91 protein-coding genes, 1 tRNA gene and 1 pseudogene (2 of these 93 only partly in view) are annotated in these 115,343 nt (G+C 69.5%); 51 read left to right on the forward strand and 42 right to left on the reverse strand.

From position 1 onward, the window contains the following. Positions 1 to 1,202 carry the 3' portion of an MATE family efflux transporter gene (locus FHR56_RS12535; RefSeq protein WP_160945579.1) on the forward strand. It extends 169 nt beyond the left edge of the window, so the window shows 1,202 of its 1,371 coding nt (coding positions 170-1,371); its start codon lies off the left edge, out of view; it ends in the stop codon at positions 1,200 to 1,202. Between the two features lie 76 nt (positions 1,203 to 1,278). After that, on the forward strand, positions 1,279 to 3,177 hold the full coding sequence (gene sppA, locus FHR56_RS12540) for a signal peptide peptidase SppA (RefSeq protein ID WP_160945578.1): 1,899 nt from the start codon (positions 1,279 to 1,281) through the stop codon (positions 3,175 to 3,177). 81 nt (positions 3,178 to 3,258) lie between these two features. Here the strand turns inward: sppA and FHR56_RS12545 are convergent, their stop codons facing one another. Then, entirely contained in the window at positions 3,259 to 3,486 is a 228-nt protein-coding gene (locus tag FHR56_RS12545) for a hypothetical protein (RefSeq protein ID WP_160945577.1), read from the reverse strand. Positions 3,487 to 3,552: 66 nt separating this feature from the next. Here FHR56_RS12545 and FHR56_RS12550 point away from each other — a divergent pair, with 66 nt between their 5' ends. Further along, a complete protein-coding gene (locus FHR56_RS12550; protein WP_160945576.1) occupies positions 3,553 to 4,326 on the forward strand; it encodes an SDR family oxidoreductase in 774 nt (257 codons plus the stop codon). Between the two features lie 618 nt (positions 4,327 to 4,944). Here the strand turns inward: FHR56_RS12550 and FHR56_RS12555 are convergent. The 9 genes from FHR56_RS12555 to FHR56_RS12595 all read right to left on the reverse strand — a co-directional run bounded on the left by FHR56_RS12555 (position 4,945) and on the right by FHR56_RS12595 (position 15,149). After that, positions 4,945 to 5,595, reverse strand: a complete 651-nt coding sequence (locus FHR56_RS12555; protein WP_160945575.1) for a DUF4124 domain-containing protein — start codon at positions 5,593 to 5,595, stop codon at positions 4,945 to 4,947. Then, a complete protein-coding gene (locus FHR56_RS12560) occupies positions 5,595 to 6,326 on the reverse strand; it encodes a DUF4124 domain-containing protein (protein WP_160945574.1) in 732 nt (243 codons plus the stop codon). The genes FHR56_RS12555 and FHR56_RS12560 overlap by 1 nt, the downstream gene beginning before the upstream one ends. Before the next feature lie 586 nt (positions 6,327 to 6,912). Beyond that, positions 6,913 to 7,473 carry a Sua5/YciO/YrdC/YwlC family protein gene (locus FHR56_RS12565; RefSeq protein ID WP_160945573.1) on the reverse strand — a complete coding sequence of 187 codons (561 nt, stop codon included), beginning with the start codon at positions 7,471 to 7,473 and terminating at the stop codon, positions 6,913 to 6,915. A 331-nt stretch (positions 7,474 to 7,804) separates the two neighbouring features. Then, positions 7,805 to 10,291 (reverse strand): DNA topoisomerase I, encoded by a 2,487-nt coding sequence (locus FHR56_RS12570; RefSeq protein ID WP_160945572.1) that lies wholly within the window; start codon positions 10,289 to 10,291, stop codon positions 7,805 to 7,807. A gap of 237 nt (positions 10,292 to 10,528) precedes the next feature. After that, complete coding sequence (locus FHR56_RS12575) at positions 10,529 to 11,476, reverse strand: RDD family protein (protein ID WP_160945571.1); 948 nt, start codon at positions 11,474 to 11,476, stop codon at positions 10,529 to 10,531. 39 nt (positions 11,477 to 11,515) lie between these two features. After that, a complete protein-coding gene (locus FHR56_RS12580) occupies positions 11,516 to 12,238 on the reverse strand; it encodes a pilin (RefSeq protein WP_160945570.1) in 723 nt (240 codons plus the stop codon). A gap of 21 nt (positions 12,239 to 12,259) precedes the next feature. Beyond that, positions 12,260 to 12,733: a DUF494 family protein gene (locus FHR56_RS12585; RefSeq protein ID WP_010340686.1), complete on the reverse strand. Its 474-nt coding sequence runs from the start codon at positions 12,731 to 12,733 to the stop codon at positions 12,260 to 12,262. 43 nt (positions 12,734 to 12,776) lie between these two features. Then, positions 12,777 to 13,931 carry a DNA-processing protein DprA gene (gene dprA / locus FHR56_RS12590; protein WP_160945569.1) on the reverse strand — a complete coding sequence of 385 codons (1,155 nt, stop codon included), beginning with the start codon at positions 13,929 to 13,931 and terminating at the stop codon, positions 12,777 to 12,779. An 81-nt stretch (positions 13,932 to 14,012) separates the two neighbouring features. Then, positions 14,013 to 15,149, reverse strand: coding sequence for a LysM peptidoglycan-binding domain-containing protein (locus FHR56_RS12595; RefSeq protein ID WP_160945568.1), 1,137 nt, complete (start codon positions 15,147 to 15,149; stop codon positions 14,013 to 14,015). Between the two features lie 138 nt (positions 15,150 to 15,287). Between FHR56_RS12595 and def the strand changes: the two genes are divergently transcribed. The 8 genes from def to FHR56_RS12635 all read left to right on the forward strand — a co-directional run bounded on the left by def (position 15,288) and on the right by FHR56_RS12635 (position 24,438). Further along, positions 15,288 to 15,800, forward strand: a complete 513-nt coding sequence (def, locus tag FHR56_RS12600; protein WP_160945567.1) for a peptide deformylase — start codon at positions 15,288 to 15,290, stop codon at positions 15,798 to 15,800. Between the two features lie 114 nt (positions 15,801 to 15,914). Beyond that, entirely contained in the window at positions 15,915 to 16,838 is a 924-nt protein-coding gene (fmt, locus tag FHR56_RS12605) for a methionyl-tRNA formyltransferase (protein WP_160945566.1), read from the forward strand. 147 nt (positions 16,839 to 16,985) lie between these two features. After that, positions 16,986 to 18,305 (forward strand): 16S rRNA (cytosine(967)-C(5))-methyltransferase RsmB, encoded by a 1,320-nt coding sequence (rsmB, locus tag FHR56_RS12610; protein ID WP_160945565.1) that lies wholly within the window; start codon positions 16,986 to 16,988, stop codon positions 18,303 to 18,305. 25 nt (positions 18,306 to 18,330) lie between these two features. Continuing rightward, positions 18,331 to 20,046 carry a glycosyltransferase family 39 protein gene (locus tag FHR56_RS12615; protein ID WP_160945564.1) on the forward strand — a complete coding sequence of 572 codons (1,716 nt, stop codon included), beginning with the start codon at positions 18,331 to 18,333 and terminating at the stop codon, positions 20,044 to 20,046. 76 nt (positions 20,047 to 20,122) lie between these two features. Next, positions 20,123 to 21,157 carry a glycosyltransferase gene (locus tag FHR56_RS12620; protein ID WP_160945563.1) on the forward strand — a complete coding sequence of 345 codons (1,035 nt, stop codon included), beginning with the start codon at positions 20,123 to 20,125 and terminating at the stop codon, positions 21,155 to 21,157. 53 nt (positions 21,158 to 21,210) lie between these two features. After that, complete coding sequence (locus FHR56_RS12625; protein ID WP_160945562.1) at positions 21,211 to 22,485, forward strand: O-antigen ligase; 1,275 nt, start codon at positions 21,211 to 21,213, stop codon at positions 22,483 to 22,485. An 82-nt stretch (positions 22,486 to 22,567) separates the two neighbouring features. Further along, positions 22,568 to 23,401 carry a glycosyltransferase family 2 protein gene (locus FHR56_RS12630; RefSeq protein WP_160945561.1) on the forward strand — a complete coding sequence of 278 codons (834 nt, stop codon included), beginning with the start codon at positions 22,568 to 22,570 and terminating at the stop codon, positions 23,399 to 23,401. Continuing rightward, complete coding sequence (locus FHR56_RS12635; protein ID WP_160945560.1) at positions 23,401 to 24,438, forward strand: CDP-glycerol glycerophosphotransferase family protein; 1,038 nt, start codon at positions 23,401 to 23,403, stop codon at positions 24,436 to 24,438. The genes FHR56_RS12630 and FHR56_RS12635 overlap by 1 nt, the downstream gene beginning before the upstream one ends. Positions 24,439 to 24,460: 22 nt before the next feature. On the opposite strand, the gene FHR56_RS12640 is transcribed toward FHR56_RS12635, so the two are convergent. The 3 genes from FHR56_RS12640 to ribA form a co-directional block, all read right to left on the reverse strand. Further along, the gene (locus tag FHR56_RS12640; RefSeq protein WP_160945559.1) at positions 24,461 to 25,993 is read right to left on the reverse strand and encodes a PH domain-containing protein; all 1,533 of its coding nucleotides are present in this window, start codon (positions 25,991 to 25,993) and stop codon (positions 24,461 to 24,463) included. Then, on the reverse strand, positions 25,990 to 26,529 hold the full coding sequence (locus tag FHR56_RS12645) for a PH domain-containing protein (protein ID WP_202406802.1): 540 nt from the start codon (positions 26,527 to 26,529) through the stop codon (positions 25,990 to 25,992). The genes FHR56_RS12640 and FHR56_RS12645 overlap by 4 nt, the downstream gene beginning before the upstream one ends. A 148-nt stretch (positions 26,530 to 26,677) precedes the next feature. Then, positions 26,678 to 27,802 carry a GTP cyclohydrolase II RibA gene (ribA, locus tag FHR56_RS12650; protein WP_160945557.1) on the reverse strand — a complete coding sequence of 375 codons (1,125 nt, stop codon included), beginning with the start codon at positions 27,800 to 27,802 and terminating at the stop codon, positions 26,678 to 26,680. A 282-nt stretch (positions 27,803 to 28,084) separates the two neighbouring features. On the opposite strand from ribA, the gene FHR56_RS12655 reads away from it, so the two are divergent. Further along, positions 28,085 to 28,606: a GNAT family N-acetyltransferase gene (locus tag FHR56_RS12655; protein ID WP_160945556.1), complete on the forward strand. Its 522-nt coding sequence runs from the start codon at positions 28,085 to 28,087 to the stop codon at positions 28,604 to 28,606. Positions 28,607 to 28,638: 32 nt separating this feature from the next. Here FHR56_RS12655 and FHR56_RS12660 read toward each other — a convergent pair whose 3' ends face one another. After that, the gene (locus FHR56_RS12660) at positions 28,639 to 29,553 is read right to left on the reverse strand and encodes a lauroyl acyltransferase (protein ID WP_160945555.1); all 915 of its coding nucleotides are present in this window, start codon (positions 29,551 to 29,553) and stop codon (positions 28,639 to 28,641) included. A gap of 175 nt (positions 29,554 to 29,728) precedes the next feature. Here FHR56_RS12660 and dtd point away from each other — a divergent pair, with 175 nt between their 5' ends. Beyond that, positions 29,729 to 30,169, forward strand: a complete 441-nt coding sequence (gene dtd, locus FHR56_RS12665) for a D-aminoacyl-tRNA deacylase (RefSeq protein ID WP_160945554.1) — start codon at positions 29,729 to 29,731, stop codon at positions 30,167 to 30,169. A gap of 114 nt (positions 30,170 to 30,283) precedes the next feature. Beyond that, a complete protein-coding gene (gene rpoD / locus FHR56_RS12670; protein WP_160945553.1) occupies positions 30,284 to 32,146 on the forward strand; it encodes an RNA polymerase sigma factor RpoD in 1,863 nt (620 codons plus the stop codon). Positions 32,147 to 32,397: 251 nt separating this feature from the next. On the opposite strand, the gene FHR56_RS12675 is transcribed toward rpoD, so the two are convergent. The 3 genes from FHR56_RS12675 to FHR56_RS12685 all read right to left on the reverse strand — a co-directional run bounded on the left by FHR56_RS12675 (position 32,398) and on the right by FHR56_RS12685 (position 36,117). Continuing rightward, positions 32,398 to 33,684: an AGE family epimerase/isomerase gene (locus tag FHR56_RS12675; RefSeq protein WP_160945552.1), complete on the reverse strand. Its 1,287-nt coding sequence runs from the start codon at positions 33,682 to 33,684 to the stop codon at positions 32,398 to 32,400. Positions 33,685 to 33,766: 82 nt separating this feature from the next. Beyond that, positions 33,767 to 35,071, reverse strand: a complete 1,305-nt coding sequence (locus tag FHR56_RS12680) for a sugar MFS transporter (protein ID WP_160945551.1) — start codon at positions 35,069 to 35,071, stop codon at positions 33,767 to 33,769. Beyond that, positions 35,068 to 36,117 carry a LacI family DNA-binding transcriptional regulator gene (locus tag FHR56_RS12685; protein ID WP_160945550.1) on the reverse strand — a complete coding sequence of 350 codons (1,050 nt, stop codon included), beginning with the start codon at positions 36,115 to 36,117 and terminating at the stop codon, positions 35,068 to 35,070. Before FHR56_RS12685 ends, FHR56_RS12680 begins: the two co-directional genes overlap by 4 nt. 146 nt (positions 36,118 to 36,263) lie before the next feature. On the opposite strand from FHR56_RS12685, the gene FHR56_RS12690 reads away from it, so the two are divergent. The 10 genes from FHR56_RS12690 to FHR56_RS12735 all read left to right on the forward strand — a co-directional run bounded on the left by FHR56_RS12690 (position 36,264) and on the right by FHR56_RS12735 (position 53,379). Then, positions 36,264 to 38,600 carry a GH92 family glycosyl hydrolase gene (locus FHR56_RS12690; RefSeq protein ID WP_237473040.1) on the forward strand — a complete coding sequence of 779 codons (2,337 nt, stop codon included), beginning with the start codon at positions 36,264 to 36,266 and terminating at the stop codon, positions 38,598 to 38,600. 564 nt (positions 38,601 to 39,164) lie between these two features. Continuing rightward, positions 39,165 to 42,329 (forward strand): maltotransferase domain-containing protein, encoded by a 3,165-nt coding sequence (locus FHR56_RS12695; RefSeq protein ID WP_160945548.1) that lies wholly within the window; start codon positions 39,165 to 39,167, stop codon positions 42,327 to 42,329. After that, entirely contained in the window at positions 42,326 to 45,679 is a 3,354-nt protein-coding gene (gene treS / locus FHR56_RS12700; RefSeq protein WP_160945547.1) for a maltose alpha-D-glucosyltransferase, read from the forward strand. Before FHR56_RS12695 ends, treS begins: the two co-directional genes overlap by 4 nt. After that, the gene (gene glgB / locus FHR56_RS12705) at positions 45,676 to 47,859 is read left to right on the forward strand and encodes a 1,4-alpha-glucan branching protein GlgB (RefSeq protein WP_184502637.1); all 2,184 of its coding nucleotides are present in this window, start codon (positions 45,676 to 45,678) and stop codon (positions 47,857 to 47,859) included. The genes treS and glgB overlap by 4 nt, the downstream gene beginning before the upstream one ends. A gap of 351 nt (positions 47,860 to 48,210) precedes the next feature. Beyond that, a tRNA-Ile gene (locus tag FHR56_RS12710) sits at positions 48,211 to 48,286 on the forward strand. Between the two features lie 124 nt (positions 48,287 to 48,410). Then, positions 48,411 to 50,093: a hypothetical protein gene (locus tag FHR56_RS12715; protein ID WP_160945545.1), complete on the forward strand. Its 1,683-nt coding sequence runs from the start codon at positions 48,411 to 48,413 to the stop codon at positions 50,091 to 50,093. A 297-nt stretch (positions 50,094 to 50,390) separates the two neighbouring features. Beyond that, positions 50,391 to 51,074, forward strand: a complete 684-nt coding sequence (locus FHR56_RS12720) for a SymE family type I addiction module toxin (protein WP_160945544.1) — start codon at positions 50,391 to 50,393, stop codon at positions 51,072 to 51,074. Positions 51,075 to 51,158: 84 nt separating this feature from the next. Continuing rightward, positions 51,159 to 51,416 (forward strand): helix-turn-helix transcriptional regulator, encoded by a 258-nt coding sequence (locus FHR56_RS12725; protein ID WP_160945543.1) that lies wholly within the window; start codon positions 51,159 to 51,161, stop codon positions 51,414 to 51,416. A 1-nt stretch (position 51,417) separates the two neighbouring features. Continuing rightward, positions 51,418 to 52,758 carry a type II toxin-antitoxin system HipA family toxin gene (locus tag FHR56_RS12730; protein ID WP_160945542.1) on the forward strand — a complete coding sequence of 447 codons (1,341 nt, stop codon included), beginning with the start codon at positions 51,418 to 51,420 and terminating at the stop codon, positions 52,756 to 52,758. A 132-nt stretch (positions 52,759 to 52,890) separates the two neighbouring features. After that, a complete protein-coding gene (locus FHR56_RS12735; protein ID WP_160945541.1) occupies positions 52,891 to 53,379 on the forward strand; it encodes a hypothetical protein in 489 nt (162 codons plus the stop codon). Positions 53,380 to 53,516: 137 nt separating this feature from the next. Here the strand turns inward: FHR56_RS12735 and FHR56_RS12740 are convergent, their stop codons facing one another. Both FHR56_RS12740 and FHR56_RS12745 read right to left on the reverse strand, forming a co-directional pair. Further along, complete coding sequence (locus FHR56_RS12740) at positions 53,517 to 53,888, reverse strand: sigma-70 family RNA polymerase sigma factor (protein ID WP_255421422.1); 372 nt, start codon at positions 53,886 to 53,888, stop codon at positions 53,517 to 53,519. Continuing rightward, positions 53,885 to 54,634, reverse strand: a complete 750-nt coding sequence (locus tag FHR56_RS12745) for an SDR family oxidoreductase (protein ID WP_160945540.1) — start codon at positions 54,632 to 54,634, stop codon at positions 53,885 to 53,887. Before FHR56_RS12745 ends, FHR56_RS12740 begins: the two co-directional genes overlap by 4 nt. Before the next feature lie 97 nt (positions 54,635 to 54,731). On the opposite strand from FHR56_RS12745, the gene FHR56_RS12750 reads away from it, so the two are divergent. Next, positions 54,732 to 55,679, forward strand: coding sequence for an AraC family transcriptional regulator (locus FHR56_RS12750; RefSeq protein ID WP_160945539.1), 948 nt, complete (start codon positions 54,732 to 54,734; stop codon positions 55,677 to 55,679). A 14-nt stretch (positions 55,680 to 55,693) separates the two neighbouring features. On the opposite strand, the gene FHR56_RS12755 is transcribed toward FHR56_RS12750, so the two are convergent. Then, positions 55,694 to 56,374 (reverse strand): TetR/AcrR family transcriptional regulator, encoded by a 681-nt coding sequence (locus tag FHR56_RS12755; RefSeq protein WP_237473019.1) that lies wholly within the window; start codon positions 56,372 to 56,374, stop codon positions 55,694 to 55,696. Here FHR56_RS12755 and FHR56_RS12760 point away from each other — a divergent pair. Further along, a complete protein-coding gene (locus tag FHR56_RS12760; RefSeq protein ID WP_160945538.1) occupies positions 56,343 to 57,377 on the forward strand; it encodes an NADP-dependent oxidoreductase in 1,035 nt (344 codons plus the stop codon). The two genes, FHR56_RS12755 and FHR56_RS12760, sit on opposite strands and share 32 nt — an antisense overlap. A 328-nt stretch (positions 57,378 to 57,705) precedes the next feature. On the opposite strand, the gene FHR56_RS12765 is transcribed toward FHR56_RS12760, so the two are convergent. After that, positions 57,706 to 58,113 carry a hypothetical protein gene (locus FHR56_RS12765; RefSeq protein WP_160945537.1) on the reverse strand — a complete coding sequence of 136 codons (408 nt, stop codon included), beginning with the start codon at positions 58,111 to 58,113 and terminating at the stop codon, positions 57,706 to 57,708. A 722-nt stretch (positions 58,114 to 58,835) separates the two neighbouring features. On the opposite strand from FHR56_RS12765, the gene FHR56_RS12770 reads away from it, so the two are divergent. From FHR56_RS12770 to FHR56_RS12795, 6 genes are all read left to right on the forward strand, one after another. Further along, a complete protein-coding gene (locus tag FHR56_RS12770; protein WP_237473039.1) occupies positions 58,836 to 61,988 on the forward strand; it encodes a GH92 family glycosyl hydrolase in 3,153 nt (1,050 codons plus the stop codon). Positions 61,989 to 62,281: 293 nt separating this feature from the next. Beyond that, complete coding sequence (locus FHR56_RS12775; protein WP_160945535.1) at positions 62,282 to 65,383, forward strand: TonB-dependent receptor; 3,102 nt, start codon at positions 62,282 to 62,284, stop codon at positions 65,381 to 65,383. A gap of 140 nt (positions 65,384 to 65,523) precedes the next feature. Further along, positions 65,524 to 67,968 (forward strand): GH92 family glycosyl hydrolase, encoded by a 2,445-nt coding sequence (locus FHR56_RS12780; RefSeq protein WP_160945534.1) that lies wholly within the window; start codon positions 65,524 to 65,526, stop codon positions 67,966 to 67,968. 75 nt (positions 67,969 to 68,043) lie between these two features. Further along, positions 68,044 to 69,216, forward strand: a complete 1,173-nt coding sequence (locus FHR56_RS12785; protein ID WP_202406801.1) for a LacI family DNA-binding transcriptional regulator — start codon at positions 68,044 to 68,046, stop codon at positions 69,214 to 69,216. A gap of 185 nt (positions 69,217 to 69,401) precedes the next feature. Beyond that, entirely contained in the window at positions 69,402 to 69,845 is a 444-nt protein-coding gene (locus FHR56_RS12790; protein ID WP_160945533.1) for a DUF2231 domain-containing protein, read from the forward strand. Then, on the forward strand, positions 69,838 to 71,142 hold the full coding sequence (locus tag FHR56_RS12795; RefSeq protein WP_184502638.1) for a sorbosone dehydrogenase family protein: 1,305 nt from the start codon (positions 69,838 to 69,840) through the stop codon (positions 71,140 to 71,142). Before FHR56_RS12790 ends, FHR56_RS12795 begins: the two co-directional genes overlap by 8 nt. Positions 71,143 to 71,300: 158 nt before the next feature. Here the strand turns inward: FHR56_RS12795 and FHR56_RS12800 are convergent, their stop codons facing one another. Then, positions 71,301 to 72,383, reverse strand: coding sequence for a macro domain-containing protein (locus tag FHR56_RS12800; RefSeq protein WP_237473018.1), 1,083 nt, complete (start codon positions 72,381 to 72,383; stop codon positions 71,301 to 71,303). 453 nt (positions 72,384 to 72,836) lie between these two features. Between FHR56_RS12800 and FHR56_RS12805 the strand changes: the two genes are divergently transcribed. Then, positions 72,837 to 73,049 (forward strand): ParD-like family protein, encoded by a 213-nt coding sequence (locus tag FHR56_RS12805; protein WP_010340731.1) that lies wholly within the window; start codon positions 72,837 to 72,839, stop codon positions 73,047 to 73,049. After that, positions 73,046 to 73,822, forward strand: coding sequence for a type I methionyl aminopeptidase (gene map, locus FHR56_RS12810; RefSeq protein WP_160945531.1), 777 nt, complete (start codon positions 73,046 to 73,048; stop codon positions 73,820 to 73,822). The genes FHR56_RS12805 and map overlap by 4 nt, the downstream gene beginning before the upstream one ends. Before the next feature lie 158 nt (positions 73,823 to 73,980). On the opposite strand, the gene FHR56_RS12815 is transcribed toward map, so the two are convergent. Next, positions 73,981 to 77,112 carry a multidrug efflux RND transporter permease subunit gene (locus FHR56_RS12815; RefSeq protein WP_160945530.1) on the reverse strand — a complete coding sequence of 1,044 codons (3,132 nt, stop codon included), beginning with the start codon at positions 77,110 to 77,112 and terminating at the stop codon, positions 73,981 to 73,983. 15 nt (positions 77,113 to 77,127) lie between these two features. Beyond that, positions 77,128 to 78,276: an efflux RND transporter periplasmic adaptor subunit gene (locus FHR56_RS12820; RefSeq protein WP_202406822.1), complete on the reverse strand. Its 1,149-nt coding sequence runs from the start codon at positions 78,274 to 78,276 to the stop codon at positions 77,128 to 77,130. 149 nt (positions 78,277 to 78,425) lie between these two features. Here FHR56_RS12820 and FHR56_RS12825 point away from each other — a divergent pair, with 149 nt between their 5' ends. Together FHR56_RS12825 and FHR56_RS12830 are read left to right on the forward strand one after the other, a co-directional pair. Then, the gene (locus tag FHR56_RS12825; RefSeq protein WP_184502639.1) at positions 78,426 to 79,157 is read left to right on the forward strand and encodes a response regulator; all 732 of its coding nucleotides are present in this window, start codon (positions 78,426 to 78,428) and stop codon (positions 79,155 to 79,157) included. After that, positions 79,154 to 80,257 (forward strand): ATP-binding protein, encoded by a 1,104-nt coding sequence (locus FHR56_RS12830; protein WP_160945529.1) that lies wholly within the window; start codon positions 79,154 to 79,156, stop codon positions 80,255 to 80,257. Before FHR56_RS12825 ends, FHR56_RS12830 begins: the two co-directional genes overlap by 4 nt. On the opposite strand, the gene FHR56_RS12835 is transcribed toward FHR56_RS12830, so the two are convergent. Then, positions 80,254 to 80,880 carry a cytochrome b gene (locus FHR56_RS12835; protein ID WP_160945528.1) on the reverse strand — a complete coding sequence of 209 codons (627 nt, stop codon included), beginning with the start codon at positions 80,878 to 80,880 and terminating at the stop codon, positions 80,254 to 80,256. The genes FHR56_RS12830 and FHR56_RS12835 overlap by 4 nt on opposite strands. A 44-nt stretch (positions 80,881 to 80,924) precedes the next feature. After that, complete coding sequence (locus tag FHR56_RS12840; RefSeq protein WP_160945527.1) at positions 80,925 to 81,518, reverse strand: TetR/AcrR family transcriptional regulator; 594 nt, start codon at positions 81,516 to 81,518, stop codon at positions 80,925 to 80,927. 425 nt (positions 81,519 to 81,943) lie between these two features. Between FHR56_RS12840 and FHR56_RS12845 the strand changes: the two genes are divergently transcribed. Beyond that, positions 81,944 to 82,099 (forward strand): hypothetical protein, encoded by a 156-nt coding sequence (locus FHR56_RS12845; protein WP_019796750.1) that lies wholly within the window; start codon positions 81,944 to 81,946, stop codon positions 82,097 to 82,099. A 41-nt stretch (positions 82,100 to 82,140) separates the two neighbouring features. On the opposite strand, the gene FHR56_RS12850 is transcribed toward FHR56_RS12845, so the two are convergent. The 8 genes from FHR56_RS12850 to FHR56_RS12885 form a co-directional block, all read right to left on the reverse strand. Continuing rightward, positions 82,141 to 82,380, reverse strand: a complete 240-nt coding sequence (locus FHR56_RS12850; protein WP_160945526.1) for a DUF1653 domain-containing protein — start codon at positions 82,378 to 82,380, stop codon at positions 82,141 to 82,143. 258 nt (positions 82,381 to 82,638) lie between these two features. Continuing rightward, positions 82,639 to 83,628 (reverse strand): MBL fold metallo-hydrolase, encoded by a 990-nt coding sequence (locus tag FHR56_RS12855; RefSeq protein ID WP_160945525.1) that lies wholly within the window; start codon positions 83,626 to 83,628, stop codon positions 82,639 to 82,641. A 197-nt stretch (positions 83,629 to 83,825) separates the two neighbouring features. Then, positions 83,826 to 86,999: a cytochrome P450 gene (locus FHR56_RS12860; protein ID WP_160945524.1), complete on the reverse strand. Its 3,174-nt coding sequence runs from the start codon at positions 86,997 to 86,999 to the stop codon at positions 83,826 to 83,828. Then, the gene (locus FHR56_RS12865) at positions 86,996 to 87,706 is read right to left on the reverse strand and encodes a TetR/AcrR family transcriptional regulator (RefSeq protein WP_160945523.1); all 711 of its coding nucleotides are present in this window, start codon (positions 87,704 to 87,706) and stop codon (positions 86,996 to 86,998) included. The genes FHR56_RS12860 and FHR56_RS12865 overlap by 4 nt, the downstream gene beginning before the upstream one ends. Positions 87,707 to 87,924: 218 nt before the next feature. Next, complete coding sequence (locus tag FHR56_RS12870; RefSeq protein WP_160945522.1) at positions 87,925 to 89,223, reverse strand: carbohydrate porin; 1,299 nt, start codon at positions 89,221 to 89,223, stop codon at positions 87,925 to 87,927. A gap of 281 nt (positions 89,224 to 89,504) precedes the next feature. Beyond that, the gene (locus FHR56_RS12875) at positions 89,505 to 90,434 is read right to left on the reverse strand and encodes a dihydrodipicolinate synthase family protein (protein WP_160945521.1); all 930 of its coding nucleotides are present in this window, start codon (positions 90,432 to 90,434) and stop codon (positions 89,505 to 89,507) included. A 108-nt stretch (positions 90,435 to 90,542) separates the two neighbouring features. Beyond that, the gene (locus tag FHR56_RS12880) at positions 90,543 to 91,949 is read right to left on the reverse strand and encodes an MFS transporter (protein ID WP_184502640.1); all 1,407 of its coding nucleotides are present in this window, start codon (positions 91,947 to 91,949) and stop codon (positions 90,543 to 90,545) included. 104 nt (positions 91,950 to 92,053) lie between these two features. Next, positions 92,054 to 92,905, reverse strand: coding sequence for an IclR family transcriptional regulator (locus tag FHR56_RS12885; RefSeq protein WP_160945519.1), 852 nt, complete (start codon positions 92,903 to 92,905; stop codon positions 92,054 to 92,056). A gap of 398 nt (positions 92,906 to 93,303) precedes the next feature. Here FHR56_RS12885 and FHR56_RS12890 point away from each other — a divergent pair, with 398 nt between their 5' ends. Further along, positions 93,304 to 93,774 carry a hypothetical protein gene (locus FHR56_RS12890; protein WP_160945518.1) on the forward strand — a complete coding sequence of 157 codons (471 nt, stop codon included), beginning with the start codon at positions 93,304 to 93,306 and terminating at the stop codon, positions 93,772 to 93,774. Between the two features lie 67 nt (positions 93,775 to 93,841). On the opposite strand, the gene FHR56_RS12895 is transcribed toward FHR56_RS12890, so the two are convergent. Next, positions 93,842 to 94,117 carry a hypothetical protein gene (locus tag FHR56_RS12895; protein WP_160945517.1) on the reverse strand — a complete coding sequence of 92 codons (276 nt, stop codon included), beginning with the start codon at positions 94,115 to 94,117 and terminating at the stop codon, positions 93,842 to 93,844. A gap of 210 nt (positions 94,118 to 94,327) precedes the next feature. Between FHR56_RS12895 and FHR56_RS12900 the strand changes: the two genes are divergently transcribed. The 3 genes and pseudogenes from FHR56_RS12900 to FHR56_RS12910 all read left to right on the forward strand — a co-directional run bounded on the left by FHR56_RS12900 (position 94,328) and on the right by FHR56_RS12910 (position 98,545). Further along, the gene (locus FHR56_RS12900; protein WP_160945516.1) at positions 94,328 to 95,131 is read left to right on the forward strand and encodes a YiiX/YebB-like N1pC/P60 family cysteine hydrolase; all 804 of its coding nucleotides are present in this window, start codon (positions 94,328 to 94,330) and stop codon (positions 95,129 to 95,131) included. 120 nt (positions 95,132 to 95,251) lie between these two features. After that, positions 95,252 to 97,348 (forward strand): annotated as a pseudogene (locus FHR56_RS12905) (methyl-accepting chemotaxis protein); the annotation flags it as partial. Between the two features lie 555 nt (positions 97,349 to 97,903). After that, entirely contained in the window at positions 97,904 to 98,545 is a 642-nt protein-coding gene (locus tag FHR56_RS12910) for a DUF6766 family protein (protein WP_160945514.1), read from the forward strand. A gap of 443 nt (positions 98,546 to 98,988) precedes the next feature. On the opposite strand, the gene FHR56_RS12915 is transcribed toward FHR56_RS12910, so the two are convergent. From FHR56_RS12915 to fabR, 5 genes are all read right to left on the reverse strand, one after another. Next, on the reverse strand, positions 98,989 to 99,891 hold the full coding sequence (locus tag FHR56_RS12915; protein ID WP_019795901.1) for a manganese catalase family protein: 903 nt from the start codon (positions 99,889 to 99,891) through the stop codon (positions 98,989 to 98,991). A gap of 121 nt (positions 99,892 to 100,012) precedes the next feature. Next, positions 100,013 to 100,519 (reverse strand): DUF892 family protein, encoded by a 507-nt coding sequence (locus tag FHR56_RS12920; RefSeq protein WP_019795902.1) that lies wholly within the window; start codon positions 100,517 to 100,519, stop codon positions 100,013 to 100,015. Positions 100,520 to 100,592: 73 nt separating this feature from the next. Further along, on the reverse strand, positions 100,593 to 101,105 hold the full coding sequence (locus FHR56_RS12925; protein WP_019795903.1) for a ferritin-like domain-containing protein: 513 nt from the start codon (positions 101,103 to 101,105) through the stop codon (positions 100,593 to 100,595). Between the two features lie 382 nt (positions 101,106 to 101,487). Further along, on the reverse strand, positions 101,488 to 102,354 hold the full coding sequence (locus tag FHR56_RS12930; protein WP_160945741.1) for an SDR family oxidoreductase: 867 nt from the start codon (positions 102,352 to 102,354) through the stop codon (positions 101,488 to 101,490). Between the two features lie 145 nt (positions 102,355 to 102,499). Beyond that, entirely contained in the window at positions 102,500 to 103,144 is a 645-nt protein-coding gene (gene fabR, locus FHR56_RS12935; RefSeq protein WP_160945513.1) for an HTH-type transcriptional repressor FabR, read from the reverse strand. Between the two features lie 92 nt (positions 103,145 to 103,236). Here fabR and FHR56_RS12940 point away from each other — a divergent pair, with 92 nt between their 5' ends. The 3 genes from FHR56_RS12940 (at position 103,237) to FHR56_RS12950 (ending at position 106,047) form a co-directional block, all read left to right on the forward strand. After that, positions 103,237 to 104,313 carry a ferredoxin reductase gene (locus tag FHR56_RS12940; protein WP_160945512.1) on the forward strand — a complete coding sequence of 359 codons (1,077 nt, stop codon included), beginning with the start codon at positions 103,237 to 103,239 and terminating at the stop codon, positions 104,311 to 104,313. Between the two features lie 11 nt (positions 104,314 to 104,324). Further along, positions 104,325 to 105,449 carry an acyl-CoA desaturase gene (locus tag FHR56_RS12945; protein ID WP_019796954.1) on the forward strand — a complete coding sequence of 375 codons (1,125 nt, stop codon included), beginning with the start codon at positions 104,325 to 104,327 and terminating at the stop codon, positions 105,447 to 105,449. Positions 105,450 to 105,615: 166 nt separating this feature from the next. Next, positions 105,616 to 106,047: a low affinity iron permease family protein gene (locus FHR56_RS12950; protein WP_019796955.1), complete on the forward strand. Its 432-nt coding sequence runs from the start codon at positions 105,616 to 105,618 to the stop codon at positions 106,045 to 106,047. 77 nt (positions 106,048 to 106,124) lie between these two features. Here FHR56_RS12950 and FHR56_RS12955 read toward each other — a convergent pair whose 3' ends face one another. Then, positions 106,125 to 106,352, reverse strand: coding sequence for a hypothetical protein (locus FHR56_RS12955; RefSeq protein WP_160945511.1), 228 nt, complete (start codon positions 106,350 to 106,352; stop codon positions 106,125 to 106,127). Positions 106,353 to 106,550: 198 nt separating this feature from the next. Here FHR56_RS12955 and FHR56_RS12960 point away from each other — a divergent pair, with 198 nt between their 5' ends. The 7 genes from FHR56_RS12960 (at position 106,551) to FHR56_RS12990 (ending at position 114,959) form a co-directional block, all read left to right on the forward strand. Then, positions 106,551 to 106,895: a hypothetical protein gene (locus FHR56_RS12960; protein WP_160945510.1), complete on the forward strand. Its 345-nt coding sequence runs from the start codon at positions 106,551 to 106,553 to the stop codon at positions 106,893 to 106,895. A gap of 128 nt (positions 106,896 to 107,023) precedes the next feature. Further along, positions 107,024 to 108,733 (forward strand): ubiquinone-dependent pyruvate dehydrogenase, encoded by a 1,710-nt coding sequence (poxB, locus tag FHR56_RS12965; RefSeq protein ID WP_184502676.1) that lies wholly within the window; start codon positions 107,024 to 107,026, stop codon positions 108,731 to 108,733. 213 nt (positions 108,734 to 108,946) lie between these two features. Beyond that, a complete protein-coding gene (locus FHR56_RS12970) occupies positions 108,947 to 110,383 on the forward strand; it encodes a HAMP domain-containing sensor histidine kinase (protein ID WP_160945508.1) in 1,437 nt (478 codons plus the stop codon). Continuing rightward, entirely contained in the window at positions 110,368 to 111,708 is a 1,341-nt protein-coding gene (locus tag FHR56_RS12975) for a sigma-54 dependent transcriptional regulator (RefSeq protein WP_160945507.1), read from the forward strand. Before FHR56_RS12970 ends, FHR56_RS12975 begins: the two co-directional genes overlap by 16 nt. A gap of 274 nt (positions 111,709 to 111,982) precedes the next feature. Beyond that, positions 111,983 to 112,768, forward strand: coding sequence for a hypothetical protein (locus FHR56_RS12980; RefSeq protein WP_160945506.1), 786 nt, complete (start codon positions 111,983 to 111,985; stop codon positions 112,766 to 112,768). Between the two features lie 97 nt (positions 112,769 to 112,865). Further along, a complete protein-coding gene (locus tag FHR56_RS12985; protein WP_160945505.1) occupies positions 112,866 to 113,549 on the forward strand; it encodes a hypothetical protein in 684 nt (227 codons plus the stop codon). A 150-nt stretch (positions 113,550 to 113,699) separates the two neighbouring features. Then, positions 113,700 to 114,959: an MFS transporter gene (locus tag FHR56_RS12990; protein ID WP_160945504.1), complete on the forward strand. Its 1,260-nt coding sequence runs from the start codon at positions 113,700 to 113,702 to the stop codon at positions 114,957 to 114,959. Positions 114,960 to 114,962: 3 nt separating this feature from the next. Here FHR56_RS12990 and FHR56_RS12995 read toward each other — a convergent pair whose 3' ends face one another. After that, on the reverse strand, positions 114,963 to 115,343 hold the 3' portion of the coding sequence (locus tag FHR56_RS12995) for an NAD(P)-dependent oxidoreductase (RefSeq protein WP_160945503.1). 603 nt of this gene lie beyond the right edge of the window; only the last 381 of its 984 coding nucleotides appear in the window; its start codon lies off the right edge, out of view — the gene reads right to left on this strand; its stop codon occupies positions 114,963 to 114,965.

The following is a 115,343-nucleotide window of genomic DNA, read 5'->3' on the forward strand; positions in this document are numbered from 1 at the left end:
GCACGGCCCTGCTGTGGCTACCGATGATGATCCCGATCGGCACCCTGATCGCCCTGACCGCCTCGGTGTCGCAGCTCGACGGCGCCAAGCGCCAGGCGCAGATCGGGCCGCTGTTCCGCCAGGCGCTGTGGCTGTCGCTGGGCCTGGGCCTGCTGATGTTCGCGTTCCTGAGCGTGATGCCGATGGCGCTGCCGCAACTGGGCATTGCTCCGGAGATCGTGCCCGGCGCGCGCGACTTCCTGCACGCGATCCGTTGGGGCGTGCCGGCGCTGGTGCTGTATTTCTGCATGCGCTACCTCAGCGAAGGCATGCACTGGACGCTGCCCACCATGCTGCTCGGCTTCGGCGGCCTGCTGCTGCTGGCCCCGCTCGGCTATGCGCTGACCTTCGGTCTATGGGGCCTGCGCGAGCACGGCGCCGGCGGCCTGGGCATGGCCTCGGCGATCACGATGTGGGCGCAGGCGCTGTGCTTCGCCTTCTACCTGGCGCGGTCCAAGCGCTTCGCGCCGCTGCGCCTGTTCGCGCAGTTCGAGGCGCCGGACCTGCGCGCGATCGCCGGGCTGCTGAAGACCGGCCTGCCGATCGGCGTGACCATCCTGATGGAAGGCGGCCTGTTCATCGTCACCGCGCTGCTGATCGCGCGGCTCGGCGAGGTGCCGGCAGCGGCGCACCAGATCGCGATCAACGTGGCGCAGCTGTGCTTCATGGTGCCGATGGGCGTGGCCGAGGCGACCACGGTGCGGGTCGGCCGCGCCGCCGGCGCCGGCGACGCGGTGGGCGTGCGCGGTGCGGCCTGGGCCGGCTATGCGATCGTGCTCGGCACCCAGGCGCTGTCGGCGCTGGTGCTGTTGTTCGGCCACGACGCCATCGTCGGCATCTACACCAGCGACCTGGCGGTGGCGGCGCTGGCCTCCACGCTGCTGCTGTACGCGGCCACGTTCCAATTCCCCGACGGCGTGCAGGTGCTGTCGGCCGGCGCGCTGCGCGGCCTCAAGGACACCCGCGTGCCGATGCTGCTGGCCCTGTGCTCCTACTGGGGCCTGGGCATGCCGCTGGGCGCCGGCCTCGGCCTGTGGCTGGGCTGGGGGCCGCAGGGCATGTGGATCGGCCTGATCCTGGGCCTGACCGCGGCGGCGGTGATGATGGGCGCGCGGTTCCGCTGGAGCAGCGCGCGGCTGCTGGCCGCGCCGGCGGCCCCCTGACTTCAGACGCATGTGCGGGGCCTGACGCAGCCGGTATGCTGCGCAGGCGCAAGACGCCTTCCCTTCGGAGTTTTCCATGAACCAACCCGTGCGTCGCAGCCCCGTCGCCAACTTCTTCGTCGGCCTGTGGGATGTGATGAACTTCACCCGCCGGTTGATCTTCAACCTGGTGTTCTTCGGTTTCCTGTTGCTGATCCTGCTGGCGATGGTGTTCGCCATGGCGCGCGGCGACGGCGGCAAGGCGCTGCGCGACCGCACCACGCTGCTGATCGCGCCGGAAGGCAAGCTGGTCGAGCAGTTCAGTGCCGACCCGGTCAGCCGCGCGCTGGCCAAGGCGATGAACGACAAGGGCGCGCAGGAGATCCAGTTGCGCGACCTGGTGCGCGCGATCGAGGCGGCCAAGACCGATCCCAAGATCGAGCGCGTTGCACTGCGCCTGGACAAGCTGCAGCCCAGCGGCTTCGCCTCGATGCGCGAGGTGGAGAAGGCGCTGCAGGACCTGCGCAGCTCCGGCAAGCAGATCGTTGCCTACAGCGACAACCTGAACCAGTGGCAGTACCTGCTGGCCGCGCAGGCCAACGAGGTCTACCTGGACCCGATGGGCTCGATGACCCTGGAAGGCCTGGGCCGCTACCGTCAGTACTTCCGCGAGGGCCTGCAGGACAAGCTCGGCGTGGACGTGCACCTGTTCAAGGTCGGCGAGTACAAGTCCGCCGCCGAGCCCTACGTGCTCGACGCGGCCTCGCCGGCGTCCAAGGAAGCCGACCTGTTCTGGATGAACGACGTGTGGCAGCGCTACGTGGCCGACATCGCCAAGGCGCGCAAGCTGGCGCCTGAGCAGATCAACGCCGGCATCGACACCATGCCCGAGGGCGTGGCCGCCGCCGGCGGCGACCTGGCCAAGTTCGCCCTGCAGCAGAAACTGGTGGACGGCCTGAAGACCCGCGAGGACGTCGAGCAACTGCTGGCCAAGCGCGGCGTCGCCGACGACGATGCCGACACCGGCTATCGCAACGTCGACCTGGACGGCTACCTGCAGCAGTTGGACCTGCGCCGTTCGCCGGTGGATTCGCGGCCGCAGGTGGCGGTGGTGGTCGCCGCGGGCGAGATCAGCGGCGGCGAACAGCCGGCCGGCCGCATCGGCGGCGAGTCGACCGCGGCGCTGCTGCGCCAGGCGCGCGACGACGACGCGGTGAAGGCGGTGGTGCTGCGGGTGGATTCGCCGGGCGGCGAAGTGTTCGCCTCCGAGCAGATCCGCCGCGAGGTGGTGGCGCTGAAGGCCGCCGGCAAGCCGGTGGTGGTGTCGATGGGCGACCTGGCCGCGTCCGGCGGCTACTGGATCAGCATGAACGCCGATCGCATCTATGCCGACCCGTCGACCATCACCGGTTCGATCGGCATCTTCGGCATGATCCCCAACATCACCCGCACCCTGGACAAGATCGGCGTGCACACCGACGGCGTGGGCACTACCCGCTTCGCCGGTGCGTTCGACATGACCCGGCCGATGGATCCGGCGGTGGGTCAGCTGATCCAGTCGGTGATCAACAAGGGCTATGCCGACTTCACCGGCAAGGTCGCGCAGGCGCGCGGCAAGTCGGTCGAGGCCATCGACCAGGTGGCGCGCGGCCGCGTGTGGAGCGGTGCGCAGGCCAAGGAGCGCGGGCTGGTGGACGCGTTCGGCGGCTTCAAGGATGCGGTGGCCGATGCCGCCGCGCGCGCCAAGCTGGGCGGCCCGGACAAGTACCGGGTGCGTTACGTCGAGAAGCCGGCCACGCCGTTCGCGCAGTTCGTCAGCGGGTTCGCCGGCAGCCGTCTGGGCGTGTGGATGCTGAGCGACTCGGCGCTGGGCCATGCCCTGCTGGCGCGCAGCCTGCCGGAGCTGGACACCCAGCTGCGCTTCGTCAAGGACGCGGCCGACACCCGCCCGGGCGCACCGGTGAAGGCGCTGGCCTACTGCTTCTGCGGTCTGTGAGCCGGCCCTGAGCCGGTGGCGGCGCGCCCGTGCCGGCGCGCCGCATGTGCCTGCAACGCCGGCCCCCGTGGCCGGCGTTGTTCATTGCGCGGTGGCGGCGTCGAGCGCGGCGTTCTGCGTGGCCGCGGCGCGGTCCAGCGTGGTCTGGGTCTGCTTGGCGCGGTCCAGCGGCTGGGCGATGGCGGCGCGCAACGCGCTGGCCTTCGGCGGCGGCGGCGCATCGGGCGGTTGCGGCGGCGCCGGCCTGCATGCGGCCAGCAGTGCGAGCAACGGCAATGCCAACGTCGTCCTGCGCAGTGGTGCGGACATGGCGGCGACCTCCTCAAGGGTGGAGGTATCATCCTACGCCTCTCACGTGAGCAGACAGGCACGCGCATGCAGCACCGTTGGCGGCTGGACGGACAGACCGCGCTGATCACCGGCGCCAGCGCCGGTATCGGCCTGGCGATCGCACGCGAACTGCTCGGGTTCGGCGCCGACCTGCTGCTGGTGGCGCGCGACCTCGATGCACTCGAGACCGCGCGCGACGAACTGCGCGACGCCTTTCCCGAGCGCGAGATCCTGGCACTGGCCGCCGACGTCGCCGACGACGAGGACCGCCGCGAGATCCTGGATTGGGTCGAGGACCATGCCGACGGCCTGCACCTGCTGATCAACAACGCCGGCGGCAACGTCAGCAAGGCCGCGGTGGACTACACCGAGGACGAATGGCGCGGCATCTTCGAGACCAACCTGTTCTCCGCGTTCGAACTGTCGCGCTACGCGCATCCGCTGCTGGCGCAGCACGCGGCCTCGGCGATCGTCAACGTCGGCAGCGTGTCCGGGCTGACCCACGTGCGCAGCGGCGCGCCCTACGGCATGACCAAGGCGGCGCTGCACCAGCTCACCCGCAACCTCGCCGCCGAATGGGCCGAGGACGGCATCCGGGTCAATGCGGTGGCGCCGTGGTACATCCGCACCCGCCGCACGTCAGGCCCGCTGTCGGACCCGGACTACTACGAGCAGGTGATCGAGCGCACGCCGATGCGCCGCATCGGCGAACCGGAGGAAGTGGCGGCGGCGGTCGGGTTCCTGTGCCTGCCGGCGGCCAGCTACATCACTGGCGAATGCATCGCGGTGGATGGGGGGTTTCTGCGCTACGGGTTTTGACGGTTCTGCGGCTGCATGAGGCGGCTTTCGCTTAGGGCGAGCCGAAGGCGCAGTGCGGTGCGTCCCGGGCGGTACGGCGTCGGGACTGAAGTCCCTCCCACAAGGGCGCGCGCTCGTCGTGGTAGAACGGTTGCGGCGGTGAGTGCCAGGAAGTGGCGGCTGCGGTTTGGTTCCTGTGATTGCGCCTGCTACATCACCGCCGAATGCATCGCGGTGGACCGCGGTTTTGCGCGACGGGTTTTTAGCGCTGCAGGCTGTGGTGCAAGCGAGGCAACTGCGTGCAGCGGATTCCGTAGGAGCGGCTTCAGCCGCGACCGGGCGTTACCGGGAAAGCCCGGTCGCGGCTGAAGCCGCTCCTACGACGACAGGCGCACCACTACGCGCGAGCGCGATGGGTCACGGCGCAGGCCGCTCCGGTGCGCCGCAGTTGCTGGCCTCGGTGACGCCGGTCGCGACTGAAGCCGCTCCTACCACAATAGGTGCGCCACCACGCACGAGCACGATGGGTCACGGCGCAGGCCGCTCCGGTGCGCTGCAGTTGCTGGCCTCGGTGACGCCGGTCGCGGCTGAAGCCGCTCCTACGACGACAGGCGCACCACGACGCGCGACCACGGTGGGTCATGGCGCGGGCCGCTCCGATGCGCTGCAGTTGCTGGCCTCGAGCAGGTGCTGGCGGCGTTCGAACTCCGCATGCAGCGCCTCCGCATGCTCGGGCACGGCGAAGCGCCAGTGCGTTTCGGCTTCGGCCACGTAGTTCTTCCAGGTATCGCACAACTGCTCGGCGGGCAGCGGCTGGCACTGGTCGCGCAGCACCTCGCAGGCGCTGCCGCCGGCCTGGTTGGGTCCACCGTCCAGGTCCGTCGTGTGCAGCGGCACGCAACGCGGCGGCGGTTCGGCGACCTCACCGATGTAGGACGCCTGCTCGCGGGTGGTGCAGGTGTACAGCGGCGGGGGCGGCAGCTTTGGCGGTGGCGGTGGAGCTGCAGCAGCCGTGGTGTCGACCGGGGCCGCCGCGTCTGCAGGCGTGGCGGCGGTCGGGGTGCTTGCAGGGGGCGACGATGGAACGGGCTCGGCTCCGAGCGTGGTCGGCAGTGCGGCGCTGCTCACGCCCTGCATGATCTTCTTCTGCTGGCGCATGCCCTTGGGGCAGGGCATGTTCTGGATGGTCAGGTTGTCCTGCGCATCGGTACAGCGATAGAACACCACCGGTTCGGCGCTCGCCGCGCCGGCGCAGGCCAGCCACGCGGCCAGGCAGAGCGCACGGCGCATCAGGTGCCGCCGCAGTCGCGCGCCAGGCGTGCATCGATGCCGCGCTGTTCGGTTTCCAGCGCACGGCGCTCGCTCTGCAGGGCGCTGTTGTAGCGACGGATCAACTCCCAGCGGCGGTCGCTCAGGCGCGCGCAGACCTCCTGCTCGGGCAGCGCCGTGCAGGTATCGCGGATCAGGGTGCTGCCGGCCGGCACGATCACCCCGGCACCGGCGGCCACTCCCGGCGGCGGTGGCCCTGGCGGGTATGGACGGCCGGGCGAGCGGCCATCGGGGCCGCGCCCGGACGGCCGCGCGTACGGGCCCTCGGCATAGCCATAGGCCCACAGCGGCACCCAGCGCGGATTGCCGGCGTTGTCGTCGCTGGTGTAGCGCGTGCCTTCCGGGGTCACGCACTCGTACATCGGCTGCGCCGGCTGCACGGTGACGATGCGCAGTTCGCGCTGCGGCAGCGGCGCCGGGGAGGCCTCGCCGCGCGCCGGATCGGTGCTGATGGTGGTGGTCGGCCGCGGCGGCGGATCGCGTGGGCGCTGCATGTCCAGCACCTGCTGCCGGCGCGCGTTCTCGCAAGGCGCGTTCTGCAGGCTGACCGCACCGGAGGCGGAGATGCAGCGGTAGATGCGTACCGACGCGTTGCCGCCGTCGCTGCTGACCGTTTGCGTCTGTTGCGCCCAGCCGGCGTTGATCCAGGGCGACAGGCTCAGCAGCAGCAAGGGGCGGAGAAGGCGGCGCATGCGCGCATCTTGCGCGCCTTGGCCGGCCAGGGAAAGGGCGTGCATGCGGGGATTCAGGACGCGATGGGCGCGGGTGCGCAGCAGGGTCTCGTAGCGCATCGGCGGGCCGCGGGTCAGCGGCGCGCTTCCTGCCGCATCTCGCAGCGGTTGCGCGGCGTTGCCGGCCTCGGCCAGAGCGCGCTCGTGCAGTGCGGGCGCGTTGCTCCGGCAATGCGAACTGCGCCCGACCCTCATCCGCCTCCGGGGCACCTTCCCGGAAAAGGGGGCCGTGGTCCCGAGAGGAGAAGGGGAGCGTGCAAGCCCCTCTCCCACCGGGAGAGGGTTGGGGGGAGGGTGCGGCGCGCGAAGCGCCCTCGTCGATCTGGCGATGCGAGCTGCGCCCGTACCCTCATCCGCCCCTGCGGGGCACCTTCCCCCGAAAAGGGGGCCATGGTCCCGAGGGGAGAAGGGAAGCGTGCAAGCCCCTCTCGCACCGGGAGAGGGGTTGGGGGTGAGGGTGCGGTGCGCGAAGCGCCCACGTGGCTCCATCGCCATTGCGCCAGGCGTTACTGCAACGGAGGCAAGGCGTGCCGTGGAAGCCAGGGCCTCAGGAGCGCAGGATCTCGCCGCTGGCGGCGTCGCGGATCGGGGTGGGTTGGGCCAGGCCGCCGGTGTCGCCGTCGAGCAGGCCGTCGAGGTCGTTCAGCACCAGCGGATCCAGTTCGCTGCGCTGCCGCGCCGGCGGCTCGCCACCGCGGTTGGCGCTGGTCGACACCAAGGCGCCGCCCCAGGCCCGGCACAGGGCGGCGACCAGGGGATGGGCGCTGATCCGCACCGCGATGCCCTGGTGCGCGCCGGTCACCCACGGCGGCGCATGCGCGGAGGCGGGCAGGATCCAGGTGTGCGGTCCCGGCCAACTGGCCAGCACCGCGGCCAGCCGGTCCGCCGGCAGCGCCGACAGGTCGAGCAGCGGGCGCAACGGATCCAGTTCGGCGGCGACCACGATCAGGCCCTTGTCCACCGGCCGCTGCTTGATCCGCAGCAGGCGGGTCACGGCGGTCTCGTCGTGCGGATCGCAGCCCAGGCCCCACACGGCTTCGGTGGGATAGGCGATCACGCCGCCCTGGCGCAGGACGGCGACGGCATGGCTCAGCGACAGGTCGGTCATGCGCGCATCATGCGGCACGTCCTCGTCTAAGGACAATGAGGGTCGGCGCGGGGCAGGGCCTGTCGGCGCAGGGCGCGCCGGGCCGGGCGATGCGTCGCGGTCGGTCCTGCAACCGGGGCAGGCAAGCGCCGCTGTGCAGCGGCGGGGCGTGCGTGGGCGCGCTGTCGCGCCGGATGTGCGCCAGCAAGATCGCGTCCGGCGATGGCGCAGGTGCGATGCGGCGAGCTGCGGCGGCGGTTCGCGGGTTACTGGCGCGCGCGCCCGGCGCTGGTGCTCCGTCGCGGCACCCCAGTAAGCGCCGCCGCGACCGCGGCAGCCCGGCAAGGGCGGCTCAGCCGCCCTTGGCCACGGTCTTCTTCGCCGCCTTCTTCACCGCTTTCTTGGCGGTCTTCTTCGCGGCCTTCTTGACCGCCTTCTTCGCCGCCGGCTTGGCCGGAGCGTCGGCCGCGGCCTTCTTCGCCGCGCTCTTCTTCGGCGCGGCTTCCTTCTTGGCCGCGGCCTTCTTGGCGCCGAAGCCCTTGCGCACCGGCTTGCCGGTTTCCTCCAGCAGCTTCTGCACTTCGTCCAGGCTCAGCGTGGCCGGCTCGCGATCCTTGGGGATCTTGCCGTTGAGCTTGCCGTCGCTGATGTACGGGCCGAAGCGGCCGTTGAGCACCTGGATGTCGCTGCCGGGGAATTCCTTGATGATGCGGTTGCGCGCGATCTCTTCCTTCTCCTCGATCAGGAACACCGCACGGGCCAGATCGATGGTGTAGGGATCGTCTTCCTTCTTCAGCGAGGCGTACACGCTGCCGCGCTTGGCGAACGGGCCGAAGCGGCCGATGCCGACGCTGACTTCCTCGCCCTTGTCCTGGCCGAGGCTGCGCGGCATCAGGAACAGCTCCAGCGCCTCCTCCAGGGTGATGGTGTGCATGCTCTGGCCGGGACGCAGCGAGGCGAACTTGGGCTTGTCCTCGGCGTCCTCGGCGGTGCTGCCGATCGCCGCGTACGGCCCGAAGCGGCCCAGGCGCACGCTCACCGGCTTGCCGGTCTTGGGATCGGTGCCGAGCTCGCGCGCACCGCTGGCTTCGGCACGGTCGACCGATTCCTTCTTGTCCTCGACCAGTTCCTTGAACGGTTCCCAGAAGCGCGACATCAGCGGGATCCACTCCTCCTCGCCGCGCGAGACCGCGTCGAGCTCGTCCTCGAGCTTGGCGGTGAAGTCGTAGTCCACGTACTGGGTGAAATGGCTGGACAGGAACTTGGACACCGCACGGCCGACGTCGGACGGGCGGAAGCTGCGGCCTTCCATCTCCACGTACTTGCGGAACAGCAGGGTCTGGATGATCGAGGCGTAGGTCGAGGGGCGGCCGATGCCGTACTCTTCCAGCGCCTTCACCAGCGCCGCTTCGGTGTAGCGCGGCGGCGGCTGGGTGAAGTGCTGCTCGGCCAGGATGCGTTCCAGCGGCACGCGATCGCCGGGCTTCATCGCCGGCAGCTTGCGGCCTTCGTCCTCGTCCTCGGCGCTCTTGTTGTCCTTGCCTTCCTCGTACACGGCCAGGAAGCCGGGCACCACCACGGTGGTGCCGCTGGCGCGGAACACGTGCTCACTGCCGGCCGACAGGTCCACGCTCACGGTGTTGAGCGTCGCCGGGATCATCTGGCAGGCCACCGCGCGCTTCCAGATCAGCTCGTACAGCTTGCGCTCGTCGTCGGTGAGGAAGCGGGCGACCTGGGCCGGGGTGCGCAGCGCCGAGGTCGGACGCACGGCTTCGTGCGCTTCCTGGGCATTCTTGGACTTGGTCTGGTAGGTGTTGGGCTGGTCCGGCAGCGAGGCGATGCCGTAGTCGCGCGCGATCACGTCGCGGATCTCGGCCAGCGCGTCCTGCGACAGGTTGACCGAGTCGGTACGCATGTACGAGATCAGGCCGACCGTGCCCTCGTCGCCGATCGCCACGCCTTCGTACAGCTTCTGCGCCACCTGCATGGTCTTGCGGGTGGTGAAGCCGAGTTTGCGCGAGGCTTCCTGCTGCAGGGTGGAGGTGGTGAACGGCGGCGCCGGGCGGCGCTTGCGCTCCTTGCTGGCGACGTCGGTGACGTGCAATGCGCCCTGCGCGGCCTGCTGGATGCGCAGGCGTGCGGCCTCGGCGGTATCGCCGTCGGTGATGGTGAACTGCTCGAACTTCTGCCCGTCGAGCTTGATCAGCTTGGCGTTGAAGTGCTGCGAGGGATGCGCGCAGTCGGCGGCGATGGACCAGTACTCGCGTGCGACGAAGGCCTCGATCTCCTCCTCGCGCTCGACGATCATGCGCAGCGCCGGCGACTGCACGCGGCCGGCGGACAGGCCGCGCTGCACCTTGCGCCACAGCACCGGCGACAGGTTGAAGCCGACCAGGTAGTCCAGCGCGCGGCGCGCCTGCTGCGCATCGACCAGGTCGCCGGCGATCTGCCGCGGCTGCGCCATCGCTTCCTTGATCGCGCGCGGGGTGATCTCGGTGAACACCACCCGGTGCAGCGGCTTGCCCTTGAGCAGACCGCGCTCCTGCAGGATCTCGGCGATGTGCCAGCTGATCGCCTCGCCCTCGCGGTCCGGGTCGGTCGCCAGGTAGATGTCTTCGGCCGCCTTGGCCGCCTTGGCGATGGCCTCCACGTGCTTCTCGTTCTTGTCGATCAGCGCGTAGCGCATCGCGAAGCCGTCGTCCGGATCCACCGCGCCTTCCTTCGGGATCAGGTCACGCACGTGCCCATACGAGGCCAGGACGTGGAAATCCTTGCCGAGGTATTTGTTGATCGTCTTGGCCTTGGCGGGCGATTCGACGATGAGCAGGTGCTTGGACATGGCGGGTCGGGCTTCGATGGGCGTGGGCGGACGCCCTGGGGGCGGTAGGGTGGCGCAATTGCTCCGGTTAGTGAAGCGTTGCGGTCTCGCAGAGAAGCCGACGCCCGGGACGGAACCCCCGGGCGTTCAGCTACGGCGCTTATTTATTAGTGGGCATGTCCGGCGCCCGCTGTCAAGCCGGCGCCGGTCGGCCGGGCCGCCGGGCAGGTGGCAACACGGCTCCGGAGCCTGCCGGACTCAGTGCCAGCCGCCCTTGGCGGCCATGCCGATCGCCAGCGCCACCAGCAGCACCACGCCCGCCATCAGCAGGCCGAACAGCGACAGGATCACCACGGTGACGGTGCCGAGCTTGCGCTGCTGCCATTCCGGATGGTCGGTGTAGGCCCACTTGTCCACCACCAGGGTGTCGCAGAGCATGTCGTGCAGGGCCTGCTTGCGCTCGGTGAAGGCCGCCATCAGCAGGCCGATGCCCAGGGTCAGGCTGCTCAGCATGAAGCCGAAGTAGCGGCCCACGCCGCGGGCCACGGTGATGCGGCTGCCATCGGTGCGCACCACCTTGATGCCGACCGCCATCTTGCCCAGCGTGGCCTGCTTGGTGGAGGCGTGGAACAGGCCGTAGTACAGCGCCGAGATCGCGATCGGCATCAGGTACATCAGCAGCAGCATGACGATGCCGGCGGCGGAGGTGAAGTTGGGCTGGTTGCCGACGCCACTGACCCCCATGAAACCGAGCAGCACCACGAACTGGATCACGTTGGCGACCATGCCGACCAGGAACGCATCGATCAGGTAGGCGGCCACGCGCTTCCAGAAACCGGCCTGCACCACCTCGCCGCCGCCGACCACCCGCGTACCGCCGTCGAGCACGGCGCTGGGGGCCGCGTAGGGCGACGCGACTGCGGGGGGCGCGGGCGCGGCCCAGGCGTCGGGCACGGCCGGGGTCGGAGCGGGGGGCGGCACTTCTCCGTCCATCTCCGTCGGTGCCAGCGCGGGAGCCGGAGGTGGCGCCTGGGCCAGGCCGAGCTCGTCGACGAACTCGGCCAGGGTGCGCCATTCGTTCAGGCCCTCGCGCCAGACCAGGGTGGACAGCCCGATCTCGCCGCGCTGGAAGCGCTGTTGCAGGTCGGCGGCCGCCAGCGGGCCATGGCGCTGCTGCGCCGCATCGGCGTAGTACCACTCAGTCATTCTGTTCCCCGGGAGTTGCAGTCGAAAACGGTGCGCCGGTCAGCCGCCGCGGCAGTGGACCGGCAGGACGCGATCGTCCAGGTCGGAACTGCAGTTCCAGGCGGACGTGCGCTCATCGTAGTCCAGCCACAGCGCTTTGCCATCCAGGCGCTTTTGGTCGGGCAGGCGCAGCGTGGCTTCCAGGCCGCAGTGGCCATTGTCGAAGCGGCCGACCCGCACCTGCGCGATGGCGTCGCCGGCATAGCTTTGCGGGGTACCGAAGCCGGTGTCGCCGTTGACCGCGCAACGGTGCTCCTGCGCGGCGAAGGCGGCGACCTGGTCTTTCAGCGGCGCCAGCGTGCCGAGCGCCTGCGCGACCTTCGCACGTGCCAGATAGTCCTGGTAGGCGGGCAGGGCGATCGCGGCCGCGATGCCCAGGAACGCCACCAGCATCACGCCGCCGACGGCGCCGATGATGGCCATGATCGCGCAGCCGGACAGGCCGCTGCGTGGCGCGGCAGCGGGACCTGCGGTGGCGGTGGCGGTGGCATGCGGCGGTGGCGGCAACGGCGGCGGGGTGGGCGCGTCGGGCAGGCCCAGCTCGGCGGCGAGCGTGTGCAGTGGCCGCCACTCCGACAGGCCCTCGCGCCAGACCAGGGTCTCGCGCTGCAGGCGGCCGTCGTGCAGGCGTTCCAGCAGGGCCGACGCCGGCAACGGGCCGTGCCGCTCGCGTGCGGCGTCGACGTAGTACCAGAGCGTGGGGGAGGAAGTGTCTTCGTGCATCCGTGCGCGACCGTCAGCGGCTCAGTGGACCGGCTCCGGCTCGTCGACGAACATCTGCGTTTCCATCCACGCGTACGCCGCCTCGGCACCGGGCTGGTTGAACAGCACCATCAGCACCACCCATTTCAGGTCGTCCAGGTCCAGCTCGTCCTGGTCCAGGGCCATGGCCCGGTCCAGCACCAGCTCGCGCTGGTCGCTGTCGAGAATGCCGTGCTGTTCCAGGAACAGCAGGAAGCCGCGGCATTCCACGTCGAGCTTGTCCAGTTCCGGACCGTGGTAGATGCGGATCGGGCCATCGATGCGCGGCTGCGCCACGGCCGGGCGCTGGTCGGCCAGGGCGTCGAGCCAGTCGAACGCCTTGCTGATCTCGGTGGGGCTGAAGCCGGCCTGGATCAGGCCATTCTGGAGGGAGTCGCGATCGCGGACCGGGTCCGCGTCTTCGCTGAAATAGTGTTCGAACAGGTACAGCAGGACATCCAGAATGCTCTCTTTCATTGCCCCTCGGCCTGCGTCGCGAGACGCTGTGGAGGTGAAGAAACTAGGGTTTGCGGGTGTAACGACCGCGTTCGACCGCCACGTAGCCATCCAGTTCCATGGCCAGCAGCATGGAGGACGCCGCTGCGGCCGTCAATCCGCTGCGTGCGATGACTGAATCCATACAGATGGGGTCGTGGCCCAGCGCCTGCCACAAGCGCTGGTAGTCGGGATGGGGGAAGACCGGCGTGGCGCCGCGCGCGGTGCTGGTTCCCTGTGTGGGGGCGTTCAGGCGTCCGCGCAAGGCATCGGCGAGTTCGGCGGCCAGCGGCGCGACGCCGGCCAACACCTCCTCGGCGCTCTCCACCAGCCCGGCGCCGTCGCGGATCAGCCGATGGCAGCCGCGCGCCAGCGGGTTGTGGATCGAGCCGGGCAGTGCGAACACCTCGCGCCCGGCCTCGGCGGCCAGCCGCGCGGTGATCAGCGCGCCGGAGCGGGTGGCCGCCTCGATCACCAGGGTCGCCAGGCTCAGCCCGGCGATGATCCGGTTGCGCGCCGGGAAGTGGCCCGCCCGCGCCGGCGTGCCGGGCGGATGCTCGCTGACCACCGCGCCGCGTGCGGCGATCTGGCTGCGCAGGGCAGCGTGCTGGCGCGGATAGGCCAGGTCCGGGCCGGTGCCGACCACCGCCACGGTCAGCCCGTCCGCGCGCGACAGCGCGGCCCGGTGCGCGGCGGCATCGACGCCGCTGGCCATGCCGCTGGTGACCGCGAAGCCGGCGGCGGCCAGGGCCAGGGCGAAGCCGTAGGCGTTGTCGCGGCCGCCGGCGCTGGGCGCGCGACTGCCGACCACCGCCACGGCCGGGTGCCACAGCGCCGTCGGGTCGCCGTCCACATACAGCGCCAGGGGCGGGTTGGGCGTGCGTCGCAGCAGGGCGGGGTAGTCGGCATCGTGGCAGCCGAGCAGGTGCCGGCCTGGCTGTGCCAGCCAGCGTTCGGCGGTATCCAGCGCGGCGCGGTCGGGCCGCTGCAGCGCGGCGATCTGCGCCGCGTCCAGGCCGGCCGCATGCCAGCCGGCGGGACCTGCAGCCAGCGCCGCGGCCGGGCTGCCCTGCTGCTCCAGCAGCTGCCGGCGCGGGGCGCTGGCGCCGCCGGCCAGCGACAGGACCAGCAGGGCTGGGTCGGCGGGGGCGTCGATGGGAGGGGTGACAGGCGGGGACATGCGCCCAGGCTAGGCCGCAAACGCAGACGGCGCCCTCGGGCGCCGTCTGCAATCGTTGTAGGGGGATGCCCCGGCGGCGGGTCAGCGTGCGTCGGGGTGCTTGACGTCGTAGCCGATGCGGGTCGGCTTGATGCCGTCCATCACCAGCGCGTAGCTGACCTTGTCGAAGGTGCGGAACACCATCGCGTGCGCGGCGTACTCGTCCGGCAGCGCCACGGTGGTGCCGCTGCCGCCGGTGAAGCCGTCGTCGGCGCGCGAGGTGTTGGGGTGGCGCACGCGGTCGTTGACCCGGGTGCCATGCCGCCACAGCGACACCACGGTGCCGTTGTCGATGCCTTCGCGGCGGCCGCCGGAAATGGCGATCACGTCGCGCGGGCCGGCCGCGCTGAACGCGTCGGCCACCGCCAGCACCCGCAGGCCGGCGGCCAGCGCCTGCTCGGACGGCGGATGCGGCACGAACTGCAGGTCGTAGGGCTGCGCCTCGACCGGGATCAGGCGGTCGCCGGCGCGCACTTCGCGGGCGTTGTCCTGCAGCAGCAGGGCGGTGGCCTGGCGGCCATCGGCGGACACCCGCGCAACGGTGCCGATGTTGACCTGGGCCAGTTCGTAGCCGAGGGTCTCGCGGCGCTTGTCCGGCGGCACGAAGGTCTGCCACAGGTTGCCGCTGCCGGGAATGCTGCGGCCTTCGGCGTTGAGGTCGTCGCTGAGCTTGGGCAGCAGGTAGCGCACGGTCGTGCGGACCACGGCGTAGCGCTGCCCGGCCTGGGCCTGGCCGAGGCCGACCGCGTAGACCAGTTGCCCGTCGGTGGCGCGCAGGCGGTTGTCTTCGGTGCCGACCACGTAGGGCAGGTTGTCGATGCGGTCGACCACGCGCAGGTTCTTCAGGAACGGCTCCACCTGCGCCAGCGGGATCGCGTCGATCGGCGCGTCCTGGCGTGGGCCCGGCTTGACCTCGGCATGCGCCACCCGGTCCAGGTAGGCCAGGCTGAGCACGTCGCCGGGATAGATCAGGTGCGGGTTGTGCACCTGCGGATTGGCCTGCCAGATCTCCGGCCACAGCCAGGGCTTGCCGAGGAAACGCCCGGCGATGTCCCACAGGGTGTCGCCCTTGCGCACCACGTAGGTGTCGGGGTGTTCGGCGGCCATGCTGGCGGAAGCAGCATAGGTCGCCACGGTGAGCATCGCCACGGCGACGACCGTGCGGAGTCGATTGAACATGAGCGCGGAGCCTGATTCCCCAACAGGTTGGCGCACTATAGTGCAGAACCCTGGTGCGGGCGCAAGCGCCGGGCGCAGAAACGGGTAGAATCCGCAGGTCTTGCCGAATCGTCCGGCGCCCCCATCTTGGGTACCGCTATGGCCCTGCTCCCCATTCTCGAATTCCCCGACCCGCGCCTGCGCACCAAGGCGGTGCCGGTCGATGCCGCCGAGGTCACCTCCGCGCCCTTCCAGCGCCTGCTCGACGACATGTTCGAGACCATGTACGACGCGCCCGGCATCGGCCTGGCCGCCAGCCAGGTGGACGTGCACAAGCGCTTCATGGTCATCGACGTCAGCGAGGAGAAGAACGCCCCGCAGGTGTTCATCAACCCGCAGATCGTGCAGCGCGACGGCGAACAGGTGTACCAGGAGGGCTGTCTCTCGGTCCCCGGCATCTACGCCGACGTGACCCGCGCCGACGCCATCACCGTGCGCTACCTGGACCGCCAGGGCCAGCCGCAGGAACTGAGCACCGACGGCCTGCTGGCGGTGTGCGTGCAGCACGAGATGGACCACCTCGACGGCAAGCTGTTCGTCGACTACCTGTCCCCGCTCAAGCGCGAAATGGTGCGCAAGAAGCTGGCCAAGGCGCGCAAGCACGTGGCCTGACGGCCGGGATTCGGCAGTCGGGATTGGGGATTCGCAAGCGCGTATCGGATTCCCATCCGGTCGCCGAACTCCCGCCTTTGCGAATCCCCAATCCCCAATCCCGAATCCCGCCCAATGAAAATCGTCTTCGCCGGTACGCCGGACTTCGCCGTGCCGTCGTTGCGCGCGGCTGCGCAACGCCATGAAGTGGTCGCGGTCTACACCCAGCCGGACCGCCCGGCCGGGCGTGGCCGCGGGCTGACCCCGTCGCCGGTCAAGCTGGAGGCGGTGGCGCGCGGCATCCCGGTGCTGCAGCCGCAGACGCTGCGCTCGCCGGAGACGCTGCAGGCGCTGCGCGCGCTGCAGCCGGACCTGATCGTGGTGGTGGCCTACGGGCTGATCCTGCCCAAGGCGGTGCTGGCGATCCCGACCCATGGCTGCTGGAACGTGCACGCCTCGCTGCTGCCGCGCTGGCGCGGCGCCGCGCCGATCCAGCGCGCGATCGAGGCCGGCGACAGCGAGACCGGGGTGTGCCTGATGCAGATGGAGGCGGGGCTGGACACCGGCCCGGTGCTGCTGTCGCAGCGCACGCCGATCGGCGCCGACGAGACCGGCGGGCAGTTGCACGATCGCCTGGCCGCGCTCGGCGCGCAGGTGCTGGCCGACGGTCTGGGCCTGCTGCGTGCCGGCCTGCGTCCGGTGGCGCAGCCGCAGCCAGAGGCCGGCGTCACCTATGCGCACAAGCTGGACAAGGCGCAGGCGCGGCTGGACTGGCAGCAGCCGGCGGCGCAGCTGGCGCGGCAGGTGCGTGCCTTCGATCCGTGGCCGGTCGCCGAGGCGATGCTGGCCGGCGAGCGGGTGCGGGTGCGCGGTGCGATCGCGCTGGATCTGGCCCACGGGCAGCCGCCGGGCACGGTGCTGACCGCGTCCAAGCAGGGCATCGACATCGCCTGCGGCCAGGGCGCGCTGCGCCTGCGCGTGCTGCAGCGCGAGGGCGGCAAGGCGATCACCGCCGCCGACTACCTCAATGCGCGGCGCGACCTGCCGGTCCTGGCCTAAGGCGCCGGGCATGCCTGCGTACGCCGCGTTGGGCCTGGCAGGCGCGGCCGTGCGCGCGTCCTCGCTGAGGCATGGGCGCGCCATCCGCACGCGCCACCGCAGCGCGGCATGCGCGCGAACAGATGACACGTCCTGGAGCGCGCGCCGATGACCGCGACGCCTGCCGCCGCGTGGCCGCCGGGCGTGGCCCCGCGGGTGCTCGCCGCCCGCGTGCTGACGGCGGTGATCGACCGCGGCCGCTCGCTCAAGGCCGAACTGGCCACCGCGCTGCCGACATTGCCGGATCCGCGCGACCGCGCGCTGGTGGAGGCGATCTGCTTCGCCGTGCTGCGCCGCCGCCCGGCCTACGAGGCGGCGCTGCGGATGTGGTTGCAGAAGCAGTTGCCGCAGCGCGACGCCGAACTGCGCGGCCTGCTGCTGGCCGGCTTCGCCCAGCTCGATGCGCTGGGCCTGGCGCCGCACGCGGCGCTGTCGGCAACCGTCGAAGCGACGCGCGCGCTGGATCGGCCGCGCCAGGCCGGGTTGGTCAACGCATTGCTGCGGCGCGCGCTGCGCGACGGGCTGCCGGCGGTGGCTGCCGACGCGGGCTGGCCGCTGTGGCTGCGCGATGCGCTGCGCGTCGACTGGCCGCAGCAGGCCGAGGCGATCTTCGCCGCCAGCCAGCAGCCGGCGCCGCTGTGGCTGCGGGTCAACCGCCAACGCGGCACCCGCGACGCCTACCTGCAGGAACTGGCCGCGGCCGGCATCGCCGCGCAGGCGTCGCCGCTGCTGGCCGATGCGATCCGCCTGGAAACGCCGATGGCGGTGGGTGGCTTGCCGGGCTTCGCCGACGGGCGCGTGTCGGTGCAGGACGGCGCGGCGCAGCGGGTCGCCGACGTGCTGGCGCCGGCGCCGGGTGCGCGCGTGCTCGACGCCTGCGCGGCACCGGGCGGCAAGTCCGCGCACCTGCTTGAACGCGATCCCAGTCTGCGCCTGACCGCACTGGACGTGGATGCGCGGCGGCTGGCGCGGGTCGGCGAGACCTTTGCGCGCACCGGCGCCGGTGCGCAGGCGCAATTGCAGGTTGCCGACGCCGCGCAGCCGCAGGACTGGTGGGACGGCGAGCCGTTCGACGCGGTGCTGCTCGACGCGCCGTGTTCGGCGACCGGCATCGTGCGCCGCCAGCCGGACGTGCTGCTGCATCGCCGGCGCGAGGACGTGATCGCGCTGCAGGCGCTGCAGGCGCGCCTGCTCGACGCCGCCTGGCAGGTGCTGCGGCCGGGCGGGGTGTTGGTCTACGCCACCTGCTCATTGCTGCAGGACGAGAACGCGCGGCAGGTGCAGGCCTTGCTGGCGCGGCAGCAAGGCGCGGCACTGGAGGATCCGGGCGCGGCCTGCGGGCATGCCTCCGGTGGCGGGCGCCAGCGCTTCCCCGGCGAACAGGACTGCGACGGCTTCTACTACGCACGGTTCCGCAAGACGGCGTGAACCGGCCCCGGTATCATCGCGTCCCATGCTGAAGACCCGCGCGTCCCGAGAGTTCTGGTTGTTGGCTGTCCTGGCGGTGCTGGTGCTCGGCGCCGGCCTGGGCCTGCGCGATCCGCATCCGGCCGACGAGCCGCGCTTCGCGCTGGTCGCCAAGCAGATGGTGGAGAGCGGCAACTGGCTGTTCCCGCACCGCGGCACCGAGCTGTACTCGGACAAGCCGCCGATGCTGATGTGGCTGCAGGCCAGCTTCTACACGCTGTTCGGCAACTGGCGGGTGGCGTTCCTGCTGCCGTCGCTGCTGGCCGGGCTGGGCACGCTGGCCTGCGTCTACGATCTCGGCCGGCGCCTGTGGACGCGCCGCGTCGGCATGTACGCGGCCTACGCGCTGCTGTTCGCCTTCCACTTCACCTACCAGGCGAAGAAGGCACAGATCGATCCGCTGGTGGTGTTCTTCATCACCCTGGCCAACTACGCGCTGCTGCGCCACCTGTTGCGCGGGCCGGACTGGCGTTTGTGGGCGCTGGGCTGGTTCGCCGCGGGCCTGGGTACCATCACCAAGGGCGTGGGCGTGCTGGCGCTGCTGATGCTGCTGCCGGCCGCGGCGGCGTCGCTGGCGCACTGGCGCGGGGTCCGGGTCGGCCTGCGCGATCCGCGCTTCTGGCTGGGGCCGCTGGCGTTCCTGGCGGCGGTGTCGATCTGGCTGGTGCCGATGGTGACCACCGCGCTGTCGAGCAATGCGCCCGAGTACCGCGCCTACCTCAACGACATCCTGTTCCGGCAGACCGCCGGGCGCTACGCCAAGTCCTGGGACCACGCGCACGGGCCGCTGTACTTCTTCGGGGTGATGCCGAGCATGTGGCTGCCGGTGCTGCTGGCGCTGCCGTGGGCGATCCCCGCCTGGGCGCGGCGCCTGCGCCGGCGCGACGCGCGCTACCTGCTGCCGCTGGCCTGGTGGGCGCTGGTGGTGCTGTTCTTCTCGATCCCGACCGGCAAGCGCGACGTCTACATCCTGCCGGCGCTGCCGATGCTGTGCCTGGCGATGGGGCCGCTGATCCCCGGGCTGTTGCGCAAGCCCGGGGTCAAGCGCCTGCTGCTGGCGTTCACCGCGCTGCTGGCGCTGGCGTTGGGCGGCGTCGGCGCGGCGATCCTGCTGGGACACGGCTTCCGCGCGAAGATGATGGAAGACCGCGGCATCGACCTGGCCACGGTGCAGGTGCTGGCCTGGATCCTGCTGGCGATCGGCCTGTGGGGCGTGGCCAGCCTGGCCGCCTTCGCACGGCGCCGCCCGGAACTGGCGACGGTCTCGACCCTGACCATGGTCTGGGCGATGGCCGGCTTGCTGGTGTACCCGCTGATCAACCTGTCCAGCTCCGCGCGCGGGGTGATGGAGTCGGTCGGGCGCCGCATCGGCCCGGATGCCGAACTCGGCCTGGTCGCCTGGAAGGAACAGAACCTGTTGATGGCCGACCGCCCGGCGACGACCTTCGGCTTCGTGGTGCCCTGGGACGAGCAACTGCGCCGCGGCATCGCCTGGCAGGCGCAGGCGCCGCAGCGGCGCTGGCTGCTGGTGCAGGAGGCAGCGATGCTGGGCTGCGTCGACCGCAGCGCCAGCATCCTGGCCGGCGTGTCCAACCGGCGCGACTGGTGGCTGGTCCCGGCCAGCGCCGTGCACGGCCACTGCGTGGTCACCCAGGACGACCGCGACCGCCTGCGCGAGCAGGACAAGGACCGCTTCGAATGAGCCGCAGCCGCGCGTTGCGGCAGCGTACCGCGGGTGCCGCTGGCGACCCGCGTGCCGCGCGGGCCGGGAGGCGCGCGTGCCGCCGCGCCTGATCCGGGTCATCAGCCGCGACAACGGCGGCGGCCTCAGCCGCGACCTGCAGGTGGTCGCCGACCTGTTGCGCGAGACCGGCCGCTATCGTGTCGAGGTGCTGGGCTTCGGCACCGTGCGCATCGCCAACCGCCTGCGCGAACTGCGCCTGTTCCTGCGCAGCCTGCTGTTCGGGCGCGCCGACCTGCAGATCTTCCTGGAGCGGGTGTATCCGCGTTGCCTCGGCGGCGGCCTGCGCAATGCGCTGATCCCCAATCCCGAGTGGTTCCGGCACAAGTGGCTGCGCTGCCTGCCGCGCTTCGCGCAGGTGCTGTGCAAGACCCGCCAGGCCGAACAGCGGTTTTCCACGATGGCGCCCACCGCCTTCATCGGCTTTTGCAGCGACGATTGCTACCGTCCCGAGGTGCCGCGCGAACGCGCCTGCCTGCACGTGGCCGGGCGCAGTTCGGCCAAGGGCACGGCGCTGCTGCTGCAGACCTGGGCACGGCACCCCGAGTGGCCACGGCTGACCGTGGTGCAGAGCGCGAAGAAGTCCCACCCGATCGAGGCCGAGAACATCGACTACCTGACCGGCTACCTGGACCAGCAGGAACTGCGGCGGCTGCAGAACGCGCACCGCTTCCACCTGTGCCCGTCCGAGGTGGAGGGTTTCGGCCACTACATCATGGAGGCGCTGAGCGTCGGTGCGGTGGTGATCACCACCAACGGCGCGCCGATGAACGAGCTGGTCAGCGCCGAGCGCGGCGTGCTGATCGACCCGGTCGGCGAGGGTCCGGACAACTTCGGCGTGCGCTACCGGATCGAGGCCGCCGGCCTGGAGCGGGCGATGGCGCAGGCGCTGGCGCTGTCGCCGATGCAATGCGACGCGCTGGGCACGGCCGCGCGCGGGTTCTTCGAGGCGCGCCGGCGCGAGTTCGGCGAGCGTCTGCGTGCGGCCGTGGCCGACCTGCTCGGGGACGCGCCGCCGCCCGCCGTTCCGGCCAGCCGCGGCGCCGATCGCGAACAGGTCAGGCCGGGTTAGGGAAGCGCCCCGGATCATCGCCGACCACCCACCCCCACGGCCTTCCCTCCTTGATGTCCCAGCCCATCGCGCCACGCCATGCCGTTTCCGCGTCCTCCCGCCAGGCCCTGGCCGAGCGCGGCGCGGCGCTCGCGCTGCTGTGCCTGCCGGCGCTGGTGATCAGCATGCCCAGCGGCCTGCTGCCGTTCGGCCTGCTGCTGCTGGTGACCAGCCTGCTGGCACTGCCGCAGTTGCGCCAGGCGGTGGCGCCGATGCAACCGTCGCTGCGCTGGCTGTGGATCCTGGCGCTGCTGGTGATCGGGTTGTCGCTGTGTTCGGTGCTGTACTTCGGCCAGCCGCTGAAGGACATCGACAACCGGACCCGCTTCCTGGTGCTGCCGTGGGCGGCACTGTGGACCTATGCGCTGCGGCCGCCGCAGCGCCTGCTGTGGTGGGGCGCGCTGCTCGGCATCCTCGCCGCGCTGGTGCTGGCCAGCGTGCAGGTGCTGCAGGGCCAGCCGCGCGCCGAAGGCTGGACCAATGCCATCGTCCTGGCCGACGTGGTGCTGATGCTGATGGTGCTGGCGGTGTTCTGCCGGCCGCGCGGCCAGTGGCCGTGGGCCGTGGCCGCGGTGGTGGCCGGCGGCATCGTCATCCTGCTCAGCGGCAGCCGCGGCGTGTGGCTGGGCGTGTTGCTGCTGCTGGTGGTCAGCGCCCTGTGCCTGCGCTGGCGCGACAGCGCGACGCGGCTGATGATCCTGGGCGCGTGCACCGCGCTGGCGGCGGTGCTGGTGCTGAGCGTGCCGGCGCTGACCAAGCAGACCCGCCTGGCCGAGCTGCATCACGACGTGCAGCGCTACGAGCGCGGCGACAGCGATTCGTCGGCCGGTGCGCGCATCGAGCGCCTGCAGGTGGCGGCGGCGACCTTCGTCGAACACCCCCTGGTCGGGGTCGGGGTGGGCCGCTTCGACAACGCCATGCTGCGCCTGCCGGATTGCAGGAAGGGCTTCGTCGAGCGCTGCCACCTGGGCCACGCGCACAACGACCTGGCCGAGTGGAGCGCGACCCAGGGCCTGCCCGGCACCGTGTTGATCCTGCTGGTGTACGGCGTGCCGCTGTGGCTGCTGCTGCGCCTGTACCGGCGCCGGCCGCAACCGCATTTCCATGGCGCGGCCGCGGCCGGGATCATGGTGGTGGCGGCCTACATCCTGTGCGGCATGACCCAGTCGATGTTCGCGCACCAGGTCAGCACCGGTTTCTACGTCTCGTTGGTCGGCGTGCTGATCGGCCTGGCCGCGCGCGAGGCGGAGCCGGCACCGGGCGCTGAAGGCGCCGCGCGAAGCCGGTAGACTGCCGGTCCCGCATCGCCGGGCGGCGCGGCGCCTGGCGCCGGCCGCCGGCACCGCGCCTGACTTCCGGATACCGCGCGCCATGGCCGACGCTGCCGCCGCCACCCTGCCGCTGAGCCTGGTGGTGATGACCTACAACGAGGCCGCCAACATCGCGCGCTGCCTGGACAGCGTGCCGTTCGCCGCCGACAAGCTGGTGGTGGACTGCGGCAGCACCGACGACACCGTGGCGATCGCCCGCGCGCACGGCGCGCGCGTGGTCGAGCAGGCCTGGCTGGGCTTCGGCCCGCAGCGCAACTTCGCCTCCACCCAGGCCGCGCACGACTGGATCCTGGTGCTGGACGCGGACGAATTCCTGTCCGACGCGCTGCGCGCCGAGTGCCTGGCGCGGCTGCCGCAGCTGATCGCCGAGGATCGCGTGGACGCGGTGTGGCTGCGCCGCAGCACCTGGTACATGGGCGCGCCGATGCGCTGGTACAAACCCATGGTCGGCGAGCGCCTGGCGCGGCTGTACCACCGCGGCCGCGCGCGCTGGAGCGATGCGCGGGTGCACGAGTCGCTGCGCTTCGACGGCGCCAGCGCAGCGTTCGCGCCGCCGTTCAACCACCTGCACAACCCGACTCTGGTGCACAAGCAGCTCAAGGTGCTGCGCTACGCCGAACTCAAGGCGCTCGGCTGGCGCGACAAGCGCAAGCCAGTGAGAATGTGGCAGAGCCCGTTCGTGTTCGCCGGCGCCTTCCTCAAGGACTATCTGCTGCGGCTGGCGTTCCTCGACGGTTGGCGCGGCTTCGTGGTGGCGCAGACCGCGGCCAGCTATGCGCTGTACAAGCGCATGCGCTACTACGAGATGCAGGTCAACCCGGCCTCGGTGGAGCAGGCGCGGGCGCAACTGCAACGGCACGATCTGGAGCACTGATGAGCAAGCACTATCTGCTGTACGGATCCGAGCGCTACGCGCTGGCGATCCTGCGCCCGCTGCAGGCGGCGATCCGCGCGCGCGGCGACGAGGCGGCATGGTTCTTCGACGGCCCCGGCGCCGAGGACCTGACCGCCGACGAGCGCCACCTGGCGACGGTGGAAGAGGTGCTGGCGTGGAATCCGTACGCGGTGATCACCTCCAGCAACGCGGTGCCGCATTTCTTCCCCGGGGTGAAGGTCGAGACCTTCCACGGCTTCGACGCCGGCAAGCCGCGGCACATCTACGTGCGCGGCTTCTTCGACCTGTACTGCACCACCGGCCCGCGCGACACCGCGGCGTTCGGCGCGCTGGCGCGCAAGCTCGGCCACTTCGCGGTCAAGGAGACCGGCTTCCCCAAGATCGATCCGTTCATGCGCGAGATCGGCGCGGAGCTGGCGCCGGTGCGGCAGCCGCCGGTGATCCTGTACCACTCCACGTTCTCGCCGTCGTGGAGCGCGGCCGGCATCCTCTACGACGAGGTGGCGCGGCTCTCGCGCAGCGGCGAATGGCGCTGGATCGTCACCTTCCATCCGAAGATGGACCCGGCGATGGTCGCGCGCTACCGCGCGCTGGAGAGCGAGTACCTGCACTTCGCCGACAACGACAACATCCTGGAGCTGTTCCCGCAGGTGGACATGATGTGCTCGGACACCTCGTCCGCGCTCAACGAGTTCCTGCTCACCTACAAGCCGGTGGTGACCTTCAAGAACCGGCGTCCGGGGCCGCAGCTGATCGACATCGACGATCCGGCGCAGTTCGAGCCGGCGATCCTCCGCGCGCTGCAGCGGCCGCCGGAGCTGATGGCGGCGATCCGCGAATTCGCCGATGGCCTGCATCCCTACCGCGACGGTATGTCCAGCGAGCGCGTATTGCGTGCGATCGACGACTTCGTCGCCGAGGGCGCGCGCAATCCGCGGCGCAAGCCGCTGAACCTGTGGCGCAAGCTGAAGATCCGCCGCCGCATCGGCTACTGGGGCCGCGGCGCGCGCCGCTGACGCGCCGCACCGCGGCGCGTGCTCACCAGCGCAGCCGCCGCTGCGCCAGCGCGTCGCCCAGTTGTCGGTACAGCGCCCGCGCCTGCGCGTCCGGCAGCAGCCGCATGCGCAGCGGCGGTTCGCCGTGGCGGGCGCCGGCGGTGTCCAGCGACAGCGTCGCGGTGCCGCACCAGCGGTCCAGCGGCGAACGGCTCAGGTGCAGCGCCTGCAGCTTGTCCAGTTCGGCCAGCCGCCACCAGCGCCGCCACCAGCCACCGCGGACCGCCACGTAGCGCGCATCCAGCGCGTAGCCCATGCGCTGCGCCTGCCGCCAGGACTTGAACGCCGACCACGGCAGCCACAATAGGCCCAGCGCGGCCCAGGCGCCGAGCGTGGGCCACAGCCCGGCGCACAGCAGCGGCACCAGCAGCAGCGCCGGCAGCGACAGCCGCCACCAGCAGCGCATGGCAATGCCGTGCCAGCGCGCCGGCGGCCAGGCGATCTGCGGCAGCAGCCGCTGCAGCAGCGCGTCGCAGGCGGCCGGGGTGGCCAGCGGCGCCAGTTCGGTCAGCGCGTGGTCGTGCCCGTGGTGCGACTGGATCACCGCGGTGTCGATGTGCAGGCTGCGCCGCCGCAGCAGCCGTTGCAGCACGCTTTCGTGCAGGGTCCAGGCCTGAATCCGGCGCCGCGCCACGCTGCTGCGCAGCCGCGTCAGCAGCCCGCGCTCCACCGTCAGCCGACGCTCGCTCTCGCTCAGCCGGAAGCCGTGGTACTGCACCAGCGCCAGCCCCATCGACAACGCGCGCATCAGCAGCAACAGCGTCGCCAGCATCAGCGCGAAGGTGACCGTGCCGGCCATCCAGCCCAACTGCAGGTGCGTGGCGTAGCCGAACAGTTGCCGCCCGTAGTGCTCGATCGCGTTGGAGATCATGCGCTCGGGAAACAGGTGGTAGGTGGCGCCGAAGGCGGTGAGCAGCACCACCATGCCGCGGTTGGAGATCAACCCCTGGCGCAACACCTCGCTGGTGGGCAGGGCCAGCAGCAGTTCGGTGTCCGGCGCGGCAGCGGGGACGGCGCTGGCATCGGCGACGGCGACACTGTCGGCGGCGGGCGCGCGGTGGCGGATCTGCTGTTCCAGCGCCAGCGCCTGGTCCAGCCGCAGCACGCGCATCTGCGCCTCGGGCTTGGTGCCGCCGGCCGACTCCAGGCGCACCTCGGCCACGCCGAACAGCCGGTGCAGCAGCGACTGGTGCACCACCACGTTGTGGATGCGCGCGAACGGGATCTCGCGCAGGCTGCGTTCCAGCCAGCCGCTGCGGATGCTCAGGCTGTCGCGGCCGATGCGGTATTGGTAGGTCAGATAGCGCAGCAGCGACACCGCCACCAGCCCGCTGCACACCGCCAGCATCACCAGGTGATCGGCGTGATCGCGGTGGCCGTCGCGGCTGCCGAACACCAGCAGCGCCAGCAACGGCAGCAGGAAATGCCTGAGATGCTGCAGCAGCACGAACAGCCATGACCACGGGTGCAGGCGTCGCACCGGTGCCGTGTGTTCGGCGTCGGCCAGGTCGCTCACAGCGCGTCGTCGTCGTGGTCGAGCTGGTGCGCCAGGCGCTCGCGTAAGCGCTCGGCATCGGCCTGGTCCAGACCGGGCACGGCGACCGCGGTATGGCGGGTGCCGGCGGTGTGCACCACCAGGGTGGCCAGGCGCAGGGCGCGTTCCAGCGGGCCGCGGCGCAGGTCCAGGTGCTGCACGCGCGAGATCGGCACATGCGTCTCGCTCTGCCACAGGCGTCCGCGGAACACGTCCAGGCCCTGGGTGTTCAGCCGCCAGCGGATGCGCCGGTGACGGACGAAGCCGATCCAGGCGCCGCACAGGCCGCCCACCGCCGCCGCCACGGCACCCAGGGCCAGCGCGTGCAGGCTGTGCAGGCTGAGGCCGATGATGGCGGCGCCGACCACCAGGCTGAGCCCGAGCATGCAGCCGCCGCCGAGCGCCGCCAGCCAGGCGCCGCGCAACGGCAACGGTTGCCAGTCCGCCGGCGGCCAGTCGGCGGGCACCTGCGTTGCCGCGGCAGCGCTGGGCGCGGGCGCGGCGGGGGAGTCGTCCATGGGCGGCGGTGCGATCACGTCGGGGTCTCGGGCGAACCGGCGCGGGGCGCGGCGTGGCCTGCGATCCTAACGCGGCGACGGCGGGCGTGCGCTGCCTGCCTCGCCGTCCCGGTGTGATCCCTGCGGCGGATCGTCTCGCGCGTTGGGGTCAGCGTGCCGCGCGCAGCAAGGCGTCCACGTCCAGCGCGTGCCCGGCGCGCGCCGCCTTGGTGCGCAGGTAGCCTTCGTTCTCGGCGGTGATGGTGCCGGTGACCGGGATGCGCTCGGTCACCTCGATGCCGGCCGCACGCAGGCGCTCGGCCTTGTTCGGGTTGTTGGTGAGCAGGCGCACGCGGCGGATGCCGAGCCCGCGCAGCATCGCCACCGCGCTGCCGTAGCGGCGTTCGTCGGCGCCGAACCCCAGTTGCGCGTCGGCGTCGATGGTGTCCAGGCCGTCGTGCTGGTAGCCGTAGGCGCGCATCTTGGTGGCGATGCCGGTGCCGCGGCCTTCCTGGTCCAGGTACAGCAGCACGCCGCCGCCCAGCGCCTTGAGCTTGGCCAGGCCGTGCCGCAGCTGGTCGCCGCAGTCGCACTTGAGCGAGCCGAACAGGTCGCCGGTCAGGCAGGAGGAATGCACGCGCACCGGCACCGGCGCGCTGAGGTCGGGCTGGCCGATCACGATCGCGACCTGGTCGCGCTGCGCCACGCCGCCGCGGAACACCACGAACTCACCGGGCCCCAGATCGCGCAGCGGCACCTGGGTGCGGGTGACCAGGGTGTAGCTGTCGGAGGCGGCGAGGGCGCAGCCATGCTCCAGGTCGTCCAGTTGCAGCGCCTGGCAGCCCTGGAAGGCGCTGCTGTCGGCGCCCAGTTCCGCGGCGACCATCGCCGGCAGCAGCAGGCCCAGGCGCGCGATCTCGGCGGCGCCCGCATCGAGTGCGTCGCCGGGCAGCCAGTGCGCCGGCACCGGGCCGTCGCGCAGGTAGGCCAGCGCCGCCAGCGCGTCGTAGGACTGCCCGGCCAGGGCGATGCGTGCGCCCTGCGGCGCGTCCAGGCCCAGCACCTGCGCGCGCGCAGGGGTCACGAACAGGTAGTGCCGCTGCCCGGTGGCCTGGGCGAAGCTGCGATAGGAGGGCTCGGTGCTGCTGTCCAGCGCCATGACCGCGCGGACGTGGCCGGCGCGGTCCTCGAGCAGCACCGGGCGCCCGGCGCGCAACTCCGATGCCGCGCGTTCGCTGCGGATCGCGGCAGGATCGCCGAAGGCGTGCGCGGAAGGGGCGGTGGGGCTGGTCATGCACGACTCCAGATGGGGATCGGCGGCGCCGCTTCAAGGGTGCCGCGTCCGGTCGCGGCGGCCCCGGCGCGGCGCCGGCAGGCGCGTGGCGCCCGGGCGCCATTGTCGCGCGCTTTGCCTGTCCCGCCAGCCTGCAGGCGATGAAACGCACTGTGCCCGGTCGTACTGTGGCGCCGATGCAACCGGATGCGCCGCTCGCGGCACTACCGCCGGCGCTGGACGGGTGTGCACGCGCCGCCGGTTGCTTGCTACTGTGCGGCATCGCGTTCCCTCCGGCCCCGCATGCAGCTCGTCGATTGCACCGAACCGCGCCACGCGATGGCGATCCTGGAGATCTTCAACGACGCCATCGTCCATTCCACCGCCCTGTACGACTACCGGCCGCGCCCGCCGGAGAGCATGGCGGCCTGGTTCGCGACCAAGCGCGCCGGCCACTTCCCGGTGCTGGGCCTGGAGGACGCGGACGGCACCCTGATCGGCTTCGCCAGCTACGGCACGTTCCGCGCCTGGCCGGCGTTCAAGTACAGCGTCGAGCACTCGGTCTACGTGCACCGCGACCATCGCGGCCGCGGCGCTGGCCGGCACCTGCTGCAGGCGCTGATCGACACCGCGCAGGCGCGCGGCGTGCACGTGCTGGTCGGCGGCATCGACGCCAGCAATGCCGGCAGCATCGCCCTGCACGAGCAACTGGGCTTCGTGCATGCGGGCACCGTGCGCGAGGCCGGCTTCAAGTTCGGGCGCTGGCTGGACCTGGCGTTCTACCAGCGCATCCTCGCCGGTCCGGCGCAGCCGCACGACGATTAGCGCCGGCGCGGTACGGGGCGAGTGCCTGGTGCCTAGTGCGGATGGCGCTCGGTGGCGTAGGGGTTGGGCTCGGCCGGGTCCGGGCGCAGCGTGTAGCGCTTGTAGGTCCACTGGTACTGCGCCGGGTCGCGCCGCGCCACCCGCTCCACGCCCGCGTTGAGCGCGGTGGCCGCGCGCAGCGGGTCGGCATCGGCGATGTCCGGCGGCGCCGGCTGCACGTGCAAGGCGAACTCCAGGTCGTTGCCGACGCGCTCGCACCAGGCGAACAGCACGGTGGCGCCGGTGCGCTCGGCCAGGCGGTTGACCAGGGTCATGGTCAGTGCCGGCACGCCGAAGAACGGCGCGAACACGCCGTCGCCGGCCTTGGGCTGCTGGTCGGGCAGGATGCCGACCGCGCCGCCGTCCTTGAGCGTCTTGAACAACTGCCGCACCGCCGGGCCCTCGGCGCGCACCTGGCGCACTCGCTCGCCGCTGCGCACCAACTGCAGGAAGGCATCGCCGACCGCCGACTCCGGCGCCTTGTAAACGATGGCGATGTCGCCGCGCGAGGCCAGCCACTGGTTGAGCAGTTCCCAGTTGCCGAAATGCGGCGCGGCCACGATCACCCCGCGGCCGGCGGCCAGCGCCGCGTCGTACAGCTCCTGGCCGTGGCGCAGGCGCAGCCGCGCCAGGTTCTGTTCCGGCGGCCGGGTCCACAGCGCCAGCGTCTCGAACGCCTGCCGCGCGGTGGAGCGCAGCACGTCGCGCTGCAGGGCGACGCGCTCGCTGGGCAGCAGCTCCGGATAGGCCAGTTCCAGATTGCGCCGGACCACCCGGCTCTCGCGTGCGTCCAGGCGCAGCCACAGCCCGGCCAGGCCGTCGGCCAGGCGGCGCAGCCACGGCCACGGCAGGCGCGCCACGGCAGCGGCGCAGCGGTACAGCAGGGAAGCGAGCGTGGCGGGTTTCATCAGTCCAGTTTATCCGCTCGGCGTGCCGGGCCCGCCCGACGGGCATCGCGGATCCCGTCAGCGACGTGCGATCCGGCTTCCCCAATCCAAGCAGTTCGGCGATGATCCTGCGTGATCGCAGCCGTTCGCTAAGCGCGCGGGCGATACCGAATCCCCAATCCCCAATCCCGGCCCTATGCTCTCGTTGATCCAACGCGTCACCCAGGCTTCGGTCAGCGTCGACGGCGAGGTCGTGGGCCAGATCGGGCCCGGCCTGCTGGCGCTGGTGGCGGTGGAGCCGGGCGACGACGAGGCCAAGCTGCGGCGCATGGCCGAGCGCCTGCTCGGCTACCGGGTGTTTTCGGACGACAGCGGCCGCATGAACCGCTCGTTGCGCGACATCGGCGGCGGCCTGCTGCTGGTCAGCCAGTTCACCCTGGCTGCCGACACCGGCTCGGGGATGCGGCCCAGCTTCACCACCGCCGCACCGCCGGCCGAGGCTGAACGCGGCTTCAACCGATTGCTGGAGCTGTGCCGCGCGCAGCACCCGCCAGGGGTGGAAAGCGGCCGTTTCGGTGCCCATATGATCGTCAGCCTGGTCAACGACGGCCCGGTCACTTTCCTGCTCCGGCCGTAGACGCCGGCGCGTTCCTGGCGGAGCCATTCAGGCTCCTCGTCCGGCAAGCGGCGGTCCGGGCTGTTATAATGCTAGGTTCACTCATTCACCTACCTGCCGGTGGCGCGAGCACTCATGGCCAACGAACGTCCTGCCCAGCAATCCGACATCAAGCAACTGATCAGCAAGGGCCTGGAACAGGGCTATCTGACCTACGCGGAAGTCAACGACCATCTTCCCGACGATCTGGTCGACCCCGAACAGATCGAAGACATCATCGGCATGATCAACGGCATGGGCATCGATGTCCATGAAGTTGCGCCCGATGCCGAAACCCTGTTGCTCAACGACGGCAACACCGGCAACCGCGAAGTCGACGATACCGCAGCCGAAGAAGCCGCGGCGGCGCTGACCGCGCTCGACACCGAGGGTGGCCGCACCACCGATCCGGTGCGCATGTACATGCGCGAGATGGGCACAGTAGAACTGCTGACCCGTGAAGGCGAGATCGCCATCGCCAAGCGCATCGAGGAAGGCCTCGGCCAGGTGCAGGCCGCGCTGGGCGCGTTCCCGCTGGCGGTGGAGACCCTGCTCGAGGACTACGAACAGCACAAGGAAGGCAAGAAGCGCCTGGCCGAGATCGTGGTCGGCTTCAACGACCTGATCGAGGAAGAGCCGGCGCCGCCGGTCGCGGTGTCCGACGACGACAGCGCCGCCGATGCCGATGCCGACGAGGATGACGACGACGACGTCGACACCGCCGAAGAGGACGCCGGCCCGACCGGTCCGGACCCGGCCGAGGTCGCGCGGCGCATGGAAGTGCTGGCCACCGAGTACGCCAAGTTCAAGAAGGCCCACGCCAAGAACGGCGCCGAGCACAAGCTGGTCACCAAGCTGCGCAACGACATCGCCGAGGTGTTCGTCACCCTGAAGCTGCCGCTGCCGCTGACCGACGTGCTGGTGCGCAAGCTGCGCGACACCATGGCCCAGGTCAAGGACCACGAGCGCCGCGTGCTGCATCTGGCCACCCACGTGGCGCGCATGCCGCGCAAGGACTTCATCCGCTCCTGGGAAGGCAACCAGACCAACGTGGCCTGGGTCGACGACGCGCTCAAGCGCAAGCAGAAGTGGTCGTCGGCGCTGCGCGACGTCAAGGACCAGATCATCGCCGAGCAGGAAGCCACCGTCGCGGTGGAGCAGGCCACCTACCTGAGCCTGGCCGAGCTGAAGGAAATCAGCCGGGCCATGGCCTATGGCGAAGCCAAGGCGCGCAAGGCCAAGAAGGAAATGGTCGAGGCCAACCTGCGCCTGGTGATCTCGATCGCCAAGAAGTACACCAACCGCGGCCTGCAGTTCCTCGACCTGATCCAGGAAGGCAACATCGGCCTGATGAAGGCGGTGGACAAGTTCGAGTACCGCCGCGGCTACAAGTTCTCGACCTACGCCACCTGGTGGATCCGCCAGGCGATCACCCGCTCGATCGCCGACCAGGCGCGCACCATCCGCATCCCGGTGCACATGATCGAGACGATCAACAAGTTGAACCGCATTTCCCGGCAGATGCTCCAGCAGTACGGCCGCGAGGCCACCCCGGAGGAGCTGGCCAAGGAAATGGACATGCCGGAGGACAAGATCCGCAAGGTGATGAAGATCGCCAAGGAGCCGATCTCGATGGAAACCCCGATCGGCGACGACGAGGATTCGCATCTGGGCGACTTCATCGAGGACACCAACGTGGAGTCCCCGATCGAGAACACCACCAACATCAACCTGTCCGAGACCGTGCGCGACGTGTTGGCCGGCCTGACCCCGCGGGAAGCCAAGGTGCTGCGCATGCGCTTCGGCATCGACATGAACACCGACCACACCCTCGAGGAGGTCGGCAAGCAGTTCGACGTGACCCGCGAGCGCATCCGCCAGATAGAGGCCAAGGCGCTGCGCAAGCTGCGTCACCCGAGCCGCTCGGAACAGCTGCGCAGCTTCCTCGATATCGACTGATCGAGCGCGGTTCGCGGCAACGAAAAAGCCCCGCCAGGTGCGGGGCTTTTTTGTGGGCGGAGGAAGGAGTCAGCCGCTACCTAGCGTGTGGATGTTGCCATGTGACGCGCCGCCGCCGTCGCCCGGCCGTCGTAGGAGCGGCTTCAGCCGCGACCTGGCCTTCCCGGGAACGCCCGGTCGCGGCTGAAGCCGCTCCTACGACCGACATATAAGGGCGCCGGATCGCCGGCGCTCTGCTTGCCACGTCGGCGTTACGCGAACGCCTTGCTGCCGCGCATCACCGCCAGCACATCATGGCAGGCACCCATGGTGTGGTAGTCGGTCTTGCCGGCCGGGCTCTTCTCGTCGCTGTAGCTACGGTTGTCGCGGCTGAGGATGCGGAACCAGGCGCCGTAGCGGTGGTCGACCAGGTGCTCCCAGGAGTACGCCCACAACTTGTCGTAGGCGGCGCGATACGTGGCGTCGCCAGTGGCGGCCAGCAGCCGCGCCGCGGCGGCGATCGCTTCGGCCTGCACCCAGAAGTACTTGTCGTCGTCGCAGAAGTAGGTCGGCGCCGCGGCCACGTCGGGCACGCCGACCACCGGCGCCTCTTCGGTGCCGGAGGCGAAGCCGTAGACGATGCCGCCATGCTGCGCGTCCCAGCCGTGCGCCAGGGCAGTGTCGAACAGGTGCCGCGCGGTCGGCAGCAGCCAGTCCGCCGCAGTGCCGGTGGCGGCCTGCAGGTGCCCGTGCAGCAGCACCAGCAGCTTGGACCACTCGACCTGGTGGCCGGGCTGGAAACCCCATGGCCGGAACAGGTGCTTGGGGTTGTCGCGGTTGTAGTCCCAGTCCACCTGCCAGTTCGCGTCGTAGTGCTCCCACACCAGGCCACCGGCCAACGCGGCCTGGCGGCGGGTGATGTGGTCGGCCAGCAGCAGCGCGCGCTGCAGGTAGCGCGGCTCGGCGCTGGCCTCGTAGGCGGCGATCAACGCTTCGCACAGGTGCATGTTGGCGTTCTGGCCGCGGTAGCTGGAGAACGTCCACTCCGGCGTCGCCTCGTCGCAGTACAGGCCGGCGGCGGCATCCCAGTAGCGGGTTTCCAGCAGCTGCCAGGTCTCGTCCATCCACGCGTCGGTATCCAGGCCGGCCTTCTTCGCGGTGGCGTAGGCCAGCAGCACGAAGGCGGCGCCGTAGGCGTGCTGGGTGCGGTCCTCGGCTACGCCATCGCGCAGGGTCCACACGTAGCCGCCGCTGGCGGTATCGCGGTGCACCTCGCGCAGGTAGCGCAGGCCGTGGCGCGCGGCGTCCAGGTACTCGGCGGCCAGCGCCGAGTCGGCGAATTCGATCGCCGCCATCGCGTAATTGAAGACGAAGCGGGTGCTGCTGACCAGGTGGCGATGGCCGGCGTCGTACACGCTGCCGTCGTCGCGGAAGTAGTGGAAGAAGCCGCCCGCCGGGTCGATCGCGCGCGGGTGGTAGAAGGCCATGGTGTCGGCGATGTGCGCGCGCAGGACGGCGGCGTCGGCGAAGTCGGGCAGGGGAGTGGCGGGCAGGTTCATGCGATTGGCTGGCAAGCTGGTTGAGAGAGGGGAAGGCAGCGGCGCACGACGGCGTGAGCGCCGCCGCCGTGCCGGGAGAGGATCAGTGCATCACGCGCGCAGTCGGCGCGGTGGCGGGCGCGGCCGCCGCCAGGTCCGGCGACAGGCGCGAGCCGCGCAGGCCGTACCAGACGATGTAGGCGTAGCACAGCAGCGGGATCACGAAGGCGTGCTGGATGCCGATGGCGTCGGCCAGCGCGCCCTGCGCCAGCGGCACGATGGCGCCGCCGACGATGCCCATGATCAGCAGGCTGGAGGCCTTGCTGGTGAGCACGCCCAGGCGCTCGATGGCCACGGTGAAGATGGTCGGGAACATGATCGAGTTGAACAGGCCGATCGCGATCACGCTCCACATCGCCACATGGCCGGTGCTGAGCATGGTGGCGATCAGCAGCAGCGAGGCGATGCCGGCGAAGGTCGCCAGCAGCTTGCGCGCCGGGACGAACTGCAGCAGCGCCGCGCCGGCGAAGCGGCCGACCATCGCGCCGCCCCAGTAGAACGGCAGGTAGCCGCTGGCATCGGCTTCGGTCAGGCCGCCGGTGGTGGGGCCGGAGATGTAGTTGATCAGGAAGCTGCCGATCGACACTTCCGCGCCCACGTACATGAAGATCGCCACCACGCCCCACAGCAGGTGCGGGTGGCGCAGCGCGTCGGCGAAACGGTGCTGCGATTCGGTGCTGGCGTCGGTGTCCTCGCGCAGTGACGGCACCCGCATCACCAGCACGAACACCGCCAGCAACAGCAGGCCGCCGGCCAGCATCAGGTAGGGGATTTCCACCGAGCGCGCCTGCTCGATGCGGTAGGCGGACAGCTGCTCGGGGTTCATCGCCGCCAGCTGATCGGCGCCGAGCACCGCGCCGGCCAGGATCAGCGGGCCGATCAGCCACGGGAACACGGTGGTGCCCAGCGAGTTCAGCGCCTGCGCGAAGTTGAGCCGGCTCGGCGCCTTCTCCGGCGCGCCGATCAGGCTGATGTACGGGTTGGCCGCCACCTGCAGCAGGGTGATGCCGCTGGCCAGCACGAACAGCGCGGTCAGGAACAGCGGATAGGAGGGCAGGCGCGCGGCCGGGTAGAACATCGCCGCGCCGATCGCCGCCACCACCAGGCCGATGACGATGCTGGCCTTGTAGCCGGTCCGCGACACCACCGCGCCGGCCGGCACCGACATCAGGAAGTAGGCGCCGAAGAAGGTGAACTGGATCAGCATCGACTGCGCGTAGTTCATCTGGAACACGGCTTTCAGATGCGGGATCAACACGTCGTTGAGGCTGGTCAGGCCGCCCCAGGTGAAGAAGATCATGCTGACCACCGCGATGGCGGCGGTGTTGGACAGCGGGCGACGGCTCATGCAGCGACTCCGGGAACGGGCGAGAGGGCGACCCGGCTGCTGGCACGCAGGCACAGCCGGGCGGGGGCGATGGTAAGCGCAGGCAGGGCCTGGCGGTGACGCAGCGCGTCCAGCACCAGGCGCGCGGCCTGCATGCCGCGCTCGCGCGGGGCGACGGCGACGGTGCATAGCGGCGGGGTGGCGACGGCGGCTTCGGGGATGTCGTCGAAGCCGATCAGCGCGTAGTCGCGGCCGGCCATGCGGCCGCGTTCGGCCAGGCCGCTGGCCAGGCCCAGCGCGACCACGTCGTTGTAGCAGACCAAGGCGGTCGGCAGCGGGTCGCGCGCGCACAACGCGCCGGCCTGGCGCGCCGCTTCCAGCCGGGTCGGCGCGCACTCGATCAGCCACGCCGGGTCGAGCGCGATGCCGGCGGCGGCCAGCGCCTCGCAGTAGCCGGCGCGGCGCTCGGCGCAGGAGCTGGACTGGCGGTGGCCGCCGAAGAAGGCGATGGCGCGGTGGCCCTGCGCCAGCAGGTGTTCGGTGGCCAGGCGCGCGCCGCGGCGGTTGTCCAGCGCCAGCAGCGGCCAGTCGCCGTCCAGCGCACGATTGAACAGCAGCACCGGCAGGCGCGGCCCCAGCAACTGGCGCAGCCGTGCCGCGTCGGTGTTCTCGGTGGGCGAGAGGATCATCGCCGCCGGGTGGTGCTCGATCAACGAGGCCAGCACGGTCTGCTGGCGCTCCGGCGATTCGCCGGTGCTGCCCATCAGCATCACGTAGCCGGCCTCGGCCAGCGCCGCGTCAACGCCGCCGGCGAACTCGGCGAAGAACGGATTGGCCAGGTCGTTGACCACCAGCGCCACCGCATTGGACGCGCGGCCGCGCAGGCTGGCCGCGCCGCGGTGGTAGACGTAGCCCTGGCGGGCGATCTCCGCCGCCACCCGCGCACGCGTGTCCGCGTGCACCAGCGGGCTGTTGCGCAGCACCAGCGACACGGTCGCCCGCGACACGCCGCAGGCGGCGGCGATGTCGGACACGGTGACGCGTTTGTCGGCGGGAGACGGCGCCACGGCGCATTAGACCGGTTCAAAAGGTCGCTCATCCTGCGCTGTCGGGATTCGATGCGCATTTTGCAGTGCAGCAAGGCATTCCCCGGGCTTTGTGCTATCCGTTTGGATCGATTCGATACGGGGAGCCTGCCATGCGCAGTTCGAGGATGCTGGGCGGCGCTGCCGCACTGCTGCTGGCCGCGCTATGGCCGATCGCGCCCGCCACCGCTGCAACCGGCGCCACCGCCGGCGAGCGTGCGGTGGCGGCGGTGGATCCCTTCATCGGCACCGGCGGCGAAGGCCACACCTATCCCGGCGCCACGGTGCCGTTCGGCATGGTCCAGTTGAGCCCGGACACGCGCATCCAGCCGCGCAAGGATGCCTACGGCTGGGCGGCGGGCTACCGCTACGACGACCGCAGCCTGGTCGGCTTCTCGCACACGCACTTCTCCGGCACCGGCCATTCCGACCTGGGCGACGTGCTGCTGATGCCGATCAGCGGCGCGGTGCGGCTGGAGCGCGGCGACCCGGACAAGCCCGGCAGCGGCTACAGCGCGCGCTTCCGCCACGACGACGAGCGCGCCGAGCCGGGCTACTACGCGGTGACCCTGGACGACTACAAGGTGCGCGCCGAACTCACCGCCAGCGCCCGCGTCGGCGTGCACCGCTACACCTACCCGGCCGGCCAGCCGGCGCACGTGTTGCTGGACCTGCGCACCAGCCTGTACGACTACCCGGGCAAGATCAGTTGGTCGCGGTTGCGCCTGCGCGCCGACGGCACCGTCACCGGTTTCCGCGAGACCCGCGGCTGGGCGCCGGGGCGGCAGCTTTACTTCGCCCTGCGCTTCTCGCAGCCGCTGCGCGGCCACGCCTTCCACAACACCGAGCAGGACATCCCCTACAAGGGCTTCCCGCCGCCGGGCGACAACGACCCCGCCCAGCGCGCGCAGATCGAAGGCCGGCAACTGGTGGGATCATTCGACTTCGGCGACGCCCTGCGCGGACCGCTGCTGGTCAAGGTGGCGATCTCGCCGGTCAGCGAGGACAGCGCCATCGCCAATCTCGACGCCGAAGTGCCGGGCTGGGATTTCGATGGCGTGCGCCGCGCCGCGCGTGCGCAATGGGCGCAGGCGCTGGGCGCGGTGGAGGTGGATGCGCCGCCCACCCAGCGCACCCAGTTCTACACCGCGCTCTACCACAGCCTGCTAGGTCCGACTCTGTTCATGGACAGCGACGGCCGCTACCGCGGGCCGGACAACGCCGTGCACCAGGCGCAGGGCTACACCCACTATTCGACGTTCTCGCTGTGGGACACCTACCGCGCGCTGCATCCGCTGCTGACCATCGTGCAGCCGCCGCAACGCACCAACGACATCGTCAACTCGCTGCTCGCGCACCAGCGCGAAAGTCCCTACGGCGTGCTGCCGGTGTGGGCGTTCCACGGCCTGGAGACCTGGTGCATGATCGGCTACCACGCGGTGCCGGTGATCGCCGACGCGTACATGAAGGGCATCCGCGGCTACGACACCGACGCCGCGCTCAAGGCCATGGTGGCCAGCGCCAACTACGGCCCCTACGACGGCATCGCCCAGTACCGCGAACTGGGCTACGTGCCGATCGACGAGGAGGGCGAGGCCGCCTCCAAGACCCTGGAGTACGCCTTTGACGACTGGACCATCGCGCGCATGGCGCAGGACATGGGCCGCACCGAGGTCGCCGCCACCTTCGCCAAGCGCGCCGGCAACTGGCGCAACGCCTTCGACCCGGGCACCGGCTTCATGCGCGCGCGCAAGCGCGACGGCAGCTTCCGCACCCCGTTCGATCCGGATGCCAGCGGCTACGGCACCGACTACACCGAAGGCAACGCCTGGCAGTACTCCTGGTACGTGCCGCAGGACGTGGCCGGCCTGGCCCGCGCGCACGGCGGCGACGACAAGCTGCTGGCGCGGCTGGACCAGGTGTTCGACGCCAAGGTCGATCCCAAGGTGTTCGCGCACATGGAGGACATCACCGGCCTGATCGGCTGGTACGCGCACGGCAACGAGCCCAGCCACCACGTCGCCTATCTGTATGCCTACGCCGGGCAGCCGTGGCGCACCCAGGCGCGGCTGCAGCAGATCATGCGCAGCCAGTACGCCGCGCGCCCGGACGGCCTGGCCGGCAACGACGACATGGGGCAGATGTCGGCCTGGTACGTGTTCACCGCGCTGGGCTTCTACCCGGTGGCGCCGGCCAGCAACCAGTACATCCTCGGCCGCCCGTTCCTGCCGCGCGCCACCCTGGCGCTGCCCAACGGCAAGCGCTTCACGGTGATCGCCGACGGCCTGGACGATGCGCATCCCTACGTCGGCAGTGTGACCCTCAACGGGCGCCCACTGAACCGCGCGTTCCTGCGCCACGAGGAACTCATGGCCGGCGGCGAACTGCGCTTCACCCTGCAGGCCACGCCCAACACCGCCTGGGCGGCGGCGGGCGCCGAACGCGCCTATTCGATGAGCGAATGAAGGGCAGTTCCCGTATTCGAGCGCGTCTCCCGTAGGAGCGGCTTCAGCCGCGACGGGGCGTTCCCGGTAAGGCTGGTCGCGGCTGAAGCCGCTCCTACGAGGGTAAGCGGCATCGGCCTGGGATATGGTGCCCACAGGTTGAGAGAGGCGTTGAAGCCGCGCGGGCGCGCGTCTGCACTTGGATGACGGCCGAGGCTTCCGCGCGCGGCCCTTGTGCGCGACTCAAGTACGAGCGTCAGCATCGCGTGAATGTTTGCGGTGGGTTGCGTTGCGCATGCCGCCGCGCAACGTGCTTCACCACACACCGTCACCTCGTGTCGCGTCACATGCACGCGCATTTAATGTCATCCACACATTCCATTTGCGGCGTTCGTGGTCTTGTGGCGCGGCTGCATCGCATCGCGCGGACCGGGTGCGCCGGCACCGTCGCGCATTCTCAAAGCGCGTCCGCGTGCAGGCCCATTCCGTTCCGGCGCCGTTGCCATGCGACGGCGCGATCGGCGCTGCCGGCAACGGCGCGCAGAGGCGACGTGTCCTTCTCATTCGTCGAACGGGATCTTCCGAATGCATGTCTGCCTGCTGTCCCCCTTTCCTCTTCACGATGCGGCCGCGCTCGACGCGGCCATGGCGGCGGCGCAGGCACAGGGCTGCGATCACATCGTCCTACCCAATCCGTTCGCACAGGACGCGGACGGACGCCTGCACGATCCGGCGGCCGACGACGCCGCAGGTCAGGCGCAGTTGCGCAAGTGGATCCAGCGTGCCGAACAGCATGGCCTGCGGATCGTGCTGGATCTGCGTATCGACGAAATCGGCGGAAGCAGCCGCCTGCTGCAGGAGCATCCGCATTGGTTCCGCGCGCGCAGCTCGGCGCTGCCGGACCCGCGCGCCGAACGCGCCGCGCCGGACATTGCGGTGGGCCGCTTCGCCTCCGCGGAAGAAGGCGCGGGCCTGGCGCAGTGGTGGAGCGCGCGCCTGGTCGACTGGCTGCGCAGCGGCGTGGCCGGCTTCCGCGTGTTGCATCCCGAGCGCATCCCGGCGCCGTTGTGGCGCACGCTGATCGGCGAGGTCCACGCGCAGGCGCCGCACGCGCGGCTGCTGGCGTGGACGCCCGGCTTGGGCCTGGACGCCTTGCGCGGCCTGGGCGGCGCCGGTTTCGATGCCGCGTTCTCCTCGCTGGCCTGGTGGGACGGCCGCGGCGACTGGTTCTTCGACGAGGACAGCGCCTTGCGCGCGCTGGCGCGTTGCGTGGTCGCCACCGTCGATGCCGGGACGCCGACGGAGACGTCGTTGCCCTTGCCGCGCGCGCAGCGGCAGCGCCTGGCGGCCGCCTTCGGTGGGGCCTGGGCGATCGCCGCGCAGGACACACCGACGGAACACGGGCAGTCCGCGCCTGCGCAGCACGGCACGGCCGAGGACGACGCGACCACGCCGGCCGCATCGCTGCCCGACGCCACCGCATCGCTGCGCCTGCGCCCGCTGCTGCGCGACGGCGCGCTGACCGCGGTCGCGGTGGAGCCGCTGGACGCCGCGCCGTGGCTGGTGCTGCTCAACAGCGACCGCGACCACCTGCTGCCGGTGCCGGGGCCGGCGCTGCTGCGCCTGCTCGGCGACAGCGAGGGCCTGCTCAGCGACCACGGCGAGCCGATCCAGGGCGAGCAGGGCGGCACCCTGGAAGCGGGCGAGGTACGCATCTATCGCAGCCTGCCGGCGCGCCCGGTGCTGACCGCGGCACGGGCGCGCACGCCCGCCGAGGTCGCCGCGGGCGAGGCACGGGTGTGCATCGAGGCGGTGACACCGTCGGTCGACGACGGGCGCTTCCCGGTCAAGCGCACGGTCGGCGACCGTGTGTGCGTGGAAGCCGATGCGTTCTGCGACGGCCACGACCGTATTGCCGTGGCGCTGTTGTGGCGCGCCGCCGATGCGCGCACCTGGTCGAGCGCGCCGATGCGCGCGCTCGGCAACGACCGCTGGCGCGGCGAGTTCCCGCTGCAACGCCTGGGCCGTTACGAGTTCCGCATCGAGGCCTGGCGTGACGTCTACGCCACCACCCATGCCGACCTGGAAAAGAAGCGCGCCGCCGGCACCCTGTTGCCGGTGGACGTGCAGGAGGCGCTGGCCCAGGTCGAGGCGGCGCGCGGGCGCAGCCGCGGCGCGCTGGCCACGCGGCTGAAGGCCATCGCCACCCGCATCGCCCGCACCGACGACCTGGCCGAGAAGGCGCAACTGCTGCTCGAGCCCGACACCGCCGAGGCGATGGCGCGTGCCGACGCCAAGCCGTTCCGCACCGAATGCCCCATGACCTTCCGGGTCGAGGCCGAACGCCGCGCCGCGCACTTCGCCAGCTGGTACGAACTGTTCCCGCGCTCGCAGAGCGGCGATCCGCAGCGCCACGGCACCTTCGACGACGTGATCGCGCGGCTGCCGCACATCCAGGCGATGGGCTTCGACGTGCTGTACATGCCGCCGATCCATCCCATCGGCGAGAAGAACCGCAAGGGCCGCAACAACGCCGTGACCGCCGAGCCGGGCGAGCCCGGCAGCCCGTATGCGATCGGCTCGGCCGAGGGCGGGCATACCGAGGTGCATCCCGAGCTGGGCGGGCTCGACGGTTTTCGCCGCCTGCGCGCGGCCGCGGCCGAGCACGGCCTGGAGCTGGCCCTGGACTTCGCCATCCAGTGCGCGCCGGACCATCCGTGGCTGCGCGAGCACCCCGACTGGTTCACCTGGCGCGCCGACGGTTCCATCCCGTACGCGGAGAATCCGCCGAAGAAGTACCAGGACATCGTCAACGTCGACTTCTACGCCAGCGGCGCGGTGCCGGCGTTGTGGAACGCGCTGCGCGATGCGGTGCTGTTCTGGGTCAACGAAGGCGTCACCCTGTTCCGCGTCGACAACCCGCACACCAAGCCGTTCCCGTTCTGGGAATGGTTGATCGCCGAGGTGCGCGGGCGCCATCCGCAGGTGGTGTTCCTGTCCGAGGCCTTCACCCGGCCCAAGCCGATGTACCGGCTGGCCAAGGTCGGCTTCTCGCAGTCCTACACCTACTTCACCTGGCGCCAGCACAAGGCCGAGCTGCAGGCCTACATCGAGGAACTCAACAGTGGCGCGCCCAGCGAGTGCTTCCGCCCGCACTTCTTCGTCAACACGCCGGACATCAATCCGCTGTTCCTGCAGCACAGCGGGCGTAGCGGCCACCTGATCCGCGCCGCGCTGGCGACCACGCTGTCCGGGCTGTGGGGCATGTACCAGGGCTTCGAACTGTGCGAGGCCACGCCGCTGCTGCCGGGCAAGGAGGAGTACCTGGATTCGGAGAAGTACCAGTTGCGCGTGTGGCCGGAGCGTGCCCCGGGCGACATCGTCGAGGAGATCACCCGCCTCAACCTGCTGCGCCGCCAGCATCCGGAACTGCAGTCGCACCTGGGCACGCGCTTCTACGTGGCGCACAACGAGCAGGTGCTGTACTTCGGCAAGTTCCTCGACGCCGCGCACCTGGCGCGCGGCCGCAGCCTGGTGCTGGTGGCGGTGAGCCTGGACCCGTATGCGCCGCAGAACGCGGAGATCGAAGTGCCGCTGTGGGAGCTGGGCCTGCCCGACCACGCCAGCGTCGCCGTGCGCGACCTGTGGGACGGCCACGACTTCACCTGGTACGGCAAGACCCAACACATCCGCCTCGATCCGTCGCGGCCGTTCTCCCTGTGGCGCATCCGCGCCGGAGCCCCTGCATGAATGTCGCCGCGCCGTCGTCCCCCCAACTCGAGCCGCGCGCACCGGCCGGCGATGCGCGCTGGTACAAGGACGCGATCATCTACCAGGTGCACGTCAAGTCGTTCTTCGACTCCAACGACGACGGCATCGGCGACTTTCCCGGGCTGATCTCCAAGCTCGACTACATCGCCGACCTGGGCGTGGACACGATCTGGCTGCTGCCGTTCTACCCCAGCCCGCGCCGCGACGACGGCTACGACATCGCCGAGTACATGGCGGTGCATCCGGACTACGGCAGCATCGCCGACTTCCAGCGCTTCGTGGAGCAGGCGCACGCGCGCGGCATCCGCATCGTCACCGAACTGGTGATCAACCACACCTCCGACCAGCATCCCTGGTTCCAGCGTGCGCGCATGGCCCCGGCCGGCTCGCCCGAGCGCGCGTTCTACGTATGGTCCGACAGCGACCAGGACTACGCCGGCACCCGCATCATCTTCTGCGACACCGAAAAGTCCAACTGGACCTGGGACCCGGAAGCCGGCCAGTACTTCTGGCACCGCTTCTACTCGCACCAGCCGGACCTGAACTTCGACAACCCAGCGGTGCTGGAGGCGGTGCTGGAAGTGATGCGCTTCTGGCTGGATCTGGGCGTGGACGGCCTGCGCCTGGACGCGGTGCCGTACCTGATCGAGCGCGAAGGCACCTCCAACGAGAACCTGCCCGAGACCCACGCCATCCTGCGCCGCATCCGCGCCACGCTCGATGCCGAATACCCCGACCGCATGCTGCTGGCCGAGGCCAACATGTGGCCCGAAGACACTCAGCAGTACTTCGGCGAGAACGCCGACGAATGCCACATGGCGTTCCACTTCCCGCTGATGCCGCGCATGTACATGGCGATCGCGCGCGAGGACCGCTTCCCGATCACCGACATCATGCGCCAGACCCCGGAGATCCCGGAGAGCTGCCAGTGGGCGATCTTCCTGCGCAACCACGACGAGCTGACCCTGGAAATGGTCACCGACTCCGAGCGCGACTATCTGTGGCAGACCTACGCCGCCGATCGCCGCGCGCGCATCAACCTGGGCATCCGCCGGCGCCTGGCGCCGCTGCTGGAGCGCGATCGCCGCCGCATCGAACTGATGACCTCGCTGCTGCTGACCATGCCCGGCACGCCGGTGCTGTACTACGGCGACGAGATCGGCATGGGCGACAACATCCACCTCGGCGATCGCGACGGCGTACGCACGCCGATGCAATGGTCGATCGACCGCAATGGCGGCTTCTCGCGCGCCGATCCCGCCGCGCTGGTGCTGCCGCCGATCATGGACCCGCTGTACGGCTTCCAGGCGGTCAACGTGGAAGCGCAGCAGCGCGACCAGTACTCGCTGCTGACCTGGACCCGCCGCGTGCTGTCGGTGCGCAAGCGCTACCGCGCCTTCGGCCGCGGTGCGCTGCGCTTCCTCTACCCGGGCAACCGCCGCCTGCTCGCCTACCTGCGCTGCCACGAGGACGAGACCGTGCTGTGCGTGGCCAACCTCTCGCACACGCTGCAGGCGGTGGAACTGGACCTGTCCGAGTTCGAGGGCCGGGTGCCGGTGGACATCCTCGGCGGCGGCAGCTTCCCGCCGATCGGGCGCCTGACCTACCTGCTTACCGTGCCGGCGTTCGGGTTCTACGCCTTCCAACTGGTCGGCAATGCCACCCTGCCGGACTGGCACGTGCCGGCGCCGGTGCCGTTGCCGGATTACCAGACGCTGGTGCTGCGTAGCGGCACCGACAGCGCCGGTCTGCAGCCGCACCTGCCGACGCTGGAGCGCGACATCCTGCCGACATGGCTGTCCACGCGGCGTTGGTTCGCGGCCAAGGACCGCGCACTGCGCAGCGTGCGCATCGCCCGGCGCACGCCGCTGTCCGGCGGCGACGGCCTGACCCTGCTGGAGATCGAGGCGGAGCTGGACGACGGCGCGCACGAGCGCTACATCCTGCCGCTGGGCATCGTCTGGGAGCGCGAGCAGCCGAGCGTACTGGCCGAACAGTTGGCACTGGCGCGCGTGCGCCACGGCCGCGAGGTCGGCTACCTGACCGATGCCTTCGCGCTGAAGCCCTTCACCCTGAGCATGCTCGCCGCGCTGCGCGACAAGGCGGAACTGCGCGTGGATGGCGAGACTGGCAATGATGCCGGCACCGAGCGCATCCGCTTCTGCCCGACGCCGGCGCTGCAGCGCGTGGACATCCCCACCGACCCGGAGATCCGCTGGTTGTCGGCGGAGCAGAGCAACAGCTCGCTGATCGTCGGCGACGCAGCGGTGTTCAAGCTACTGCGGCGCGTGTCGGCCGGCATCAACCCGGAGATCGAGATCGGCGAGCGCCTCACCGCGCTGGGCTATGCCAACGCCGCGCCGCTGCTGGGCCATGTCGCCCGCGTCGAGGCCGACGGCAGCGAGACCACACTGGCCCTGCTGCAGGGCTTCGTGCGCAACCAGGGCGATGCCTGGCGCTGGACGCTGGACCACTTGTCACGCGGTGCCGAGGAATACGACGCCGCGCAGGACGATGCCGCGCGGTTGGAGAGCGTGGCCGGCTACGACGCCTTCGCCGCCCTGGTCGGCCGGCGCCTGGCCGAACTGCACGCGGTGCTGGCGCAACCCACCGACGCGCCCGCGTTCGCGCCGCAGCCGGTGGACGCGGCCGCGGCGCAGCAGGTGGTGGACGGCGTGGTGCACGAGGTGCAGGCCATGTGGGACACGCTGCTGGCGCATCGCGACGCCAACGACGACCCGGCCGAACACGCCGCGGTGGACAGCCTGCTGGCCGAGCGCGCGCGCCTGGATGCGTGGCTGCAGCAGGCGCCGTCGCTGTTGTCCGGTGCGCTGCTGACCCGCGTGCATGGCGACTTCCACCTCGGCCAGATCCTGGTCGCGTTCGACGACGTGGTGCTGATCGACTTCGAAGGCGAGCCGGCCAAGTCGCTGGACGAGCGCCGCGCCAAGGCCAGTCCGCTGCACGACGTGGCCGGCTTCCTGCGTTCGCTCGACTACGCCAGCGAAGTGTCCGCGCGCGGCGAGGAGGGCACCGCCGCGCGTGTGGGCGCGGGCCTGGACACCGCGCAGGAGGCGTTCCTGGCCGCGTTCCGCAGCCGCGCCAGCGCCGCGTTCCTGGCCGCCTATCGCGGCGTGCTCGACGTCAGCCCGCACCCGTGGGTGGCACCGGCCGCGTTCGAGGCCACCACCTTGCTGTTCCTGATCGAGAAGGCCTGCTACGAAATTCGCTACGAGGCCGCCAACCGCCCGGCATGGATCATGGTGCCCATACAGGGACTGTTGCGCATACTCGACCGCTTTCCCGCGCCCCAGGAGTCGATTCGATGAGTGATGCCGTCCACGTCTGGGACGACGCGACGCAACGCGCCTTCGCCACCGCCCGCCACGGCGACCCGTTCGCCGTGCTGGGCGCGCATCGCTTCGGCAATGCGCGGGTGCTGCGCAGTTACCAGCCGGGCGCCGATGCGGTGCTGGCGGTGCTGGAGGACGGCAGCGACGTGCCGCTGCAGCAGGGGCCGGAAGGCTTCTTCCACGCCGAACTGCCGGGCGAGGGGCGCTACCGCCTGCGCATCCGCTGGCCCGGCGGCGAGCAGGACACCGCCGACGCCTACGCTTTCGGCCCACAACTCAGCGACTTCGACCTGCACCTGATCGCCGAAGGCCATCACCTGCACCTGGCCGATGCGCTGGGCGCCAACGTGGTCGAGGTCGACGGCGAACGCGGCACCCGCTTCGCGGTGTGGGCGCCCAACGCCTCGCGCGTGGCGGTGATCGGCGACTTCAACAGCTGGGACGCGCGCCGTCACCCGATGCGCCTGCGCCACCAGGCCGGCGTCTGGGAGCTGTTCGTGCCCGGCGTCGGCCCCGGCGCGCGCTACAAGTTCGCCCTGCGCGGCCCGCGCGGCGAAGAACTGCCGGCCAAGGCCGACCCGGTCGCGCGCCAGGCGGAACTGGCGCCTGGCACCGCCTCCATCGTCGCCGACCCCACGCCGTTCCAGTGGCGCGACGACGCCTGGATGGCCACCCGCGCGCGCCGCCACGCCCCGCAGGCGCCGATCAGCGTGTACGAGGTGCACGCCGGCTCGTGGATGCACGCCGCCGACGGCAGCATGCTCGACTGGGACGCGCTGGCCGAGCGGCTGATTCCCTACGTGGCCGACATGGGCTTCACCCACATCGAACTGCTGCCGGTCACCGAGCATCCGTTCGGCGGCTCCTGGGGCTACCAGCCGCTGGGCCTGTTCGCGCCGACCGCGCGCTTCGGCAGCCCGGAAGGCTTCGCCCGCTTCGTCGATCGCTGCCACCGCGAGGACATCGGCGTCATCGTCGACTGGGTGCCGGCGCATTTCCCCACCGACGCGCACGGCCTGGCCCACTTCGACGGCACCGCCCTGTACGAACACGCCGACCCGCGCGAAGGCTTCCACCGCGACTGGAACACCCTCATCTACAACCACGGCCGTCGCGAAGTCTCCGGCTTCCTCATCGCCAGCGCGTTGGAGTTCCTGCAGCGCTACCACGTCGACGGCCTGCGCGTGGACGCCGTCGCCTCCATGCTCTACCGCGACTACAGCCGCAACGCCGGCGAGTGGGTGCCCAACATCCACGGCGGCCGCGAGAACTACGAGAGCATCGCCTTCCTGCGCCGGCTCAACCAGGTGGTGGCCGACCAGGCGCCCGGCGCCATGACCATCGCCGAAGAATCCACCGCCTGGCCCGGCGTCACCGCCGACCTCGCCCACGGCGGCCTGGGCTTCGACTACAAGTGGAACATGGGCTGGATGCACGACAGCCTGCACTACATCCAGCTCGACCCGATCTACCGCCGCTACCACCACGGCGAGCTGACCTTCAGCATGGTCTATGCGTATTCCGAGCGGTTCATGCTGCCCATCTCCCACGACGAAGTGGTGCACGGCAAGCGCTCCCTGCTTGGCCGCATGCCCGGGGACGACTGGCAGCGCTTCGCCAACCTGCGCGCCTACCTCGGCTACATGTACACCCACCCCGGGCGCAAACTGCTGTTCATGGGCTGCGAGATCGCCCAGCCCACCGAGTGGAACCACGACGCCGCGCTGCCCTGGCACCTGCTCGACCAGCCGAACCATCGCGGCATCCAGCGCCTGGTCCGCGACCTCAACCGCCTCTACGCCGAACACCCCGCACTGCACGCCCGCGACGACGAACCGGAAGGCTTCGCCTGGGTCATCGGCGACGACGCCGGCAACAGCCTGTTCGCCTACCTGCGCAAGGCCCGCAGCGGCGACACCCCGCTGCTGGTGGTGGCCAACCTCACCCCGCAGGTGCACCACGGCTACCGCATCGGCGTGCCCCGCGCCGGCCGCTGGCGCGAACTGTTGAACTCCGACAGCGAGATCTACGGCGGCAGCAACACCGGCAACGGCGGCAGCGTGCGCACCGAGAACGTCGGCGCGCATGGGCATCCGGCGTCGCTGTCGCTGACCATCCCGCCGCTGGCGGTGTTGGTGCTTGGGGTGGAGGAGTAGGGCGAGAGACCAGAAGGAGCCGCGGTGAGAGGGCGGAAAGAGCCGGCTGTTCGGAGAGAAGCCGGCTGTTGTGGGAGGGACTTCAGTCCCGACGCTTTCCCGACCCACTGTCGCATCTGAGTCGCAAGCGCACTGACTGCCAAGGATGCGCACCGATCAGGTGTAGTCCTTGCGGCCCAACGCCCTGAGCCCGCAGGCCGAGCGCAATTCTCGGCCCCGTCTACCGCCCCGGGCAGACAGCCCACCACCCCGACCGGTAAACTCACGCCCGCCTCGGCGCCTTCCTCTGCATGCACGCCAGAGGCGCCAAGCCGGCGGCCAACGCATCGCCCGCCCGCTCCGGACGCGTCCGGGCCTATAGCTCAACGGTTAGAGCAGAGGACTCATAATCCTTTGGTTCCAGGTTCGAATCCTGGTGGGCCCACCATGCAAGCTAGGTCGGGCGTAGCGAGCGACTATTGGGTTAGAAGTGAATCTGACCCTGAGGTTTCCCGGGAAGTGAATCTGACCCCGTTACTTAGAATCAAGTCCCGAAAAAGGATCAAAGACTGATGATGAGCGAACGCCATTACTCCGAAGAAGAGGTCAAAGATTTGACCGACAGGGTCTTCTTACTGCGGCAGAAGCTCGAGGAGGGAAAGGTCCACATTGCGGATCATCTCATCGAAGGATTTCGTGCGAGCTACGAGGCTATTCGACTGAGAGGTGACGGGCTTGTCGACCCGGCCACGGTCGATGGTCGTATTCGAAGTTCGACGCTTGCCATCCGATATTTCCAGTATAGGAATGAGGCTAAAGACGCCATTAGCACCGGAGATATCCAGGACGCCTACTTTCGGATGCTCTATGTACAGTTCGGCTGGATGATGGACTTTATGCTAAAGCATGGTCTGAATCCTCATCAGGCGAGCCTTGCATTCGTCAGAGATCAAACTTTTGTCAAACAAGTGAAGGAAAATCTTGCTGAGTTGGCGAGTGGAATCAGGGAGTTCTGGGAAGGCGTTGGTGACTCGGGCGCATATCATCTTCAGGATGGGCCGCAGTTAAAAGCAACATTCTCTGGTGACCTCTTCCCCTCTCACTGGGAGAATGCAGTTTCCACGGCGGGTTTGTACATCGATACCATTGTGTTGCCTTGCCCCATCCTCCGGATAGCGCCAATTTTGGGTATCTATCCAGATCGAGAAGTGGCGCGTTTTTTCGCAAAGCATGTTCTCACGGCAATGTCGTACCGCGATGTGGCTACTGCAAATGTGGAACCGCCTATCGTTCTGATCCTGCCTCATCCGGACGATATCCATCGTGGCAAGAGCGGTGATCTCTTAGTCCGGGCGACACCAGCCGTTCTCAAGCACGCTACGTATCTGTTCGGCCGTGAATTTTCCGATCTCGACCATTATCAGGATTTCTGTTCGGACTTGAAGACCATCCAACAAGTCATGGGGGAGCTTAAGAGGCCAGACCGCATCCTGTTCGACACGACGTGGGAGCAGGGCGCAGAAGCTCAGTTAACGCGGATGATGCGTGATCCTCAACCGGCGCTGCCTGGCTTTGATCCTCACAACGCTGGCCATCAGGTGTTTGGTGCGAGCGTGGGTCGAATGCCGCAGGCGCTGGCGTCAAAGGAGACCGCGCGGCACTTTGGGGGCACGCCATTCATCAGTGCTCCAACTTCATGGGATTACTACACTTGGTTCTTGGAGTACGAGTCAATCAGGTCGAGTGGCGAAATGCGGGATCTAAAGTCCACGCATGTTGTCCGGGCGTTGGTTGCAGAAGGGAAATGGAGCCTGTCATGGCTTGGAAAGGTTCCGCCAGAAACAGTTCTGCAGATTCGAAAGAACGGTCATGCGGAAGAACTGCGTCATATTCTGAGTGCAGGACTAGACGAGTTGATTGCGTTGAGGCCAGACAACTACTACCGGACATCCGACCGCGTTGTGGAGAACCTTAATCGAGCCTTTGAAGAGCATCAGCGCCAGTTGCTTGATGCGCGAAACAAGAAGCTTAAGCTCTACGGTATAGACGTTGCCAGCTTCCTGGCTACTGGCTCAATTGCTGTTACGGCCGCGCTAACCGGTAGTCCAGAATTGGGTGCTGTTTCCGGAATTTTGGGAATTGCAGGTCTACCCAATCTTCGAGAGATCAAGTCTAAGTTTAAAGAGCAAGCCGATGCGGACCTAGTAAGGATGAAATCTCCGACAGGCCTGCTCTTCAGGCATGTGAGGTCATAGCGAGGCAGTGTACATTTGTCACAAACGGTGGCTACTTGGCGCTCGATAACGGAGTCAGGTTCACTTAATTGGCACTGGCGCGATTTCCTATAGATGTCTATAGACGTTTCGTTTTAAAAGTTGACAGCTTCTTTAGTTTGGGCGGGTATCTATTTGCTACGGAAAGTTCCGCGGCCGGGTTTGGTCTCCCGAAATCACTTGGCGACTCGCACTCAAATGGAGGACGTCATGTCCTGTAGCGCTTCCGCTCGTTCGAGGACCAAATCCCCTCGCCGCGCCGTCAAGTCGGCACCCTGCTTGCTCAAGCTCGAATCATCCGACCCCTTGAATGCGATTGCCGCCGAGCCGCTGCTTGGCGCGTCGGCGCCGCCGTTGTGTCCCGATGCCGACAAGGACCCAATGCCCAGGCGCTCAATCCCGCGCCGCCCCACGCAATGCACTATCGGCTACCGCTACTACGATGTTGACCGCAACGGCATGCGGGTCGGGCGGCAGGTGCCGAGCTTGCGCTTGTATGGCCTATGGCTGGAAGGCATCGGCTTTGCGGTGGGTGGCAAGGTGCGGATCACGATGGCCAATGTCGCCCTGCTGATCACGGTCGTGCCGGCGGTGTCGCCGCCTGCGGCGAAGAAGCGACGCAGTTGCGAGGTGGCACCGCAGCCGCTTGGTGTGGGGCATCGGCCGTCCCAGTGGGCAATGCGGACCTTGTGCGGCGACTGGCCGCCCCCAATCACCGCAGAAACTGCGGTGATTGGGCCAAGGAGTCCAAAACCCCAGGCATCGGGACCGATGCAGTTGGCCGAGGGCATTGCCTATAGGCTTCCAGCAAATTCCACCATTGGCAGGCGCGTCATGCCAACGCGCTTGGCGCGTTCGTCAACTCAGCCCGTCTCCGCGCCCACTGCACCGCATCTCTGTCGTAATGCACGTGCTCGGCCATCCGGCACACGGCGTCAGCGCGGGAGGATCGCGTACGCATGAAGCGGTTTACCCGAATATCAGCTATTTGAATTTACTCGTTTTGCAGGTATTTTGCTTTTAGCTGAATGATGGGTACAACCCCAAATGCCGCCACGCCACGTTCTGGCCACCGCAACGCAACTAGGCGCGACGCTGCAGGCCGCACGCAAAGCCCAGGGACTGACCCAGTCTGCACTGGCCGGCCGTCTCGGCCTGAGCCAGTCGCGGGTTTCCCATCTGGAGTTGAACGCCCACGCGTTGAGCGTTGAACAACTCTTGGCCTGGTGCGCGGCGCTGGGGTTGGAGCTGACTATCGGCACTCGCAGCGACCCCACCGCCGCCAACGCGCAAGCGGAGTGGTGAGATGGGGCGTCGCTCGCACAGCCGCAGCCTCTCCATCTGGACCAATGGCGTGCGCGTGGCGCGCTGGACGCTTCCTGCGCGCGGGGAGATGGAACTGCACGACGACGCGGACTGGGTCGGCGCCGACATTGGTCGGCCGCTGTCGCTTTCGCTTCCGTTCAACCTGCAGAACCAGCCGCTCAAGGGCGAGAAGGTCTTCAACTACTTCGACAACCTGCTGCCGGACAGCGATGCGATCCGCCGGCGAGTGGCGCAGCGCTTCCGTGCGTCGTCCACCGATCCGTTCGATCTGCTGAGCGCGATCGGGCGCGACTGCGTGGGGGCGGTGCAGATTCTTGGCGAGGACGAGGTGCCGCAGGATGTCGAATGTATCGACGGCGTACCGCTGTCCGAAGAGGACATCGAACGGCACCTGATCGAAACCGTCTCGCCGCATGCCTTCGCCGCACACCGCGACCCGGATGCGGATTTCCGCATTTCCTTGGCCGGTGCGCAGGAGAAGACGGCCTTCCTGTGGTGGGAGGGGCAGTGGTACGCGCCGCGCGGCGCCACGCCGACCAGCCACATCTTCAAGCTGCCGATGGGCCTGGTGGGCGGGCGGCGGGCGGATTTCAGCACCTCCGTCGACAACGAATGGCTGTGCTTGCGGCTGTTGAAGGCGTATGGTTTGAACGTGGCCGATGCGCGCATCGCCCCCTTCGGCCAGCAGCGCGTGCTGGTGGTCGAGCGCTTCGACCGGCGCCTGGCGCCCAATGGGCAGTGGCTCATGCGCCTGCCGCAGGAAGACTTCTGCCAGGTCGAAGGCTGCTCGCCGCTGCGCAAGTACGAGAACGAAGGCGGTCCAGGGCTCAAGGCCTTGTTCGGCACGCTGCGCCAGTCGGTCGATGCCGAGGCCGACATGAAGACGGTGCTGGCGGCGCAGGTGCTGTTCTGGTTGCTGCGCGCGCCCGATGGTCATGCCAAGAATTTCAGTATCCAGCTGCTGCCGCGTGGCCGCTTCCGGTTGACCAGGCTGTATGACGTGATGTCGGCCTATCCGGTCTTGGGCGACGGCCCCCATCAATGGTCGCCTTACGACATCAAATTGGCCATGGCGTTGCTTGGCAAGAACAAGCATTACGCGATGCACAGCATCCAGCGCAGGCACTTCAGCAGCACGGCGCAGCGGGTCGGCTATGGGCCGACGGCCGAGCCGCTCATCGAGGAGATCCTAGCGCGCACGCCGGCCGCCATCGCCGAGGCGCGCGCGGACCTGCCGCAGGATTTCTCGCCGCGCGTCGCAGACGCCATCCTAGGCGGGCTCGAACAGGCTGCCGCGGCGCTCGAAGGGATGACTGCATAGCTAACGAAAAATGGGGAGAGGGGGGGCGGAGCGAACTTGTTCGCATCAGTTCCGAATGAGCAAGGACCCAAATCCATGTGGTGTGAGATGTGCTCTGACCCCAGGCTTCTAACCGTGGGCCATACTGCGCAGATGAACATCCTTCGATTGATCTTATGCCTCAGCTGGCTCTTGATCGCTGGCCCCGCGTTCGCAGGGGCCAGCCGCTGCGATCTGCACGAATTCACCAGCTCGCGTGAGTTGCACCGGTTCCTGAGCCTTCGCGCCGTTGATATCGTCAGGCAGGCAGAAAACTCCGGTGGAGGACTCGCGGCCCTGGTCGACCCAACCGCAATGTTTAACCTCGGCGCCGGTGATGTGGGGCGTCCGTTGGGCACAGGCATCGACGGCGCTCGTGCGCTTGCGCGAACCATGCAGGCCGACTTGTACCGTTTCCTTGGTTGGGACTCCATGGACATGGAACCCAATGCCTGCTCAGAGCGTGAGGTGGAGGTCGAGGTCGAGTTCATCGACAGCCAAGGCAAGCGCGTTTCTAGCGTGAAGTTCACATTCGAGGTGGAGCGCGTTCGCTTGGTGAGTGCCGTGGGCTGGGAAAAATCGTTCGAAGCGGGTCAGTTGTAGAAGCGATTCGAGCAGAGCTGATTGAACCAGGGTGTCACGACACCCATAACCCCGTGTTGTCCAGTTGCAGCCGGCGGTCCAGCGATTGCCAGGCCGATTGAAGTCGTCGAGTTCCATCATGGTCTCCATGGCGTGTCTTAGTGAAATTCGTCGCGGATGCGCTGTTTCAGGCGTCCGATCTTGGTGGAGACATTGCTTTCGGTGATGCCGAGGATCTGGGCGATCTCGCGTTGCGGGCGGTCTTCGAGGTAGAGCAGCAACAGTGCGCGGTCCAGCGGCGGCTGGCGGGCGATGACGTCCTGCAGCAGTCGAAGCCGCTGTTCGTTCTCCGGGTCCATGGCGTTGCCGTCGGCCACGTCGTACAGGGTTTCGTCCAGCGGCATCGCGTCGTGCCGCTGCCGCAGTTCGCGGTTACGCAGGTGGCTGATCGCACACCGCTGGGGGCTTACTCCAGTGGCACAACTGCTAGGCGCGCCATGCGAACGCACCTGAGGCGGCCGTCGGCTCATCCCGCCTCCGCCGCCCACTGCACCGCATCCGCCCCGGCGGGCAGATGCAGCGGCGTCGACGGATCGGTCGCCGCGCGCCAGACGGCTTCGGCGACGTCCTGCATGCGCGTGCCCGGGCCGGTGGAGTTGGCCATCCGCGCGATGGTCTGGCGCATGAAGTCGCCATAGACTGCGTCGTCCATGCCGCGCAGCCGGGTGCGGGCGGTGTCGCGAAAACGTGTCTCGCCCGAGGATCCGGGCAGCACGAGGCGCACACGCACACCAAATGGTTCGACTTCGCTTGCCAACGACTCGGTGAAGGCATTCACCGCCGCCTTGGCCGCACGGTAGATGCCGACCAGCGGCAGCGGCTTGTAGGTGACGCTGGAGGTGACGTTCACCACGACGCCGCCACCGCGCGCCCGCATCTGCGGCAACACCGCCTGGGTAAGCGCCATCGTGCCGAAGGTGTTGGTGTCGAACAGGGCGTGCACGGTGTCCATGTCCATCAATTCGAACGGGGCGGGTGCGCCGAAGCCGGCGTTGTTGACCAGCACGTCGATCGGGCCGGCCGCCGCCACGGCGGCGCGGATGCTCTGCGCGTCGGTGACGTCCAACGGCAGTACGCGCAGCTGTGCCGATGGCGGAAACAGGTCGTCGCGCGGGGTGCGCATGGTGGCGAGTACCCGCCAATCGCGGGCGAGGAAGTAGTGGGCGGTTTCCAGGCCGAAGCCGGAGGAGCAGCCGGTGATCAGGACGGTCTTCAAGGGAATTCCTTTGCGCGTGGACGAGTCACGACGATAGATTGCCGTCCCCGTACTCGCTACGATTCAAAGTCCTTGATTCGTTTGCGAGCGTCCAGAGATGGTGGATCCCCTTGCCGAGGTGGTGACGCTGCTGCAGCCGGCGGCCCGGTTCTCCAAGCAGGTGGTCGGTGCCGGTGCCTGGCGCATCCGGCGGTCCGACGCCGGGCAGCCGTTCTACTGCGCGGTGCTGGAGGGCGGCTGCCACATGGCGCTCGACGGCGGTGCGCCGATCCTGCTGCAGGCCGGCGACTTCGTCCTGGTGCCCGCGGCTTATCGCATCACGATGTCCAGCCTTGCGCACGCGGACGTGGCCGAGACCATGCCGACTGCATTGGGGAACGGCGTGTTCCGGATCGGCATGCAGGAAGGCCCGGCCGACCTGCGCATCCTGGTTGGCCACTGCAGTTTCGGCTCGCCGGACGCGGTGCTGCTGGTCTCGCTGCTGCCGCAGATGGTCTATGTGCACGGCGAGCACCGGCTCGCCACGCTGGTGCACCTGGTGAGCGAGGAGTCGCGCGAGGCGCGGCCCGCACGTGAGGTCGTGCTCTCGCGGTTGCTGGAAGTGCTGCTGATCGAAGCGCTGCGTTCGGCCGCCGGTACGGCGGCGTCGCCGGGCCTGGCGCGCGGGCTGGCCGATGCGCGCCTGGCCGCGGCGATCCGCGCGATGCATGCGCAACCCGCACGGGCGTGGACGGTGGCGGCCTTGGCGAAGGAAGCCGCTTTGTCGCGTTCGGCGTTCTTCGAGCGCTTCGGCCGCACGGTGGGCATGGCGCCGATGGAATACCTGCTGGCCTGGCGCATGGCCTTGGCCAAGGACCTGTTGCGCCGCAACGAGTTCGGCATCGCCGCGATCGCCGAGCGCGTCGGCTACAGCTCCGCGAGCACCTTCAGCGTCGCGTTCGCGCGCCATGTCGGACAGCCGCCGACGCAGTACGCGCGGGCAAGCGGCCGCGGCGCGGGGCGCGGTGAACCGTCGTTCTCCGAAGAGGTCGAGGGCGTGCAGTAGGCACCCGGCGTGGCCTACCGCTTCCGGGCCGACGGCTTCGGGGGAGGCGGTGCGGGTTGCGCAAGGATCGCACCGGTCACGAGTTCGAACAGGCGCTCGGCGCGCTTGGCATGCGACGGCTGTTCGCGCAGCCAGGCCAGCGCCGCGATCAGGTCGAACAGCTCGTCGCCGTCCATGTCGGCGCGGGCCTTGCCCTCCGCCTGCGCGCGCGCGAGCAGGGCGGCGCCTGCGGCGCGTAGCCGTACGCAGGAAGCGTGCAGCGCGGAGGATTCGTCTTCGATGGCGGACATCATCGGGGCGAGGATGCCGCGCTGGCGGTGGGTGAAGGCGATGATCTCCTCGAGCCAGGCCAGCAGCGCCTGGTCCGAGACCGCGGCCGTGCGCAGGGCGTCGGCCTTGGTCGCCAGGTCCTCGAAATCGTTGCGCAGCAGGGCTTCGAGCAGGGCCTCGCGGGTGGGGAAGTGGCGGTACAAGGTGCCCAGGCCGACTTCGGCGCGGCGCGCGATGTCGCGCAGCGAGGTGTCCGCGCCGGCTTCGGCCAGGGCCTCGCGGGCTACGTCCAGCAGGCGTTGGTAGTTTTTTTGGGCGTCGGCGCGCATGCTGTCCTTTACAAGTGGAGCGGTGCTCCGTATATTCGGAGCGCTGTTCCGGTCAGGATACGTCATGCACAGTTCCAAAGAAACGCCGCTCACCATGAAAGCGGTCCGCCAGCGGGCGTTCGGCGGTCCCGACGTGCTCCAGTACGAGGACGCGCCCGTGCCCGTTCTGCGGCCCGGCGAGGTGCTCATCCGGGTTCATGCCATCGGGCTGAACCCGCCCGACCTGTACCTGCGCGAGGGCTACTGCCGCCTGCCGCCGGAATGGCGCCCGCCGGTGGCGTTCCCGCTGATCCTGGGCACGGACGTGTCGGGGGTGATCGCGGCGGTGGCGGAGGATGTCGACGGGTTTTCGCCGGGCGACGCGGTGTACGCGATGGTGCGCTTTCCGGACGGGTTGGCCGGCGGCAGCCAGGCGTATGCGCAGTACGTTGCCGTGCCCGCCAGCGAGGTCGCGCGCAAGCCGGTCGGGATCGACCATGTACACGCGGCGGGCGCGCCGATGTCGCTGCTGACGGCGTGGCAATTCCTGATTGCGCAGGGCCATGACGTGGCCAATCCGCTGCAGCCCATGCCGCATGTGCCGGTGCCGTTGCAGGGCAAGACCGTGGTGGTCAACGGGGCGGCCGGCGGCGTCGGCCACTTCGCGCTTCAACTCGCCAGGTGGCAAGGTGCGCGCGTGATCGCGGTCGCGTCCGGCAAGCACGAGGCGTTCGTGCGCGAGTTGGGCGCCGAGACCTTCATCGACTACACCAAGACAGCGCCGCAGGACGTGCTGCACGAGGTGGACCTGGTGGTGGACGCCGTCGGCGGCGCCGGTGCGAGCAGGTTCCTGCGCACGCTCAAGCGCGGCGGCGCATTGTTCCCGATCTTTCCGCTCGGCTTCGATGGGCACGATGCGGCGGCGGCGCTGGGCGTGACGGTGTCCACCACCCAGGTGCGCTCCAGCGGCGCGCAACTCGGCGAACTCGCGGCATTGCTGGACGCCGGCACGGTGCGCGTGGCCATCGACAGCACCTTTGCCTTGTCGCAGGCACGGCAGGCGCACGAGCGTGCGGAGCAGGGGCACATCCAGGGCAAGATCGTGATGACGGTCGAGTGAGGCCGTGGATCGCGGCATTGCCGGCGGCATCGAATGGCTCCGCGGCTCGGCGATGCGTCGGTCATCGCAGCGCGTCTGGGGCAAACCGGGGCGGCGTGCACTGCTTGCATCAAGCACCACCGGCGACGTCCAGGCCCTATGGAGTGGTAGATGTGCTCTGCCCCGTTTCCCCGAGGCCGGATTCCGCAAGCTTCCGACACGCAACGCACGCCGTCGCCAAGCGTCGATCAAAGAAGATGCCCGGCGCAACTGGCCGTTGCGCGGAAGAATATCGTTGGATCAAGCCGCGCCGCAGCGCGACGTCGGCTCGAATGCAGAGTCAGGTCGCTTACCGGCAAGTCTCAACGCGATAGGCATCGGTCGTGCAGCGCGTCGTGTTGCCCTTGCCGTCGTTGCACGTCTTGACACCGAACGCGTCCGTGGTGCAGCGCGTCTGGTTGCCCTGGGTGTCGAGGGTGGTGGTCGTGCCGTAGGCGTCTGTCGTGGTGCGCGTCATGCTTCCCTCGCTGCCCTGGCACGCCTTGGTGCCGTAAGCGTCGGTGGTGCAGCGCGTCTCGTTGCCCCGGTCGTCACGGGTCGTGGTCGTGCCATAGGCGTCTGTCGTAGTGCGCGTCATGTTTCCGTCGTCGCCGCTGCACGTCTTCACGCCGAACGCGTCGGTCGTGCAGCGTGTCTCGGCGAATGCGCTCGACGTTGCCAGCAGTCCAGTAAAAAGTACGAGTGCGGCCGTCTTCATTAAACCCCTGAGTGTGTGTAGCGATCCAGCGCTTGCCAGTGTAGCCGTTGATCGTCAGTCAGGCCGGGCGCTCTCTCGCCTTTGATCGCCCCTCGTCGCGAGGTTCAGCGTCATCCCTTTTCGTACTCAACGTAACGCGATCGATGCTGGATCGGATGTCGATCCGCAGAGGACTGTTGCGCAGCAGCATGCAACTCTTCAGAAGGCGTGTTACTTCTAGCTCAGTTGGATCGATCCAAAGCCATTGATGCAGCGCATCCTTGGGGGAGATGGCGGGTAGGGATCGCGTGCAACGAGTTGCTGACGCCTGCTCTCCTCCGCATGCATCTGCGGTCGTGAAGCCTGATTAGCGGCCGACTCGCGCGGCGACCCCCGGGACGATCCGGTCCACGTTGCGCGCATTCGCTGTGCGCCGTTACCACCGGAAGTGCGTGACGCCACGCGTCGCGGCACAACCGATCGAGAGAGTTGGGGAGCCTGTCATGCCAATCCGTCTGCGCTTCGCGCACCTGCCTGGATCGTCTTGCAGGTGGATGGCGTCGCTCGTTGCCTCGGCGTTGCTGTGCGCGGGAATTGGCGCGGCATGTGCGGCCGATGCCGACTTTGCGTCCTCGTTCGAGCGCGGCGAAGCTGCGCCAGCGTCGGCGGCGCAGTCCGACAAAACAGGCGTGAGCGTCGCCATCGGCAAGGGTCCCGAGCAGCCCTACGCGGCCAAGGCCGGCATGGGCTACACCGGGCTGCATGCGCTGCACTATCGCGCCAATGCGGCCGGGCGTGCACACCTGTTCGCGGTGGATCTGCCGGTGGGGTCGGAGACAGTGCTGTCGTGGATGGTGCTGCCGGAGATCGTCGACGGCGATACAGTGGCGTCGACCGGCGTGGCGGTGGATCTGTTGTTCGACGACGGGCGCCGCTTGTCCGAGTTGGGCGTGGAGGATCAGCACGGAGCGCCAGTCAGTGCGGCGGGGCAGGCGGCGTCGAAGACGCTGTATCCGCAGCAGTGGGCGCTCAAGCAGGTGCGGCTGGGTGAGGTGGCGACCTTGCGCGGCAAGCGCATCCGCGCGATCGAGCTGCAGGTGCAGCCGGGCGCCGGCAAGCTGGCGTCGGGCTGGATCGACGATGTCGCGGTGCGCCGCGAACCTGCGCCGCAGGCGGCGCGGCGGCCCAGCGACGAGGTGGTGACCACGCGCGGCACGCAGTCCAACGGCACGTTCTCGCGCGGCAACAACATCCCGGCCACGGCGATGCCGCATGGCTTCAATTTCTGGGTGCCGGCGACCGATGCGGGGACGCTGAGCTGGCTGTACCGCTGGAACGAGCAGAACGGCGACGACAACCGGCCGCGGCTGCAGGCGCTATCGATCAGCCACGAGCCCAGTCCGTGGATGGGCGATCGCCAGACCTTCCAGGTGATGCCCTCGTCCACGCGCGGGGTGCCGGAGGCGGATCGCAGCAAGCGCGCATTGTCGTTCAGCCACGACCATGAGGAGGCGCGCCCGCATCTGTACCGGGTGGATTTCGACAACGGGATCCGCGCCGAGCTGGCGCCGAGCGAGCGGGCCGCGATCTTCCGCTTCCGCTTCCCCGAGGGCGGCGATGCCAATCTGCTGTTCGACAATGTCGACGCGCGCGGTGGGCTGACCCTGGATGCGGCGACGCAGACCCTGCGCGGCTACTCGGACACGCGCAGCGGCCTGTCCAACGGCGCCACGCGGTTGTTCGTGTATGCGCGCTTCGACCGCCCGTGGACCGCCAGTGGCAAGATCGCCACGGGCCGGCCGACCGGCTATGTGAAGTTCGCGCCGGGCGCGGACCGCATGGTGGTGATGCGCATCGCCACCTCGCTGATCTCGGTGGAGCAGGCGCAGCGCAATCTGCAGCAGGAGATCGGCGACGCCGGCTTCGAGGTGGTGCAGTCGCGCGCGCAGGACGCGTGGGACGCGCTGCTGGGCCGGGTGCAGGTGCAAGGCGCCAGCCACGACCAGCGGGTCACGGTGTATTCCAACCTGTACCGGCTGTTCCTGTACCCCAACATCGCCCACGAGAACGTCGGCGATGCGGCGCATCCCGATTGGCGGCACGCGGACCAGAACAGCTGGTCGAAGGACAACACGGGCGGCGATGCCGAACGCACCGCGGCGCCGATCCTGCCGGGCAAGGTCTACGTCAACAACGGCTTCTGGGACACTTTCCGCACCAGTTGGCCGGCGTATGCGCTGTTCGCGCCGGAGCAGGCCGGGGCGATGATCGATGGTTTCCTGCAGCAGTACCGCGACGGCGGCTGGGTGGCGCGCTGGTCCTCGCCGGGTTATGCGGACCTGATGGTCGGCACCAGTTCCGATGTGGCGTTCGCCGATGCCTGGCTGAAGGGCGTGCGCGGGTTCGATCCGCACGAGGCCTACGCGGCGGCGCTGCGCAATGCCACGGTGGTGCCGCCGGTGTCGAATGTGGGCCGCAAGGGCCTGGCGCGTTCGATGTATCGCGGCTACGCGGCCAACGACGTGCACGAGGGGCTGTCGTGGACGCTGGAGGGCGCGCTCAACGATTTCGGCCTGGCGCAGATGGCGCAGGCGCTGGCGGATCAGGAACAGGATGAGCAGCAGGCACAGCGCTACCGCGAGGAAGCCGAGTACTTCCAGGCACGCGCGACCGATTATGTGTACCTGTTCGATCCGGCGACCCGCTTCTTCCGTGGGCGCACGCCGGCCGGCCAGTGGAGCACCGCTGCGTCCAAGTTCGATCCGCGCGTGTGGGGCGGCGACTACACCGAGGCCAATGCCTGGACCTTCGCCTTCACCACGCCGCACGACGCCACCGGCCTGGCCACGCTGCTGGGCGGCGAGGACGCCATGGCCGCGCGCTTGGACGAACTCTTCGCCACGCCGGAGACCGCGGACAAGCGCTTTGCCGGCAGCTACCGCGGCGTCATCCACGAGATGACCGAGGCGCGCGACGTGCGCATGGGCATGTACGCGCACAGCAACCAGCCCTCGCACCATCTGCCGTGGATGTACGTGGCGGCGCGGCAACCGTGGAAGACCCAGCGTCTCACCCGCGAGGTGCTGCGTCGGCTGTACCTGGGCAGCGAGATCGGCCAGGGCTATCCGGGCGACGAGGACAACGGCGAAATGTCGGCGTGGTACCTGTTCGCCATGCTCGGGCTGTATCCGCTGCGGATGGGCGCGCCGGAGTACGTGATCGGCTCGCCGGCGTTCCCGCGCGCCGAGGTCGACCTCGGCAACGGCCGCAAGTTGGTGGTGATCGCGCGCAACAACAGTGCGCGCAACGTGTACGTGCAGTCGCTCACGCTCAACGGCAAGCCTTGGAACAAGGCCTGGCTGCGCCACCAGGACATCGCCGACGGCGCCACGCTGGAGTTCGTGATGGGCGCGACGCCCTCGCGCTGGGGCAGCGGTGCCGATGCGCTGCCGCCGTCGCTGACGCCGCCGGGCAACGCGCCGCGTGGGCTGGAGGATGTGGCGTCGCAGGCCGTGGCGGTGTCGTTGCAAGGGCAGCCCAAGGCCGCGGCCTTGATCGACGACGATGCGGCGACGGCGCTGCCGCTGCCGGCCGGTGCCAGCGTCGATCTGCGCTTCGCGACGCCGCAGCGCGCCACGCACTACACGCTGACCAGTGGCGACGCTGCCTTGTCTGGCCTGGCGTGGACGCTGGAAGCGCGCAACGGCGACGGCGCGTGGACCACGCTGGACCAGCGGCGCGAACAGCGCTTCGCCTGGGCGCGGCAATTGCGGCCGTTCCGCATCGCCAAGCCCGGCGCCTACAGCGCCTATCGGCTGCGCATCGACGCGGGCGAAGCCGTTTCGCTCGCCGAGATCGAACTGCTGCAGCCAGCGACACGGAAGGCCGTGCCGTGAGGCGGCCGCAACGTGGCGCATGCGCATCGCTGCGCCCACGATGCAGACGACACCCCACGCCCTAGACCTGTTGCGCGGCAGCATGCGTTGCAGGGAAGGCTGTGGTACTTAGGTTTCCACTGCATTAGAACGATCCAATTCAGTTGTGCAGGACAGAGGGGGAAGGACCGCAAGACCGGCTCGCCGCAACGGCGCCGGACGTTTTCGTGTCACATCGCGCGGAGTTCTTGCCCGATCGTTGGATCGATAGAAACCCGCCGCAGCCGATCAATCTTTGGGAGAGGATGATTGAAATGAACTGCATGCCATCCGCACGCAATCGCAGCACGCTGTCCGCCGGTATCGCCGTCGCCTTGTTCGCCAGCGCCGCCTCCACAACCGCGTTCGCCCAGCAGGCCGACGGCACGCCGGCCCCCGCGGGCCAGGCCGAAGTGCAGGCCACCGACCTGGACGTGGTGACGGTGACCGGCTATCGCTACGCGATCGAGAAGAGCCTGGAGCAGAAGCGCAACGCCAACGCCGTGGTCGATGTGATCACCGCCGAGGATGTGGGCAAGTTCCCCGACAAGAACGTGGCCGACGCGCTGCAGCGCGTGCCCGGCGTGGTCATCACCCGCGACGGCGGCGAGGGCAAGAACGTCAGCGTGCGTGGCCTGTCCTCGGAGCTGGTGCTGACCGAATTGAACGGCAACTACATCGCCACCGCCGAGTCCAACGGCGACCCGACGCGCTCGTTCAACTACACGCTGCTGCCGTCGAACCTGCTGGGCAGCGCCGAGCTGTACAAGACGCCGGAGGCGCGCATCGACGAAGGCGGCATCGGCGGCACGGTGATCCTGCAGACGCGGCGCCCGCTGGAGCTGGAGCCCAATTCCGGCTTTGTCTCCGCCGAGGGCGTGTGGTCGGACAGCAGCAAGAAGACCGACGGCCAGTTCTCCGGCTCGTACTCGTGGCACGACCAGGACAACCGTTTCGGCGTGTTCGTGGGGTACACGCAGCAGAAGCGCACGGCGCGCACGCTAGATGCCAGCACCGAAAACTGGCAGTGGTACGGGCGCGACGAAGGTGGCCGCGCGTTCGACGTCAACGGCAAACCCTCGGACTTCAACGCCATCTGGGGTGGCGCTCCCGGCTTCTGGGACCAGAACGGAAGGTACTACACCGGTTTCATGATGCCGACGGCGGTCGCGCTGGAAGCCAAGCGCGAGGAGCGCGAGCGCAAGGGCGGCCAGCTGACCTTCCAGTTCAAGCCGACCGACGACCTGACCCTGACCGCGAACTACTTCCGCTTCGACCTGTCGCAGAACTCGCAGACCAACACCATCAAGATTCCCGAGTGGAACATTGCGCGTTCTTCCGGCGACGGCAACTGGCGCGGCGGCCGCCTGCTCGACGGTCTGCAGTTCGATCCCAGCGGCACGATCGTCACCGGCGCCAACTACAGCCTGCATCCAGGCAAGGCCTACTACTGCAGCGAGGCCCAGGCCGCCGCGGCTGGTCTGCCGCCGGGCGGCTGGGGTTCGGACGACTGTACGGTGCCGACGCCGCAGATCACCGGCAGCTACAACATCGAAAAATCGCTGTCGCAGACGGTGGACCTGGGTGGCGAATGGCGTGGCGAGAAGGTGGACGTGTCGTTCAAGGCCGGTCGCACCTGGGCCAAGGGTGGGCCGGAACTGCAGTTCTCCCTGCCGATCAAGCCGCGCCGCCAGAACGCCGACGGCAGCTGGAGCAATGGCAATTTCGCCAGCGCCTGGGATCTGACCGGCACGCCGTCGATGACGTTCTCGCCGGAGCTGATGCAGAACCTGCGCGACGGCATCCTGCAGGTCGACCTTGGCTCGACCGGCTCGTCCTGGACCCGCAACACCAACCAGCAGCAGTACGCGCAGATCGATACCACCTGGCATATCGACGGCGCGTTCTTCGACTCGCTGCAGTTCGGGCTCAAGCGGCGCGACGGCGGCGTCCACCGCAACACCGGCAACAACTACTGGGTGTGCCCGGGCACCGACCCGAGCGACTACAACAACCGCTACTGGAACGGGCGCTGCAATGCCCTGGCCACGCAGTTCTCGCCGGATCTGCTGTTCCCGCTGGACAACCTGGCCGGCGGGGTCAGGTCCAGCGCGTTCCCGGCGATCAACTTCCCTGGCTACATCGGCTACTTGAACAACACCTACGGCGCGATGCAGACCCGCAACGAAGACAACTTCGTCTACAACGTCGACGAGAAGATCTATTCGACCTACCTGCAGCTCAACTTCCACACCGAGCGCCTGCGCGGCAACGTCGGCGTGCGGGTGGCGCGCACCGGCCAGCATGCCGATTCCACCGACAAGGTGACCGCCTACAACGATTACTTCTTCGATGGTGCCGACGGCAACCCGCTGGCCTGCCAGCAGGGCGCCGCCATGCCCGCCGGCGCGCCGGCCGATACCTACTGCGGCACCGAGGGCTATTGGCGGCTGTCGGACACCGAACAGCGCACCGAGTCGTTCGTGGTGAGTGCGCTGGACCGCAACTACACCGACGTGCTGCCGAGCTTCAACCTGGCCTACGACCTGACCGAGAACCTGCTGCTGCGCGCGGCGGCGTCGAAGGTCATCGCGCGGCCCAGCTACAACGCCATCGCCGCGCCCGGCAGCCTGGAGTACTACAGCCCCGAGTACGTCGCCGACCGGCGCCTGACTGGCGGCGCCAGCGAGCAGGGCTGGTACGGCTCGGGCAGCAACAAGAACCTGGAGCCGTACAAGGCCACCCAGTTCGACCTGGGGCTGGAGTGGTACTTCCTGCCGGGCTCGGTGGCGGGCGTGGGGCTGTTCCGCAAGAACGTGGAGAACTTCTCGGTCGACGTGGTCAGCGACGTCAACATGCTGATCAACGGCCAGACGATCACGGTGCAGAACTACAGCACCAAGGCCGGCGGCCAGGATGCGGTGTCGCAGGGCGTGGAGCTGTATGCGCAGCACACGTTGCCGTCCGGCCTCGGCGTGCAGTTCAACTACACCTACAACGATGCCAGCAAGGCGGCGGTGCGGCTGGAGGACGGGACCGAGGTCGGCAAGACCGCGATGCCGGGCAGCGCCAAGAATCAGACCAACCTCACCGTGTTCTACGAGACCGACCGCCTGCTGCTGCGCGCCTCGTACAACCGCCGCGGCGAGCTGGTGCAAGGCCTGGTCAACGGGCTGAACGTGTACGAAGAGCCGTACTACCAGATCGATGTCAACGCGGCATACAACATCACCCCGGCACTCAGCCTCACCGCTTCGGTACTGAACCTGACCAAGCAGGAGTCGCGCCAGCACCTGGGCGACGACACCCGGGCGCGCTTCTACACCGGCGGCTACGCCGGGCGGCTGGCGTACCTGGGGCTGACCTACAAGTTCTAAGCTGCAACGTGTCGTGCCCATGCCTGCCGCACCGCGGACGGCATGGGCGCGAGGGGCCCGGCGACGGTCGGGCCGCTGCTTTCGTCGTCCACGATCGCGCCGTCGCGCCTGTCGCGGTCGTTCACCACAGGACCCATCGCATGACGTCTTCCCCGCTGCCTTCCCTGCTGCGCACACTCGCCCTGTCCTTGCTCCTGACCACGCCGGCACTGGCTGCCGCGCCGTGGCTCAGTGCCGAGGTCAACACCTTCATCGGCAGCAAGGACGACGGCAATACCTTTCCCGGCGCGTCGGCACCGTTCGGGATGATCCAGGTCAGCCCCATCGGCGCGCACTACGCCGGCTGGCGCTACGACGATCCGCAGATCCGCGGCTTCGGCCATTCCTTCCTGTCCGGCGCCGGCTGTTGGGAACAGGGCGGGCAGGTCTCGGTGCTGCCGGTGACCGGGCGCATCGGTCCCGGCGGTGATTTCGATACGGGCGATCCGAAGGCCTTCGACCACACCCGCTACGGTGCGCGCTACCAGCACGACGGCGAGCGCGGCCAGGCCGGCTACTACAAGGTGCGGCTGACCGATTACGGCGGCATCGATGCCGAGGCCACCGCGCTGACCCGCGCCGCGGCCGAGCGCTATACGTTTTCCACGTCGGGCGACGGCCATGTGCTGGTCAACATCGGCCAGGCCAACGCCCGCCACACGGTCACCGGCAGCACCTTGACCGTGGTCGGCGATCGCGTGGTGGAAGGCAAGCTGGTGACGCAGAGCTTCTGCGGCGGCCACCAGTACACCACCTGGTTCCGCCTGGAGTTCGATCGCCCGTTCAAGGCCTTCGGTACCTGGGGCGAGGCCGGCGGCGTGCCGGGATCGCGCCACGGCATGGAGGGCGAGGGCAAGCCGAGCGGCGCGTGGCTCACCTTCGACCTGGGCAAGGGCCGCTCAGTCACCGCCGTCTCGGCGATCTCGCACGTGGACGCCGAGGGCGCGCGCAACAACCTGCGCAGCGAGGGTATGGCCAACGGCCGCCTGCTCGGCTTCGACGCCATGCACGCCCGCGCGCAGCAGGCGTGGGACAAGGAACTGGCCAGCGTGCGCGTGCACGGCGGCAGCGGCGACGACCGCGTGGTGTTCTACACGGCGCTGTACCACGCGCTGCTGCAGCCGCTCACCGGCAGCGACGCCGATGGCCGCTACCGCGGCTACGACGACGGCATCCACCATGCCGATGGCTGGACCTATCACGAGTTTTTCTCGCTGTGGGACACCTACCGCTCGCAGAACCAGTTGCTGGCACTGTTGCGGCCGCAGCGCGCCGCCGACATCGCGCGCTCGATCCTGGCGATCAATGCACAAGGCGGCTGGCTGCCGCGCTGGGGTTATGCCAACTTCGAGAGCAACGTGATGACCGGCGATCCGGTCACGCCGTTCCTGGTCGACCTGTGGCGCTTCGGCGCGCTGCAAGGGCGCGAGGCCGAGGCCTACGCTGCGCTGCGCCGCAACGCCTTCGAGATGCCGCCGTTGAACTCGCGGCATGCCGGGCGCTCCGGCAATGCCAACTACCTGGCGCAGGGGTTCGTGGAGTACGACCGCGCGTTCCCGTCCAAGGGCATGGACGTCGACCCGCACCATGGCGGCTCGGCGACGCTGGAGTACGCACTGGCCGATTGTTCGCTGTCGGCCATGGCCGGCGCACTGGGCCATGCCGAGGACGCGGCGGTGCTGAACCGCCGCGGGCGCAACTGGCGTTCGATCTGGGATCCGTCGGTGCGCGACACGGACACCGGCTTCACCGGTTTCCCGCGGCCCCGTACCGAGGACGGTGCGTGGTACACGCCGTCGGATGGCCATTACGATCCGCGCTCGCAGCATGGCTTCCACGAAGGCACGGCCTGGCAGTACCAGTGGCTGGCGCAGCAGGACGTGCCGGGCCTGGTGGAGGCGATGCACGGGCCCGAGCAGACCGGGCGACGCCTGGACGCGTTCTTCGCCTACGACGCGCTGCTGGCCGACCCGGCCGGCGCCGCGCGCAAGGAATGGGTGGTGGGGCCGTACAGCTACTACAGCCAGTTCCGCTACAACCCCAACAACGAGCCCGACCTGCATGCGCCGTGGATGTACACGCTGATCGGCCAGCCGTGGAAGACCAGCACCGTGCTGCATGCGGCGCAGACGTTGTTCACCAATGCGCCGAACGGCGTCACCGGCAACGACGACCTGGGCACGATGTCGGCGTGGTACCTGTTCAGCGTCATGGGCCTGTATCCGGCGGTGCCGGGCACCGGGCAGTTCCTGCTGCACGCGCCGCGTTTCTCGCGCGTCGAACTGGACGTGGCGCCAGGTCGCACGCTGCGCATCGAGGCGCCGCAGGCCGGCGACGGCAAGCTGCGCTATGTCGGGGGCGTGTCGCTGGATGGCCGTGCGCACGCGCCGGTGTGGCTGGACTGGGCGCAGTTGCGCCAGGGCGGCCGCCTGCGCTTCGACCTGCGCGATGCGCCGCAGCCGCAGGGGTGGGGCACGCAGCCGCAGGACCTGCCGGTGTCGCCGTGCGCGGCGCCGAACACCACCGCCAGCCTGCGCTGGCACTGAGTCCGCGCCGTCTCGCGGCAGGGGCGCGCAGCCGATGGTTTAGGCTGGGCGCCTCGTCCGAAAGGAATCGATCCGATGCGCCAGAAGCGTCCATCTCGAACCGCATCCGCAGGCGGTGCCAAGGCCGCCAAGACCGCCTCGCGCAAGGCGGCACCGGGCACGACGAAGCCGGCCGCCAAGGCCAAGAAGACCGCGCCGGCCGCCACCGCCGCGCGCGATCGCCAGCGGGTGGTGACCGTCACCGACATCGCCGATGCGGTCGGGGTCTCGCGCGCCACCGTGTCGCTGGTGCTGCGCGGCAGCCCGCTGGTGCATGCCGACACCCGCGCGCGGGTGGAGGCGGAGCTGAAGCGGCAGCGCTACGTCTACAACCGTGGCGCCGCGAATCTACGTCGGCGCACCTCGACCTGCGTGGCCCTGGTCATCAACGACCTGGCCAATCCGTTCTTCGCCGAATTCGCCGCCGGTGTGGACGAGGCGCTGGGCGAGCAGGGCTACGTGACCCTGCTCGGCAGCACCGGCGAATCGCCCACGCGGCAGCAGGCCGTGCTGGCCTCGCTGATGGAACACACCCCGGCCGGCGTGATCCTGTCGCCGGCCGAGGGCAGCGACGCTGCGGAACTGCACACCGTGCTGGGTGCAAGCGCGAACGTGCTGCTGTTCAACCGCGAACTCGCCGGCGCCGACGACTGGAGTTTCCTCGGCCTGGATAACCAGCGCGGCGCGCAACTGGCCACCGAGCACCTAATCGCGCTCGGCCACCGCCGCATCGCCTTCTACGGCGGCCATGCCGACTCCAGTTCCTGCCGGCAGCGTCGCGCCGGCCACGCGCAGGCGATGCGGCAGGCCAAGCTGCCGGTCGACCCTGCCTGGCTGATCGAGTCGGCGCCCAATCGCCTGGAGGCGGCGGCACGCCATGGCGAATTGTTCGTCCACGACACGCCGCCCACTGCGGCGGTCTGCTACAACGACACCGTCGCGCTCGGGCTGATGCTGGGCCTGCTCGCGCGCGGCATCCGCCCCGGCCAGGACTTCGCGATCACCGGTTTCGACGACATCCCCGAGGCCGCGGTGAGCACGCCCGCGCTGACCACGCTCGCCGCGCAGCCGCGTGCCCGCGGTCGCCAGGCGGCGCAATTGGTGCTGGAGCGGCTGGACGCCGCCGTAGCGCCGCGCAGGACGATCGTGCCGGTGAGCCTGTCGGTGCGCGAGAGCAGCGGAGCGCCGGTCGCGCCCGCACGCACCTAGCGCTGCGAACGCGGCTGCGACCGCGGCAGCCATGCGGGATGGCAAGTCATTGTGTGCAGTGCCATCGCGACGCCCTCTAGACAGGGGCGGGCAGATAGTGGGTCTCACCCGCACAGCGGCACGTTCCGCGGGTTCGTGGTGAGCGAGCGCTTCGCCCCCTTCTTCCTTTCGTCGAGAGCCGTCTCATGCCTCTGCAGACTGCACCGCGCCGTTCCGTGGTGGCCAACGCCATCTACGGCTTGCTCAATCCCATTCCGTTCGGCTGCTTCGTCGCCGCATTGATCTTCGACATCGTCTACGTCCGCAGCGGGGTGATCCTGTGGACCAAGGCGGCTGCCTGGCTGATCGCGATCGGGCTGGTCATCGCCATCGTGCCGCGCCTGATCAACCTGGTGCAGGTCTGGATCACCTCGCGGCGCTCGGTGCTGCAGGTGGAACGGCTCGACTTCTGGCTGAACCTGCTCGCCGTCGTCGCCGCCATTTTCAATTCCTTCGTGCACAGCCGCGATGCGTATGCGGTGGTCCCGGCAGGGCTCTGGCTCTCGATCGCCACGGTGGCGCTGTTGGCGATCGGGCATGTGCTCATTGCCATCCGCACCATGCCACGCGAGGGCTACGCCCATGGCTAAGCGCCTGTGCCTGTCCGTCTTCGCGCTGAGCTGCGCGGTGGCCTTGGCCGCCTGCAGCGGCAAGGCTTCGATCGAGCCGACCCAACAGGCGGGCAACGCGCCGCCGCTGCCGCAGCCGCGCAACTTCCTGCTGCCGCCGATGCAGGTTCCCGAAGGGGTGGGCTGGAAGGAGGGGCAGGCGCCCACGGTGGCGGCGGGCCTGAAGATCGAGAAGATCGCCGGAGGCTTGAAACATCCGCGCCAGCTGTACGTGCTGCCCAACGACGACGTGCTGGTGGTGGAAGCCAATTCGCCGGGGATGGAACCGGTCACCACGCCCAAGCAACTGATTGCGGGGCTGGTCCAGAGCCGCTCCGGCAAGAGCGCCAAGGGCGGCAATCGCATCACCCTACTGCGCAGGACCGCGGACGGCCGATGGGAGCAGCATGCGTTCCTGAAGGGGCTGCACTCGCCGTTCGGGGTGCAGCTGATTGGCGATGCGCTGTATGTCGCCAACACCGACAACATCATGAAGTTCCCCTACGTCGCGGGCCAGACCGAGATCACCGCGCCCGGCACGCTGTTCGCCGATCTCCCCGGCACGATCGAGCGCCATTGGACCAAGGCACTGCTGGCCAGCCCCGACGGACGCAAGCTGTACGTCGGCGTGGGCTCCAACAGCAACATCGGCGAGAACGGGCTGGACGTGGAGTACCGCCGTGCGGCCATCCTGGAAGTGGACGTGGCCTCGGCCAGCAGCCGCATCTTCGCCTCGGGCATCCGCAATCCGACCGGGCTGCAGTGGGAGCCGCGCACCGGCAAGCTGTGGGCGATCGCCAACGAGCGCGACGAGATCGGCGCCGACCTGGTGCCCGACTACCTGACCTCGGTGCAGGACGGCGGCTTCTACGGCTGGCCGTACAGCTACTACGGACAGAACGTGGATGTGCGGGTCAAGGATCAGCGCCCGGATCTGGTGGCCAAGGCGATCAAGCCGGACTACGCGCTGGGCTCGCATGTGGCCGCGCTCGGCCTGTGGTTCTCCCGTGGCGGTACGCTGCCGGCGAAGTACCGCGAAGGTGCGTTCGTGGCCGAGCACGGCAGCTGGAACCGCTCGCCGCTCAGCGGCTACCAGGTGGTGTACGTGCCGTTCCGGCAGGGCCGGCCGGTCGGCCCGCCGCAGACCGTGGTCAGCGGCTTCCACTCGCAGGACGAGTCGCAGCTGTTCGGCGCCCCGGTCGGCCTGGCACAGGACAAGGACGGCGCGCTGCTGATTGCCGACGACGTCGGCAACAGCGTCTGGCGCGTGCGTTTCTGACCGATCGCGTGACGCCGCTCACATGCACGTGAGCGGCGGCGCCTGCACGCGATGCAGCGGGCTGCACGGGCGCCGGCCATGACGTCGTGCCGCGGTGTCGCATTGCGGAGGTTCGTGCTGCAACACCTGCGCGGTGGCGCGCCATCGCAGCGCCACGCTCAGCGCAAGCGGATCCAATCCAGCGCCAGCAGCGTGTCGATCATCGCGGCCGCCGCGCGCAGGGCTTCTTCCGATTCCCCAATCGCCTGTGCGTCACGCAAGTGGGCAAGGAGTTGCTGTGCGTCGTGCAACTGTCCGGGATGCGCCGCCTGGAGATGGCGCGTGGCCTGGAACACCGTCATGAGCTCCTCGGCCTGGTCGGTGTTCCTGATCCGGGCGAACAGGTTCACGGCCTTGGCGATTTCCGCTTCGTAGGATGCATATGTTCTGGCGAACCGGGCATGCTCCCTGTCGTACTGGGGCGAGGCGCGCAGCGCCATGGTGCGTCCCTGCGGCTGCTCGTGCAGCCAGTTGCGGTTGGCCAAGTCGGTCAGGATGGACCGGACATCGCCCTGGCGCGGTCCGCGGCCGGCATTGCCGAACGCCAGCCCGGTCGGCACGCCCAGTTCGGTCATGGCCCAGCAGAGCTTCTGGAACAGCGTACGCCCGAGCGGCCGCGCCTCCGGCCGGGCCTGCAGCCGCCGCAGCACTTCCATGATCGCGATCCAGCCTGGCTGGGGCGCGACCCGCGTGCCAGTGCCCTCGGCCGACCCATGCCCCGGCTGCGACAGGAAGGCGGGCTCGAGTTGCGCCAGCGGCGTGCCGTAGGGCGCATAGACCTCGATGTCGACCGGCAGGTGCGCGAGTCTGCGGTAGATCAGCGGACCCACCTCGCCCCAGGCCAGGCCGCCGTTGCCGCACCCCAGCGGCGGCAGGGCAAGACTGCGCACGTCCCATTCGCGCAGATGCGCGGCGAGGTAGTCCAGCCCTGCGTCGATGTCCTCGAGCCGCGACGGCGAGCGCCAATGGCGCTTGGTCGGGAAATTGAGAATGCGGATGCCGCTGGCATCCTGATAGAGAGACGGTTCGCCGATACGCACGCGGCCCTCCCTGCAGCGCGCCGCGTAGTCTTCGAACATGGCCGGGTAGCGCCGCTTGAATTCCTGCGCGATGCCCTTGCCCATGATGCCGGCGCAATTGACCGCATTCGCGTAGACCTGGGCGTGGCTGGCGAACAGGTCGCCGATACGTGCCTTGAACATGCTGCGATCCATCGATGGAGAAATCCCCGAGCCAGCGCCGACCGCTCGCCCGCGACGGGCAGGGCGCGCCGCGGGTGCGGTGGGCGCCGTGCATGGCCTGGCCCAGGACGGGCCAACGCGGCCGCGGTGATGACGCGTCAGCGCACGTGCGCAAACAACGTCCTGCAACGAAAAGGCGGCCATGGCGGCAGCGGGGAGCGCGCGAGCATGCGGCGGCGGCGTCTCATGTCTTGAGATCGGCGACCCAGGGGACGGTACAGGTTGCATGCGATCGCCGACGCAAGGCCTCCCATCGATGGCAACGAGCCTCGGTCGTAGGAGCGGCTTCAGCCGCGACGGGTTACCGGCGATGCCTCGTCGCGGCTGATCTGGGCAGAACAACAACGTGGGCGGCTTGCTGGCCACATATGAATCGTATACGATCCATATATCCTCCATTTCGGGAGCCCACTCATGGGCATCGTCAACATCGACGACGACCTGCACGATCAGTTGCGCCGCGCCTGCACGGTGACCAGCCGGTCGATCAACGCGCAGGCCAACTTCTGGATCAAGGTCGGCATGCTGTGCGAGATGAATCCGGAGCTGTCGTTCCAGGACATCGTGGCGCGCGAGCTGCGCGCGGCGGGGGTGCGGCCGCAGGCGGTGACGCCGGGGCGGACGTGATCAAGCGGCCGGACGAGCTGGCGCTGCTGGCGGAGTCCGGGCGCCTGCTGGCACAGGTGTTCGCCCGGCTGGACAGGATGTCGCTGCTGGGCCGCAGCACCCTGGAACTCAACGATCTGGTCGAACGGATGATCGTGGACGAACTGGGCGCACGGCCGGCGAGCAAGGGCCAGTACGGGTTCCCGTTCGTGCTCAATGCTTCCATCGACGACGTGGTCTGCCACGGTGTGCCGTCGGCCGACGATGTGCTGCGCGATGGGCAGATCGTCAATCTGGACATCACGCTGGAGAAGCACGGCTATATCGCCGACTCCAGCACCACCTACCTGGTGGGGGAAGTGGCCTATCCGGCGCGGCGGCTGGTGCAGGCCGCCTACCAGGCGATGTGGAAGGGCATCGCCGCGGTGCGTCCCGGCGCGCGGCTGGGCGACATCGGCCACGCCATCGCGCGGCATGCGCGCACGCAGGGCTACACCGTGGTGAAGGAGTACTGCGGGCATGGCATCGGCCGCGCCATGCACGAGGAACCGCAGATCCTGCACTACGGTCATGCTGGCACCGGCCTGGAGCTGCGCGAGGGCATGGTGTTCACCATCGAGCCGATGCTCAACCAGGGGCGCGCGGCGATCCGCTCGCTGCCCGAGCAATGGCCGGTGCACACGCGCGACGGCAAGCTCTCGGCGCAGTTCGAGCACACCGTGGCGGTGACCGCCAGCGGCGTGCGGGTGCTGACCTTGCGGCCGGGCGAAGTGCCGTTGTGCCGGGTGGGGTGAGGGCAGTGATCGGCGCTGTGGTGTGGATGCGAACGATGCTGCGCAACGATGAGAGACGACCTTCTCGTCATGCTTGGTCGCGTCGCGGCTGAAGCCGCTCCTACGGAGAGGGGCGGCAGCGCCAGCGGCGCGTTGGCTCGACGCATGGACATGCCGGTTTAGTTCTCGACTGACGCACCGCCGCCGCGCCGCGCACGCCAGCGCGCCACCCGCTCCTGCAGCCCCACGACGCAGACGAAGAACGCCGGCACGAAGAAGATCGCCAGCACGGTGCCGCTGACCATGCCGCCGAACACGCCGGTGCCGATGGCGTGCTGGGTCTCGGCGCTGGCGCCGCTGGCCAGCATCAGCGGCACCACGCCCAGGGCGAAGGCCAGCGAGGTCATCAGGATCGGGCGCAGGCGCAGGCGCGCGGCGTTGGTCGCCGCTTCCACCAGGCCCTGGCCATCGCGGTGCAGTTGCCGGGCGAACTCGACGATGAGGATGGCGTTCTTTGCCGACAGGCCGATGATGGTGATCAGGCCGACCTTGAAGAACACGTCGTTGGGCAAGCCGCGCAGCATCACTGCCGCCACTGCGCCGAGCAGGCCCAGCGGCACCACCAGCAGCACCGACAGCGGAATCGACCAGCTCTCGTACAGCGCCGCCAGCACCAGGAACACCACCAGTGCCGACAGCAGCATCAGCAGCGGCGCCTGCGCGGCCGACTGCCGCTCCTGCAGCGATTGCCCGGTCCAGGCCACGGCGAAGCCGGGCGGCAGTTGCGCGGCCAGCCGTTCCATCTCGGCCATGGCCGCGCCACTGGACACGCCGGGCGCGGCGCCGCCGGCGATGCGCACGGCCGGGAAGCCCTGGAAGCGCATCAACTGCTGCGGGGCATCGGTCCAGCTGGCGCGCACCACTTCGCGCAGCGGCACCATGCCGCCGCTGTCGCTGCGCACACGCAGGCCCAGCACGTCGTCCAGTTGCATGCGCGACGCGGCGTCGGCCTGCAGGATCACCTGCTGCATGCGCCCGGCATTGGGGAAGTCGTTGACGTACAGCGAGCCCATCGCCGCCGACAGTGTGCTGCTGACCGTGGCGAACGACAGGCCCATGGTCTCGGCCTGCTGGCGATCGATCTCCAGGTGGATGCTCTTGCCCGGCGGCAGGCCGTCGGCATAGACATCGCTGACCACGTCGCTGCGCGCGGCCAGGTCCAGCAGTTGCGCCTGCGCGGCCATCAACGCCGCCTCGCCGCGGTTGCCGCGGTCCTGCAGGTACACGGTGAAGCCCGAGGAGGTGCCGAGCTCGTCGATGGCCGGCGGCAACAGGCTCATCACCGTGCCTTCGGGCAGCGTCGCCATCGCCTGCTGTGCGCGCTCGGCTTCGTCGCGCGCACTGGCGCCGTGGCGCTGGTCCCAGTCCTTGAGCATGGTGAAGGCCATGGCCGCGTTCGTGCCCGAGCCGGAGAAGCTGAAACCCAGGATCACCAGGTTGGAGGCCAGCGCCGGGCGCGTGGCGACGTGCTGCTCGAACGCCTTGACCACGTCCAGAGTGCGCTCGCTGGTGGCGCCGGTGGGCAATTGGATCGAGGTCATGAAGTAGCCCTGGTCCTCTTCCGGCAGGAACGCCGAGGGCAGCACGCGCATGGCGAAGACCAGCGCCACGCACAGCGCCGCGAACACCGCCATCACCCGCCCGCCGCGGCGCAGCAGCCAGGTCACGCGCGTGGCGTAGCCGCCCGCCAGGCGCTCGAAGCCACGGTTGAACGCGCCGAAAAAGCCGCGCTTGGCGTGATGGCCGGGCGTGACCGGACGCAGCAGGGTGGCACACAGTGCCGGCGTCAGGGTCAGCGCCAGGAACGCCGAGAACAGGATCGATACCGCCATCGCCAGGGTGAACTGCTGGTAGATCACGCCCACCGACCCGCTGGCAAAGGCCATGGGGATGAACACCGCGGTCAGCACCAGGGTGATGCCGACCACCGCGCCGGTGATCTCGCGCATCGCCTTGGTCGTCGCCTCCCGCGGCGGCAGGCCTTCGCTGGCCATGATCCGTTCGACGTTCTCCACCACCACGATGGCGTCGTCGACGATGATGCCGATCGCCAGCACCATGCCGAACATGGTCAGCACGTTGATCGAGAAGCCCGCCAGCAGCATCACCGCGAAGGTGCCCAGCAGCGCGATCGGCGCGACGATGGCCGGGATCAGCGTGTAGCGCACGTTCTGCAGGAACAGGTACATCACCAGGAACACCAGCACCATTGCTTCGAGCAGGGTCTTGAGCACCTGCTTGATCGAGAGCTTCACGAACGGCGCGGTATCGAACGGGATCGAATAGGTCATGCCCGTCGGCATGCTCGCGGCCAGTTCCGCCAGGCGTTCCTTCACCGCCTGCGCGGTGCGCACCGCATTGGCGCCGGGCGAGAGCTGGATCGCCGCGCTGGTGGCGGCGGCGCCGTTCTCGCGGTTGGAGAAACCATAGGACTGCGCGCCCAGTTCCACCCGCGCCACGTCGCCCAGGGTCACCCGCGCGCCGCCGCTGTCGGCACGCAGCACGATGGCGGCGAACTGCGCGGGCGTGGTCAGTTGCCCGGCCACGGTCAGCGGCACGGTCAGGCGTTGCCCGCGCACGGTCGGCTCGTCGCCGAGGCGGCCGGGCGCGATCTGCGCGTTCTGCTGCTCGATCGCCTGCGCCAGCTCGGTCATGGTCAGGCCATAGGCGATGAGCTTGTCCGGGTCCACCCACACGCGCATGGCCTGCTCGGCGCCGAACAGCTGCACGCGGCCGACGCCGTCGATGCGCCGCAGCTCCTGCACGATGTTGCGCGCCAGGTAGTCGTTGAGCGCCACTTCGTCGTAGCGGCCGTCGGGCGAGGTCAGGCCGACCAGCATCAGGAAGCCGGAAGAAGCCGATTCCACCTGCAGGCCGTTCTGCCGCACCGCTTGCGGCAGGCGCGGCTCCACCGCCTTGATGCGGTTCTGCACGTCCACCTGTGCGAGCTCCGCATTGGTGCCGGGCTTGAAGGTGGCAGTGATCTGCGCGCTGCCCGAGGTGTCCACCGTGGACTCGAAATACAGCAGGTTCTTGACCCCCGACAGCTCGCGCTCGACCAGGCTCACCACCGAGTCGTTGAGGGTCTGCGGCGTGGCGCCGGGGTAGGACGCGGTCAGCGACACCGACGGCGGCGCCACCGAGGGATAGCGCGCCACGGGCAATTGGCCGATGGCCAGGGTGCCGAACAGCACGATGAACAGCGCGATCACCCAGGCGAAGACCGGGCGCTCGATGAAGAACTGTGGCATGGCGGCGTCCTCGGCTCAGTCCGCGGCCGCGGTGGCGACGGCCGGCGGCTGCCACGCGCGTGCCTTCACCCGGGTGCCGGCGCTGAGCCGGTCGATGCCTTCGACCACCACCTGCTGCCCGGCCTGCAGTCCGGCGACGACGCGGTAGTGCCCTTGCACCAGTTCGCCCAGCTGCACCGTCACGCTGCGCACGCGCGCATTGGCGTCCAGCACCCAGACCTGCGCGCGCTTGCCGACATGGGTGACCGCCTGCTGCGGCACGCGCAGCGCTTGCGCGTAGTGGGCGCGCGGCACCCGCGCCCGCACGTACATGCCCGGCAGCAGGCGCCGCTGCGGATTGTCGACGAGGATGCGCAGCAGCACGTCGCCGGTGCCGGCATCGACGTTGATGCCGGAGAACAGCACGCGCCCACTCAGCCCCGAGGGCACGCCGCTACGGTCGAGGATCTGCGCCGGCAGGCCGTCGCCAGCGGCGGCCTGCGCGCGCGCGGCCGGGTCGAGCGGGTCCAGGTCGGCGGCGGATTGGCGCACGTCGACGTAGACCTGGTCGATCTGCTGGATCACCGCCATCGGCGCGCTGTCGCTGGGCGAGACCAGCGCACCCTCGGTGAGCAGCGCCTGGTCGATGCGGCCGTCGATGGGCGCATCCACGGTGGCGAAGGTCAGGTCCAGGCGCCGCCGCGACAGCGTCGCCTTGGCCTCGGCGACCGCCGCGGCGGCCTGGGCGCGCTGCGAGGCGGCGTCGTCGTACATCTGCCGGCTGACCATGCGGGACTCGACCAGCCGCTGTAGCCGGGCATGCTGCACGTCGGCCAGTACCTGCGCGGCCTGGGCGCGGTGCAGTGCGGCCGCGGCGGTGTCCATCTCGGCCTTGAACGGTGCGGGGTTGATCTGGAACAGCGCATCGCCGCGGCGCACGTCGGCACCCTGCTCGAAGCAGCGACGCTGCACGATGCCGCCGACCTGCGGACGGATCTGCGCGCTGCGCACCGCGGCCACGCGGCCGGGCAGATCCACGTTCACCGTCATCGGCGCCGGGCGCAGGGTCATCGCGGTGACCTGCACCGGCGCGGCCACCGCCTGCGGCTGCGCGCCACCGCCGCAGCCAGCCAGGGCCAACGCCAGCGCGCCACCGATTCCCAGAGTCCGTACCTGTTGCCGCATGCCCATGCCTCGTGCCTCGTTGCTGCCACCGCGGATGCGGCGGATGCCCAAGCCGCGCATGGTCGCGGCCGCGGGTTGCGCGGCGTTCGATGCGATGTGGAGATATGATGGAGATCCGCCCGTCCGGGCCGACGCGCCTTCGCTGCCCCATGTCCGTTTCCTCTCCGGGCGCCGCCGTGCCCGCACCCGCGCCGCTGGTCCTGATCGCCGAAGACGAGAGCGAGATCGCCGAGATCCTCAGCGCCTACCTGGCGCGCAGCGGGCTGCGCAGTGCCCACGCCGCCGATGGCCGCGCCGCGCTGGACCTGCACCTGGCGCTGGACCCGGACCTGATCCTGCTGGACGTGCAACTGCCGGCGGTGGACGGCTGGAAGGTGCTGGCCGAACTGCGCCACCGTGGACAGACGCCGGTGATCATGCTCACCGCGCTGGACCAGGACATCGACAAGCTGATGGGCCTGCGGCTGGGCGCCGACGACTACGTGGTCAAGCCGTTCAATCCGGCCGAGGTGGTGGCGCGGGTGCAGGCGGTGCTGCGGCGCATCCGCGGCAACGGCGTCGAGGAGGCGCGCAGCCTGCGCGTGGGCGCTTTCCATGTCGACCTGGACCAGCACGAGGCCAGCGTGCGCGTGGGCGAAGACCGGCACACGCTGGACCTCACGCTCACCGAGTTCAAGCTGCTGGTGCGGCTGATGCGCGCGCCGAAGCGTGTGTTCAGCCGCGCCGAACTGCTCGAGGCCTGCCTGCCAGAAGGCGACACCCAGGAGCGCACCATCGACAGCCACATCAGCAAGCTGCGCAAGAAGCTGGAGGCGCTGGGCGTGCAGGGCACGCCGGCCAGCGTGCGCGGCGTCGGCTACCGCTTCGGATCCGGCGCGTGAGCCGCGCCCCCGGCCTGCGCCGCCAGGTCATCCTGTCGCTGGGTGCGCTGGCGCTGTGGATCATCCTGCTGTCGGTGGTCGGCTCCTACGTGTTCTATGCGCTGGCGACGGCTTACCAGCCGAACAGCATCTCCGACACCTGGGTGCCGTCGCGCGTGGAGATGGTGTGGATCGGCATCACCGCGGCGCTGGCCGTGGCGATCGCGGTGGCGGTGGCGGTGCGGCTGTCGCGGCGCATCCTGACCCCGTTGAACTCGGTGGCGCACAGCCTGCGCGAAGTCGCCCAGGGCAATCTGCATGCGCGCGCGAGCATGGACGCGCATGCGCTGGGCGAGACCGCGCAACTGGTGCGCGACTTCAACGCCATGGCCGATCGCCTGCAGGCGATGACCCGCGAACGTGCGTTCTGGAATGCCGCCGTCGCCCACGAACTGCGCACGCCGGTGACGATCCTGCGCGGACGCCTGCAGGGCCTGGCCGAGGGCGTGTTCGAGCCGGACGTGGCGGCGTTCGAGAGCCTGTTGCGGCAGGTCGAAGGCCTGAACCGGCTGATCGAGGACCTGCGCGTGCTCAGCCTCACCGACAGCGGGCACCTGGAGTTGCAGCAGGCGCCGGCCGACCTGGCCCAGGAAGTGGCGGCGGTGCTGCATGCGTTCGCCGCCAGTCTGGCCGCGCGCGGATTGGTACTGGAATCCTCGCTGGCGCTGCACACGCCGGTGCTGTGCGATGCGGTGCGCATCCGCCAGGCGCTGATGGCGTTGCTGGAGAACGCGCAGCACTACGCCGAGCCGGGCCCCCTGCGGGTCGGTGTGCAGGCGCAGGCGGGCCAGTGCGTGCTGTACGTGGAAGACACCGGCCCCGGCATCGCGCCGGAGATCGCCGCGCGCGTATTCGATGCCTTCCGCCGCGGCGATCCGTCGCGCTCGCGCAAGAGCGGCGGCAGCGGCCTGGGCCTGGCGGTGGTCAAGGCGATTGCGGTAGCGCATGGCGGCGATGCGCTGTGCCTGCCCGCCGGCAGCGGGACGCGGTTCGAGGTGCGCTGGCCCTTGGCATCGGGGGCGGCCGTGGCCCGCGCGGCGCAGGTCCCGGAGCGACGCTAGGCGCGCGTTGCCTCAGGCGGCGTCACATCACCACGGACACGCGCCACGCGCCACGGCAGCATGCGGGTCAGCACCTCGTCGCGCCGTACCCAGTGATGGAACAGTGCGGCGGCTACGTGCAGCAGCACCACTCCCCACGCGATCCATTTGCCGATGAAGTGGTGCACCACGTCGATTGGCGCTTCGAACGCCTCCCAGCTCAGTTGCCAGGTGCGGCTGATCCAGGCGAACAGCGCGGTCTCGTTGAAGCCGGGAATGCGGAACAGGCCGAGGTCGGTCGGCGCACCGGTGCCGATATAGCCGGTCAGCGGCATCACGATCAGCAGTGCGTACAGACCCCAGTGCGCCAGATGCGCGAGCCGGTGCTCCAGCGCCGAACCTGGTGGATCCTCCGGCTGCACGTCGAGCCAGCGCCACAGGAGTCGTGGCAGCACCAGGAATCCGACCAGCAGGCCCAGCACCCAGTGCAGGTTGAGCACCGGCAGGGAGGCGTCCGAGGTGTCGTCCATGAACCAGATGACGTAGTACACCACTGCATACGCGCCGATGAAGGCGGCGGCGGTGGTCCAGTGGAACAGCTTGGCGAGGGCGCCGAAGCGCTGTGCGGTGTTGCGCCAGTGCATATGCGTGATCCTGGGCGGGTGGCGAAACGGGGAGCGCTGCGGGATCAGCGCGTGCGCAGGCTGTCGAGCAGCCGGTCCAGCGCGGCCAGCGCATCGGCCAGTCGCGCGTGCAGGTCGGCATCCGGCTCGGCGATCCAGAACGCCGCCTCGGTGATCGCGCCGTAGAGCATGCGAGCCATCACCCCGGCATGCAGCGGTGCCACCGTGCCGGCGGCGATCAAGGCCTGCAGCGCCGCCTGCAGCGCGGCGATGCCCACCGACTGCGCCGCCGGCGGCACGTCGCCGAACACTGCGCGCGCGTCCTGCAGGATGATCCGGCGGATTTCCGGCTCCAGCGCCAGCTCCAGGTAGGTGCGGCAGCGGCGGCGGAAGCCGTCCCACGGTGTGGGCGCGGCGTCGGAGACCGCCTGCAGGCGCAGGCCCACCTCGGCCTCGATCTGCTCGATGACCGCGATGAGCAGGCCGTCCTTGCTGCCGAAGTGGTGGTACAGCGCGCCGCGGGTGAGGCCGGCCTCGGCGGTCAACACGTCCATCGAGGTATGCGCGAAGCCCTGCGTGGCGAATGCCTGCCGTGCCGCGGCCAGCAGGCTGGCGCGGGTGGTCTCGATCATCTCGCGGCGGCTGCGGCGCGGGTGCATTGAGGGGATCTCATTCACATACGTCGCGTACGTTATTTGCGTACAGGGCGTATGTCAATGCATTGATTGGGGTCGAGGCGGTGCAGGGCCGCTTGGGTGGTGTGGCCGCCGGCACGCCTTGGCATCACGAAGGCACCCCGCACACGTGGTTTGCCGCGCTCCTCGCGAATGCCCCTGCCCGGCGTCCCAGGCATCGATAGCGCCCTGGCCACGCGTCTGGAGTCATCGGTTGCAAGTTCACGTGATGCGGGGCGTGTCTCTGCGCCCGTCCACACGGACGCCGACGAGCCGGGCCAGGAACGATCGATGAAAGTCGCTCGTCATGCGCGTGCGCTGCGCAGATGGCGCTGCGCGACGTGCGCTAGCCAAGGCCTTCACTGCGCCTGTGCTCTGGTAACCACTGCACAACCGAACTGGAGTGTCGAATGGACACCACGCTGATGCCCTGGGTCGCCGGACTGTTCGTCCTGCTCATCGCCGCGATGCTGTATCTGGTGACCCGCGCCAAGAAGAACCGCAACCGCCCCGCGCAGGATCACGCCGCCACCAAGAGCGACGTGGACAGCGCGTCCAAGCGCTAGCGCGCCGCGCCAGGCAAGGCGGCGGCCATCGCCCGCGCGGCTCAGGCGTCCGCGTCGATCGGTGCGAAGCGCGGGCGGCGCATGCCATCGACCTCCACCTGCTCGACGAACATGGGATACGGTCGCACCCACATCGCGCCTTCGCCGTACAGGGGCCGATACAGCACCAGCGGTTCCAGCGTCTCGCTGCTGCGGACCACGCCCAGCACCTCGTACTCGCCGCCCTTGAAGTGGCGGTAGCGGCCCAGGGCGATGGAAGGCAAAGGGCTGAGGTCGCGCATGACGGTGTCCTGGTGGGCGGGAGCGCGAGTGTAGCCGTCTGCGCCTGCGCGCTCTCTTACTTCGCAATGCCCGACCGCCAACCTCCGCGGTTCGCCGCATCGTCACGACGGAACGTGTCTCGTAGGAGCGGCTTCAGCCGCGACGGGCATTCCTAGGAATGCCCGTCGCGGCTGAAGCCGCTCCTACGGTGGAATCTCTGGTACCGACGTCTGAGAGGCACCCGTCCATCGTCGCCGCACGCTTCACTTCGGCGTGCGTCAGGGCGCCGGATCGGCGAAGTCGAAGGCTTGCCCAGGCTCGGCGGCGACGAAGTCGGCGGCGGCGAGGCCCGCCAGGTGCAGTGCGGCGGACAGCGCCTCGCGCGGCTCCTCACGGCCTTCGTCGGTGAGCTGGAAGGTGCCCCAATGGATGCCGAGCGCGCGCCGCGCGCCGGTGTCCTGGAAGATCCGCACCGCTTCGGTCGGGTCGATGTGCTGCGGCGCCATGAACCAGCGCGGCGCGTAGGCACCGATCGGGATCAAGGCCACGTCGGGCGCACCGTGCCGATCGCGGATCTCGCGGAAGATGGCGCCATCGCCGTAGCCGGTGTCGCCCGCGAACCACACCGACCCTCGCGCGGTCTCGATGAAGAAGCCGGACCACAGCGCCATCCTGCGGTCGGCGATGCCGCGGCTGGACCAATGGTTGGCGCGGGTCAGCGTCGCCGTCGCGGCGTCGCCGATCGGCAGCCGGTCGCGCCAGTCGCCGGTCGCGATGCGCGCATCGGGGACACGCTTGCGCAACAGGACGTCGTTGCCCAGCGGCATCACGAACAGTGGCTGGTGCGCGTCGTGTAGCGTGCGCAAGGTCGCCAGGTCGAAGTGGTCGTAGTGGTTGTGGCTCAGCAGCACCGCATCGATGGGCGGCAGGTCCGTGAAGCGGACGCCCGGTGCCGTCACCCGCTTGGGCCCGGCGATCTGCGAAGGACTGGCACGCTGCGACCACACCGGATCGGTGAGCAGGTTGAGGCCGGCGGCCTGGATCAGCAGCGTGGCGTGGCCGACCATGGTGATGCGCAGGCCATCGTGCCGCGGCGCAGGCACCGCGGGCGTCACCGGGACCTGCGCGGGCCAGCGCACCGCGCCCCTGGCGGCTTTCCAGCGCAGGACCTTGCCCAGCGCGTTGTCGATGGTGGGCTGGCCGGGGTTGAAGAAGCGCACGCCGTCGAAATGGTCGCTGACGGGGCCACGGTAGTAGGGGTTGGCCATTGAGGCGCGATCCAGGTGATGCAAGCGGGGGAAGGGAAGGGTGACGCGCCAGCGGCGCAAGCTCGCACCTGCGTCTGCCTCGATGCAAGGTGGAACGCTATCCGGCACGGATCTGCTGCAGAGTGGATTCTAATGGCGCTGCGCATCGGGCGGCGACGCAGGTCGCGCAGCGCCCCGATGCCGTCGGGCCGCCGCCATCACGAGAAGATGTCCGCCACGTAGCGGCCATGTTCGCGTTCCATCCGATCGGCCCAGGCATTGGCCGCGTCGGCGCTGACGCCCATGCTGTCGCGATAGATGCGCACGAAGGTGTCGCGCACCGCCGGCGCCATGTGCTCGCCGTCGCCGCAGACGAACACGGTGGCGCCTTGCTGGAACAGCGCCGACACGCGCGCGCGGTCCTGCCACATACGGTGCTGGACATAGGCGACGCCGTCCTGCGGCGCTTGCGAGCAGGCCAGGCGCACATCGACCACGCCCATGTCCTGCCAGCGGCGCAGTTCGTCCTTGTACAGGTAGTCGACGTCGGGATGGTCGATGCCGAAGAACAGCACGGCCTCGCCGACGTCGCGGCCGCCGGCCTTCTGGAGCGCACGCTCCTGCAGGAAGCCATGGAATGGCGCGATGCCGCTGCCGGCACAGACCAGGATGATCGGCGTGGCCGGATCGTCCGGTGGGTGGAAGCTCGCCTGCGACGGCCGCACTGCGACCGACACCAGCGCGCCCGGGTCCAGGCCGGCCAGGTAGGTGGAGGCCACGCCGCGGCGCCGCCCCATGCCCGACAGCGCCGGTGCGTCGAGCACGGCGACGGTCAGCGAACACTGCGCCGGGTCGCGCAGCGGCGAGGACGAAATGGAGTACTGGCGCGCGCGCATGGCCGGAAGTGCGCCGAGGAACGCGCCCAGTGCCAGGTCGCAGGCGGGGAAGCGCTCCAGCAGATCGAGCAGGCTGGTTTTCCTGGCAAGCACCTCCTCGGTATAGGCCGGCTCGGTGGCCAGGGTTTCCAGCGCCTCGCGCTCGGGTGGGCAGCGCGTGGCGGCCGCCAACTGCGCGACCTGCGCGCGCGTGGCCGGTTGCGCCAGTTCCACGTAGTCGGTGAGCACCTGCGCCAGCGCGACCGGATAGCCGCTGGGCAAGCTGGATGCGCTGCCAGGGCGTTGGCCGATGACCACCTGGGTATCGCTGGCCAGGCCGAAGCGGCGCAGCACGCGCTCGACCTGCGCTGCGGGGTTGCGCGGCAGCACCGCGAGATAGTCGCCGGTGCGGTAGCGCATGCCGTCGGGCAAGGCGATCTCGATATGCCGCTTGGAGCGCGCGAACGGTGCGGACATGTCGACCAGCTCGCGATTGTCGACGATGCGTCCCTGGTCGAGTTCGGTCAGCCGCAATGCGCCGAGCCGTGCGGAGGGGACGATGTCCACCTCCAGTGCATGCGCTGTCTGCTCCAGCGCCGTCTTTCCCAGTGCCTGGCCCAGGTCCGCCCACAGTCCTGCGTACCAGGCATCGAAGCCGCCGAAGAAATCGCCACCGGCGTCGGTTTCGCCGCGCGGCCTGAAACGCGTGGCGCCTGCCGCTTCCAGCGCGGCATCGACCCGTTTCGGAATCGCCTGGTAGGTGCGTGCCCATTGCCGGTTGCCGGACCCGAACACGGCATAGTGCACCCCGGCCAGTTCGCCGGCGGCCAGGGTGCCGATCCAGTCCACGAAGCGGCGTGCGTTGTCCGGCGGCTGGCCTTCGTAGGAGGAGGTGACCACGACCACCGCGCCGTCGCGCGGCAGGCGCCCGACATGCTCGTCCAGCGGCGCGACCACCGGCGCGTACCCTTGCGCGGCCGCATCGCCGCCGATGCGCTGCGCGAAGGCTTCGCACGAGCCGGAATTGCCGCCATACAGCACCAGCAGCGGCGTGCCCGACGCGGTGCCGGCAGGGGCCGGCGTCGGCGTCGGCGCCAGCGGTTTCTGCGGCGCCGTCGGTAGCGCGCTGCGCGCGCGCACCGCGACATCCGTGCGGCGACGCGCGCGGATGCGCAGGCCGTCCGGCTTCAGGGTCAGGGTCTCCGCGACCTTGAGCTGGTAAGTCGGATCGACCAGGTCCAGGTCGAAACGTTGCAGGATCATCGTCAGCACCAGCTGCGCTTCCTGCATCGCGAACCCGCGCCCGATGCAGGCGCGGGCGCCGTTGCCGAACGGCTTCCAGGCATTGGGCGGGAGCCGTTCGGCCGCGTCGGGTGCGAAGCGCTCCGGGCGGAACGCCTCCGGCGCCTCCCACACCGTCGGATCCCGATGCAGGGTGGGAATCAGCACGAGCAACGTGTCCTGCGGGGTCACCGCGTAGCGGCCGCCCAAGGTGGTCGCGGTGCGCGCCGCGACCGCGAATGCCGGCGCGGTCGGCCATAGCCGCAGGGTCTCCTGCAGGATCTGTTCGATGTAGCGCAATCTGGCCAGGTCCTCGACCTGCGGCGGCTGCGTGCCCAGCGCGGCGTCCACCGCCTGCCGCGCCTGCGCCATCGCCGCCGGATGGCGCAGCAGCAGGTACAGCGCGAACGACAGCAGGCCGCTGGTCGTCTCGTGGCCGGCGATCAGGAAGGTCACCAACTGATAGCGGATGTTCTCGTCCGACAGCGCATCGCCGGTCGCCTGGTCGCGGCCGTACAGCATCAGGTTGAGCAGGTCTTCGCGCGAGGCCGCGGCGGGGTCGGCCCTGCGCTCGGCGATCAAGGTCTCGGCGACGCCGCGGATCATCGCCAGGTCGGCCTCGTAGCGGCGCCGGCCGGGGGCCAACAGGCGATTGGCGAGATCCGGCCGCCGCGCGCGCGTGCCGGCTTCGGCCAAGGCGCCCACCATCGCCGCGACGAAGGGGTGCATTTCGTTCTGGTAGAAGCTGTTGAAGCGGTAGTCGAAGGCGCACAGCGCGATCGTGTCGAGGGTCAGCCGGGTCATGTTGTCGGCCACGTCGATCACCGCGTCCGGGCCGAACCGCTCCCAGCGCTGCAGCATCTGTTCGGCGATGTCCTCCATCCGTCCGAACATCGAACGCACGCCGATCGGACCGAACGCGGGCATCAGCAGCCGGTGCGCCTTGGCCCAATTGGGTTCGTCGTTGTAGGCGGTGAACAGGCCGTCGCCACCGAGGTCGCGCAGGGCCTGCAGCGGACGGTGCAGCTTCTTCGCGAAGCGGGTTTCGTCGCAGACCTCGTCCACCAGTTCCTGTCCGCTCAGCACGGTCAGCGACAGCGGGCCGCTGTGCAGGCGAAAGATCGGGCCATGCACCTGGGCCAGCCGCATCAGGCTCTGTACCGGTGCGTCCGCATCGAGATGGTGGAAATTGCCGAGCAGCGGCAGCGAACGCGGTTGCGGGATGGCCTGCGTCATGGGGCGCCTTCCTCGAGAGAGTGCGATGCGGCGATCGATGCGGGACCGGTGCCGGGATGGGGGGGATGCAGCAGGGTGGCGAGCACGGTCTCGACCAGCCGCGTCCGCGCGGCGTCGGCCGAGATCTCTGGCGCCAGCCGGGCCAGCAGTTGCGGGAACTCCGGCGGCTGGCTGAGCATGCTGTTGAGCAGTACGAAGAACAGCGCCGGATGCGTCGCCTTCACGATGCCGGCGCGGATCCCGGCAAGGATCAACGCGTGGCCGGCGGCATAGGCCGGGCGCAGCAACTGCTCGGTGACCACGGCGGCGCGTTCGGGACGTTCGGAGACCACCCGCGCGACGAAGTCGCGCACTGCCGGGTGGGTCTCGTAGAAGGTCGCCATGAGCAGGATCGCGTCCGCCAGCCGCGCCGGCAGCGCGCGCGCGTGGTCTGCGGTCAGCTGCGCCATTGCCGCAAGCCGCGGCTGCAGTGCCTGCGCGAACTGGTCCACGCAGGCGTCCCACAGCGCGACCTTGCTGCCGAAATGCACGCGCACCAGGTTCGGGCTGACTCCGGCGGCGGCCGCGATGGTGCGGATGTCGGCGCCGTCGAACCCGTACCGGGCAAAGGCGACGGACGCGGCCGACAGCAGGGCCTGGCGGCCGTCGGGCTGATCCTTGGTCGGGCGGCCGCGCGGGCGAGGGCGGTGGGACGTCGTCGTGGTCATGCCGGCGACGATAAAAATGTCCAGCTGTACATTTATGAACTTGCGCGGTAGCTTGGCCGGCGTCGTTCAGCAGGCATTTGCGCCCGGGGGAGTTCTCGCGCGGGGCGCGCGCGCACGGCGGTGCCGGCGCGGCGACAGGCGAGGCGCTGTGCGGATGCCTTGGTCGCGCGCCGATCGCACGTCGTCGCCGCCAGTGCCGGTGCGCCGCACGCGCCGCCTCACTTCGGCGTGCCCAGGCCGCCGATGTTGAGCATCACCCGCAAGCCGAGCACCAGGGCGTTGTCCGGCGCGCGGCGCGCGGCGGGATTGCCCAGGAGGTCGGGGTTGACGATGTACTGCACGTTCGGCACCAGGAACAGCGACGACTGCGCGATGCGATAGCTGTAGTTGAGTTCGAACAGGGTCTCGTTGCGCGAGATCTCCGGCGCCGCGCCGCGCTTGCGCAGCAGGTCGTTCATGTAACCCTGCTGGTCGGCGCTGAAGCGGTAGTAGTTCGCGACGACACCGAGTCCGTCGCCTGGCCGCGATGCGAACGGGCCGCTGTAGTACAGGCCGGCGGTGACCTGCAGGTCATAGACTTGGTGGTTGTCGAACGGTGCGGCGATGTTGCCGAAGGCGACCAGCATGCGCTTGCTCGCCATGCCCTGCGGCCGGTACAGCGCGCGTTCGCCGAGCGCGTACGCGCCCCAGCGTCCGCCGTCGTACAGGCGCGCGGGGCCGCCGACCAACCCGCGCAGGCCGCCGGCCTGGTTGTAGCGCAGATCGCTGTAGTCGGCCGAGTTGTACCAGACGCCGGCCACGTAGCGCGGTGCGCCCCGGCCGCGGGAGGGATCGGGTTCGTAGCCGGCCTCGAGCGTGCCCAGCACGCCGTTGCTGTCGGCGGTGCTCCAGTCCAGGCCGTGGGTGTTCTTGCGCTGCGGGTTCAGTTCGAACGCGCCCACCGCCACGTAGGTGGCGTCGGGCTTGTAGCGCAGCTTGGCGCCCCAGTTCACGTAGGGAAAGCCGACGAAGCCGCCATCGGCCTGGCTCAGTTGGAACGGGCAGTCCGAGGCGCCGACGAAGCGGCAGCCGTAGCGGCTGCGCGCGAACTGCCAGGTGGTGTTCATGCGCCCGGCGACCAGTTGCCAGCGCCCATCGGCGAAGGTCTGTTCCCACGTCAGTTGCGCCAGTTGCGCCTGTTGCTGCGGATACCAGTAGCCCTGCACCTTGACGCCGTTGCCGATCTGCCGCTGCGACAGGCTGTCGCCGTAGTACCAGGCGCCGGTGGCGTGCAGCGTGGCGCCCGCAATGCCGAACAGGCGTTGCAGATCCACGTCCGCGCCGGCGACCACGCCGCCGGCATTGCGATCGCCGCGCGACAGGCCGCCGTCGACGTTGCGCGCATAGTCGTTGGACCAGACCAAGCGCGGCGCGATGCCGTGCTCGTCGAGCCACTGCGCGGTGTCGGCGGCAATGGCGGTGGCCGGCAGGGCGGCGGCAGCCGCCAGCAACGAGACGCAGGAAAGAGAACGGGACATGGGACGCTCCACGGACGAGACGAAGCACTCACCGGACGCGCGCGGTGGGTGCGCGGCGACGCGGCAGTGCGCGAAGGGAAGACACCTTCCGGTCGTGGAGCCGCAGCACGGCGTCGCGTCCGTCGGCGACGGGCACGCCTGTGTGCAGACCTGTGGGGGGGCCGGCAAAGAAACGCGAGGGCAGACCGGAACGCGTTGCGTGGCGCCGAGGCGCACGCCATCGCCGCAGCGGATGGGCCGCGCAACTGCGCGGCCCATCGAACTGGAGGCAACCTGTTGGGTCAGGCCACCTTGCCGAGGCCGGCGGCGGCCATCGCCGCGGCGATCTCCTTGTCGGCGCCCACGGCCAGCGGCAGCAGCGGCGAACGCACCGTGGCGTGGTCGAGCAGGCCGCGCGCGACCAGCGCCCACTTCAGCGCCACCGAGCCTTCCATGTGCGAGCCGCGGTGATAGACGCTCTTGGTCACCGGCAGCAGGCGATCGTGCAGTGCGCGCGCCTTGGCGTAGTCCTTGGCCTTGCCAGCCGCGATCATCTCCAGCAGCGGTTCCGGGGCGATGCAGCCATAGCCCACCAGCGCGCCATCCACGTCGAACATGGTGTGCAGCAGATACTCGTCGTGGCAGGTCAGCACCGGCACGTGCGGGCGCTCCTTGCGGAACACCGGGATTTCGGTGTCCCAGCGCTTCATGTTGCGCACGCCGTTCTTCATCGCCACCACGCCCGGCAGCGCGGCGATCTCCAGCAGCGTTTCCAGATCGTAGGTGGCCTTGGTCGCGTCCGGGTACTGGAACAGGATCATCGGCAGCCCGCTGGCCTCGTGGATGGCCTTGTAGCGATCCTGCGGCGCGCCCTTCTGGTAGCCGAAGCGCAGCCAGCCGTGCGACGGATAGATGAGGCCCGCGGACGCGCCGGCGGCGACCGCGCGCTTGGCCTCGTCGGCGGCGACGCGGGTGCCTTCCAGGGTGATGCCGGCGATGATCGGGATGCGGCCGTCGACGGCGTCGCGGAACGCGGTGATCACCTTGGCCTGTTCGTCGCGTTCCAGGAAGGTGCCTTCGCCGGCGTGGCCGAGCACGGTCAGGCCCTTGACGCCTTCAATGCCGCCGAGCCAGGCGCCGATGCGCTTGATCGCGGGATAGTCGACGGCGCCGTCGCGGGTGAACGGGGTGACCGGGGCGGGGACTAGGCCTTTCAGGTTGATGTGGCTCATGCGGATTTCCTCTTCTTTGGATCAACGGGGGATGGAATCGAACGCGGGGTCCGATGGGGTGGTACGGAGGCGATGCGCGATGCGCCGGCGGCGGTGCCGGCGATGCGCTCAGGGGGACAGTTGCTCCAGCGACTTGCCCTTGGTTTCCAGGGCGAAGCGCCAGGTCACCGCGGCACCGGCCAGCAGCACGGCGGTGAAGGCCGCGAACACGTAGCGGATGCCGAGTCCGGCGATGACCGCGCCGACCAGCAGCGGCCCGCAGGCCGAACCCAGGCGTAGCCAGGCGCTGCCCAGTCCGGTGCCGATGGCGCGGATGCGGGTGGGGTAGAGTTCGGCCGAGTACAGGTACAGCGAGAAGGTGATGGTCTGCACCGCGGCATAGCCCAGCGCCGCGAACACCAGCACCTGCGGCGCCGAGGTGCCACCGAGCGCCGCCAGCGCCAGCAGCGGCACGCCGCCGGCCACGAACGCCAGTCCGTACCAGCGCTTGCGCCCGACCTTGTCGATCGACAGGGCGCACACCACCGCGGCGGCGACGCCGGCCAGCGAGGTAAAGAAGCCATAGGCGATGCTCTGCTGCAGCGACAGCCCGAAGTGGGTGCGGTACAGCGTCGGCAGCCAGGTGATGATGCCGTTGGCCACCAGATAGGAGCAGAACCACAGGCTCCAGATCACCAGGGTGCGCTTGCGATAGACGCTGCCGAACAGCTCGCGCCAGTCCGAGCGCTGCGCCTTGGGCAGAGCGGTGCGATCGAACACCGGCGTCGGCAAGGGGCCGTGGCGGCGCTCGGCGCTGCGCTCGAGCTCGCTCACGATCGCATCGGCCTTGGCGTAGCGGCCCTTGGCCGCCAGCCAACGCGGCGATTCGAACATGAAGAAACGCAGCGGAATCATGATCGCCGCCGGGATCAGCCCGACCATGAACATCGCCTTCCAGCCGTAGGCCGGCACCAGGAAGTAGCCGATGCCGCCGGCGGCGACCAGGCCCAGCAGGAACATCACTTCGTACAGCAGGAAGAAGCGCCCGCGCTTCTTCGAACCGATCAGTTCGTTGATGTAGGCGCTGGCCACCGGCACCTCGCCGCCGGTGCCGATGCCCTGGACGAAGCGGAACGCGATCATCGCCGCGGCGCTGCCGGCGAACAGGCAGGCCACGTCCATCGACACGAACAGCAGGATGGTGAACAGCAGCACGTGCAGGCGGCCGATGCGTTCGGCCAGCCAGCCGAAGAACACCGAGCCCAGCAGTTGGCCCAGGTAGCCGGCCGACAGGATCATGCCGATCTGCGCCGGCGACAGCTGCCATTCCTTGGTCAGCACCGGCATCGCGTAGGCGATGGCGATCACCGTGTAGCCGTCGAAGAACGTGGCGGCGCCGACGATGTTGCGCGCCCACCACACCTTGCGGGTGATCGGCAGGCGTTCGAGACGTGCGCCGATTTCCGCCTGCGCCTCGGCGATGGACAGCGCGCGGGCGCTGGTGGTGGCGGAGGTGGAGGCGGCTGTGGTGGGCATGAGCATCGTGGCTGCCTTTCGCAGGACAAGGGGACCCCGGCGCGGACGCCGAAGCGTCCACGAGGCGAGACGGACAGGGAGGGCCGGGCGACGGCCCGGGCGGATCAGGTGCTGGGGGCGGTCACGGCAACACTCCCGCTGGCCTGGATCGCGAAGGCGATGTCCTTGGCGGCCAGCAGCGTGGGCTGGAGGGCGGTGTCGAGCAGTTCGGCATGACTGGTGCGCACCGACGGCGCGGCGACGCTGATCGCGCCGAGCGGATAGTCGTCCGCATCCAGGACCGGCACCGCCAGCACGCGCAGGCCTTCGGTCAGCATCGAATCCAGGATCACGTAGCGGTCGCGGCGGATGCAGTCGAAGGTGCGCCGCATCGTGGCGATCTCCGGAGTCTGGGCCTGCACGTCCACGCCGGTCACGCGCGCCACTTCCGCCGGTTCCAGGTGCGCCAGCATCGCCAGGCCGATCGCGGTGCGGGTGCTGGGCACCGTGGTGCCGATGCGGATGTCCACGCCCAGGCGGGTGATGCCGGCGCGGACGCGTTCGATATAGAGCACGTCGGGGCCCTGCAGGACCGCGAAGCTGGCCGCCTCGTTGACGTCGCTGACCAGCGTGCGCAGCAGCGGCCGCACCACGCTGCGCAGGTCGCGGCGGGCGATGGCATGGAAGCCGAGGTCGAGCACCTTCAGGGTCAGGCGGAACCGGCGGCTCTCCGGCACGCGATGCACGTAGCCCAGCTCGACCAGGGTGTTGAGCATGCGGAAGGTGGTGCCGGGATCGAGCCTGGCCAGGGCCGCGATCTGGCTCAGCGACAGTTCCTCGTGTTCGGACGAGAACGCCTCGAGCACGCGAAAGCCCTTGGCCAGCGACTGCACGGTACTGCGCAGCTTCTTGTCCCCGGCGTCGTCGCCGTCGTCGGGTGCGGGGTTGGCCGCGCGCTGGGAAATCGTCTTGACCATCTGCAGTTCCTGGAGGCCCGGGGGAATCGTCAGCTTGCTCGACCCGCCCGGGGATGTCGCTTGACAAGTGAATTTCGGATTGCGAAAATTATTTCGTAAATTCATGCCCAGAGTCTGCCTGGACGCGCAATGCGTCAAGTTGCGGCGCAACATGCCGCGTGGGCGGTGCGCACTACCAGGCGCCGCTCTCTGATTCGAAGATCCCGGAAAGCCAGGGCGCCGCGTGCTGGAGTTGCGTAAGCGCGGCGCCATGTCGCGCCACGCCAGCACCGCGAGGTGGCGCCTGTCGCGAGGTACGCGGCGTCGTTGCTGTCGCGCCAGGTAGACGAACGCGGCCGGATGCGGCGCTGTCAGCCGTGCTGGCAGACACCGCAGTGGCGGCACCGATACCGTGATGCATGGCCCGAACGACCCGACAGGCGCCGCCCCCGCCGGCGCAGACATGGTGGCAAGGACTCTCGTTCAAGCGCACCGCTGCCGAGGTGTCGGCGGTGCTGGTGGTGATCGGCGCGACCTACGGCTTCGTGCAGTACGTGGAGGTCAAGCCGCTGCAGCGGCAACTGGCCGAGGCGCAGGCCGCGGCATGCAAGTCGGAAGCGGCTGCGTCATCGGCGCTCATGACGCTGCTGCCGGGCGAGAGCCGCGCGATCTGGAACGGCGCCTTGACCGTGTCCAATCTGACGCCCAGTACGGACGCTGCGACGGCGCATCTGCGTGCGGCGCCACGTGGCGGCCCGGTGGTCGAGAAAGCCGGGCTCATGCCTGGCGACAGCCTCGAGGTGCACGCGGGCGGCAACCGCACGTACGTGATCTATCTGAATCGGAACTCGGCCGAGATGATGGAGTTGTCGGTGCTGCGGCGGCCTTGACCTTCTTGTGCCGGTGTCCGCCATGGCAACCAGAATGCGGTGCCAGTGGTTCGGCGCATGCTGCTGCTCATCTGCTCTCGATTCGCCGCAGAATCTGCAGGCGCAGCAGGTAACCAGCGAGCCACCCGACCGAAGCCAGCACCCCCAACACAGGTAATGCGATCAAGGTCAGGCCAAATATCCAGCCCGCATGCTCAGGGTTGTGCGTCTCGGCACCGGCACGCCGCACCCAGACGAACAGGCACGCAAGTGCGGCCGGCACGATCCAGAACAGATGCCGTGCGCCGAAAAGCACTCCGATGACGAAACCGATGCCAATCGTCGTCAGCGCTATTGCGATCATCGTCGTCCTTGATCCTGGTCTTGGCGCGGTGCCGGGCAAGCGCGCATCCTAACGCACTGCGGCGGCATCGCGATTTTGTGCGGGACGAGGCGATCCACATGCACGCCCAGGCTGTGGCGAGGCTGGCCGACTCAAGAATTCCCAGGCAGGGCCGCCATTGACGATAGCGGAGCCGTTTCGCCGAAGCGGCCGTCCCTCGGGGGAACGCGCATGCTGTCCTTGCCACGTTTGCTGGGCCGCCACCTGGCCAAGTTTCTGTCCAAGCCGCGCCGCCACGGTTCGCAGCTGCCGACCAGCCCGCCGCAACTGCTGCGCGGCACGCTGCGCAAGGGCGACGTGCTGCTGGTCGAGGGCAACAGCCGTTTCTCCACCGCCATCAAGTATCTGAGCCAGTCCACCTGGTCGCACGCGGCGCTGTACATCGGCGACCACGTGGCCGGGGTTCCCGGCGAGGAGGCGCCGTTGTTCTGCGATGTCGACATCAACGTCGGCGTGCGCCTGGTGGGATTGAGCGAGTTCGCCGACCTGCATACGCGCATCTGCCGCCCGGTCGGGTTGAGCGCGCAGGAGATCGAGACCGTGGTGGAGTACATGGTCTCGCGGGTCGGCAACAGCTACGACCTGAAGAACATCTTCGATCTGGCGCGCTACCTGGTCCGCACGCCGCCGCTGCCGTCGTCGGTGAAGCGCCGCTTCCTGGAACTGGGCAGCGGCGAGCCGACCCGGGCGATCTGCTCGACGCTGCTGGCCCAGGCCTTCGGCGCGATCCGCTATCCCATCCTGCCGGAGATCGACCAGGCGGCGCCGGTGGGCGCCGACGCGGCGGAGGACGCGGAGATTTTGTATCCGCGCCACCACAGCCTCACGCTGCCGCGCGATTTCGACGTGTCGCCCTACTTCAACGTGGTCAAGCCGCGGCTGCAGCAGGGCTTCGACTTCCATCGCCTGGTGTGGGAGCCGCCCGCTGCCGCGCCGCGTGCGGCCGCGACGCCGCTCGATGCGGCGATGGCCTGACGGGGAGCGTCTCCAACGTAGAACTGTGCTGCCCGTTCATCTTGTTCAACCCGCGGCGGTTCAAGTTCGCCTGCCTGCGGGCCGATACCAGAGTCCGTTTTTAGGGTTTTTCCTGACACCATGAATCCCATCCAGTTCCTTCGCCGCCATATCGCCAACCTGCCCATGGCGCGCAAGTTCGTCGTGCTGTGTACGTTGATCGCGCTCGGTGTGGTGCTGCTGGCGGTTGCGGCGGCACGCCTGCAATACCTCAACCTGATCGACGCGCGCAAGCAGACCGTGAAGACCCAGGTCGACATGGGCCTGAGCGTGATGCAGCACTACGCCAACCTGGCCAAGCGCGGCGAGATGACCGAGGCGCAGGCGCAGGCGGCGGCCAAGGGCGCGCTCGCCGACATGAAGACCAACGGCGGCGTGGACTACTTTTTCATCGCCGATCCGCAGATGCGCATCGTCATGCATCCCAAGCGCGCGGTCGGCACCGACATGAGCGGCTACAAGAGCGATGCCGGCGAGTACGTCTACCGCGACATCCAGACCGCGGTGCGCAGTGGCGACGGCTTCAGCTATTACACCGCGCCCAAGCCCGGCAAGTCGGTGCAACTGCCGAAGATCAGCTACGCCGCGCTGTACCCGCAATGGAACTGGGTGCTGGTGATGGGCGTATACGCCGAAGACATCCAGGCCGAGGCGATGGGGTTCACCAAGGTGCTGACCGTGATCGGCGCCGGCCTGGTGGCGCTGGTGGTGGGCCTGTGCTGGCTGATCGCCGGTGCCATCGTCACGCCGTTGCGCGGCGCCACGCGGACCGCCGAGGCGATCGCCTCGGGCCGCTTCGACAATCCGATCAAGGTGGAGTCGCGCGACGAGACCGGGCAGCTGATGGCCAGCATGCAGCAGATGCAGACCCAGCTGCAGCGCTTCAACGGCGAGATGCAGACACTGGTGCGGCTGCAGCAGGGCGAGGACATCAGCCACCGCATGCCGGAGGACTTCCCTGGCGACTACGGTACCTTGGCGCATGGCATGAACACCGCCCTGTTCGAACACCTGGACGCGATCGTCGAGGCGATGGCGATCATGGACGAGTACGGCCGCGGCGATCTGCGCCGCGACATGCGCCGGCTGCCGGGGCAGCGCGCCGCGCTGCACGAGGCGCTGGACGTGGTCAAGGCCAACCTGTCGGCGGTCAACGGCGACATCGCGCGCCTGGCCGATGCGGCCGCCCGCGGCGACTTCAGCGCGCGGGGCGACGAGGCGCGCTACGAGTTCGCGTTCAAGGAAATGGTGGAAGCGCTGAACCGGCTGATGCGCCAGGCCGACAGCGGCCTGGCCGACGTCGGCCGGATCATGGGCGCGATCGCCGATGGCGACCTGTCGCAGCGCGTGGACGTGCGCTACGAAGGTGCGTTCGGCAAGCTCGCCGACGCCGCCAACCGCACCGCCGAGCAATTGACCGGCATCGTGCAGGGCATCCAGCGCGCGGTCGGCTCGATCAACACCGCCGCCAGCGAGATCGCCAGCGGCAACAGCGACCTGTCGGTGCGCACCGAGCAGCAGGCGGCCAGCCTGGAAGAAACCGCCGCCTCGATGGAAGAACTGACCTCCACGGTCAAGCAGAACGCCGACAGCGCGCGCCAGGCCAACCAGTTGGTGCTGAGCACTGGTGAGGTGGCCGAGAACGGCGGCCGCGCGGTGGAGGAGGTGGTGACCACCATGGCCTCGATCAGCGCCGCCTCGGCGCGCATCGCCGACATCATCGGCGTGATCGACGGCATTGCCTTCCAGACCAACATCCTGGCGTTGAACGCGGCGGTGGAAGCGGCGCGTGCCGGCGAACAGGGCCGCGGCTTCGCAGTGGTGGCCTCGGAAGTGCGCTCGCTGGCGCAGCGCTCGGCGGCCGCGGCCAAGGAGATCAAGACCCTGATCTCCGACTCGGTGCAGGAAGTGGAGCAGGGCTCGACCCTGGTCAACCGTGCCGGTACCACCATGGCCGAGGTGGTCGCCTCGGTGAAGCGGGTCACCGACATCATGGCCGAGATCTCCGCGGCCAGCGCCGAGCAGAGCGCGGGCATCGACCAGGTCAGCAAGACGGTGATGCAGCTGGACGAGAGCACCCAGCAGAACGCGGCACTGGTGGAAGAGGCCAGCGCGGCGGCCAAAAGCATGGAGGACCAGGCGGCGGAGCTGGCGCGCGCGGTGGCGGTGTTCCGCCTCGCCGGTGGCGCCGCCGTCAGCGCGGCACCGGCCCGAGCGGCGAAGCCGCAGCCGGCCAGGCCGCCGGTGCGTGCCGCCGTTGCCGCCTCCAGGCCCAAGCCGGCGGCCCCCGTGCGGCAGCCGGCGGCCAAGCCACGCCCGATCCAGGGGGTGCCGGCGGACAGCGCGGAGTGGGAAGAGTTCTGAGCCGGGCGGCGTGGTGGCCTCTGCCGCCACGCCGGAGCGTCTCGCCCAGGGGGCTGGCGAACGCGCGATGACATACTGCAGTCGCGCAGGCTGGCAATCGCTCGGAAGGTGACCGCTTCGGGACAGCGCAAGCTGTCGAAGAGACCGATGTCGCCTCCGCTGGCGGAAACGTTGTCGTAGCAGCGGCTTCAGCCGCGACCGAATGCGCGGGAAAGCCCGGTCGCGGCTGAAGCCGCCCAGACAGGTGAGGGCAGCGCCTGGCAGCCAAGGGGTGTCACCCCAGCTTCTTCATCCGCTCTTTGCTCGTCGCTGCCTATGGTCGCAGCGACGGCGCGCCCGCATGGCGGCGCGTGGAGGAGAGCCGACTGCATGTTCTGGAAACGCAACAGCCTGTCGATCGTGTTGCTGGCGCTGAGCTTGCTGTTCATGGCCGGCCAGGCGCTCAGCGGTCACCAGGCCTACAACGAGGAGCTGCGCCAGCAGGGGCTGGCGGCATTGCCGATGTGGCAGTACCTGCACAGCGGACATTTCATTGGCGCGCTGTTCGAGAACTGGGAGAGCGAGTTCCTGCAGATGGGCATGTACGTGGTGCTGACGGTGAAGCTGCGCCAGTGGGGATCGGCCGAGTCGCGGCCGCTGTCGACGGCGGAGGAGGATGACACCGTCGCGGCCGGTCCGGTGCCGTGGCCTGTACGCGCAGGCGGTATCTGGTTGGCGCTGTACGAGCGTTCGCTGGCGCTGGCCTTCGGCGCCCTGTTCCTGCTCAGCTTCGTGCTGCATGCGTTAGGCAGTTGGCGCCACGAAGTGGCGGAGCAGGCGATGCAACAGCGGCCGCCGCCGTCCTTCTGGGAGCACGTCACTGGCGCGCAGTTCTGGTTCGAATCGATGCAGAACTGGCAAAGCGAGTTCCTGGCGGTGTTTGCGCTGGTGGTATTGACCATCTGGCTGCGGCAGAAGGATTCCCCGCAATCCAAGCCGGTGCATGCGCCGCATCGGCAGACCGGCGATTGATCGAGTGCAGCGCGGCGCACGTGCTGGCGGGGACGACGTTGACCCGCCATCCCTGCGTTGTGGCGTTTGCCGATGGCCCTGCCGGATCCGCCGAGATCCTGGCCTGGCCTTGCACCGCAGTGCGAGATCCATGGCCGAGCCAGCAAGCTCGCGGCCGGCCTTGCGAAGCGCGCACGCTTTCTGGGCCGGCATGCCGCTAGCGCGCGTATGGCGGGGCAGGGGTAAGCACAGCGCGACAGTGCAGGAGCCCACGGCGGCCGGCAGACCCACCTTGGAATGCGTGCGCGGCGCTTAGCGCTCGGGCAATGCGACAACCCGCTGTGTGTCTTCGCCGATTCGGTCGCGCCGTGCGGCCTCTGGCGCGCATCGCCAGACACGCACACGCCGCGATGCAACTGCACCGCGGCGTGTCGTCGGCCTGGATGTGACGGTGGGATCGCGCGCTAGCGCGCCACGCTGCCCTTGGTCGAGCCGGCGCCGGGGCCGGCACCCAGGTCGGCACCGGTGGTCGGGTCGCTGTCCGGTTGCGACAGCGTGCGCGCCGCGAGTGCCTGCAGCGCGCTCTGTTCCAGCTCGCTCAGGCCCACGGTCGGCATGCCGCTGCCGCCATCCACTGCCACCTGGCGATTGCGGTCGGCAATGGCCTCCCACTGGCTGCCGCTGTTCCAGGGGCCGTGCATGTCGCCGTCGCCCTGCGACATGTCGTAGTAGCGATCGGTGAAGGCCGGGTCGCCCGGCAGCTTGCCCGGCGGGAAGTTCGGCTCGATGGAATACAGCGCTTTCTCGAAGGACTTCTGATGCGCCACTTCGCGGGTCATCAGAAAGGTCAGCGCATCGATGATGCCGGGATCGTCGGTGACGTTGATCAGCCGCTCGTAGACGATCTTGGCGCGTGCTTCGGCGGCGATGTTGGAGCGCAGGTCGGCCGTCGGTTCGCCGATGCTGTCCACATAGGCTGCGGTCCACGGCACGCCGCTGGAATTGACCAGGGCCGGGCCGCCGCCGTAGAGGATCTGCTGGGTCTGGCTGGTGTTGTTGTTGCGGGTAAGGTTGCGCATGTCCTCGGCTTCGGCCATGCCTTCGGACAGCACCGCCTTCGGCCCCTGGTTGAGCATGGCGATGATCGAGCCGATGATTTCCAGGTGGCTCAGTTCCTCGGTGGCAATGTCGTACAGCAGATCCTTGCGGCCGGGATCGACTTCGCCGATGGCCTGGGTGAAATAGCGCATGGCCGCGGCCAGTTCGCCCTGCGGGCCGCCGAACTGTTCCAGCATCAGCGAGGCCAGCGCCGGGTCGGGCTGCGCCACGCGGACCGTGTACATCAGCCGCTTGTTGTGCATGAACATGGAAAATCTCCTGGAGTGCCGCCCGAACGTCGCGACGACGTCATGGCGCGGCCGGCGGCCGCGCGTGGGGGATAGGCGTCTGGGACGCCGCGGCCCGCTCTGGCGAGCCGCGGCCGGGCGGTCAGGCCGCCTTGCGCTTGCGCGCGGCTTCTTCGTTGCCGCCCTGTTCGGCGAGCAGGGTCAGCTTCTCGTCGGTGGACTTTTCTTCGTTGAGCGTTTCCAGCAGCAGGGTCAGCGCATCGTCCATGCCCAGTTGCTTGGCCATGGCGGCGAGGGTGCCGTAGGAGGCGATCTCGTAATGCTCGACCTTCTGCGCGCCGCCGATCAGTGCCGCATCGCGCACCGGGCCGGCCTCGATCGACTCGATCACTTCCTTGCCTTCTTCCACCAGGCCTTCCATCGCGGCGCACTTGATCCGCTTCAGGCGCAGGTTGCCTTTTTCGACGATCTGGTCGATGCGCTCGATCTGGCCCTGGGTTTCCTCCAGGTGTGCCTCGAACGCCGCGCGCAGCGCCGGGTTGGTGGAGGCGCGCGCCAGACGCGGCAAGGCCTTGGTCAGCTGCTTCTCGGCGCTGTAGATGTCCGACAGCTCGTGGATGAACAATTCGTCGATGGTCTTGACGGCCATGGGAGTCTCCGGTCGGTGATGGATGGTGGTGCTTCGGGGGAATGCGCGCACGTCGTGTCGTGTCCGACGGCGCTCAGTGCTTGGCGGTTTCGCCTTCGGTGCGCTCGCGCTTCAGGAAGGCCAGGATCGTGGCTTCCTGGTGCTCGATCAGCCATTCGGCCATGGCGATTTCCTGGTCCAGGATGGCGGCACAGATGTCGGCGATCTCGGTCTGCCCGGCTTCCTTGGCGGCGATGACCAGCGAGCGGTAGCTGGCGATCTCCATGTGCTCGAAGGCATAGCTCACGCCCAGGCTCTTGGCCACTTCGTCGCTCATCATCGAATTGCCGGCGGCGTGTACGGAGGCCATCACGCTGGCGACCGTGCCCTTGATCGTGGGGATCGAGCCGTCGAGCATCTCGATGCAGCGCTTGACCTGTTCGGACTGATCGCGGGTTTCGTTGACATGCTGCTCGATGCGCGCCTTCAGCTGCGGGTAGTGCTCCAGGCGCCCGGCGGTGGCAGTGAGCATGGTGTTGGCCTCCTGCTCCATCGCGTAGGCGTCCTGCAGCCACTTCAACAAGCGTTCGGTGTTGCTTCGGGTCATGGATATCGCTCCAGATGTTGTGCGCGACGCACCTGCATCGCATCGCGCGTCCGTGTGTTTTTCCCCTGTGCGACCAACCTAGACCCGTCGCCGTTAGAGCAGGTGCAGCGCAGAGTGAATGCCGTGCGAGATGGCGTGTGAGGAAATGTGCACGGCGGCGAAGGGCGCCACGCGCGGGTGCCGCATGCTCCTCGTAGGAGCGGCTGCAGCCGCGACAGGCGTTCGCGGGAACGCCCCGTGGCTGAAAGTGCAATGCGTGTGCTCGCGTGGAGAGCCACAGCGACATATCAAGGGAAAGGCCGGTTGCAGCTGAACCCGCTCCTACAGCACCGCCAGAGCGGTGCTGTTCCCATTCCCGATTCCCCAATCCCGAATCCCCGCCCTACAGCGTCACCGCCCCACCGGAGATCGTCAGCAGCGTGCCCGAGGTATAGCTCGAGGTATCCGCGGCCAACAGCACATAGGCCGAGGCCAATTCCGCCGGTTGCCCGGGGCGGCCGAACGGGGTCTGTTCGCCGAAGGTCCGCACCGATTCCTCGTCCATGCCGGTGGGGATGAACGGGGTCCAGATCGGGCCTGGCAGCACCGCGTTGACGCGGATCTTCTTCTCGGCGAGCAGGCCGGCCAGGCCGATGGTCAGGTTGGCCAGCGCGCCCTTGGTGGCCGAATACGGCAGGATGTTGGGCGTGGGCTTCTTCGAGTTCACCGAGGCGGTATTGATGATCGATCCGCCCTCGGGCATGTGCGGCAGCGCCAGCCGCACCAGGTGGAACGGCGCGTGCACATTGGTGGCGAAGGTCTTCTCCCATTCGTCGAGGGTGATCTCGTCGAAGCTGTGGAAGTAGCGCTGGTAGGCCGCATTGTTGACCAGCACGTCGAGGCCGCCGAAGGCCTCGGCCACGGTCTTGATCAACGTCTCGGCCTGCGCGCGGTCACTGATGTCGCACGGATGCAGCAGCACGCGCACGCCCGCGTCTTCGACCAGCTTGCCGATGCGCTCGGCATCGTCCTGCTCGTCGGGCAGATAGGCGATGGCGACGTCGGCGCCTTCGCGCGCATAGGCGATCGCCACCGCGGCGCCGATGCCGCTGTCGCCGCCGGTGATCAGGGTGCGCTTGCCCTGCAGCAGGCCGTGCCCGACATAGCTGTCTTCGCCGTGGTCCGGTTTCGGATCCATGGCCTGGGTCTTGCCGGGGAAGGATTGCTGCTGCGCCTTGAACGGCGGCGACGGATAGTTCGGAACGGCCATATGCATGCCTCGCTGGGGGGAGTGTCCAACGAGGGTGGGCAGGCACGGGTAAAGCCGGGGCCAAGGCCATGTCGGCGTCGTGTCACGACGCGGGCGAATCGCCGTACGAGCGGTCGTCTGTGAGGCGGGTGCCCTCGCGCGAAACTCAGCCAGAGGCGAGCGTGCGCGAACCGACGATGATCATGCGCAGCATCGCGGTGATCTGCCGGATCAGTTCCGGGTCCTTCTCCGGCGGCAGGTCCATCGCAGTGGCGCCCATCGCGAACACCAGCCGGGTGATCGCCTTGGACACCAGCGCCGGTTCGTGCAGCGGCGCGCCTTCCAGCGCGGCCAGGCGGATCAGGTCCACGCGCAGTTCTTCCTCGAAATAGTTCAGTTCGCGGTCCACCGCGTGCTTGAACGCGTCCGAGCCGACCGTGCCCTCGCGTAACAGGACGTGCAGCAGCTTGTCGTCGGCGCGCAACTGTTCCATGAAAGTCTCCACGGAACTGAGGATGATGCTGCGGCGGGTGCCGGCGGCGCGCTGCCGCGCCTGGCCGATGATGGTGCGCAGCGAGCTGCCGGCCAGGTCGATCAGCGCCACCGCCAGCTCGTCCATGTCGCGGAACTGGCGGTAGAAGCTGTTGGGGGCGATGCCGGCCTCGCGGGTGACCTCGCGCAGGCTCAGGGTGGACACGCTGCGGTGCGGCCCGATCAGCTTCAGCGCCGCCGCCAGCAGGTCTTCGCGCGAGATGGCGCCCTTGCGGGCGTTCGGCGTGTCCGCGGACGGGGGAGGGGAGATCGTCGTCATGGGCAGACCGGGCCAGGCAATGGCGGATGATACCGCTTCCGCTGAATGCACAAGTGTATAGACATCTGTATCTGTGCCTGTATAGTGGACCCATGAACGCTGCCCGCCGTCCCGCCAAGCTCCGCCCCGCCGCCCGCGCCCTGCGCGCCTGGGTCAAGCCGGACGTGTTCGATTTCTGGTCCACCCGACTGCATCCGCTGTGGACCTGGCAGCGTCCGCGCGCGCGCCTGGTGCAGCGCGAGGCCGCCAGCAGCGACGCGGTGACCCTGGTGCTGCAGCCCAACCGCCACTGGCGCGGCCTGCGCGCCGGCCAGCACGTGGAGCTGGGCGTGGAGATCGATGGCCGCCGGCTGCTGCGCAGCTACAGCCCCACGCCGTTGCCGGGCGGGCGCCTGGCGATCACGGTCAAGACCGTCAATGGCGGCCGGGTCAGTCAGTACCTGGCCGGTACCGCGCGCATCGGCGAGGTGTTCGAACTCGGCCAGGCCTACGGCGAGATGGTGCTGCCGACCGCACCGCACGGCCGCTGGCTGCTGCTGGCCGCCGGCAGCGGCATCACCCCGATGCGCGCGTTGCTGCGGCAACTGGCCGACGCCGGCATGCCGGCCGACGTCGACCTGCTGTACTGGGCGCGGCGCCACGACCAGGTCTGCTTCCGCGACGAACTGCAGGCGCTGGCGGCGGCGCATCCGCGCTTCCGCCTGCGTCTGGCCATCACCGGCGAGGGCGAAACGCCGGCGCCGCGCGTGGACACGCTGCCGCTGGAGGCCCTGGGCGACCTGGGGCAGGCGCAGGTGCTGGCCTGCGGCCCGGGCGGTTTCGTGCAGGCCGCACGTACGCGCCTGCAGCAACAGGTGGCGCGCTTCCAGGCCGAGGCGTTCAGCCCGCCGCCGGCACCGGCCGATGTCGAGCAGGGCACCGTGGCGGTGACCCTGGCGCGCAGCGGTCGCGTGCTGCAGCTGCCGCGCGGCCAGTCGCTGCTCACCGCACTGGAAGCCGAAGGCCTGCGGCCCAAGCACGGCTGCCGCATGGGCATCTGCAACAGCTGCGCCTGCGGCAAGCAGGCCGGCGTCACCCGTGATCTGCTCAGCGGCGCCCACGCCGCCGAACCCGGTTCGCTGAAGCTGTGCGTCAACAGCGCCAGCAGCGACCTGACCCTGGACCTCTGAAGGATTTCCCCATGGCCGCTCCCCGCAACCGCGCACTCACCCCGGCCGAACTGCAGGCCTTCGGCGACGAACTGGACGCGCTGCGTACGCGCACCCTGGCCGACCTGGGCGCGCGCGACGCGCGCTACATCCGCCGCATCGTCGCCGCGGTGCGCTACACCGGCGTGGCCGGCCGCGCGCTGCTGTTCCTGGGCGCCTTCGTGCACAGCGTGCTGGTGCCGGCGTGGATCGCCGGCGTGCTGCTGCTGACCCTGTCCAAGATCCTGGAAAACATGGAACTGGGCCACAACGTGATGCACGGCCAGTACGACTGGATGGGCGATGCGCATCTGAACGGCAACACCTACGAGTGGGACATCGTCGCCACCGGCGACAACTGGCGCAAGACGCACAACTTCAAGCACCACACCTACACCAACGTGCGCGGCATGGACGACGACATCGGCTATGGCCTGCTGCGCATCTTCCCCGAGCAGCGCTGGCGCCCGTTCTACCTGGCGCAGCCGTTCATCGCGGTGGTGTTCGCGCTGCTGTTCGAATGGGGCGTGGCGATCCAGGACCTGCGCCTGGGCCGCTGGCTGGCCGGCAAGATGAAGCGCGGCGAATTGAAGCGGACGTTCCTGCCGGTCGGGCGCAAGATGGGCCGGCAGATCTTCAAGGACTACATCCTGTTCCCGGCCCTGGCCGGCCCGTTCTTCCTGCCGGTGCTGCTGGGCAACCTGGCCGCCAACGTGCTGCGCAGCATCTGGACCTTCGTGATCATCTTCTGCGGCCACTTCACCGCCGACGCCGAGACCTTCCCCAAGGAGTCGATCAAGAACGAGTCGCGCGGGCACTGGTACCTGCGCCAGCTGCGCGGTTCGTCCAACCTGGCCGGCGGCAAGCTGCTGAACGTGCTGTCGGGCAACCTCAGCCACCAGATCGAGCACCACTTCTTCCCGGACGTGCCGGCCAACCGCTACGCGGCGCTGGCGGTGCAGGTGCGCGAGATCTGTGCGCGCTACGGCCAGCACTACAACACCGGTTCGCTGCCGCGGCAGTTCGGCCAAGTGGTGTGGCGGATCCTGCGCCATGCCTTCCCGAGCCGGCCGCGCCCGGCGCGCGCGCTGCAGGCAGCGACGCAACAGGCCGGCTGAGCGCCGCGTCAGGGAGAGCAAAAAGGCGGGGGCGACCCCGCCTTTTGCGTTGGCTCGGCGCTGGCGCGATGTGCACGTCTCGCTCACGGCGCGCTGCAGATCATCCTGGTCGCCTGCACATGCCGGCGACGGCGTACAGGCATCTCCCGTTGCCTGAGGGCCTGCGATGAAACCTGCCAAGCTGTTCAATGTCGTCGCCAAGAAGGCGTCCTATGCGGCCGGCACGCCATGGACGTTCTGCATCGCTGTGGCGATCGTGCTGATCTGGGGCATCAGCGGGCCGGTGTTCGGCTTCAACGACACCTGGCAACTGGTCATCAACACCGGCACCACCATCATCACCTTCCTGATGGTGTTCCTGATCCAGCACACCCAGAACGCCGACACCGCGGCGATGCAGATCAAGCTCGACGAACTCATCCGGGTCAGCGCCAAGGCCAACAACGAGTTGCTGGATCTGGAAGAGCTGGACGAGAAGCGGCTGGAAGAGATCCGCCGCCAATACGAGGCATTGGCGCGCAAGGCCGGCGAGGCACTGCGTGCGCGCAACGCCCGCCACGGCGACGGCCGCGAGACCCACGATCGCCCCAAGGACTGACTGACGCCCGTACGGCTGCCACCCGCAGGAGCGGCGTGTCGGCAGTGTGCGCGACACGCCGCTGCGCGTCGCCGGGATCAGGCCGGGACGGCGCCGTCCGGGTCGTCGGTCGCGGCGGTGGTCGACGCGCGCTCGGCGGCCTGCAGGGTGTCGCCGTGCGGCGGCGTGGCGCGGCCCTCGTCGGGTTCGGCAGACGGCATGGAGGCGGCCGTGTCGGGCAGGGGAGATTGGGTCTGACGGCGATAGGCGCGGAAGGCGGCGTAGGCCGTGCCGGCCAGCGCAAGTTTCCAGAGTAGACCGGACATCGCAGGGCTCCAGTGCGGAAGGAACCGCCAGCGTCGGCCAGCGCAGGTGGCGCACGCGTGCACGTCGCGTGCCTGCGGCGTGGTGCCCCCGGTCGGCAATCCAGGTGCTGCTCTCGCGCGGCCTTCATCGCTCCTTGTGCCCTGGCTAACGACGGCCGGCCTAGCGTGAGGCGCTCACCGCTTCTGCAGGAGACCGTCATGGCCCAGCGCACCCCATCTCCCACCGGCACGCACGATGTCCGCCAGGCCGCCTACCGCGGCACGCAAGGCGATGATGTTGCCTCCGACAGCGGCGTGCCGCGCGGTCGCGACCGCGACGTGCCGTCGCAGCCGATGCCGCCGTCGCAGGCACGGACACCGCAGGACCACGGCGAGGACCGCAGCGGGCGCAGCCAGCCCAACCTCGGCCAGGCCGGCACCTATGGCGCCACCGGCGAACATGCGGGCGGCGCCCACGGCAAGGCCGCCACGCCCGGCGGCTATCACGAGGATGAGGCGGACGGCGCGGCGCGCGATCCCGCCGCTGCACGCGGCGAAGATTAGCCGCACTGCGCGCTGAACACGCGTTCGGCAAGCGCAGGCGCTTGCCGTCGGCGCCACGTGTCGGTAACGCGCACGGTGCGACCATGCGCCTCCCCACCCGGAGATAAGCGCGTATGTCCAAGCAGACCATGGCCCGCCTGCTCGCCGAAACCCTGCACAGCGCGGGCGTGGAGCGGATCTGGGGCGTCACCGGCGACAGCCTTAACGGCCTGACCGACGCGCTGCGGCAGATGGACAGCATCGAGTGGATGCACGTACGCCACGAGGAAGTGGCTGCCTTCGCCGCCGGCGCGGAAGCCGCGGTCAGCGGCAAGCTCGCGGTCTGCGCCGGCAGTTGCGGCCCCGGCAACCTGCACCTGATCAATGGCCTGTTCGACTGCCACCGCAGTCACCAGCCGGTGCTGGCGATCGCCGCGCACATCCCGTCCTCGGAGATCGGCCTGAGCTATTTCCAGGAGACCCACCCGCAGGAACTGTTCCGCGAGTGCAGCCACTACGTCGAACTGGTGACCAATCCGGCGCAGATGCCGGAGGTGCTGCAGCGGGCGATGCGCACGGCGATCCTGCGCCGCGGCGTGGCGGTGGTGGTGATCCCCGGCGACGTGGCCCTGCAGGAAATGCCCAAGGGCACGCCGACGACGTGGCCGGCGCTGGCCGCGCCACGCATCCTGCCGGCCGACGCCGACGTGGCCAAGCTGGCCGATGTGCTGCAGGCGAGCAAAGCCACCACCTTGCTGTGCGGCAGCGGCTGTGCCGGCGCGCACGACGAGGTGGTGGCGCTGGCCGACGCGCTCGGTGCGCCGATCGTGCATGCACTGCGCGGCAAGGAATACGTGGAGTGGGACAACCCGTTCGACGTCGGCATGACCGGCTTGATCGGCTTCAGCTCCGGCTACCAGGCCATGCTCAACTGCGACACCCTGCTGATGCTCGGCACCGATTTCCCGTATCGGCAGTTCTATCCCAAGGACGCCACCATCGTGCAGGTCGACAACGACCCCGCCGCGCTGGGCCGCCGCACGCCGTTGCAACTGGGCATCGCCGCCGACGTGCGCGAGACCATCGCCGCGCTGCTGCCGCGGCTGCAGCGGCGCGAGAACCGCGGGTTCCTGGAGAAGTCGCTCGCCCACTACCGCAAGGCGCGCGAAGGGCTCGACGATCTGGCGGTGGCCTCGGCGCCAGGCGAGCCGCTGCATCCGCAATTCGTCACCCGCATGGTCGATGCGCTGGCCGATGCCGATGCCATCTTCACCTGCGACGTTGGCACGCCGACGGTGTGGGCGGCGCGCTACCTGACCATGAACGGCCAGCGTCGCCTGCTCGGTTCGTTCAATCACGGCTCGATGGCCAATGCGATGCCGCAGGCGCTGGGCGCCCAGGCCCAGTTCCCGCGTCGGCAGGTGATCTCGCTGTCCGGCGATGGCGGCTTCACCATGCTGATGGGCGACTTCATCACCCTGGCCCAGCTCGGCCTGCCGGTGAAGGTGGTGGTCTACAACAACGGCTCGCTCGGCTTCGTGGCGATGGAAATGAAGTCGGCCGGCTATCTGGATACCGGCACCGACCTGAGCAATCCGGACTTCGCCGCGATGAGCAACGCCATGGGCATCCTGGGCCTGAGCGTGGACGAATCTGCGCAACTGGAGCCCGCCCTGCGCGAGGCGTTCGCGCATCCCGGGCCGGCGCTGGTGGACGTGCGCGTGGTCAGCCAGGAACTGGCGATCCCGCCGGCGATCAAGCTGGAGCAGGCCAAGGGCATGGGCCTGTACCTGTTGCGCGCGGTCATGAGCGGGCGCGGCGACGAGGTGATGGAACTGGTCAAGACCAACCTGCGCTGAGCGTGGCCCTGCAAACTGCAGCGCCGCGCCACACGAGTGCGGATCGTGCCTGGAATCCTCGCGTACACGCGTACACCGCGGTTCCTGCGCCCCCCGCGCCCACTCAACGAGCGCTTGCGACGTTGTGGTGGCCGCGCTGAGTCGCGGCCCCACGGTGTCCCGGTTACGATCCCCGCGGTTCGCTCCACCCCTCCCGTGCGCCCAAGGTAGGCCATGCCCCGTTCGCTGCTGCGGCAACTGCTGCTGATCTGGATCGTCATCGTCGCCGCCTGCGTGGGCATGGCGGTGGTGCTGGTCGGGCTGTACCGGCACAGCGAGGGTGTGCGTGCCGAGCGCGCGCAGACCGGGCTGCGCGAGGTGTGCACGCGCATGGTGCAGCGCTACAACGGTGCCAGCGTCGCCGCCCACGGCAGCGACGGCGCCGGCCTGGCGGCGGTGGTCACGCAACTGGTGCTCACCGATGCCACCGGCGTGGAGGGCGGGTTCTGGGACCGCCAGCGCGGCTTCCTCGCCTATGCCTATCCCACCTACGACGGCACCGAGCACAAGACCGACGTGCCCTCGGCCGAGCGCAACGTCATCGTCGCCACCGCGCAGCGCGGCGTGGAGGCGCAGCACACCGTGGACTACCGCCGCGACGGGCAGCGCGAGAGCCTGCTGATCGCGGCCTGTCCGCTGGATCGCAACGCCGCGGCCTGGACCATGACCCGGGTCGCCTCCAGCGATGCGGCGGCCAGCCTGCCGCTGGCCTTGGGCCTGGCGCTGATCCTGGCCCTGGTGGTGGTCTCGGCGTGGGCGTTGGGTTGGGTGGTACGGCGCTGGAGCCAGCGCCTGCAGGGCATCGAGCAGGCGCTGGCGACGCCTGCCGAGGTGCCGGAGATCCCGCGCACCGGCGCGCCGGAGCTGGACCGGCTCGGCGCCGCCGTCACCGACTACGCGCAGCGCAGCGCGCAGGCGCTGGCCGAGACCCGCCGGCTCGGCGAGGAACTGTCGCGGAACGAGCGCCTGGTCGCGCTCGGGCGCATGACCGCGACCGTGGCGCACGAGATCCGCAACCCCATCGCGACCCTGCGTCTGGCCCTGGAGAACCAGATCGCCGCGCGCGCGGATGGCTTCGACGACGCCCAGGCGCAGCTGATGCTGGCGCAGATCCAGCGCCTGGATGGCGTGGTCGAAAGCCTGCTCGGCATGGTCCAGCCGATCCGCCTGCAGCGGCAGACCGTGGACCTGCAGCCATGGCTGCAGGCGCTGCTTGCCCCGGCCGAGTGGGAGGGGCAGGCGCCGCCGGTCGTGCTGCGCCTGGAGGCCGCGCCGGCGCAGTGGATGCTCGATCCGCAGCAGGCCGCGCGTGCGCTGCACAACCTGCTGCGCAATGCCCTGCAGCACGCCACGCCCGGGACCGAGGTGACCCTGGCGGTGCAGGCCGAGGACGACCGCCTGCGCCTGCGCGTGCGCAACCACGGCGCGCCGGTGTCGGCGCCCGTGGCCGCGCACCTGTTCGAACCCTTCGCCAGCGGCCGCAGCGACGGCAACGGCCTGGGCCTGGCCCTGGTGCGCGAGATCGCCCGTGCGCACGGCGGCGAGGCGCAGTACGCGCACCGTGACGGCATCACCGAGTTCAGCCTGGAACTGCCATGGCGCGCATCCTGATCATCGACGACGACACCGCATTCCTGAGCACGCTGCAGGCGACCCTGTGCTCCTTCGGCCACGACACCATCGCCGTCGCCGACCCGCGCGAGGGGCTGGCGCGCCTGGGCGAGGACGGCATCGACCTGGCCTTCGTCGATTTCCGCATGCCCGGCATGGACGGCATCGCGCTGATGCGCGCGCGCCAGGACGACGCCCAGGCCATGCGCGTGCCGCTGGTGATGCTCACCGCGCACGCCTCCAGCGGCAACACCATCGAGGCGATGAAGCTCGGCGCCTTCGATCACCTGGTCAAGCCGGTGGGCCGTGCCGATATCGCCGAGGTGGTCGAGCGCGCGCTGCGCAGCCGCGGCGACGCCGCGCCGGACACCGCGCCGGCGCGGCCGGCCGAGGAGGAGGATGCGCTGCTCGGCCATAGCGCGGCGATGCGTACCGTGCACAAGCGCATCGGCCTGGCGGCCGCCTCCGACCTGCCGGTGCTGATCACCGGCGAGACCGGCACCGGCAAGGAACTTGCGGCGCGCGCGCTGCACCGTGCCAGCGCCCGCGCCACGCAGCCGTTCGTGGCGATCAACTGCGCGGCCATCCCCGCCGAGCTGATGGAGAGCGAACTGTTCGGCTACCGCAAGGGGGCGTTCTCCGGCGCGGCGAGCGACCGCAATGGCCTGATCCGCGACGCCGACGGTGGCACCCTGTTTCTCGACGAGATCGGCGACATGCCCTTGCCGATGCAGGCCAAGCTGCTGCGCTTCCTGCAGGAAGGGGAGGTCTCGCCGCTGGGCGGGCGTGGCGCGCAGAAGGTGGACGTGCGGGTGATCGCCGCCACCCACCGCGACCTGCTGCAGGCGGTGGATGCCGGGCGCTTCCGCAGCGACCTGCGCTACCGGCTCAACGTGGTGCCGATCGAACTGCCGCCGCTGCGCGAGCGCGGCGACGACATCCTGCTGCTCGCGCAGCACTTCCTCGCAGCCGGCGCCAGCGCGCCGCAGACGCTGTCGCCCGCGGCGCAGGCGCGCCTGCGCAGCTACCCGTGGCCGGGCAACGTGCGCGAGCTGCGCAATGCCATGCAACGTTGCCAGGTGCTGGTGCGCGCGCCGGTGATCGAGGCGCACGACCTGGACGAACTGCTGGCGTCGCCGTCGTCCGAGTCGCCGGCAGCGCTGGAGACCGACGCACTGACCCTGCCGCAGGCGATCGCGCAACTGGAACGGCAGATGATCCAGGCCGCGCTGACCCAGGCCCACGGCAACCGCGCCGAGGCCGCGCGCCGGTTGGGTATCCATCGCCAGCTCCTGTACCGCAAGCTCGACGAGTACGGGCTGTAGGCGGCGCGCTGGCGCGCCGCGGGATTGGGGATTGGGGATTGGGGATTCGTCAAAGCGCGTGCCGCCGGATGTCCGTTGCTGTTACGAATCCCCAATCCCCAATCCCATTCCATCCACACCTGTCCGCAAAGCGGACAGGTGTGGATGGAATGGAGACGCCCCCGAGGCCGGATCGGTCGTCGATTGCCTTAGATATCAATGCTTTAAAAGTTGGCACGGCCTCTGCATTACCTCTCCTGCGAGCGGCTCCCCCTTGCCGCTCAGGAGAACGTCCATGATCCGTCGCAGCGCACTCGCTCTGTCCCTGGTGTTGGCCACCGCCGCTGCCACTGCCGTCGCGCAGGTTCCGCCGCCGCCGCCGGCTCCGCCCGCGCCTCCGGGTGCTCCTGGCGCGCCCGGGGTGCCCCCGGTGGCCGCCACCCCCGTCGGCATCGATGGCACGGTGGAGCGGTTCATGCTCAACCCCAATGGCGATGTCGATGGCTTCTGGCTGACCAATGGCACCCAGGTCGGATTCCCGCCGCATCTGTCGGCCGACCTGCAGGCCGCCGTGCGCCGCGGCGACGCGGTGAACGTGCAGGGCTACCGTCTCGGCGACCTGGCGGTGCTGCAGGCCTACACCGTCACCGATCGCCGCAGCGGCAAGCAGGTGGTCGACCGTCCGCCGAATCCGGCGACGCCGCCGCCGGCGCCTCCGGCGCCGCCGGCACTGACTCCGCTGCAGGCGGATGGCCGCATCGACCGCCTGATCTACGGCCCGCGTGGCGAGACCGGCGGCGTGCTGCTCAGCGACGGCACCATCGTGCGGATGCCGCCGCACGTGGCGCAGCAGTATCCCGACCTGCTGCGCGTCGGTGCGCCGTTGAGCGTCAGCGGCTTCGGCGTGGTGACCATGATCGGGCGTTCGCTGGAAGCGACCCATCTGGGCCGCGATCGCAGCTCGCAGCACGAAGTGTTCGCACCGCCTGCGCCGCCTGCGCCGCCGGCCGCTCCGCCGCCGCCGGCCGGCGCCCCGGGTGCGCCGGCGAATCCGCCCCCGCCGCCGCCGGCGGCAGGCTGATCCGGTCCGTCGCGCACGCTTGACCCCATGCGCCCGCCGTTCGCGGCGGGCGCTGCCGGCCGCCGCCGGCATCCCCCTTGTTCGTCTGGAGAATGCAATGCATTGGGTCGATCCCGATTCCCTGCCGGAAACCCGCGGCACGCTCGCGCGGTTCCTGCTCAACCCCAAGGCCGACGTCGACGGTCTGCTGTTCGACGATGGCACCGAAGTGCATACCCCGCCGCACCTGTCGGCGCAACTGCTGCAGGCGCTGCGTCCCGGTGCCAGCCTGGGCGTGCGCGGACTCAAGCCGCGCGGCGCCGATGTGCTGGTGGCGCTGGCGGTGGACCCGGACGGGGCCGACCGCATCGTCGACGAAGGTCCGCATGCCGGGCCCCCCAAGCCCAAGCCGAAGCCGCCGGGCAAGCCCAAGCCCGCGCAGGACGCGGTGCGCCACGCCGGCACCATCGCGCGGCTGCTGCACGGCCCGCATGGGCAGGTGCATGGCGCGCTGCTGGAGGATGGGCTGATCGTGCGCTTCCCGCCGCACGCGGTGCCGGAACAGGCGCATTGGTTGGCCGCCGGCAAGCCGCTGGCGGCGCAGGGCGAGCGGCTGGAGTCCGCGCATGGCCAGGTGCTGCATGCGCAGGCGCTGGGTGCGAGCGACGCGACGCTGCAGCCGTTGGCGGCGAAACCGAAGCCGCCCAAGCCTCATCACAAGCCGTTGCACGGGCATGCGCATGATGCTGCGCCGAAGGACGGGCCGAAGCCGAAACCCAAGCCCAAGCCGAAGCCCCACTAAGTGCCGAGCCGTCGCGGCGGTGTGCCCCTGGCCACCGCCGCGCCTGTGTTTCCCTCCGCTCCTCCAGGACACCGTCATGCCGCCCGTCGCACCTGCGCAGCACCGCGCTTTCCTGTCCCTGCCGCCGTCGGCGTTTCCGGCGGTGCACGCATGAGCGGCGCCGGTCCGCGCCAGCGCCCGCGTGGCACGCGCGCACTGGAGGCGCTCAACTTCACCATGGCCGACGTGCAGGACGGGCTCGGCCCGTTCCTGAGCGTGTTCCTGCAATCCAAAGGCTGGTCGCTGGGCGCGATCGGCTCGGTGATGACTGCCGGCGGCATCGTCGGCATGCTCGCCACCACACCAGGCGGCGCGCTGGTCGATGCGACCAAGCGCAAGCGCAGCATCGTGGTGGTCGGCTGCAGCATGATCCTGCTGGCCTCGGCGCTGCTGTGGTGGTCGCCGACGCTGCCGGGCGTCATCGCCGCACAGGTGATGACCGCGCTTGCCGCCGCCGCACTGGGGCCGGCGTTGTCCGGCATCACCCTGGGCCTGGTGCGGCAGGCCGGCTTCGATCACCAGATCGCGCGCAACCAGGTCGGCAGCCATGCCGGCAACGTGGTGGCCGCGGCGCTGGCCGGCGTGCTCGGCTGGAAATTCGGCTTCGGTGCGGTGTTCGTGCTGACCGGCTGTTTCGGCGTGCTGGCGATTATCTCGGTGTTGCTGATTCCGCGCGACGCCATCGATCACCGCGCCGCGCGCGGCATGGCCGAGAAAGAGGACGCCGACGGCGCCCACGTCAGCGGCTGGTCGGTGCTGCTGACCTGCAAGCCCCTGCTGGTGCTGGCCGCGGCGCTGGCGCTGTTTCATCTCGGCAATGCGGCGATGCTGCCGCTGTACGGCATGGCGGTGGTGGCCGCGCATCAGGGCGATCCGAGCGCGCTGACCGCCACCACCATCATCGTCGCCCAGGCCACCATGGTGCTGGTCTCGCTGCTGGCGATGCGCCTGATCCGCGTGCGCGGACACTGGTGGGTCCTGCTGCTGACCTTCCTGGCGCTGCCGCTGCGCGGGCTGATCGCCGCCAGCTTCATCCATACCTGGGGCGTGTTCCCGGTGCAGATCCTCGACGGCGTCGGCGCCGGCCTGCAGAGCGTGGCGGTGCCGGCGCTGGTGGCGCACCTGCTGCAGGGCACCGGCCGGGTCAACGTGGGGCAGGGCGCGGTGATGACGATGCAGGGCGTCGGCGCGGCGCTGAGTCCGGCGCTGGGCGGCTGGATCGCACAGGCGTTCGGCTATCGCGCCGCGTTCCTGCTGCTGGGCGGCGTCTCGCTGCTGTCGCTGGCGTTGTGGGTGGGCATGCGCAAGCACCTGGTGGTGGCGAACCGCGAACGTGCGGCCGACGCACCGGTGCCGCCGCTGCCGGCGTAGGGGTCAGCCCGGCGCGACGCCGGGCACCACCTCGCAGGCGATGCCGGCGGCGGACAATTGCATCGCCAGCGCCGCATGCGGCGGCTGCCGGAACGCATCGCCCGGCAGCAGGCTGACCACGCGCTGTCCGGCCTGCGTCTGTTCGATCAGCAACGCCAGGTGCGCGGCCGGATCGCCCGGCAGCGGCTGGCGGCTGGCATCGCGGCGCGCCAGGCTCAGCACCGCCGCGCTCACCTGCGCACCGCACAGCAGCAGGTCGGCCTGGTTGAGCGCGCGCAGCGCCTTCAGGGTCAGCGCGCCGGGATCGCCATTGCCGGTGCCGACCAGCCACACGCTGCCCTGCCGCGGTACCTCGTCGCTGCGCTGCAGGCTGTCGGCGAAGGC

This window comes from Xanthomonas sp. F10 (assembly GCF_014206815.1).
GTDB lineage: Bacteria > Pseudomonadota > Gammaproteobacteria > Xanthomonadales > Xanthomonadaceae > Xanthomonas_A > Xanthomonas_A indica.

Bases quoted from the DNA above. Each gene is read 5' to 3' on its own strand.
- FHR56_RS12585 (WP_010340686.1), bottom strand. From the start codon at position 12,733: ATGAAAGAGAGCATTCTGGATGTCCTGCTGTACCTGTTCGAACACTAT.
- FHR56_RS12630 (WP_160945561.1), top strand. From the start codon at position 22,568: ATGGCCGACGCTGCCGCCGCCACCCTGCCGCTGAGCCTGGTGGTGATG.
- FHR56_RS12860 (WP_160945524.1), bottom strand. From the start codon at position 86,999: ATGACGCAGGCCATCCCGCAACCGCGTTCGCTGCCGCTGCTCGGCAAT.
- poxB (WP_184502676.1), top strand. From the start codon at position 107,024: ATGGCCCGCCTGCTCGCCGAAACCCTGCACAGCGCGGGCGTGGAGCGG.
- FHR56_RS12730 (WP_160945542.1), top strand. From the start codon at position 51,418: ATGGGGCGTCGCTCGCACAGCCGCAGCCTCTCCATCTGGACCAATGGC.
- FHR56_RS12915 (WP_019795901.1), bottom strand. From the start codon at position 99,891: ATGTTCATGCACAACAAGCGGCTGATGTACACGGTCCGCGTGGCGCAG.
- FHR56_RS12790 (WP_160945533.1), top strand. From the start codon at position 69,402: ATGCCTCTGCAGACTGCACCGCGCCGTTCCGTGGTGGCCAACGCCATC.
- FHR56_RS12850 (WP_160945526.1), bottom strand. From the start codon at position 82,380: ATGCGCGACCTCAGCCCTTTGCCTTCCATCGCCCTGGGCCGCTACCGC.
- FHR56_RS12555 (WP_160945575.1), bottom strand. From the start codon at position 5,595: ATGCGCCGTGCGCTCTGCCTGGCCGCGTGGCTGGCCTGCGCCGGCGCG.
- FHR56_RS12675 (WP_160945552.1), bottom strand. From the start codon at position 33,684: ATGAACCTGCCCGCCACTCCCCTGCCCGACTTCGCCGACGCCGCCGTC.
- fmt (WP_160945566.1), top strand. From the start codon at position 15,915: ATGAAAATCGTCTTCGCCGGTACGCCGGACTTCGCCGTGCCGTCGTTG.
- FHR56_RS12560 (WP_160945574.1), bottom strand. From the start codon at position 6,326: ATGCGCCGCCTTCTCCGCCCCTTGCTGCTGCTGAGCCTGTCGCCCTGG.
- rpoD (WP_160945553.1), top strand. From the start codon at position 30,284: ATGGCCAACGAACGTCCTGCCCAGCAATCCGACATCAAGCAACTGATC.
- FHR56_RS12970 (WP_160945508.1), top strand. From the start codon at position 108,947: ATGCCCCGTTCGCTGCTGCGGCAACTGCTGCTGATCTGGATCGTCATC.
- FHR56_RS12865 (WP_160945523.1), bottom strand. From the start codon at position 87,706: ATGACCACGACGACGTCCCACCGCCCTCGCCCGCGCGGCCGCCCGACC.
- FHR56_RS12655 (WP_160945556.1), top strand. From the start codon at position 28,085: ATGCAGCTCGTCGATTGCACCGAACCGCGCCACGCGATGGCGATCCTG.
- FHR56_RS12595 (WP_160945568.1), bottom strand. From the start codon at position 15,149: ATGTTCAATCGACTCCGCACGGTCGTCGCCGTGGCGATGCTCACCGTG.
- FHR56_RS12550 (WP_160945576.1), top strand. From the start codon at position 3,553: ATGCAGCACCGTTGGCGGCTGGACGGACAGACCGCGCTGATCACCGGC.
- FHR56_RS12615 (WP_160945564.1), top strand. From the start codon at position 18,331: ATGCTGAAGACCCGCGCGTCCCGAGAGTTCTGGTTGTTGGCTGTCCTG.
- FHR56_RS12835 (WP_160945528.1), bottom strand. From the start codon at position 80,880: ATGCACTGGCGCAACACCGCACAGCGCTTCGGCGCCCTCGCCAAGCTG.
- FHR56_RS12690 (WP_237473040.1), top strand. From the start codon at position 36,264: ATGCTGGGCGGCGCTGCCGCACTGCTGCTGGCCGCGCTATGGCCGATC.
- FHR56_RS12925 (WP_019795903.1), bottom strand. From the start codon at position 101,105: ATGACCCGAAGCAACACCGAACGCTTGTTGAAGTGGCTGCAGGACGCC.
- FHR56_RS12660 (WP_160945555.1), bottom strand. From the start codon at position 29,553: ATGAAACCCGCCACGCTCGCTTCCCTGCTGTACCGCTGCGCCGCTGCC.
- FHR56_RS12960 (WP_160945510.1), top strand. From the start codon at position 106,551: ATGGCCCAGCGCACCCCATCTCCCACCGGCACGCACGATGTCCGCCAG.
- FHR56_RS12855 (WP_160945525.1), bottom strand. From the start codon at position 83,628: ATGGCCAACCCCTACTACCGTGGCCCCGTCAGCGACCATTTCGACGGC.
- FHR56_RS12695 (WP_160945548.1), top strand. From the start codon at position 39,165: ATGCATGTCTGCCTGCTGTCCCCCTTTCCTCTTCACGATGCGGCCGCG.
- FHR56_RS12775 (WP_160945535.1), top strand. From the start codon at position 62,282: ATGAACTGCATGCCATCCGCACGCAATCGCAGCACGCTGTCCGCCGGT.
- FHR56_RS12950 (WP_019796955.1), top strand. From the start codon at position 105,616: ATGAAACCTGCCAAGCTGTTCAATGTCGTCGCCAAGAAGGCGTCCTAT.
- FHR56_RS12805 (WP_010340731.1), top strand. From the start codon at position 72,837: ATGGGCATCGTCAACATCGACGACGACCTGCACGATCAGTTGCGCCGC.
- glgB (WP_184502637.1), top strand. From the start codon at position 45,676: ATGAGTGATGCCGTCCACGTCTGGGACGACGCGACGCAACGCGCCTTC.
- FHR56_RS12545 (WP_160945577.1), bottom strand. From the start codon at position 3,486: ATGTCCGCACCACTGCGCAGGACGACGTTGGCATTGCCGTTGCTCGCA.
- sppA (WP_160945578.1), top strand. From the start codon at position 1,279: ATGAACCAACCCGTGCGTCGCAGCCCCGTCGCCAACTTCTTCGTCGGC.
- FHR56_RS12795 (WP_184502638.1), top strand. From the start codon at position 69,838: ATGGCTAAGCGCCTGTGCCTGTCCGTCTTCGCGCTGAGCTGCGCGGTG.
- FHR56_RS12750 (WP_160945539.1), top strand. From the start codon at position 54,732: ATGGTGGATCCCCTTGCCGAGGTGGTGACGCTGCTGCAGCCGGCGGCC.
- FHR56_RS12755 (WP_237473019.1), bottom strand. From the start codon at position 56,374: ATGGTGAGCGGCGTTTCTTTGGAACTGTGCATGACGTATCCTGACCGG.
- rsmB (WP_160945565.1), top strand. From the start codon at position 16,986: ATGACCGCGACGCCTGCCGCCGCGTGGCCGCCGGGCGTGGCCCCGCGG.
- FHR56_RS12980 (WP_160945506.1), top strand. From the start codon at position 111,983: ATGATCCGTCGCAGCGCACTCGCTCTGTCCCTGGTGTTGGCCACCGCC.
- FHR56_RS12940 (WP_160945512.1), top strand. From the start codon at position 103,237: ATGAACGCTGCCCGCCGTCCCGCCAAGCTCCGCCCCGCCGCCCGCGCC.
- FHR56_RS12780 (WP_160945534.1), top strand. From the start codon at position 65,524: ATGACGTCTTCCCCGCTGCCTTCCCTGCTGCGCACACTCGCCCTGTCC.
- FHR56_RS12845 (WP_019796750.1), top strand. From the start codon at position 81,944: ATGGACACCACGCTGATGCCCTGGGTCGCCGGACTGTTCGTCCTGCTC.
- FHR56_RS12820 (WP_202406822.1), bottom strand. From the start codon at position 78,276: ATGCGGCAACAGGTACGGACTCTGGGAATCGGTGGCGCGCTGGCGTTG.
- FHR56_RS12565 (WP_160945573.1), bottom strand. From the start codon at position 7,473: ATGACCGACCTGTCGCTGAGCCATGCCGTCGCCGTCCTGCGCCAGGGC.
- FHR56_RS12890 (WP_160945518.1), top strand. From the start codon at position 93,304: ATGGCCCGAACGACCCGACAGGCGCCGCCCCCGCCGGCGCAGACATGG.
- FHR56_RS12895 (WP_160945517.1), bottom strand. From the start codon at position 94,117: ATGATCGCAATAGCGCTGACGACGATTGGCATCGGTTTCGTCATCGGA.
- FHR56_RS12990 (WP_160945504.1), top strand. From the start codon at position 113,700: ATGAGCGGCGCCGGTCCGCGCCAGCGCCCGCGTGGCACGCGCGCACTG.
- FHR56_RS12910 (WP_160945514.1), top strand. From the start codon at position 97,904: ATGTTCTGGAAACGCAACAGCCTGTCGATCGTGTTGCTGGCGCTGAGC.
- FHR56_RS12635 (WP_160945560.1), top strand. From the start codon at position 23,401: ATGAGCAAGCACTATCTGCTGTACGGATCCGAGCGCTACGCGCTGGCG.
- FHR56_RS12625 (WP_160945562.1), top strand. From the start codon at position 21,211: ATGTCCCAGCCCATCGCGCCACGCCATGCCGTTTCCGCGTCCTCCCGC.
- FHR56_RS12900 (WP_160945516.1), top strand. From the start codon at position 94,328: ATGCTGTCCTTGCCACGTTTGCTGGGCCGCCACCTGGCCAAGTTTCTG.
- FHR56_RS12580 (WP_160945570.1), bottom strand. From the start codon at position 12,238: ATGCACGAAGACACTTCCTCCCCCACGCTCTGGTACTACGTCGACGCC.
- FHR56_RS12955 (WP_160945511.1), bottom strand. From the start codon at position 106,352: ATGTCCGGTCTACTCTGGAAACTTGCGCTGGCCGGCACGGCCTACGCC.
- FHR56_RS12770 (WP_237473039.1), top strand. From the start codon at position 58,836: ATGGGCTACACCGGGCTGCATGCGCTGCACTATCGCGCCAATGCGGCC.
- FHR56_RS12570 (WP_160945572.1), bottom strand. From the start codon at position 10,291: ATGTCCAAGCACCTGCTCATCGTCGAATCGCCCGCCAAGGCCAAGACG.
- fabR (WP_160945513.1), bottom strand. From the start codon at position 103,144: ATGACGACGATCTCCCCTCCCCCGTCCGCGGACACGCCGAACGCCCGC.
- FHR56_RS12840 (WP_160945527.1), bottom strand. From the start codon at position 81,518: ATGCACCCGCGCCGCAGCCGCCGCGAGATGATCGAGACCACCCGCGCC.
- FHR56_RS12645 (WP_202406802.1), bottom strand. From the start codon at position 26,529: ATGGACGACTCCCCCGCCGCGCCCGCGCCCAGCGCTGCCGCGGCAACG.
- FHR56_RS12715 (WP_160945545.1), top strand. From the start codon at position 48,411: ATGATGAGCGAACGCCATTACTCCGAAGAAGAGGTCAAAGATTTGACC.
- def (WP_160945567.1), top strand. From the start codon at position 15,288: ATGGCCCTGCTCCCCATTCTCGAATTCCCCGACCCGCGCCTGCGCACC.
- treS (WP_160945547.1), top strand. From the start codon at position 42,326: ATGAATGTCGCCGCGCCGTCGTCCCCCCAACTCGAGCCGCGCGCACCG.
- FHR56_RS12985 (WP_160945505.1), top strand. From the start codon at position 112,866: ATGCATTGGGTCGATCCCGATTCCCTGCCGGAAACCCGCGGCACGCTC.
- FHR56_RS12815 (WP_160945530.1), bottom strand. From the start codon at position 77,112: ATGCCACAGTTCTTCATCGAGCGCCCGGTCTTCGCCTGGGTGATCGCG.
- FHR56_RS12885 (WP_160945519.1), bottom strand. From the start codon at position 92,905: ATGGTCAAGACGATTTCCCAGCGCGCGGCCAACCCCGCACCCGACGAC.
- FHR56_RS12765 (WP_160945537.1), bottom strand. From the start codon at position 58,113: ATGAAGACGGCCGCACTCGTACTTTTTACTGGACTGCTGGCAACGTCG.
- FHR56_RS12880 (WP_184502640.1), bottom strand. From the start codon at position 91,949: ATGCCCACCACAGCCGCCTCCACCTCCGCCACCACCAGCGCCCGCGCG.
- FHR56_RS12920 (WP_019795902.1), bottom strand. From the start codon at position 100,519: ATGGCCGTCAAGACCATCGACGAATTGTTCATCCACGAGCTGTCGGAC.
- ribA (WP_160945557.1), bottom strand. From the start codon at position 27,802: ATGACCAGCCCCACCGCCCCTTCCGCGCACGCCTTCGGCGATCCTGCC.
- FHR56_RS12930 (WP_160945741.1), bottom strand. From the start codon at position 102,354: ATGGCCGTTCCGAACTATCCGTCGCCGCCGTTCAAGGCGCAGCAGCAA.
- FHR56_RS12825 (WP_184502639.1), top strand. From the start codon at position 78,426: ATGTCCGTTTCCTCTCCGGGCGCCGCCGTGCCCGCACCCGCGCCGCTG.
- FHR56_RS12785 (WP_202406801.1), top strand. From the start codon at position 68,044: ATGCGCCAGAAGCGTCCATCTCGAACCGCATCCGCAGGCGGTGCCAAG.
- FHR56_RS12740 (WP_255421422.1), bottom strand. From the start codon at position 53,888: ATGAGCCGACGGCCGCCTCAGGTGCGTTCGCATGGCGCGCCTAGCAGT.
- FHR56_RS12575 (WP_160945571.1), bottom strand. From the start codon at position 11,476: ATGACTGAGTGGTACTACGCCGATGCGGCGCAGCAGCGCCATGGCCCG.
- FHR56_RS12680 (WP_160945551.1), bottom strand. From the start codon at position 35,071: ATGAGCCGTCGCCCGCTGTCCAACACCGCCGCCATCGCGGTGGTCAGC.
- FHR56_RS12870 (WP_160945522.1), bottom strand. From the start codon at position 89,223: ATGTCCCGTTCTCTTTCCTGCGTCTCGTTGCTGGCGGCTGCCGCCGCC.
- FHR56_RS12760 (WP_160945538.1), top strand. From the start codon at position 56,343: ATGCACAGTTCCAAAGAAACGCCGCTCACCATGAAAGCGGTCCGCCAG.
- dprA (WP_160945569.1), bottom strand. From the start codon at position 13,931: ATGTCCCCGCCTGTCACCCCTCCCATCGACGCCCCCGCCGACCCAGCC.
- FHR56_RS12945 (WP_019796954.1), top strand. From the start codon at position 104,325: ATGGCCGCTCCCCGCAACCGCGCACTCACCCCGGCCGAACTGCAGGCC.
- FHR56_RS12725 (WP_160945543.1), top strand. From the start codon at position 51,159: ATGCCGCCACGCCACGTTCTGGCCACCGCAACGCAACTAGGCGCGACG.
- FHR56_RS12875 (WP_160945521.1), bottom strand. From the start codon at position 90,434: ATGAGCCACATCAACCTGAAAGGCCTAGTCCCCGCCCCGGTCACCCCG.
- FHR56_RS12735 (WP_160945541.1), top strand. From the start codon at position 52,891: ATGAACATCCTTCGATTGATCTTATGCCTCAGCTGGCTCTTGATCGCT.
- FHR56_RS12975 (WP_160945507.1), top strand. From the start codon at position 110,368: ATGGCGCGCATCCTGATCATCGACGACGACACCGCATTCCTGAGCACG.
- FHR56_RS12800 (WP_237473018.1), bottom strand. From the start codon at position 72,383: ATGTTCAAGGCACGTATCGGCGACCTGTTCGCCAGCCACGCCCAGGTC.
- dtd (WP_160945554.1), top strand. From the start codon at position 29,729: ATGCTCTCGTTGATCCAACGCGTCACCCAGGCTTCGGTCAGCGTCGAC.